Origin of the sequence: Aurantimonas coralicida DSM 14790 (assembly GCF_000421645.1) — a bacterium.
Lineage (GTDB): Bacteria > Pseudomonadota > Alphaproteobacteria > Rhizobiales > Rhizobiaceae > Aurantimonas > Aurantimonas coralicida.
Map to the genome: position 1 here is coordinate 115,344 of NZ_ATXK01000004.1, position 114,640 is coordinate 229,983.

The following is a 114,640-nucleotide window of genomic DNA, read 5'->3' on the forward strand; positions in this document are numbered from 1 at the left end:
GACCTGGAACGGGCCGGCGTGCAGGTGGTGTTCGGCTTCATCGAGAAGAAGACCCACGCCAAGCTGTCGCTGGTGGTGCGGCGCGAAGAGGGCAAGCTCGTCAACTTCGTCCATATCGGCACGGGCAACTACCACCCGATCACGGCGCGCATCTACACCGACCTGTCCTACTTCACGGCCGACCCGGCGATCGCCCACGACGTGCAGCTCGTGTTCAACTACATCACCGGCTATGCCGAGCCGACCGAGGTCAAGAAGCTGGCGATCTCGCCGCTGACGATGCGCAACCGCATCGTCGACCTGATCCGCGCCGAGGCCGAGCATGCCAAGGCCGGGCGGCCCGGCCAGATCTGGATGAAGATGAACTCGCTGGTCGATCCGGCGATCATCGACGCCCTCTACCGCGCCAGCCAGGTGGGCGTGGAGATCGACCTCATCGTGCGCGGCATCTGCTGCCTGCGCCCGCGCGTCACCGGCCTGTCCGACAACATCCGGGTGAAATCCATCGTCGGCCGTTTCCTGGAGCACAGCCGCATTTTCTGCTTCGGCAACGGCCAGGGGCTGCCCTCGGAGGGAGCGATCGTGTATCTGGGCTCGGCCGACATGATGCCGCGCAATCTCGACCGGCGGGTCGAGACGCTGGTGCCGATTTCCACGCCGACGGTCCACAGTCAGATCCTGTCCCAGATCATGCTGGGCAATATTCTGGACAATCAGCAGAGCTGGTCGGTAGCCGCGGACGGTACATCGCGCCATATCGTACCCTCGCCGGGCGAACAGCCGTTCAATGCCCAACGCTATTTCATGACAAATCCGAGTCTGTCGGGGCGCGGTAAAGCACTGAAGACGGATGCTCCAAAACTCATTGCAAGACAACGGGCAGAACATTCCCGGTTCGACTGAGCCGATCGCGCAGGGACGGCTGCAGGACCGTCAGCCGGTCGCGGTCGTCGATATCGGGTCGAACTCGGTTCGCCTGGTCATCTACGAAGGCAATTGCCGCTCGCTGACGGTGCTCTTCAACGAGAAGGTCCTGAGCGGTCTCGGCAAGGGGCTGGCGCGGACCAACCGGCTCGACCCGAAGGCCGTCGACAGTGCGCTCGCCGCGCTGTCGCGCTTTCGCCGGCTCGCCGCGCAGGCCAATGTGCGCGAGATCCATCCCATCGCGACGGCCGCCGCCCGCGAGGCCCAGAACGGGCCAGACTTCATCGCGGCGGCGGAAGCTGCGATCGGCTGCGAGATCGTCATCCTGTCGGGCGAGGACGAAGCCCGCTACGCGGCCGAGGGCGTCTTGTCGGGGTTCCACAATCCCAGCGGGGTCGGCGGCGATCTCGGCGGCGGCAGCCTGGAACTGGTGGACATCGACGCAGGCGGCTTCCAGGGCGGTCTGACCCTGCCGCTGGGCGGGCTGCGGCTGCGCGACCTCTCGGAAGGCGATCTGACGCGCGCCCAGGCGGTGGCCGAGAGCCATCTGTCGGCCTGCGCTCTGGCCGGCAAGGGCGAGGGGCGGCCGTTCTTCGCCGTCGGCGGCACCTGGCGCAATCTAGCCAAGCTGCACATGGAGCAGGAGAAATATCCCCTGCATGTGATGCACGGCTACGAGATCGACGCGGCCGGCATCGACGGTTTCCTCGACATGGTCGTGCGCACGCCGCCCGACAAGCTGCCGGGCATCGGCGCGGTCTCGAAGTCGCGCCGGCCGTTGCTGGCCTATGGCGCGGTGACGCTGAAGAGCATCATACGGCACCTGAAGCCGTCGAAGATCGTCCTGTCGGCGCTCGGGGTGCGCGAGGGCTACCTGCATTCGCTGCTGTCGCCGGAAGAGCGGGCCAAGGACCCGCTGCTGGAATCGGCCCGCGAATTGTCGATCCTGCGCTCACGCTCGCCCGATCATGCCCGCGAACTCGTGGAGTGGAGCCGGCGCACCTTCGAGGCCTTCGGCATCGACGAGACGCCGGCCGAGGAACGGCTGCGCCAGGCCGCCTGCCTCCTCGCCGACATCGGCTGGCGGGCGCATCCCGACTATCGCGGCAAGCAGTCGCTCTCGATCATCGCCCATGCCGCGTTCCCGGCGGTCGATCATCGCGGGCGCGTCTATCTTGGACTGACCAATTACTATCGCCACGAAGGCAGCTTCGAGCAGGTGCACCTGCCGGAGATCGAACGCCTCGTGGACGACCGGCTGATGCGCCGGGCGCGCATTCTCGGCTCGCTGTTCCGGGTGGCCTATCTGCTGACCGCCTCGATGCCCGGCGTCCTCGACCAGATCAAATGGGCCCAGGACCCGCGTGGCGGCTTTACACTGGTGATCCCGCAGCACCTGGCCGATCTCGTCGGCGAGCGCCCGGAAGGGCGCCTGCAGCAATTTGCCAAGGTCGTGGAGAAGACCCTACGCATGGAAGTGCGCTGAGAGGCCCGATCGCCGCGTCAGAGCGCGACGATCTCTACCTTGCGGTTACGATAGACGAGAGCGGTTTCGCCCTTCAGGAGGTTCAGCGCACGGTCGCCGAAAATTTCGCGGCGCCAGCCGTCCATCGCGGCGATGGGGGCCTCGTCGCCCTTCCAGGCGAGCTTCTCCAGGTCGTCGCCCGAGGCGATCATCTTGGCGGCGACGCCGTTCTCCTCGACGACGATCTTCAGGAGCACCTTCAGGAACTCGACGGCCGCCGCCGTGCCTTCGGGAAGCTGCGGCGGGCGCGGGATCGACGGCAGGTCGGCGCGCGGCACGGCCTGCGCGCGCTGTACGGCGGCGACGATCTCGCGGCCGGCATTGCTGCGCTCGAAGCCCCGCGGGATCGTCCGCAGCCGCGACAGCGACTGTTCGTCGGTCGGCGCCTGCTGGGCAATCTCGTAGATCGCGTCGTCCTTGAGGATGCGGCCGCGCGGCTTGTCGGCCTCGCGCGCCTCGCGCTCGCGCCAGGCCGCGACTTCCTTGAGGATCTGCAGTTCGATCGGCTTGCGCACCCGCAGCTTCAGGCGGCGCCAGGCGTCGTCGGGATGCAGATCGTAGGTCGCCGGATCGGTGAGGACGGCCATCTCCTCGTCTACCCAGCGCGTGCGACCCTTTTCGGCGAGCTGCGCGGAGAGGAAGCGGTAGACGTCGCGCAGATAGGTCACGTCGGCCAGCGCGTAGGCGAGCTGCTGGTCGCTCAGCGGACGCCGGCGCCAGTCGGTGAAGCGCGACGTCTTGTCGATGCGGCCGTCGGTGGTGCGCGCCACGAGCTGGTCGTAGGCGATCGACTCGCCGAAGCCGCAGACCATGGCGGCGACCTGGGTATCGAACAGCGGCACCGGGATGATGTTGCCGAGCTTGTGAATGATCTCGACGTCCTGCCGGGCGGCGTGGAAGACCTTCACGATGCGCTCGTCGCGCATCAGATCGAAGAACGGCGCCAGGTCGAGGCCGTCCGCCAGCGGATCGACCAGCACGGCCAGATCGTCCGACGCCATCTGGATGAGGCAGAGCTCGGGCCAGAAGGTGGTCTCGCGGATGAATTCGGTGTCCACGGTGACGAATTCGGCGGCGGCGAGCCGCGAACAGGCTTCGGACAATTCGGCGGTGGTGGTGATCGTATGCATGGCCATCCTTTAGACCGATCCGCGGCGCGGGCGAAACCCGGAAGCGTCGCGCGCGGACGGAATCTTGACATGGGGCATGACGCATGCGCTTGTCCGCGGCGATTCCGCCGATCGAGAACGACCCGCCTGCGCGCGCATCGACGCAGCGTCGGCGCGGACCAGCCATTAGGAAGAACGCCATGCATCGCTATCGCAGTCACAGCTGCGCCGCCCTCCGCAAGGAGGATGTCGGCAACACGGTTCGCCTGTCGGGCTGGGCCCATCGCATTCGTGACCACGGCGGCCTGCTGTTCATCGATCTGCGCGACCATTACGGCCTGACCCAGGTCGTCGTGGATCCCGATTCCCCGGCCTTCGCCATTGCCGAGACGGTGCGCGGCGAGTGGGTGATCCGGGTCGACGGCGAGGTGAAGGCGCGCTCGGCCGAGACGGTCAACCCGAAGCTGCCGACCGGCGCGATCGAGGTCTTCGCCAAGGAGATCGAGGTGCTGTCGGCCGCCAAGGAGCTGCCGCTGCCGGTCTTCGGCGAGCCGGACTATCCGGAGGACATCCGCCTCAAGTACCGCTTCCTCGATCTGCGCCGCGAGACGCTGCACAAGAACATGATGCGGCGCACGCAGATCGTCTCGAAGATGCGCACGCTGATGGGCGATGCCGGCTTCTTCGAGTTCCAGACGCCGATCCTGACCGCCTCGTCGCCCGAGGGCGCCCGCGACTTCCTGGTGCCGTCGCGGCTGCATAACGGCATGTTCTACGCCCTGCCGCAGGCCCCGCAGCAGTACAAGCAGCTGATCATGATGTCCGGCTTCGACCGGTACTTCCAGATCGCGCCGTGCTTCCGCGACGAGGACCCGCGCGCCGACCGCTTCTATGGCGAGTTCTACCAGCTCGACGTGGAGATGAGCTTCGTCGAGCAGGAGGACATCCTGTCGACCATGGAGCCGGTGATCCGCGACGTGTTCGAGGCGTTTGCCGACGGCAAGCCGGTGAGCCAGAGCTTCCGGCGCATTCCCTACGCCGAATCCATGCGCAAATACGGCTCCGACAAGCCCGACCTGCGCAACCCGATCGAGATGCAGGCCGTGACCGAGCATTTCGCCGGCTCGGGCTTCAAGGTCTTCGCCAACATGATCGCCGGCGATCCGGCGGTCGAGGTCTGGGCGATCCCGGCCAAGACCGGCGGCAGCCGCGCCTTCTGCGACCGGATGAATTCCTGGGCGCAGGGCGAGGGCCAGCCCGGCCTCGGCTACATCTTCTGGCGCGAGGAGGCGGGGGCCGTCGCCGGCGCCGGGCCGTTGGCCAAGAACATCGGCGAGGAGCGCACCGAGGCGGTCCGCACCCAGCTCGGCCTCGAGGCGGGCGATGCCTGCTTCTTCGTCGCCGGGCGTCCGGAGGCCTTCACGGCCTTTGCCGGCGCTGCGCGCACGCGGGTCGGCGAGGAGCTGAACCTCGTCGATCGCGACCGGTTCGAGCTCGCCTGGATCATCGATTTCCCCTTCTATGAGTGGCAGGAAGAGGAAAAGAAGATCGACTTTGCCCACAATCCGTTCTCGATGCCGCAGGGTGGCATGGACGCGCTGCAGAACGAAGAGCCGCTGGAGCTCAAGGCGTTCCAGTACGACATCGTCTGCAACGGCTTCGAGATCGCCTCGGGCGGCATCCGCAACCATCTCCCCGAGACGATGGTGAAGGCGTTCGAGATCGCCGGCTATTCGAAGGAGACGGTCGAGGAGCGCTTCGGCGGGCTCTACCGCGCCTTCCAGTACGGCGCGCCGCCGCATGGCGGCATGGCCGCCGGCGTCGACCGCATCGTCATGCTGCTCTGCGGGGCGAAGAACCTGCGCGAGATCGCCATGTTCCCGATGAACCAGCAGGCGCACGACCTTCTGATGGGCGCGCCGAACGAGGCCTCGCCGGCGCAGCTGCGCGACCTCGGCCTGCGCATCGCGCCGCAGGCGAAGAGTTGAGGAAGCCGCCGGACGGGCACTTCGTCCGGCGCATCTTCAAGCCGACATGAAAAAGGCCCCGTGCGTCCAGCACGGGGCCTTTCTCGTTCTAACCGCAGGGATCGGCGGGTTACTTCGCGTCCGCGTTGGCGTCGACGGTGAGCGACAGGACCTTTGGCAGGGTCTGGGGCGCGCCCATCGCGGCGCCCATGATCTGGGTGGCGGCGATCGGGTTCTCCGGCGCGATGGTGATCGACAGCGCCTGCGGGTCGTTGAGGAACGTCGTCACGGCGCCGGTGACCTCTTCCTGGAACTCCGGGTTCTGCAGATAGCCGAGAACCGCCGGCAGCATCGCCGTCAGGTTCTGCACCAGTTCCTCGCGGCTCTGGCCGTTCTCCTTGGCGTAATAGTCGAGCAGCTTGCCGGTCAGGGATTCGTCGGTGAAGGTGATGTCGGCCGAGTTCAGCGACAGCTGCGAGATCAGCCCCATCACCGCCATGCCGGTGGCCTGCTGGTTGTCGGGATTGCTCGCCATCTGCTCCTGCAGCTGCGACAGCGAATCCGCGAAGGCCGTCGTGTAGCCCGAGATCGCGTAGGTGAAGGACAGCTCGCCCGCGTCCTCGACCGACAGCAGGAAGGGATCGAGCTCCAGGAGGCCGCTCTCGGGCTCCCAGTTCGCCGAACCGTTCAGCGAGCCGCTGATGGTCTCGTAGCCGACGTCGCGGATGGCTTGGGTCGCCTCGGGCGAGTCGCCCGTCGTCAGGTCGGCGGTGAAGGCGCCGACATTGACCTCGGTGGCCAGGCTGCCGCTGTCGCCGACCTCGTTTTCCATCGACGCGTCGGAGAGTTCGAAGACGGTCTTGCCGTCCCTTGCGAGGTTGATGCTGCCGATCGTCGCCTTGTCGAAAAAGAAGCTGGAGAGCTTCATGGCGGCGGGGGCGTTGGCCGTATCGGTGCCGGCGAGCATCAGGCCCTCGATGCTGACGTCGCTGATCTGGGCGCGCTTGCCGTCTTCCGTCTGGTCGAGCTCGGGAAAGGCCAGGCGCTCGACCGTCCAGCCCTCGGGCGTCGACCCGGCGACGTTCTCGAAGGTCAGGTCGCCGACATCGGAGTCCTCGCCGAAGGAGACGTCCTTCAGGATGACGTTCTCGCCGTCGGCTTCGGCGCTCGAATAGGACATCGAATGCTCGCCGTTCTGCACGAGGGTCTTCAGGCGCTCGCCGAAGGCCTGCGCATCGACCGCGAAGGCCGAGGTCGAGGAGAGAAGCAGCACGGCTGTCGCGGCTGCGGAAATGCCTGTCGTGGCGCGCATGGGAAAACCTTTCGCTGGAAGCCGGTGAGCCGATCCGTCCGGTGCCCGGTCGTCGTGCCCTGCGCGACACATATGGCCAAGTCGCTTCGCCGTTAAAGGGGGGCGCGGCGGCATGCGGCAATTGCCCGTCTGGCCGGCGCCGACAAAGTTCGGGATAAGCCCGTTCCGGTGTTGTTCCCATCCGGTGCATGGCCTAGAGGAAACCGCATGGGCAAGGCTACCGAACCGCCGGCTGGTGGCGGCGACATCGAACCGATCGATCTGAAGGCAGCGCTGGAAGAGCGCTACCTTGCCTATGCGCTGTCGACCATCATGGGCCGGGCGCTGCCGGATGTGCGCGACGGCCTGAAGCCGGTGCATCGGCGCATCGTCCATGCCATGCGCATCCTGCGGCTCGATCCCGGCCAGGGCTACAAGAAATGCGCCCGCATCGTCGGCGACGTGATGGGCAAGTTCCATCCGCATGGCGACGCGTCGATCTACGACGCCCTGGTCCGGCTCTCGCAGGATTTCGCCATCCGCTACCCGCTGATCGACGGGCAGGGCAATTTCGGCAATATCGACGGCGATAGCCCGGCGGCCATGCGCTACACCGAAGCGCGGATGACCGACGTCGCGACGCTGCTGCTGCGCGGCATCGACGAGGACGCGGTCGACTTCAAGAAGACCTACAACGAGGAGGAAGAGGAACCGATCGTCCTGCCGGGCGCGTTCCCGAACCTTCTCGCCAACGGCTCGTCGGGCATTGCCGTCGGCATGGCCACGTCGATCCCGCCGCACAACGCGGCCGAGCTCTGCGACGCGGCGCTCAAGCTGATCGAGAACCCGGACGCCACCACCGACGCGCTGCTGCGCTTCGTGCAGGGGCCGGATCTGCCGACCGGCGGCGTCATCGTCGACAACCAGGCGCAGATCCGCGAGGCCTACGACACCGGGCGGGGCTCGTTCCGGGTGCGGGCGCGCTGGGAGACCGAGGACCAGGGCCGCGGCGGCTACGTGGTCGTCGTCACCGAGATCCCGTATCAGGTCCAGAAGTCGCGGCTGATCGAGAAGATCGCCGAGCTGCTTCTGGCCCGCAAGCTGCCGCTGCTCGGCGACATCCGCGACGAATCGGCCGAGGACGTGCGCATCGTCATCGAGCCGAAGAGCCGCACGGTCGATCCCGAACTCCTGATGGAATCGCTGTTCCGGCTGACCGATCTGGAATCGCGCATCCCGCTCAACATGAACGTCCTGTCCGGCGGCAAGGTGCCCCGGGTCATGTCGCTCAAGGACGTTCTGGCCGAATGGCTGGCGCATCAGCGCGAGGTGCTGGTGCGGCGCTCGCGCTTCCGGCTGGCGCAGATCGAGCGGCGGCTGGAGATCCTCTCCGGATATCTGATCGCCTTCCTGAACCTCGACGAGGTGATCCGGATCATCCGCGAGGAGGACGAGCCCAAGGCCGTCCTGATGCGGACCTTCGAGCTGAGCGACACCCAGGCCGAGGCGATCCTCAACATGCGGCTGCGCTCCCTGCGCAAGCTGGAGGAATTCGAGCTTAAGCGCGAGTTCGACACGCTGACCGAGGAAAAGGCCGAGAAGGAAGCGCTGCTGGCTTCGGACGAACGCCAGTGGGCGGGCATCGCTGCCGAAGTACGCGAGGTCCGCGAGACCTATTCGAAGAAGACCAAGATCGGTCGTCGCCGCACCCTGTTCGCCGACGCGCCGAACCGGGCGCTCGACGACATCACGGTGGCGCTGATCGAGAAGGAGCCGATCACCGTCGTCCTGTCCAAGAAGGGCTTCCTGCGCGGCATGAAGGGCCATCTGGCCGACTTCTCGTCGCTGGCCTTCCGCGAGGGCGACGGGCTGCAGCTCGCCTTCCACGCCATGACCACCGACAAGCTGCTGTTCCTGTCGACCGGCGGTCGCGCCTTCACCCATGGCGCCGACAAGCTGCCGGGCGGGCGCGGGCAGGGCGAGCCGATCCGGCTGGCCTTCGAGCTCGAGGACGATCAGGACATCGCGCTGGCCTTCGTCGCCGATCCCGAGCGCCGCCGGTTGCTGGTCTCCTCCGACGGCAATGGCTTCGTCGCCAGCGAGGCCGACATGCTGGCCAACACCCGCAAGGGCAAGCAGCTGATGAATGTCGCCGGCAAGACCAAGCTCGCGCTGGCCGCGCCGGTGGGGACAGGCGACCACGTGGCCATCGTCGGCGAGAACCGCAAGCTGCTGGTCTTCCCGCTGGTACAGGTGCCGCAGATGACCCGCGGCAAGGGCGTGCGGCTGCAGCGCTACAAGGATGGCGGCCTGTCGGATGCCCGCGTCTTCGCCATGGCGGACGGGCTGACCTGGACCGATTCCGCCGGCCGCAGCTTTACCCGCTCGGAGACTGAGCTCCTGGAATGGCGCGGCGACCGCGCCCAGGCCGGCCGGCTGGTGCCGAAGGGCTTCCCCAAGACCAACCGCTTCGACGGCTAGTCACCGGCCTTGCCCGGCATGCGGGCGAGGCGATGCGCGAAGCTCCCCGCGCCTCAGTCGACGCGGTTCTGCCCGGCAAGGCGCCGCTGACCGCGCACCCGCCGCAACTCGGCGACCGAATGGGCGACCAGCGTCGCGATCACCACCCCGCCGCCCGCCATCGCCAGATCGACCGGGCGCTCGCCGAAGATCAGCCAGACCCAGACCGGGGCCAGCACGGTTTCGATCAGGAAGGCCATGGAGACGACCGGGGCGGGTACGAACATCGGCCCGATCGCCAGGCAGATCATGGCGACGGGGATCAGCACGCCGCCATTCAGGATGAGCCAGATGATCGCCTCGGAATGAAGCCCCTCGCCGGCGACGAAGGGCAGGGCGATGATGGCCGGCAGCAGACCGCCGAGCGCTGCGGTGTAGCGCATGTCGGTGCGCGAGCGCCGTGACAGGGTCAGCGCGAGGGCTATCAGGAAGGCGGTCGCCAGCGCGGAGAGGTCGCCCGTCCAGTTGCCTGTCTCGAAGCCCGCGCCGATGATCAGGAGCACGCCGAAGAGCGTCGCCGGGATCGCCAGCACCGTGGCCAGGGGCGGACGCTCGCCGATCAGCCACCAGGACAGGATCGCCGCGAACATCGGGTTGAAGGCGAGGATGAAGACGACATTCGCCGCGCTGGTGTTGAAGACGGCGAAGACGAAGGTGGTGGCCGCCACCGAGAAGACGGCGACGATCAAAAGGCCGGTCCAGCCGGCGATCAGCTTCTGGCCGCGCGGATTGCGGATCCGGTCGACCTGCCAGATCAGGAGGACGGCGAGGCCGGTCAGCAGGCCACGGACCGCCAGCACGGTCCAGAAGGCGCTCTCCGACATGCGGATCAGCGGAATGTCGAAGGACAGGACCAGACCGCCGATGCCGACGATGGCAAGGCCCTGGCCATAGGACTGGGCCGAAGCGGCGGCTTCGGTCTGCGACGAAACGGCGGACATGGGAACCTGCGAATGGTAAGTTACCCTGACCGGCTATCGTGCCGGGCGCGGCATGGCAACCGGCGCGACGTCCGGCGTCAGCCCTCGTAGCGTTCCCAGCCCTTGGGCAGCAGGTGTTCCTGCGGGCGGAAGCGGATCTTGTAGTCCATCTTGCGCGAGCCGTTCACCCAGTAGCCGAGATAGAGATAGGGCAGGCCGAGCTTCCGGGCGCGCTCGATATGGTCGAGGATCATGAAGGTGCCGAGGCTTCGCTCGCTCTCGTCGGGCTCGAAGAACGAATAGACCATCGACACCCCGTCGGCCATGACGTCGCTGAGCGCGACCGCGACGAGTTCGCCGTCGGAATGCGGGCTGAAGGCCGAATCCGCGCCGCGTCGGCGGTACTGCACCAGCCGCGTATCGACCTGGCTGTCCTCGACCATCATGGCGTAGTCGAGAACGCTCATCTCGGCCATGCCGCCCTCGGCGTGGCGGTGGTCGAGATAGCGCCGGAACAGCGAATATTGCTCGCTCGACGGTTCGGCCTGGTCCATCCGGCCGATCAGGTCGCGGTTGCGCGTCGCCACACGGCGCATGGAGCGCGTCGGCTGGAACTCGTCCACCAGGATGCGCACCGACACGCAGGCGCGGCAGCGCTCGCAGGCGGGCCGGTAGGCGATGTTCTGGCTGCGGCGGAAACCGCCCTGGCTGAGGAGGTCGAGCAGCGAGGGCGCGCGCTCGCCGGTCAGATGGGTGAACACCTTCCGCTCGGACTGCCCCGGCAGATAGGGGCAGGGCGAGGGCGACGTGAGGAAGAATTGCGGCGTCTGCGGATGATGAACCGTCAAGGCCGAGCCTCCCGTCTCACAACGAATAATACCATGGGCCCACGATCGAAAATGTTAACCACACCAGAATCACGAGGGGAACACCGGCCTTGGCGAAGTCGACGAAACGATAGCGTCCCGGGCCCATGACCATGAGATTCGTCTGGTAGCCGATCGGTGTGGCGAAGGATGCGTTGGCGGCGAAGATGACGCAGGCGAGAAAGGCCTGCGGCGGCGCGCCCAGCCGGTTGGCGATGTCGAGCGCGATGGGCGTGAACAGCACGGCGGTGGCGTTGTTCGACAGGAAGTTCGTCATGATCGCGATGACGAGGAACAGGGCCGAGAGGATGATCGTCGGCGACTGGCCGTCGAGCGCGGCGACCGTGCCTTCGGCGATCATCGCGGCGCCGCCGGTGCGCTCCAGCGCCGTCGCCGCAGCGATCGCTGCGCCCACCAGCATGAAGATCGAGCGATCGACCGAACGCGCCGCCTCGCCGACGGTGAGGCAGCCGGTGGCGACCATCAGCACCGCGCCGGTCACCGCGAGGACATCGATGGGCAAGAGGCCGGTGGCCGAGCCGGCGATGATGCCGAGGAAGATCGCGACGGCGAGCTTGGCCTTGGTGCTCTGCGGGATCGCCTGGGCGCTGTATTCCAGGAGCAGCAGATCGTGGTTGCCCTTGAGCGACGAGATCGCCGCCTCGCGGCCGCACAGGAGCAGCGTGTCGCCGGGCTCGAGCCGAATTTCCGACAGCGCCGAGCGGGCCATGCGGCTCTTGCGCTGCAGGCCGAAGAGGGTGATCCCGAACTGGGTGCGCAGGCCGGAGAACTGCATCGTGCGGCCGGCATAGCGCGAGCCCGGCGCCACCACTGCCTCGGCCATCACCATGTCGGGCCCGATCTTGCGCTGTTCGGCCGAGTAGCCGGACGGGTCGAGCGTCTTGATGGTCAGATTGCCGGCTGCGAGCGCCTTTGAGAAGGCCCGGCGCGTTGCCGTGACGATCAGCCGGTCGCCGGGCTGCAGCGAGACCCCGTCGAAGGGCGGCAGGAAGGTCTCGTCGTCGCGCAGGATCATTCGCGGCATCAGATCGCCGAGATCGGTGAACAGGCCGGCCCGCGCCGTGCTGCCGACGAAGGCGTGCTCCTCGGTGATGTCGATCTCGCCGAGGAACTGCTTGCCGCCCGCATCGACGACGCGGCCTTGCGGGCCTTCGCGCGGGGTGAGGATGCGCGGCATCACCTTGATCACGTAGATGCCGCCGACCACCGCGATGGCGAGGCCCGGAATGGTGAAGTCGAAGAAGTCGAGGGTGATGCCCGAGCGGGCTGCGACGCCTGCCACGAGGAGGTTGGTGGACGAGCCGATCAGCGTCGTGACGCCGCCGAGGATCGACAGGAAGGACAGGGGCATGAACACCCGCGAGGGCGAGATGCCGCGCTGGGTCGCCAGCATGGTGAGGATGGGGATGAAGATCACCACCACCGGCGTGTTGTTCAGGAAGGCCGACAGGACGGCGGCCGTGAGCAGGACCACGGCGATCGCACCGGCGCCGGCCGTGCCGCCGATCCGCGACAGCAATTGCGTCGGCTGCGCCATGGCATCGGTTGCGAAGAGGCCCTGGCCGACGATCAGCAGCGCCAGAACGGTGATCAGCGCCGGATTGGCGAAGCCGGCGAGCAGGTCGCCGCTGGTGACCGCGAAGCCGGCCGCGTCCCGGTAGGGGAACAGGGCGAAGAACAGCAGGAATGCACTGAGAGATGCCGCGGCGACGGCCTCGATCGGCCAGCGTTCCAGCGAATACCCGATCACACTCACCAGGATGAAAAGGTAAGTGACCCAGACGTGTAGCGAATCCATAAACCGCCGCGTTCCGTTGTCCGCCTGACCTTATCCGTGTCGTGGCGGCGAATGGCAACCCGTGGGGTCGATCGAACAGGATCGGCCGAAGCGGAGTTCGGCGCGATCAGCAGCGGAGAGAGGGCGAACGGCGAGGGCGTCCGGCTGGGAGGCCGCCGGGTTCAGCGGTCGCGGACGACCGCGGTTCCCAGCAACAGGTCGTGCAACAGCTGCTTGCGGCGCGTGAACAGGGCAACCAGCAGGACGAAGGGTGTCAGGACCGAGACGGAGGCCCAGAACAGGACGCCGTGCAGGACCGCCAGCGTCGGGTCGACCCTTGCGCCATCGAGCCGGGCGACACGCAGGCCGGCCACCCGCATGCCCGGCGTGGCCTGCTTGGCGCCGCCCATGGTGAAGGCGATGTAGACGATGGCGATCACCGGCAGGAGGATCGCGTAGAGGCCCCAGGCGAGGCCGAAGGAGACGATGCCGAGGATGAAGACGACGATGGCCGCCGGCACCGACAGAAGCAGCACCAGCGCGTAATCAACCACGAAGGACATCATCCGCCGGGTGCGCACGCCATCATAGAGCCGCGGCGCGTCGAGATCCGTCGCGCGCGTTTCGGCCGTCCGGGTCATGGTGTCGTCGTACACGGGCTGTCCTTCGTCGCGGTTTGCTGTCGTCCTCCAGATGGTGACGATCACGGCCGCGTGCAACTTCGGTGCAGCAGCGGCGCCCGTCGCGCGGGACGCTTCCAGTCAGCGGCGGGGCATGCGCGCGGCGATGGTCGGCGAGAAGTAGCTGAGGATGCCGGACGCACCGGCCCGCTTGAACGCGGTCAGGCTCTCGATCATCGCCCGCTCGCCATCGAGCCAGCCATTGCCGGCCGCCGCCATGATCATCGCGTACTCGCCGGAGGTCTGGTAGGCGAAGGTCGGAACGCCGAATTCGCGCGACAGGCGCGAGACGATGTCGAGATAGGGCATGCCGGGCTTGACCATGATCATGTCGGCGCCCTCGGCGATGTCCTGCGCGGCCTCGCGCACGGCCTCGTCGCTGTTGCCGTAGTCCATCTGGTAGGTGCGCTTGTCGCCCTTGAGCATACCGCCGGAGCCGACCGCGTCGCGGAACGGGCCGTAGAAGGCCGATGCGTATTTCGCCGCATAGGACATGATCAGCGTGTCGCGATGGCCGACCTCGTCGAGCGCCTGGCGGATGCAGGCGACCCGCCCGTCCATCATGTCGGAGGGGCCGATGATGTCGCAGCCGGCCTCGGCCTGCACGACGGCCTGTCGGCACAGCGCCTCGACGGTCTCGTCGTTGAGGATCCGGTCGCCCTCCATGATGCCGTCGTGGCCGTGGGAGGTATAGGGATCGAGCGCGACGTCGCAGAGGATGCCGACCTCCGGCACGGCGGCCTTGATCGCCCGGCTTGCCCGGCAGACGAGATTGCCCTCGTTGAAGGCCTCGCTGCCAAGTTCGTCGCGCTTGTCGGCATCGGTATAGGGAAACAGCGCGACGACCGGGATGCCCAGATCCCGCGCCCGCCTGGCGGCTTCCACGCAGCCCTCGACCGAGAGGCGGAAGACCTCCGGCATGGAGGGCACCGGTTCCGGCGCGCCGCCGCCTTCGCGCACGAAGATTGGCCAGATCAGATCGTCGGCGGTCAGGTTGGTCTCGCGCACCAGCCGGCGCGACCAGTCGGACTGGCGCAGCCGCCGCATCCGCAGGCCTGCCGTCGCCGCATCGATCCGCGTGGTGATCGAAACTCCAGAATCGCCGGTCCGTGTCATGCGGCAGCATCCTATCTGTCTGTCGGGCGCCTCCGTCCCGCGCCTTTCATGGAGAGGCGAGAACGGCGTCCATCATGCGCGGGGCCGATCGCCGCGCGGTCGGCTTCTGCGTATGCCCTCGGCGCCGCGACTTCAAGATTGACGCGCTCTTCGCGTCCACCGTAGGTTCCGGCGCGTCGGGCGCTCGCCCGGCCCGCATGCGGTCATCCGCACGCCATGTCTCCCCGCGCGACCGCATGCAAGGCGGCAAGGGCGCCGAACGGTCCGGAAGGTGGAGCCTCGTGATCAAGGGATTTGCCCAGCGCGCCAAGGCCGAAGCGTTCAATCGCGCGCTGGCGGTCTGGCTCTACCGGCTGGCGGCCATCGTGATGTTCGTCGCCGGCGTCGGCTACTGGATCCGTCTCGTCGGCATCGACGAGGGGCCGCTCAACCGCTTCGACCTGATGCCCTTGTGGTGGAAGATCGCCGCGCCGGCGCTGGCGGTGCTCTATCCGGTCGCCGGGATCGGCCTGTGGCTCACGGTCGGCTGGGGCGCTGTCGTCTGGGTGCTGATCGCCCTGATCGAAGCGGTGATGCATCTCGGCTTTCCGGAACTGTTCGGCCCCAACCTCCTGTGGCTCGGCTTCCATCTGTGGGGGCTCGGCATGCTGGCGGTGATCCGCGCGGTGGGGCTCTACGAACGGCGGCGCCTGCGCGGCTATTGAGGTGGCCTCCATACCCCGCCTCCGCGGCCTGCCGGGAGGCCGAAAGGAATTGTTCAGATCGGGGATAGGTCTTGTTAATCAAGACTTTGAATGCGCAAGTGTAAGGGCGCATTAAGCCTGCGGTTTAAGTCGAATTTTAGATGCGCTGCCTATGTTGGGTCTCAAGATGGGGTCGATAGAGAACATCCATCAGCTCAACAGCGGAGACTACTATGAACGCTCAGATGAAGGCAGACGCCGCCCCGCAGGTCGGTCCGAAGGATGAACTGAAGTCGCTCTACCTGGAGACGCTGCAGCTGGTCGAGCGGCTGCACCGCCGCCTGCTGGACGTCATCAAGGACGAGTTCGACCGCAACAGCCGCACCGACATCAACGCGGTCCAGGCGCTGCTGCTCTTCAACATCGGCGACTCGGTGCTGACCGCCGGCGAGCTGCGCACCCGCGGCTTCTATCTCGGCTCCAACGTCTCCTACAATCTGAAGAAGCTGGTCGATCTGGGCTTCATCAACCACCAGAAGTCGCGGGTCGACCGCCGCGCGGTGAAGGTGTCGCTGACCGACACGGGCCGCGAAGTCGCCGCGATCGTCGCCGAGCTCTATGACCGTCATATCGGCTCGATCGACAAGGTCGGCGGCCTCGACGAGCAGGAATTCCAGAAGATGAACCGTTCGCTGCAGCGGCTGGACCGCTTCTGGAACGACCAGATCCTGTACCGCCTCTAGACCCAGTCCTGCAGACCTCCGCGCATTTGCCTCGCGACCCTCGGGTCAGCGGGGCCTTTGCCGTTCGGCCACCGCGAGACGAGGTGTTCGGGATCGCGCAGGGCAGGGGATCGCCGTGTCGGCGACAGCCCGGCGCCCGCGTTCGCAGCCGGTTCCGGAGCCGGGTCGCCGATTCTCTCGTTGTGCGAACCGGTGAAGAGTGGTCAGGATGGGCGGCAGGAACTCGGATCGTGAGACATGCCGGTGTATCTGGACCGCCTCGGGACCACGCTGGACGCCGCCGCCATGGCGGGCTGCGGTCGGGCGCCCATCCGGGTTCAGGCAGCGAAGCGTCCGCCACGCGCCGCGCTCTTCCGGCTGTCGCAGATTTCCCCGGATTGTCGATGGCTCCTTGAGCCCGCCCCAGACGCACATCGCCTGACCGGCGCGCGTCCCATCCGCGTTTTCCGGCATCGCAGGCCCCTCGGCCACGTCCCGAACGCGCTTTTACCGAAGGACAGGCCCGCAGTTTGGTGCGGCAACATAATCCATTGGCGGGATTGGAAGCTCCCGTTCTCTAATCGGACGCAAGCATAGGGACACGCATCACCACGACAGAGCCAAGGGAGGAAGTCATGTCCAAGACCAATGGGAGCTGCTGTGCAGGTCCGGGCTATGCATCGCCGCAGGAGGCGATGAAGGCGCCGCGGGAGACGGTCGTCTACACGATCTGCATCTACACCGGGACCGGGATCGAGAAGCCCGACTACCTGGCCACCATCGACGTCGATCCGGACAGTGCGACCTATGGCGAGGTGATCCACCGGACCGAAATGCCGAATGTCGGGGACGAACTCCACCACATGGGCTGGAACGCCTGCTCGTCCTGCAACACCGACGGCAGCATGGAGCGCAAGTACCTGATCATTCCGGGCGTGCGCACGACGAATTTCTACATCGTCGACACCGCCACCGATCCGCGCCGGCCGACGCTGTTCAAGACGATCGACGGAAGCGAGATCAAGGCGAAGACGAACCTCTCGGCGCCGCACACGGTGCATTGCCTCGGCGCCGACATCATCGTGTCGATGCTCGGCGACGCCGAAGGCAACGGGCCCGGCGGCTTCCTGCATCTGGACAAGGATTTCAACATCATCGGGCGCTGGGAGGAGGATCTCGGCGCGATGCGGTACAATTACGACTTCTGGTACCAGCCGCGCCACAACATGATGATCTCGACGGAATGGGCGTCGCCCAACACCTTCATGCCGGGATTCGATCTGGAGGACGTGGCGCGCGGCAAATACGGCCAGCACGTGCATTTCTGGGATTTCGCGAATCGTAGGGTCGAGCAGAGCATCGATCTGGGCGCGGAGGGCATGATCCCGCTGGAGGCCCGGTTCCACCACAACCCCGACAGCACGCATGGCTTCGTAGGGGCGGCCCTGGCCTCGAATATCTTCCACTACCACAAGGACAACGGGACGATCGAGATCGAGAAAATCATCGACGTGCCCACCGTGGATGTCGACGGCTTCCCGGTTCCCATGCCCAGCCTGATCACCGACATCCTGGTGTCGATGGACGACCGCTTCCTCTATTTTTCGAACTGGCTGCATGGCGATCTCCGGCAGTACGACGTGTCCGACCCGGCGAACCCGAAGCTGACCGGGCAGGTCTGGATCGGCGGGATGCTGGGCAAGGCGCCGGAGGTGAACGGCCGTACGGTCGACGGCGCGCCGCAGATGATCCAGCTGTCGCTGGACGGCAAGCGGCTCTACGTGACGACGTCGCTCTTCTCGACCTGGGACAACCAGTTCTACCCGTCGATGAAGGAGAAGGGCGGGATCATGCTGATCGTGGATTGCGACACCGAAAAGGGCGGCATGACGATCCGCGACGATTTCATCATCGATTTCAACGACGAACCGCATGGACCGGCCCGCGCCCACGAAACCCGCTATCCCGGCGGCGACTGCTCGTCGGATATCTGGGTCTGACGGGCGGCGGTCATCCGCGTCCGGCTGGACCGGATGCGGTTTTTGGGAGCGCCGGCATGCGCAGGCACATGGTCACGTTGCGCAACCGCGGCGGGCTGGTCTTTTCGGTGGGCGAGGACGAGCCGATCATCGACGCCGTCGAGGCGGCCGGCCATGTCCTGCCGATCGGCTGCCGCTATGGCGGCTGCATCACCTGCGCCGCCCGGCTGGTATCCGGCTCTGTCCGCCAGCCGAATGGCACGGCGCTCAACCGGCGCCAGTCGGAGGCCGGCTACGTGCTGCTCTGCGTGGCGCGGCCGAAGGAGGATTGTGTCCTCGATGTCGGCGTCGAGAGCCATGACCGGCTCTACGTCAATCCGTTCGCCAGCGCCGCGGCGACGGACCAGTTGGCGCGCGCGAAGGGCAGATGAGTGTGTGAGTGGGGATTCGGAATGCGGGGCGCCGGTCGCGCTGAGTGATATGGGAGCGTTGAGGGCACTGATCGGTCGCTGGCCGCCATGCGCTCGTCAGGTCGCTTGCGCTAGGCTAACGGCATCCGGGTGACGGCCGGACGCGGCACGTTCGTTGCGATGCGCACGGCATCTGTCAGCGCCCTGACATAGCGGTCGCGTAGACACGCCGGAGGCGCTGGATAGGTCCTGCCATGTGGCAGGCGATTCAAAGGGGGAATGGTACGCCCAAGGGGAATCGAACCCCTCTCTCCACCGTGAAAGGGTGGCGTCCTAACCGATAGACGATGGGCGCAGCGACGGCGTGTATACGGTGAGTCTCCGGCGACCGCAAGAGCCGGAAAAGGGGTTTTTCGCTGTTGCGAGAAGTTTTTGCGACAGGCCGGAATTCCGCGCTTTGCCGGTCGGGGAGCTTTAAAAAGCTGGCCACGCCGGCCTTGGCCGGGCGCCCATCCGCCTATGGAACCAGAGGGTTGGCTATTTGCGACCGCGGCAGGACCAGTTCCAGTCGCGCTTGTGCCCGACATCGACGTGGATCGCCTTGGTGTGACAATAGGTGCCGACGCCACCGCGGCCCGGCAGCGAGCGCACATAGGCGGCAACGGCCATGTTGTCGGCGCCGGGGATGATGATGTCGGCGGCCTTGCAGCCCATGTGCTGGGAGCGGCGCGCACCGTTGACCCGCTTGTTGTGGGTCGGGCTGCGATAGCCGGAGGTGACGATCACCTTGGTGCCGTAGCGCCGCTCGACACTGCGCAGGATGCGCACGAGGTTCGACGGGAAGCAGGAGGTCTCGACGCTCTCCCGCTGAACCATCAGGCCGTTCGGCGCGAGCCGGGCCATGCCGGTCGACAGGGAGGCAACCCGGTAGGAGGTCTCGACGTCCTCGATCATGTCCTCGTCGGCCGAGGCGCGCTGGCCGATCTCGAACAGCGAGGAGGGGTCCACGCCGGGCAGTGCGTCGGTGCCGGCCGCCGCGCCCTCTCGCTGCAGGACGACGCGCCGCGACTTGCCCTTGTCGACATTGGCGATGGGTGTGCGGGCCTCCGAGCGGGCGAAGAGCGAGGAAAACAGCGAACGGTCGGAGGAACGGCCTGCCGCGCCACTGGTGGACGCCTCGGTCGCATAGGCGACCATGGCCTTATTCTCGCTGCCGGTCGGAATCAGCGGGGTGGCGGCCGGCATGTCGGCGATGGCGGGCGGCGGCGTCTGTGCTTCGGCCGTCTCGGTCGCCGGCGCATTGGTCTCGGCCGCTGCGCTCGCAGCCTCGGTGCCCTGCGCTTCGCCGCTCGCTGACGTCCCGGCGTCGGCTTCGGATGCAGCCGCGACATCGACGGCAGCCGCGTCTTCGGTTTCGGGCGCCGTAGCGGTCCCGGCAAATCCGAAGGCCGAGGTATCGTCGATGGCGGAGACGCATCCTGACAGGATCGGCGCGGTCGACAGAAGCGCCAGCATCAGGAGATGCGGCGTCATCGCAAGGCGGCGGTGGCCCGGGCGGTCAGTTTTCAATCGTTTCCCCTCTCGGCGGCGTGTTCGCGAACCCGCCACGTCAGTCCTGCAACGACCCGGCCATCCTGCCGCGTCTCCATGGTCCCCACCATGTGTCGCCACTGACAGTCTCGATGATCTTACCAAGCGTCAGGTCGTGCACGGCGAAAGCATTGTCTCTCAATAACGCTCTGCCGTCTATGGTGGGAATGCGGCGGCACGATGGTCGCCGCATGTCCCGGTGGAAGCTTACCAGCTTCCGGTGTTCTGCATCGAGGCCCAGGGCTCCGCGGGCTCCTTGGCCTCGCCCTTCTGCAGCAACTCGATCGAGATGTTGTCGGGCGACTTGATGAAGGCCATGTAACCGTCGCGGGGCGGGCGGTTGATGGTGACGCCCTTGTCCATCAGGTCCTGGCAGGTGGCGTAGATGTCGTCGACCTCATAGGCGAGGTGGCCGAAATTGCGCCCGCCGGAATATTCCTCGGGGTCCCAGTTGTGGGTGAGCTCCAGAAGCGGCGCACGGGTCTCCTTGGCGCCCGGCATGTCTTCCTGCCCGGCGAGGAAGATCAGGGTGAAGCGACCCTTTTCGCTCTCGACACGGCGGGTTTCCACCATTCCCAGCTTGTTGCAGTAGAAGTCGAGCGACGCGTCCACGTCGCTGACGCGAACCATCGTGTGCAGATAGCGCATTCGGTCTTGCCTCTCTTGTGGTGATGGCGCCGATGGTAGCGTGTTTGACCGGTGAGCCAACCCTTGCGGCGCAGAAAAAGCGACGACGGGAGACGGGTTCGGCCCCGGATCGGGCAGGGCGCTGCCGGCAGCCTGTGGCGCTGATATGTCTGTCGGAGCGGCATTGCAGACGGCGTCAGTTGGTGGCTGCAGCCGGCGCCGTTGTTGCTGTCGTCGCGGCAATAGAACGCCGCCATGTCTGGGCGACAACCGGCATATCCTTGGAAAAGCCCGCCGGTGGCCTTGCCCCGATCGGGCTCATTGATGCTAAGTTCGGCCATTGCGATTCGGATGGTGGAAGTACAGGCGGAACCCCGAATGCCGGACAGAATATCTGAAAACGCCGAGGACCGGGCCGGTCGGTCCGACAGCGCGGATGTCGGCCTGTCCGTCGTCTCGGGCCATATCAAATGGTTCGACGTCTCGAAGGGCTTCGGCTTCATCGTGCCCGACGACGGCGGCGCGGATATTCTCCTTCATGTCACCTGCCTGCGGCGCGACGGCCATGCGACGGCGCTCGAGGGCGCCCGCGTCGTCTGCGAGGTGCAGCAGGGCGAGCGCGGCCTGCAGGCGTTCCGGGTCCTGTCGATGGACCAGTCCACCGCCGTCCATCCCTCGCAGCTTCCGGCCCCGCGCACCCATTCGGTCGTCACCGCCAGCAGCGACCTCGTCTCGGCCGTGGTAAAATGGTTCAACCGCACCAAGGGCTACGGATTCCTGACGACCGGCGAGGGGACCGAGGACATCTTCATTCACATGGAAACCCTGCGCCGGTTCGGCATGACCGAGCTGCGGCCCGGCCAGGACGTGCTGGTGCGTTTCGGGCAGGGCGACAAGGGACGCATGGCGGCGGAGATCCATCCCGGGACGGGTCCCGTCCAGCCGCCGTCCCACTGAGTTGAGGCAGATCCGATGGCAATGAGACGCGCGATCCTGGCGGCCGGCTTTGCGGCGGCGGCCGTCGTCGTCGGGGCGGCCTATTACGCGGTGGCGGGCAACGGCCTGTCGACGGCGACGCTGGAGACGGCGACCGGGAGCCATGCCATCAAGGTCGAACTGGCGCAGACACCGGAGACGCGTGCCACCGGACTGATGAACCGCGAATCGATGCCGGCGGACCAGGGCATGCTGTTCGAGTTCGACGAGACCCGCCCGGTTGCCATGTGGATGAAGAACACGCTGATTCCCCTCGACATGCTGTTCATCGATTCGGACGGGGTGGTGAAGCGGGTGAAGACCAACGCCCAGCCGCTGTCGCTGGAGACGATCCCGTCCGGGGCGCCGGTGAAATACGTTCTGGAGCTGAATGGCGGCGCCGCGGCCCGCTTCGGCGTGGCCGCCGGGGACCGACTTCGTCACCCGATCATTCCGCAGCCTTGACTTCCCGACCATTGCCCGCCAAACCCCGCATCGACAGGCACGTCACCAGTGTCCGGAGCGTAGCGCAGCCTGGTAGCGCATCTGGTTTGGGACCAGAGGGTCGCAGGTTCGAATCCTGCCGCTCCGACCAATGGTCGACGGACACCGGTTTTTGACACGGGCGTGGCGAAGCCGCGCCGCCGCCGACGAGGCCCAGATGGTTGCGAGAATCTATCGTCCGACCCGTACCGCCATGCAGTCGGGCAAGGCGAAGACGCGCGATTGGATGCTGGTCTACGAACCCGAGCAGCCCAAGCGCGTCGAGCCCCTGATGGGCTATACCTCGTCCGGCGACATGCTCTCCCAGCTCAGACTCTCCTTCGAGACCCGCGAGCAGGCCGTCGAATACGCCGAGCGCAACGACATTCCGTACCGGGTCGAGGAGCCGAAGGAAACGCGGCGCCCGAAGATCGCCTATGCGGACAATTTCCGCTATGACCGGCGCCAGCCCTGGACACACTGACGGTCGAACCGTCCGTCCCGGCGCCAGGTCGCCTACGGCCCCGTAGCTCAGAGGATAGAGCACCGGCCTTCTAAGCCGATGGTCGCAGGTTCGAATCCTGCCGGGGTCGCCAGAACCACCGACAATACGCCTTACTGTTTCAATGCTTCGTCGCCAAAAGCGTGGATGAAGCCGTTGACGATGGCTGAAACCGCGCGCTCGGACACGTGCCGCGTCGTGCCGTCCTCTTCTCCGAAGAGATTTGGGTGGTATGCGCCGACCCATCGCACCATCTCGAAAGCCGGCCAGTAGTTCACGCCTGCATGCGCCCGCTTCAAAACGACATCGATTGCAGCCCGCAGCACAGACTTGGACACGCAGTCGGCAATAATCGCTGAATCGTACTCGAAAGTCGAGTAGAGCGGCACCGGCGATACGGTGAAAACGATGTTGATGTTGGGATTGCACCGACGCAAGCCTGCGATCACCGCTTCGATGTTGTCGGCGTTCTCTTCCACGGTCGTGGTTCTGAAATCGTTCGTTTTGAGCAGGTGCAGCGTGTTCTTGCCAGCCTGGGTGAGGTGGAAAAGGCCGGTGCGCTTGTCGAAGAAACCCGGTGCCACGCCGAGTGTGTAGATGATGGTGTTCGCACTCGTCAGTGTGGCGCGGAGCGTGTCCGGGGATGCGCCGAAATAGACTTTCAGCGTCTCTATGGTTTCCGGGCTGTAGCGATCGAGCGGATCATTGTTCACCCATTCGATCAAGGCGCGGTTCGCGAACGTGCTGTTGATCAGTTCGCCGAGGCCGAGTGCAGTCGTCTCGACCCCTCGATCCTTCAATGCAATGGCAATGTTGCCGGCAAAGCATGAACCCAAGGTCACGACTCTCGTGTCGCGGCCGATCGGGCGGGTGCCCGCAGCCTTCGTATTGTCCGCAAACTGCCGTGCGACCTCATCGAGGTCCTGGAATGCGGCATTCTGTACGGGCCACCGCGCGATTTTGCGCTTCGGCGCCGATGAATCCAGCCGTGTGAGTCCGTCGAGCATGTAGGCGGCACCGTTCAGGCGGTGGCTCTCGGCTTCCGTCACCGGCGCAAGCCTGACTGACTCGGTCAGATAGGCGCGGGCATCGTCCAGGCGCATCTCGGCAAGGATCAGCCCTTCACCGAGTCGCTCAAGCAGATGCGCCCGTGTCCGCTCGTCGAGCTGAACCGTCGCCGACGCCTTTTCAAGCGCCAACGCCGTCTCGAAGATCCCGACTGCTTCTGGCGAGCGTCCCTGGTAGCACAATGCCTCACCGAGCCAGACGTGAGCGGTCACGGACTCCGGATCGTCCTCGACGGCGGAACGGAACAGCCGTTCCGCAGCGACGATCTTGGAAACCTTGCCAGCGGCCCCGTGCAGCAGCGAGACACCTTTGGCGATAACATCGTCGGATACGGTCGCGGACGTCTGATCCTGACCGCTGGCGAGTGCCGTTGCTTCTGCTTCGGAAACAGCGGAAATCTTGACGCAGCTTACGGCGACCGATGCGGTCAGATCATGGGTGCTCTCGACGCCATGATCGGAGAGGCGTCCCGTGCGCAGCGCGTTGATATCCAGTTCCAGCAAGGGGCCGGCCTTGGCATTGTCCGCCGCCCGCAATCGCCAACGCTTGACAGCACGCATGTCCTCCATCGACACATGATAGCTTGTCTCTTCGCAATCCCAGCCGGTCATAGCCACGGTGAGGCTGTCGAGCGTTTCCCTGTCGATCCAGCCGACGAGATGAATCTCGACGTCGTAGCATGGCGATGCGGCGATCGCGGTGAAGAGCCGCGTCTGTGTGGCAGGGCCTAGCCAGCGTGCATAGCTGCCGTTCTGGATCTGGCGGACATGCCAGTTGTCCCCCTCGACGGTCTGACTGGCGTAGAGTTCGACAGCCGTGGGCAACGCCATCTCCGGAGCCTGCCCGACAGCTTCCCGGTGTTTGCGCCAGGCCTGCCTCGCCATCGTACGCAGCAAGTTGCTGCGTTTTGCGCAGAAGCGGCGATGGACTTCCTGATACAGAGCGACGTCGAACCGGTTGAGCTCCTCCAGTTGCCTCCTGACCGCCGGACTGAGGGCGTCCGTCGCCACGCGGCTCGCTGTCGTGTTGAAGCGGTTGTCACTTGGCCACGGAAGCCAGTCCAGCATCGTGCAGAGCATCTGCATCGAATCGTCGTAGGCGGCATGCACGCCGATCAGGTCGAAATCGTCGAGATGTGCCATCGCCAGACTGAAGTCCTGTTCGGTCACAGGATCGCTATGGCGCCAGTCATGCGCGAAGAAGCAGGTTTGATGATTGTCCGCGACCTGCCGGACGGCGGGGTCATCGATCCGGACGAACTCCTCGATAGGCCATCGGCGTGCAAGGTCGATCATCTGCTGCGCGCGCGTGTCCTCCACGTCTGCGTGGGCGCGCAGAAACCAGTAGTTGGACAATACCCGGTCGACCGGTTCGCGAACAATCGAGAACAGGAACCGGCTCGGAGGAAGCAGGAGCGTGTGATTGTATGCGTAGTGGCCGATCACCAGACGTTTGCCGGCAAAAGTCTCGGGCGTGAAATTGTCGAACTGTTCGGGGGACGCATTGACCGCCTCCGACAGGTCAAACCGGCTCAGAAGCTCCTGCGATATGGAATGGCCACCCACTTTGCCGATATGCATGAAACAAACGGGGGAGTTGGGAGTGTTTCCCGGTTCTGTCGTCATGCGATTCTTCGATCCGCTCTGAGGCCACCAGTGGCAGGCCAGGGTGACGTATTCACCGGGCGCGAATAGATGTGCCCGTATTTCGACGTGTCCACGAACCGCGACCTTGCCCGACACCTCGCGGTGACTTCAACCTTCAGATCGTGGATTGTCCGGTCCTTGAATGACCTCCGCATCACTCGCCTCGTTAGCGGGGGGCGAGATATCCGTGGGTTTCAAGATAGCGCATGATCTGGTCGGCCAGAACGTCCGGATCTCGTGTTCCTGCCTCCAGCCGGATCTCCGCCTGCTCGGGTGCCTCATAGGGGCTGTCGATGCCGGTGAAATCCTTGATCAGCCCGGCGCGGGCGCGCTTGTAGAGGCCTTTCGGGTCCCGCTGCTCGGCGATCTCCAGCGGGGTGTCGACGAAGACCTCGATGAATTCGCCGTCCTCGAACAGGCTGCGCGCCATCCTGCGGTCTGACCGATAGGGCGAGATGAAGGAGGCGAGGACGATCAGGCCGGCATCGACGAACAGGCGTGCCGCTTCCGCCACGCGGCGAATGTTCTCGACACGATCGGCTTCGGAGAAGCCCAGGTCGCGGTTGAGGCCGTGGCGCAGATTGTCGCCGTCGAGAAGATAGGTGTGCCGGCCGCGCGCAAAGAGGCTCTTCTCCACGAGATTGGCGATCGTTGACTTGCCGGCGCCGGAGAGCCCCGTGAACCAGATCACCGCCGGCTTTTGCCCCATGGCGGCCGCACGGCGCTGCTTGTCGAGATCGAAGGTCTGCCATCGCACATTGGGCGCATGGGAACGTTCGGTTTCGGCCATGTCGGCACCATCAATGTCGGCAGGCCGTGACCCGCTGGAAGGGCGATGCAGAACGCGCGGTCTGCAAGCCGGTTTTTTCCGTTCGCCGGCAGTGCCCGTTTCGAACGTCGTCGTGGCATCACCGCGTGCCGGATGGTTGCCGTCCGGTCAAGGAGATGCGGGACGCCAATCGCCCGGACAGCGGCGTTCGCCCGCTTCTCGGGACCGTTTCCGCGCCGGTTGCGGCGGGAAGGGCACAGCCGCAAAGCGGATCCGGGCGTATGATTGTTTTCGCACCCTTCACACTCCAGCCACCAACAATCTTCATCGGCTAGTGAGGCGGGTGTGGGCATCATCGACAGGCAGACACGCTTGGAGGCAGACGATGTTACAGGCACGCTCGACGATCCTGGTGGATCATTGCAAGGCGGCCATGGCGGGCGACTTTCGCCATCCGGCCAGTGTGATGAACATGCTGGGGATCGACTACGAATACGCGCAGGACGATCCGCGCGTGGACGTCCGCGTCTTCCATGGATGCACGAACGTCCCGCGGGGACTGCCGTCCTACGTCCGCGCCATCGGCTGAGCCGCGCCGCGGCCAGCCCGCAGGCCGGGTATTCAGCCAGGCCGGCCCCGCATCGGCATAGCGACGCGGGGCCTTGACGATCAGCGGCCGTGAACGGCGGCGAAGCCCGCTTCCATGTCCGCCTGCAGGTCGGCCACATCCTCGAGCCCGATCTGCAACCGGATCAGGCTGCCCGCGGCCGGTCCCTTCGCGATAGTCCGGTCGCCCAGCGACGCCGGCACGGCGAGACTCTCGTGCCCGCCCCATGAATAGCCGAGGCCGAAGACGCGCAGCGCGTCGAGAAAGCGCTCGGCCGCATCCGTATCCCCGTCGAGAACGAAGCCGAACAGGCCGCTCGCGCCGCTGAACTGACGCTGCCACAGGGCATGGTTGGGGAAGGAGGGCAGGGCCGGGTGCAGCACGTCGAGGACGTCGTCGCGACCTTCCAGCCATTGCGCCAGCGCCAAAGCGGACGACTGGTGCCGCTCCAGCCGAACGCCCATGGTCTTCAGGCCGCGCAGGACGAGATAGGTGTCGTCGGGCGCGCCGTTGACGCCGAGCTGCATCTGCGTGTCGCGGAGCTGGGCGAGGGTCGCCGCGTTCGCCGATACGCTGCCCATCATCAGGTCGGAATGGCCGCCCGGATATTTGGTCAGCGCATGGATCGACAGATCGACGCCATGCTCGAGCGGCCGGAAGAACAGCGGCGTCGCCCAGGTATTGTCCAGCATCGTCACGGCGCCGCCGGCATGGGCCGCCTCGCAGACCGCGGCGACGTCCATGATCTCGAAAGTGTTGGAGCCGGGTGCCTCGAGGAAGACGACCTTCGTTTCGGGACGCATCAGCCCGGCGATGTCCGCGCCGATATGCGGATCGTAATATTCGACGTCGACGCCCATCCGCCGCAGCGTGCCGTCGCAGAAGCGGCGGGTGGGGAAATAGACCGAATCGACCACCAGGCAGTGATCGCCGGCGGACAGGAACGCCAGCAACGGCACGGTGACGGCGGCCAGCCCTGACGGCACAAGGATCGTGCCCGCGGCGCCCTCAAGTTCGCTCAGCGCATCTTCGAGAACCTTGGTCGTGGGGGTGCCGGACAAGGCATAGCTGAACGGTGCCTTGGCTCGGTTCTTCAACTCCTTGGCGGTGGGAAACAGCACGGTGGAGCCGTGCACGACGGCCGGATTGACGAAACCATGCTGCGTGGATGGGTCGAACGGGCCGTGCGCGAGCTGCGTATTCACCCCCAGACGCGTGTTGCCGGGCTGCGCGGATCGAGTGCTCAATTGTTGGGCTTCCTGATTGTTTGCGAGACGTGGATTGCCGTAATCGTCAAAATCGGCGGGAGAAAAGCGTCACATGCTTGACCTGCACAAATTTATGACATGAGATCAAGCCGCCTCGTGAAGATGCGTTTGCGATGCGGCCTTGGCTGCATGGGTGCGTCTCTCAACGACAAAGAAAAGAATTGAACTGAAAACCATGCCTGGAAAGGTTTCCTGATGAAATTGAGACTTTTGACTGCCGTGCTGGGTCTGACCGTCGCCGGAGTGGCCGTCAGCGGTGCGTCCGCCCAGACGCTGCAGACGGTCAAGGATCGCGGCGTCCTGCGCTGCGGCGTCAACACCGGTCTGCCGGGCTTCGCCTCGCAGAACGATCAGGGTGCCTGGCAGGGTCTCGACATCGACTACTGCAAGGCAATCGCCGCCGCCGTCTTCGGCGACCCGTCCAAGGTCGAATATTCGCCGCTGTCGGCCGTTCAGCGCTTCCCGGCGCTGCAGAACAACGAAGTCGACGTTCTGGCCCGCAACACCACCTGGACGATGGACCGCGACACCACGCTGGGCCTGACCTTCGCCGGCGTGAACTACTATGACGGCCAGGGCTTCATGGTGAAGAAGGACCTCGGCGTGAACTCCGCGCTCGAACTGTCCGGCGCGACGGTCTGCGTGCAGAGCGGCACGACCACCGAGCTGAACCTGGCGGATTATTTCCGCACCAACAACATGGAATACAACCCGGTCGTCATCGAGTCCCAGTCGGACGTGAACTCGGCCTATGACAGCGGTCGTTGCGACGTGCTGACCACCGATGCGTCGGGCTTGGCGGCCTCGCGCCTCGAAATGGGCAATGCCGACGAGCACACCATCCTGCCGGAGATCATCTCCAAGGAGCCGCTCGGACCTGCCGTGCGCCAGGGCGACACCGAATGGTTCAACGTCGTCAAGTGGACGCACAACGCGCTGCTGAACGCCGAAGAGCTGGGCGTCACCCAGGAGAACGTCGAAGACATGAAGACCTCGGAGAATCCCGAGATCCGGCGTCTGCTCGGCGAAGACAAGAACTTCGGCGAGTCCATCGGCCTGTCGCAGGACTGGGCCGTGAACATCATCAACGCCGTCGGCAATTACGGCGAGATCTTCGAGCGCAACATCGGTGTCGATACGCCGCTGGAAATCGCCCGTGGCCAGAACGCCCTGTGGACCAAGGGCGGCCTGCAGTACGGCATGCCGATCCGCTGAGCTGATCAAGCCGGGCCGGGCGCGTCTTTCGCGTCCGGCTCGCCCGGCGTGGCCCGTTTGCCCCTTGCGGCCGCCGGGGATCGTCAACTTCCGCAACGCCCGGGAGCGTAGATGACCGTCGAAACCCATTCCGTGCCGCGTCAGGGCGGCGGGGCCAGTTTCCTGAACAATCCGACCGTCCGCAGCATCGTCATCCAGGTCGCCCTGGTGGTCGGTATCGCGCTCTTCACGTGGTGGATCGTCGACAACACGGCGCGGAATCTCGCAGCCGCCAACATCGCGTCCGGCTTCGGCTTCCTCGCCGAGCGGTCTGGCTTCGACATCGCCATCACGCCCTTCACCTATTCGAGCAATGCCACCTATGGGGACGCGATCCTCATCGGTATCGCGAACACGCTGGTCGTGGCGATCAGCGGCATCATCCTGGCGACCATCGTCGGCTTTCTCGTCGGCATCGGGCGCCTGTCGCGCAATTTCCTCGTCCGCTCGATCTCGACCGTCTATGTCGAGACCTTCCGCAACATCCCGCCGCTGCTGGTCATCCTGTTCTGGTACTTCGGCGTGCTGTCGGTTCTGAGCGGTCCGCGCGGCATCGACGAGAGTCCGGTCGGCGTCTATCTGACCAATCGCGGCCTGCAGATTCCGGCCATCCTGTTCGAACCGGTCGCCTGGGCCACCCTTGCGGCCTTCGCCGTCGGGACCGCGGCCACGATCCTCTATGCGCGGCGCAGCAAGAAGCATCAGATGGCCACGGGCGAGCGCCGGCCGGTGCTGTGGCCGGCCATCGGCATGATCGTCGGCCTGCCGCTGCTGGTCTTCGTGGCCACCGGTATCCCGGCGACGCTGGAGTTTCCGACCGCGACGCGCTTCAACCTCGCCGGCGGCATCCAGATCCGGCCGGAATTCATCGCCCTGTGGCTGGCCTTGTCGATCTACACCGCGGCCTTCGTGGCGGAGATCGTGCGTGCCGGCATCCTGTCCGTCTCCAAGGGACAGACCGAGGCCGCCTCGGCGCTCGGGCTGACGCGCGGCAAGCTGCTGCGGCTGGTCGTCGTGCCCCAGGCATTCCGGGTGATCATTCCGCCGCTGACCAGCCAGTATCTCAACCTGACCAAGAACTCGTCCCTCGGACTGGCGATCGGCTATCCCGAACTCGTCGCCGTCGGCTCGACCGTCCTCAACCAGTCCGGCCAGTCCATCGAGGTCGTGGTGATCTGGATGACGGTGTATCTCGGCCTCTCCATCACGGTGTCGCTCATCATGAACTGGTTCAACGCCAAAATGGCGCTCGTCGAGCGATGATCGGGGGCGAATAGATCATGGAAGAACAAGTCGCCCGTTTCGTTTCCACCGAGGAAAAGCTGCCGCTGCCGCCCCCGCCGAGCGAGGTCGGGTTCATCGGCAATGTCCGCCGCAACCTCTTCGCGACGCCGCTCGACAGCGTCCTCAGCGTGATCGCCGGCGCGTTCATCGTCTGGGCCGCGATGAACATCTTCAACTGGGCCTGGCTCGACGCCGTCTTCACCGGCAGCGATCGCACTGCGTGCCTGGTCGAGGGCGGTGGCCATGGCGGCGCCTGCTGGGCCTTCGTCAGCGCCAAGTTCGGCCAGTTCATGTACGGCGTCTATCCGTTCGGCGAACGCTGGCGCATCGACGTCACGGTGGTGCTCCTGGCACTGCTGGTGGCAGGGCTGGCGATCCCGCGGGTGCCCCACAAGCGCCTGAACGCGATCCTGCTGTTCGCGGTGTTCCCGTTCGTGGCGCTGGTGCTCCTGACCGGCGGCGAGTTCCGCTTCGCCGGCGGCACGGTGGCGCTGGTCTTCCTGGTCGCGGCCGTTGCCACGCTGAGCAGTGTCCTCGCCAAGCCCGACGTCGACATCTCGCAGATGCCGGTCAAGATCGCCGCCGGCCTCGCAGGTCTGGCTCTTCTTTTGCTGCTGGTTTCGGCGGCGTTGGATCCGGATCTGTTCCGCTTCCTCGGCTACCGGTTCTCGATCCTCTCGGTCGCCGCGTTCTTCGCGTCGCTGGCGGCGATCGCGCTGGCGGTCTGGGCCGGCTTCCGTGCCGGGTCCGAGGGGGCGGGCGTCTTCGGGCTCCTGGTTCCGACCCTTGCGGCGCTGGCCTTCATGGTGCTGATGACCGGCGACTTCGGGCTCCGGCCGGTCCCCACCAATCTGTGGGGCGGCCTGATGGTGACCCTGGTCGTGGCGGTCAGCGGCATTGCCGCGTCACTGCCGCTGGGTATCCTGCTGGCGCTCGGCCGGCGGTCGTCGATGCCGGCGGTGCGGCTGTTCTGCATCGTGTTCATCGAGTTCTGGCGCGGTGTGCCGCTGATCACCGTCTTGTTCATGGCGAACTTCATGCTGCCGCTGTTCCTGCCGGAGGGCGTGACCTTCAACCAGCTCCTGCGGGCGCTGGTCGGCGTGGCGCTGTTCTCGGCGGCCTACATGGCCGAGGTCATCCGCGGTGGCCTGCAGGCCATCCCGAAGGGACAGTATGAGGGCGCCGATGCCATGGCGCTCACCTATTGGCAGAAGATGCGGATGATCATCCTGCCGCAGGCGCTGACGCTGGTGATCCCGGGGATCGTCAACACCTTCATCGGCCTCTTCAAGGACACCAGCCTCGTCTACATCATCGGCCTGGCCGACCTTCTGGGCACGGTCCGGCGCGGCTTCAACGATCCCGACTGGATCACCCCCACCACACCGGCGACCGGCCTGGTCTTCGCCGCGTTCATCTACTGGCTGTTCTGCTTCTCCATGTCGCGCTACTCGATCTACACCGAGCGGCGACTGGATACCGGACACAAAAGCTGAAGGAATCTCCCATGGCCGTCGACATCGACACCAAGCCGGGCAATGCAGACCGCATGGCTATCTCCGACGAGATCGCGGTCGAGCTTCTGGGCGTCAACAAGTGGTACGGGGAATTCCACGTGCTGCGTGACATCAACCTGACCGTGCGCCGCGGCGAACGGATCGTCATCTGCGGGCCGTCGGGCTCCGGCAAGTCGACGATGATCCGCTGCATCAACCGGCTGGAGGAACACCAGAAGGGCACCATCACCGTCGACGGGATCGAGCTGACCAACGATCTGAAGAAGATCGACGAGGTGCGCCGCGAGGTCGGCATGGTGTTCCAGCACTTCAACCTCTTCCCGCATCTGACGATCCTGGAAAACTGCACGCTGGCGCCGATCTGGGTCCGCAAGATGCCCAAGAAGAAGGCCGAGGAGGTGGCGATGCACTACCTCTCGCGGGTCAAGATCCCCGAGCAGGCCCACAAATATCCGGGCCAGCTCTCCGGCGGCCAGCAGCAGCGCGTGGCCATCGCCCGCTCGCTGTGCATGAGCCCGAAGATCATGCTGTTCGACGAGCCGACCTCGGCGCTCGATCCCGAGATGATCAAGGAAGTGCTCGACGTCATGGTCGGGCTGGCGGAAGAGGGCATGACGATGCTGTGCGTCACCCACGAAATGGGCTTCGCGCGGCAGGTGGCCAATCGCGTCATCTTCATGGATGCGGGTCAGATCGTCGAGCAGAACGAGCCGGAGGCGTTCTTCACCAATCCCGAGCACGAGCGCACCAAGCTCTTCCTGTCGCAGATCCTGCACTAGCACACACCCTGACACAGCGCGGCCGGCATCGGCCGCGCAGCGGGCCGATGGAGCAGGGCGGACGGCGCCGGCCTGCCCGGCGCCGTTCCTCCGTCACGGCAAGGGAACCTGATTGTGATCAGTCCGTTGGTGCATATCTGACCCGAGGGGATGCGCCATTGTCTGAACGATCGAGCGAGGGGCGTGAAGACAAGCGTTCCACCACCCTGTCCCCGACGATCGGCCTCGTCACCAACCAGCATATCGAAGCCGGCCCGCGCTGGGCGGTGATCGGCATCTTCTTCATCCTGTTGTTCGGGGCGCTGTATCTGACGGCGAGCTTCGTCCTGCCGGTGATCATCGCGCTGCTCTTCGCGCTGGTGATGAGCCCGGTGGTGCGGTTCATGAGGAGGCGGCTGAAGATCTGGGAGCCGATCTCGGCCTTCTTCCTCGTCGTCGGCGCACTGGTGACGATGGTGCTCGGCTTCTACATGCTGAGCGACCCCATCACGAACATCGTCAACGACGCGCCGCGCTACGCCGCCGCCGTGGACCAGGAACTGCGCTCGGTGCAGGAGCGGTTCGCCCGGCTGGAGGCGGCACAGCAGAATGTCGAGCAGGCCGCGGGGCGGAATGCCCCCAATGACGGCCAGCCCGACGAGGTCGTCGTCAAGAACCCCGGGCTCCTGGACAATGTGACCACCGCCGCGCCGCAGATCGTCGCCTCGGTGGGCTTCTCGCTGGTCTTCCTGTTCTTCCTGCTGGCGTCGGGCGACCTCTTCTACCAGAAGCTCGTCCGCGCCATGCCGACCCTGTCGGACAAGAAGCGGGCGCTCAACATCGCCCACGAGATCGAGCGCGAGCTGTCGCGCTACCTGTTCACGATCACGCTGATCAACGTCACTCTCGGCCTCACCATCGGCACGCTGCTCTGGTGGGTCGGCATGCCGACGCCGATCATCTTCGGCGCGCTGGCGACGTTGTTGAACTTCATCCCCTATATCGGCGCGCTGATCGGCATGTTCCTCGTCGGCGTCATCGCGCTGGCCGAGTTCGGCAGCCTGTCCAACGCGCTGGCGCCGGTGCTGGTCTATCTCGCCTGCACGACGGTGGAGGGGCAGCTCGTGACGCCGATGATCGTCGGCCGCCGGCTGGAGATGAACGCAGCCGCGGTCTTCCTCTCCGTGGCGTTCTGGGGCTGGATCTGGGGCGTCGTCGGCATGTTCCTGGCGGTGCCGGTGATGGTCGCTCTCAAGGTGCTGGCGAGCTATGTCGAGCCGCTCGGACCCTTCGGCGATTTCCTGTCGGTCGGTTCGAAACGACCGACGAACGACGACGACGACTGACGGGCTTCGCGGCGGGGCGGTCCGTCCCCATCCCATCATTGCGGATACGAAAAAGGGCGGCCCGAGGGCCGCCCTTTCTTTGTTCGGGTGTGACCGTTCAGCCTAGCGCTGGGCGGTGTTGACCGGCTTGACCAGCGGAGTGATGCGCCGGACGGTGACCCGCCGGTTCTCGCGGTTCTCCGCCTGCGTATCGACCTTCAGGTCCTGCTCGCCATAGCCCTGGGTGACGAGGTTCTCCGGCGGCACGTCGAAATACTGGGTCAGTGCCGTGGCGACGCCGTCGGCGCGCCGGTCGGAGAGGGCGAGATTGGCCCGCTCGCTGCCCACCGCGTCGGTATGGCCTTCGATCAGGAAGGTCTCGTCCGGGTTCTCGGCAATGACCCGTGCGATGGCATCGGCCAGGGCCTGCAGGTCGCCGACTTCCTCCTGGGTGATCTCCGCCGACCCGAAGTTGAAGTTGATCGTGCTGAGATCGATGCGGCGCACCTTGTCCCGCACGCGCTCCGACCGGCGGACCTCGTTGAGGGAGTAGATGCGGTCGACGGTCTCGACCGGCGGGGCGACGATGGTCCGGTAGTAGAGCTCCTCGTCGGGATCAGTCACGTCGACGATATAGTCCTCGCGCGGGATGCGCAGATCGAGCGGCGGCAGGTCGGCGCCGACGTCGCTGTAGTAATAGTCGTCCTGACGCTCGTCATCCTGATACGGATCGTAGAACAGGACGACTTCGCTGCCGTCCGGCATGATGCGCGAGCGGCGCACGACGTCGCCGTAGCGGTTTGTGATCGTGACCACCTGGACGCCGTTCGGGCGGACCACCGTCTCGCGGGTGCGATCGCCGCGCAGGCGGTCATAGTAACGCTCCTGCGCATCGACCGCGATGCGGTCGTCGTCATTGCCGCGGATGAAATAGGCCGCAGCTCCGCCGGCGAGCGCCCCGACGGCACCGGCGCCGACGATCGACAGGATGTCGCGATTGCCGACGCGGTCGACGACTTCGACGCCTGGCGGCAGCGGCGCCTGCTGGTTGACGGTGGTGTTGTTCACGACGGTGTTGTTGGTGGTCGTGCTGTTGTTGATCACCGTATTGTTCGTCGTGGTGCTGCCGGCACTGCCGTCCGCCGCCGCGGCGTTCGGCGCCTCGATCCGTTCGCCTTCCTCGGCGGTGATCGGGGTCACCTCGACCGGCTCGGCGAGCTGCTGGACGCGGGCATCGCTCGCGGCGACGCCGCCTTCCGGCACGGCCTCGGTCTGGACGGATTCGTCCACCGCTTCCGGCTGCGATTCCGGAGCGGTCGGCTCGGGTTGCGCGGCGGTCTCGGCGGCGGGCTGTTCTTCGGCAGCGGGCTGCTGGTCGGCCGCAGGCTGCTCCCCGGTTGCCGCATCGGCCGGCTGGTCAGGCGACGTTTCCGCCGGCTGTCCGGCGGTGTCGGCCGCGGGCGCAGCGTCATCGGTCGGCGCAATGGTGTCGCCGTCCGTGGTCTCCGGCTCCGCTGCCTCGGCAGGTGCCTCGGCGGCCGGCTCGGCCGACGTGGCGTCGGTATTCTCCGCCGCTGGCGCTTCGGGCGCGACGTCCTGAGGCGCGGCTTCCGCCGCAGGCTCGGACGGGGCTTCGGGTTCGGCGGCGGGCTCCTCTACCGGCGTCTCGGCGGTCGGTTCGCTGGCCTGCGGCTCGGCTGCAGGAGCCGCTTCCTCGACGGGTTCCGCCGGGACTTCGGCCTCGACCGGGGCCGCTTCCTCGACAGCCGGCTCAGGCTCGGCCTCCGGTGCTTCGGCCTGGGGCTCTTCAGCCTGAGGTTCATCGGCGGGGGCTTCGGCTGCCGGCTCCGGTGCCGGCGCGACGGGGTCTGCCGGCGCTTCGGCCGGCGGTGCCTCGGGTTCCGGTGCCGGCTCGGCCGGCGGCTCCTCGACGGGAGCGGGCTGCGGCTCGGCGGCGGGTTCCTCGACCGGCGCGGCTTCCTCTACCGGGGCGGGTTCCTGTGCAGCCGGAGCTTCGGCCTCAGGGGCCGCGTCCTGCGGCAGCAATTCCTCGGCCTGCGCGACGCGGATAGTCGCCGCCTCCTGCGCGTAAGCGGCGATGGGCCCTGAGAGGGCTGTCGAGGCCGCCAGCGCGGCGACACCGACGAACCTGCCGGTCCTGTTACTTTTCGGCATGTAAATGACCTTTTCGAAACCGTCCCTTGCAGCATTGAGAGGTCGCACGGCCGGTTTCGCGGTCCGGTGCCAGTCCTCCCGCCCGCCATGGCTACCGGCCTGCTGGCCGGTGCACCCATGTCGAGGCGAGGCAGGAACGTTCCACCGGTGCCGCTGTTCCGCGACGGGCGCTGTCCGGCTGATTAATCCCTGGGCGGGCGCCAGTCGTAGAGCCAGGCGAGATCGCCGGCGAGGCTGGCCGCCGAGCGCGATGCCAGCACCGCATTGCGGCCGAGGCTGAGCGGAAACGGCAGGTGATAGACGAAGCGGTGAAAGTCGACCCGCGACCGTACCTTGTCGATCCGTGGCCGCCGCTCTGTCTCGTAGCCGCGAAGCGCGATGCTCAAGTCCGTGGCGCGGTCGAGATGGGCGGCCAGCACCGCCGCATCCTCGATGGCCATGGCCGCGCCCTGCGCCGCATAGGGCAGCATGGCGTGCCCCGCATCGCCGATCAGGACCAGGCGGTCATCGAGATGGCGCCAGGGCCGTGCGCCGGGCACCGCTTTCAGCGGCCAGGCGGTGAAACCGTCCACTGACGCGATCAGGCCGCCGAGCCGCCGGTCCCATTTCGAGAAGCGTGCCGGAAGGTCTGCCGGGTCCGCCGAAGCGCCCGCAGGCTCGATGAGGACGAGATTCGTCTCCCTGCCGCCTGCGATGGGGTAGGCCACCGCATGACGCCGTGGCCCCAGCCAGGCTTCGATACCGGCAGGCGGCATGGTTGCGCCGTCGGCAACACGGCCGCGCCAGGCGAGGGCGCCCGTCGTCGTCGATCCGCCCAGGCCAAGCCGCAGGGCCGTGGGCGAGTTCACGCCGTCCGCGGCGATGACCAGCGGCGCCTGCAGGATTTCGGTGCCGCCCGAGCTGATGGCTTCGACGCGTAGATCGGCGCCGTCCCGTGCGATGGCGCCTATGTCTAGGCCGAGTCGTAGATCGATCCGGCTCGAGGCTGCAGCGGCGCGTACGAGCCACGCCTGGAGATCGGCGCGGTGAATGGAGAGGTAGGGCGTTCCGTCGGCCGAACTGACCGGCACCGACGCAATTGAAAGTCCGGTCCGGGCGGCATGCAGGGTGACGGTTTCGGCCACCGTGCCGCGCGCCTTCAGATCGTCCAGATCGCCGAGACGGGCGAGAACCCGGAGCGCATTGGGCGATAATTGCAGGCCAGCCCCGACCTCTTCCAGCCGGGGGGCACGCTCGACGACGATGGAGGGGCGATCGCGGCGCGCCAGTTCCAGCGCCATCGTCAGGCCGGCCATGCCGGCACCGATGATGACGACCGGCCGCGTCCGGTCGATGGCGCCTATGTCAGGCGGCCTTCTCTTCGAACTGGCAGCCGGGGGGAATCGTGTCCCAGCCCTTCAGCGAGGAATTGTAGCGGTAGAGGGTCGAGCAGTAGCTGCAGACCATCTCACCCTCGTCGCCCATGTCGAGATAGACATGCGGATGGTCGTGCGGCGGGTTGGCGCCGCAGCACATGAATTCGTTGACGCCGACCTCGATCAGATCATGTCCGGCATCGTTCTGGAAATGGGGGATCGTGTGCCCGGCCATTGCGGCTCGCCCTCGGCTCGGTTGCGCTATGGCGCGGACCATAATGGCGCCGGTCGCGAATGAACAGGGGGTGGCGAAACCTCCGTCATGGCTCTAATGCGCCTGTGACGTCCGATCGGAAAAACACGAGAATGGCAGCCATGGACACCTTCACCAGCGACGGTCTGCAACTGGCCTTCACCGATACCGGCGAGCGCGACCGGCCCGCCGTGCTGCTCGTCCACGGCTTCGCCTCGTCGATGCGGGTGAACTGGATCGACACGGGCTGGGTGAAGACCCTGAACGAGGCCGGCTACCGCGTCGTCGCCTTCGACCATCGCGGCCATGGCCAGAGCGCCAAGCCGCAGGACGAGGCGGCCTACACGCCGCAGAAGATGGCCGGCGACGTGGTCAAGCTGCTCGATCATCTCGAGATCGGCGAGACCGTGATCTTCGGCTATTCCATGGGGGCGCGCGTGTCGGCCTTCACCGCGCTGGCGGCGCCGGAGCGGATCTCGAGGATCGTTTTCGGCGGTCTCGGCATCGGCCTCGTCGAGGGTGTCGGCGACTGGGATCCGATCGCCGCGGCGCTGCTGGCACCGTCCCTCGACGACGTCACCGATCCGCGCGGGCGCATGTTCCGGGCCTTTGCCGACCGCACCCGCAGCGACCGGCACGCGCTGGCCGCCTGCATCTCCACCTCGCGGCAGGAACTGACCGAGGCCGAGGTCGGGCAGATCGCCCAGCCGACATTGATCGGTGTCGGCACCACCGACGACATTGCCGGTTCGCCCGACGCGCTCGCCGCGCTGATGCCGAACGCCCGGGTCTTCGCGATCGAAGGCCGGGACCACATGCTCTCGGTTGGCGACCGCACCTTCAAGGCGGAGGTCCTGCGCTTCCTGGGCGCAGCCGCGTGACCACACGGCGTATGGAATGGGCGGGGGCCGGCGGCCATCGTCTCGTCGCCGACCGTCCGGTGGCGGACGGCCATCCGGTGCTGCTGCTGCATGGCGGCGGGCAGACCCGGCAGGCCTGGTCGCATGTCGCGGGCCTTATGGCCGGACGCGGCCTGTCGCCGATCGCCGTCGATCAGCGCGGCCATGGCGACAGCGAATGGATCGCCGGTGGCGGCTACAGCTTCTTCGATTTCGGCGCGGATGCCGGCACGCTTGCCGATGCCATTGCTCGTGAGACGGGGGCCAAGCCCGTGGCGGTCGGCGCGTCGCTGGGTGGCATCGCCAGCCTGCTAGCGCAGGGCGAGGCTGACCGCTTCGCCGCGCTGATCCTCGTCGACGTGACGCCGAGCCTCAACGAGGACGGCGTTGCCCGCGTCCACCGCTTCATGACCGAGCGGCTGGCCGACGGCTTCGCCAGCCTCGAGGAAGCGGCGGAGGCGGTCGCCGCCTATCTGCCGAACCGGCGGCCCTCGGGATCGTCGAAGGGACTGGCCAAGAACCTGCGGCGCTCTGCGGATGGTCGCTATCGCTGGCACTGGGACCCGGCGTTCATCGACGGCCCGAACAGCGTCGCCATGCGCCGGGACGCGGCGCGCACGGCAATGATCGCCGCGGCGCAGGCCCTGACCATTCCAACGCTTCTGGTGCGCGGCGGCCGTTCGGACATGGTCACGAGTGCCGAGATCGACGAATTCCGGGCCCTCGTCCCCGCGGCCGAGTTCGTCGACATCGCCGGTGCGGGGCATATGGTGGCGGGCGACCGCAACGACGTTTTCGGCGACGCGATCCTCGACTTTCTCACCCGGCACGGCTTTGCAACGCCGGCTGGCTGATGCGCGCACCGAGCCCCCGCAAGGGCCGATCGCGCCGCCGGAACGCAGCGTTCCGCCGCCGCGGCTTCCCCTGACGGCCTCGCGCGCCTATCTTTGACACTGACCAGGCGCCGTTTCGGCGCATCCCGACCGGGAGACTTCCATGAGCAGCATGAGCTCGCATTCCCACGAGACCCTCCAGGCCGTCGATCCGATCTGGGCCCAGGTCCGGCTGGAGGCGGAGGACGTCGCGGCGCGTGAACCGGTTCTGTCCGGCTTCGTCTATCCGACGATCATCAATCAGCGCAGCCTGGAAGCGGCGCTGATTCACCGCGTCTCGCAGCGGTTGGACCATCCGGATCTGCCGGCGGTGACCATCGCCCAGGCCTTCGCCGACATGCTGGATGCCGACGACAGCTTCCGCGCGACGCTCCGGACCGACATCCAGGCGGTCTACGACCGCGATCCGGCATGCGAGCGCTATCTGGAGCCGCTGCTCTACTTCAAGGGCTTCCACGCCATCCAGACGCACCGGCTGGCCCACTGGCTGTGGAACGCCGGGCGGCGCGACTTCGCGCTCTATCTGCAGGCGCGCTCCTCGGCGGTGTTCCAGACCGACATCCATCCGGCCTCGCGCATGGGCCGCGGGATCTTCCTCGATCACGCGACGGGGCTGGTCGTCGGCTTCACCGCCGTGATAGGCGACAACGTCTCGATTCTTCAGGACGTCACGCTCGGTGGCACCGGCAAGGAATTCGGCGACCGCCATCCGAAGATCGGCAGCGGCGTCCTGATCGGGGCAGGTGCGAAGATCCTCGGCAATATCCGCGTCGGCGAGTGCTCGAAGATCGCGTCGGGTTCGGTGGTGCTGAAGGAAGTGCCGCCGCACACCACCGTGGCCGGCATTCCCGCGCGGGTCATCGGATCGGCCGGCGATTGCGACGAGCCGGCCCGGGCGATGGACCAGTGCTTCGAACGGAACGACTGAGCGGCGTCCGAGGATTGAAACGAGTGACCGGCGCCTAGCTACAGGCGTCCCAGACGATCCAGGAGAATGCTGTGAAGCCCGACGAAATCCGCAAGCTCGAAGCCTACCTCAGGAGCAGCTTCAAGACCGCCGACATCAAGGTCCGCGCGCTGCCGAAGAGTGCCGACTCGGCGGAAGTCTATCTCAACGACGAATTCGTCGGACTGCTCGCGAAGGATACCGAGGAGGGCGAATTGTCCTACCACCTCACCATGACGATCCTGGACATCGACCTCGAGTAGACGTCCCGACGAATCGACCCGGCAAACGAAAGAGCCGGCCGTGAAAACGGCCGGCTCTTTTGTGTCTGTCAGGCCCCGCGCCGGGCTCGCCTCAGCGAACGCTGCCGACCAGGAGGTTGCGGTCGTCGGCGATGGCCACCCATTTGCCGGCGTTCCGCTCGGACTGGCGCTTGAGATACTGGTAGTCGGTGTCGGTCCACGCCAGAACGCGGTCGTCGAGATTGTCGAGAACGTAGTCGCCCTGGTCGGTGCGCACGGTCAGCACGGCATGGCCTTCGCCGTTGGGCTGGCGCACCACGGTGATCAGCACCGCCGAGGTCGGAATGCCGGCCCGCTCCAGCATGTACTGCTTGAGCAGAACGAAGTCTTCGCAATCGCCCTGGACGGTCGGATAGGACCAGAGCTCCGGCACGCCGTGCATTTCCGCATCGGTGCGCGGGAAGATGTTGGTGTTGACCGCCGTGTTGATCTCGACGATCTGCGCCCAGACTTCGCGGGTCAGCTTGACCACGGCAACAGAGGCGTTGCGGGTACAGGTGCTGGGGTAGCTCTTGCAGAACTCGTAATGGCCGACCGGCTGGGAGGTCTGGCTGGTCGTGGCCATGGCGGGGGCCGCTGCGGCGCTCGTCGTCCCCGCGCCCATGGCGAGGAGGAGCCCTGCTGCGATCGCAACCTGCTTGATGACGTTCTGCATGTGCTTTCTCCTCGTTCGTGAGGAGACAATGCGCGTTCCATTTTACTTTGAAGCGAAATGTAGTCACCGCATTTGCATCGAATTTTAGGCGGTTTGTTACCGGGTATACTTTCGTGATGCTGAAGCTGTCAGGCCAAATTGCAGCGTCGTCGTTTGCCTTTCGGCAACCACGCTGGCGGGGCCGGAAACTTGCGCAGACGCGTCAGGGTGGCGGACAGCGGGGTGGCTGCGCCCGGGACGGGTCGCCAGGCGCCGGGCCCGTCGGAGCTTTCGATCGTGGGATCTGGACGGGAAAGCCGGAATCCGAGGGGATTGCAAGCGGGACAGCACTGGCTCCGGGCCGCATGGGAGACGCCGCACTGGGGATGCCGGCAGGGTCGTCGGTCTTAGGAACCGCGTCGGTGCGTGCATGTTCGCCAGGACCCTGCGACGGGTGCAGCCGGCCGCTTGCAGGCGCGTCAGCGCCTTCGAGAGTGTCCTCGGCTGTTAACGGAGCGCGGCACAGCGCTTTCCGCCCGCCAAAAAAACTTCGGCCACGGACGAAAAAATCGTCCGTGGCCGAAGATGTGCCGGGAGCAGCCGCCGGATGGCGGCCGCCTGTTCGTCTGGATCAGGCGTCGAAGCGGCCCGAAGCGTGGGCCAGCATCGTGTAGACCTTGCCGGTGTCCGAGGTGAGGTAGGTCCGGCTGCGGGCATTGTCCGGGTCGCTCTTGGCGATGTCGGCCAGAAGCGTCTCGAAGTCGCCAATATAGCGATCGACCGCGGCACGGAACTCGGTGTCCCGCTGATATTTGCGCCGGATCTCGTCGAAGGTCTGCTGCCCCTTCATCGTGTAGAGGCGGCGGGTGAAGACGTTGCGCTCACCCTTGCGATAGCGCTCCCACAATTCGATCGACGCCTTGTGGTCGATCGCCCGGGCGATATCCACCGACAGCGAGTTCAGGGATTCCACCACATGGTCGGGCGAACGGCCTTCCGGCGCCGTCGGGTTGCGGTCCTGGCCCGCGGCAGGTGCCGCCGGCTGGACGGGAGCGTTGTCGTCCTCATCCTGCGACGCGCGGCGCAGAAGGTCGGAGACCCAACCGCCGGGCTCACTTGTTCCGCGATCGGCGGCTGGTTCGCTGCGCGCAGCGCTCGGTGCCGGTGCGGCAGGACGGGCCGGAGCACGCAGCGGTGCCGCGGGGGTGCGTTGCTGGGCCGGTGCCGGTGCGGGACGGGCCGGGGCCTCGCTCCGCGGCTCGGCGGCCGGCGCCTGCGCACGCGGCGGCGTGTCGTAGTTCGAGCCACGCAGATCATGCGCCAGATTGCCGTCGGTCATGAAGGACGCAGCGATCTGGTCTTCCACATCCTGCTCTTCCTCGGCGGTGAACACCGGAGCCTCGGGCTGGCGTGCCACGGCGGCCGCTGCCGACTGCCGCGGTGCGGACTGGCTGTAGCTCGGCGCCGCGGTCCTGGCCCGCGGCTCGGCGGGTGCCTGGCTCCGCTCGGGGCCACGGCTCGACACGTCGAAGGCACGGCCCGAATGTGAGACGACATCCGACAGGTCCCGCAGGGCGCGGATCTGGTCGGCGACAGCACGGCGCATGGCCTCGGAGCTCTCGCGCGCCTCGTCCGGCAGCTCGAACACGCCGCGCTTGATGTCGGCGCGCGCCGTTTCCAGCTCCTGGCGGATTTCCTCGGCAGTGCGACGGATCTCCGCGGTCGCGCCGTCGAAGCGCGCGCTGGCGTCCTCGATGACCGACTGGATTGCCTGACGCATGGCCTCGGCGGTGGCGCGGGAGCGCTCCTCGGTGGTCTGCAGCTGACGGTCCGCCTCGACCAGCGTTTCGCCCATCTCGGTCGACAGACGCGAGGAGATGAGGCGCGAACGCTGCTCGGTGCGATCGAACAGGCCGCCCATCAGTTCCTCGAAGGAATGGAGCAGCGAGCCGATCTCCTCGGAGCGCTTGACGAGACCTGCCGACAATTCCTCGATGCCGCCATGGCCGGCTTCGAGGGTCGCGCGGAGGTTGGCTTCGCCGGTCTCGATGAGGCGGACTGCCTCGCCGAGAACCGTTCCGTGATCCTGGAAGCGGTCGGCGATCGCCGAGACCTTGGAGAAGGCCGTCATGGACAGCTTGTCGAGACGTTCGACGTTGCTCTCCAGAAGGCGCGACGACAGCGAGATCGAGTTGGACGCTTCCTCCGTCTCCTGGCTGAAGCGGGCGCCGGATTCGCGCAGCGTTTGATCGATCGCGCCGAGGTTCTCGACGGCCTCGTCGACCAGCCCGCGCAGCGAGCCGCTGGTCTGGGACAGCCGGCCGACCAGCGAACCGATCTCCTGCTGCAGGCTGTCGCGGATGTCCGACACGGCGCCGACGGCGCTGGCGGTCTTCTCCTCGAAGCTGCCGATGATGTCGCCGGACGAGCGATTGAGGGTTTCCACCACTTCGCTCGCACGGCGGCCGAGGGCCGAGACCAGCGCCGCATTTTCGCTACGCAGCTTGTCGGACGCGTCGCGCGTCGTCGTCTCGATCATCCGGGCGAGTTCGGTGCCATTCTCGCCGAGGCGCTCGAATACCGGCCGAGCTTCCTCGTCGAGGATGCGGCTGATTTCGGCGCTGCGCGAGCTGAGCAGGGTCGCCAGGGTGCGGGTCCGCTCGTCGATATCCTCGCCCATGACACGGGCCCGGGCTGCGATGATGCGGTCGGCTTCGCCCATGCGGGTCGACAGGTCCTGGCCCAGCGAGCCGGCACTGTCGAGAAGCTCCTGGCGGGCCCGCTCGGTCTCGAGCTGGATCGCGGCGGAGATCGACGCGAACTGGGTGGCCAGTTCACCGCCCTGGGCGAGCATCAGCTCGCGGGCGCTCTCGGCATCGCGGCTGAGGGTCTGGGAGGCGTTGTCGACATCGCCGCGCAGCTGCGTTGCCACGGCGTAGACGCCGTCACGCATCGACTGCGAGGCATTGGCCAGCTCGTCGCGGATGAGGCGGGTCGCCTCTTCGAGTTCGCCGCGCAGGGCGTTGCTGGCCAGCATCTCCGAGAGCTGCGTCGTGACGCCGCCAAGCTCCTCGCTGAAGCGCTCGGCACGCTCTTCCAGGGTCGCGGCGACCCGTTCGGTTTCGCCGCGGATCTGGTAGGAGGCGCCCGAGAGGCGGCGGGTGAAGCCTTCGGTGTTCTCGCGCAGCGCCACTTCGGCCGCTTCGGTCATCTCGCGCATGCGCGCCGTGGCCGCCTCGACCTGCTCGGCGATCGCGCCGGCATCGGAGACGAAGCGCTGGCGGCTTTCGTCGCCGGCCGAGCGGATCTGCTCGCTGGCCTCGCCGAACTGGGCGGCGAAGTCGCGGGTGTTGCGCTCGAACTCGCTGGCGATGGTGGTGGTGATGCCGGAGAGGCTGTCGGCGAGCGCGACGCGCTGCCCGGCAAGGCTCTCGCGGACTTCTTCGGTCTCGCTGCGCAGGGTGCCCGAGATCTCGGTGATCGAGCGGGCCAGTTCCTCGGCTTCGGTAGCGAAGCGCGAACGCGACTGCTCCGACAGGGAACGGATGACCTCGGCGGCGCCGCTGATGTTCTCGGCGATCCGGCCACCTTCGCCGACCAGCGTGCTGCTGGCTTCGGCCGCGCGGCCCGCCAGATCGTCGGCGAGGGATGCCAGCCGTTCGGCCAGGCGATCGGCCTCGCCGGCAATGCGCAGACGGGCTTCCTCGCCGGAGGCCTGGAACAGACGGTCGATGCCGGAGACGCTCTCGGCGATCTTCGCGGTTTCGCCTTCGAGGCCTTCGCGGGCCTGCCTGGCTTCGAGACTCATGGCCGTTGTCGCCTCGGCAATCGCGTGACGCAGCGAGTCGGCGATCTTGGCCGTCGAGGTGTTGAGGGTGCGCTCGACATTGCCGAGGCCGCGCTCCAGTGCCGACGAGATGGCGTCGGAGCGCTGGTCGATGGCGCCGGTCAGGTTGCTGGAACCCGATTCGAGCGCGCTGAGCAGGTCGTCGCGGCGCGCTTCCAGCGAGGTCGAGACGTCGCCGACGCTCTGCTCGATGGCCCGGCGCACGTCGTCGGCCCGGTCGCCCAGGGTCGCCGAGGCCGAGCGTGCGGCCTCCTCGACGATCGAGGCGAGGCTGTCGCGCCGTTCCTCGAGGGCTGCCGACAGCCGCATGTCGGCTTCGAACAACGCTTCGGTCATTCCGTTGACGCGCTCTTCGATCGCCGCGGCGATCGAGGTGCGGCCGGCTTCAAATTCCTGGCTGATCCGCGCGGTGCGCTCGTCGAGGCCGTCGAGGATCGAGTTCTGCGAACCGTCGACCATGCCGTGGATGGCGGCCATCCGCTCATCGAGCCCGTCGATGAGGACGGTGCGGGCTTCCTCCAGCAATCCGCGCATGGCGGCGGTGCGGGCATCGAGGCCCTCGGTGACGCGCATGACGCGCTCGTTGACTTCCTCGTTCAGCGTGGAGGTGCGGCCGTCGAGTTCGCCGATCAGGCTGTCGCGGCCTTGCTCCATGACGGTGCGGATCCGGTCGAAGCGGCCGTCCAGGCTCTGGCCCAGCGACGCCTCGACGGATTCGGCTGCGCTGCGCAGATGGCTGGTGCGCTCTTCGAGCCCTTCCACGACCATCGACAGGGCATTCTCGATCGCGACGAGCTGCGCGCCGGCATTGATGGCGATGTCGTCGCCGAAGGACTGGGTCCGATCGGCCATTTCCTGGCGCAGGCGCTCGGTCTGGCTGTCGACGTCGCCGACGATCGCGGTGCGCGATTCCTCGACCACGTTGCGTAGGGCCTGAACTCGCTCGGACAGGTCGTCTGCCACCTGACGGACGGCGTCGTCGAACCCGCCGGTGATGCCGGCAATGCGCTCGTCCAGCGCCGAGAGAAGGGCGCCGTGGGTTTCCTCCGACAGCGAGCGCAGGACGCTGGTGCGCTCGTCGAGCGTGGTGCGGATGGCGGCATGACGGTCGTCGAGACCGGCGAGCAGGGCATCCTGCGCGCTTGCCATCTGGGTCTGGTTGGCAGCGATGCGATCGGCGAGGCCGGCGGTCAAATTGCCGGTCCGGGCGTCGATGTCGCCGATCAGGCGGCCGCCCTGTTCCTCCAGCCCGCTGATGAAGCGGACGGATTCCGACTGCAGCGACTGGTGGAAGCGGCCGACCCGGTCGGCCAGAAGGCTGGCGATGGCGTCGATCCGCTGGTCGAGCCCGTTGACCAGGCCGTCACGGCTGTCGGCGACGAGGCTTTCGATGGCCTCGCGGCGCTCGTCGAGAAGACGGGCCATTTCGCGGGTCTTCTCGTCGACGCCCTCGGCCATGGCGCCCTGGGCGCTGCCGACGAGGCTTTCCATCTTGGCGACGGTCGCCTCGATGGCCTGGGTGAGCGAGGCGCCGCGATCGTCCAGGCTGCCGATAAGGCTCTGCTGGGAGAAGGCGAAGGCGGCTTCGATGTCCTCGCTGTGGTCGGCAATGCTTTTCTCGATGGCGCCGACGCGCCCGTCGAGGGCGGCCCGCAAGCCTTCGGCGCTGCGTTCGACCATGGCCTCGATCTCCTCGCGGCGCTGCCCGAGCAGTTCCTCGAGGCGCGCGGCGGTCCGCTCGAGCGCGGCATCCATTTCGCCGGCGCGGGTCGCGATATTCTCGACGCGGCTGTCGCTGGCGAGATCGAAGGCGAGAAGGCGATCGTCGAGCGTTCCGGCAAGCATGCCGGCGCGTTCGTCCATGATGGCGTTGAGGCCCGCAATGCGCTCGTCGAAGAGAGTCCGGAGCTGGCCGGTGCGCTCCTCCAGCGCCGACTGGCTCAGCGTCACGGCGTCGCCGGCGCGCATCGTCAGTTCGGTATGGCCGCGCTCGAAGGCGTCCATGATCTCGCGCGAGCGCTCGGCGAGGGCGCCGGCAAACTCCTGCGAGCGTTCGGCCAGCACCTGCGAAACCCGGTCGGTCGACCGGTCGACGGCCTCGGCCCGCGCCTCGATGGTGGCGACCAGCGAGCCGCCGGTCTCGGTCAGCGTGTGATCGATCGCCGCGAGGCGGCTGTCGAGATCGCCGAGGGTGCGGCTGGACGTGTCGGACAGCATCCGCGCGGCCTGTTCCGTGCGCTCGCCGAGGCTCGATTCCAGCGTCTGCAGGAAGCGGCCGGATTCCTCCTCCAGCCGGTTGCGGCGGCTGTCGATGTCGTCGGTCAGGCTGGACAGGAAGAGACCGTTCTTCTCGCCGATCTCGCGCATGCGGGTCTCGAACGCCTCGTCGAGGCTCGCCAGGAAGGTCTGGCTGTCCATCGCGAGACCGAGCGAACGGTCGTCGAGAACGCTGGTGAGGTCGGCGAGGAACTTCTCGCTCTCGCCGGCGACCACTTCGCCGCGCGCCTTGAGCAGGCCGGTGACCGCATCGCCCGATGCGGACAGGCGGGCGGTGATGTCGTTGCCGACGTCGGACAGACGGCCGACGAAGCCGTTCGAGCGCTCGTCGATCTCGCGCAGGCGTTCCTCGAACGCGCCGTCGAGGCTGGACAGGAAGGTCTCGCCGTTCATGGCGATGCCGATGGCGCGGTCGTCGAGAACACCGGTGAGGTCGGCGAGGAACTTCTCGCTCTCGCCGGCGACCGCGTCGCCCTGCGCCTTGAGAAGGCCGGTGACCGCGTCGCCGGATGCGGAGAGGCGGGCGGTGATGTCGTTGCCGACGTCGGAGAGGCGGCCGACGAAGCCGTTGGAGCGTTCGTCGATCTCGCGCAGGCGTTCCTCGAACGCGCCGTCGAGGCTGGACAGGAAGGTCTCGCCATTCATGGCGATGCCGATGGCGCGGTCGTCGAGAACACCGGTGAGGTCGGCGAGGAACTTCTCGCTCTCGCCGGCGACCGCTTCGCCGCGGGCCTTGAGGAGACCAGTGACCGCGTCGCCCGATGCGGAGAGGCGGGCGGTGATGTCGTTGCCGACGTCGGACAGGCGACCGACGAAGCCGTTGGAGCGTTCGTCGATCTCGCGCAGGCGTTCCTCGAAGGCGCCGTCGAGGCTGGACAGGAAGGTCTCGCCATTCATGGCGATGCCGATGGCGCGGTCGTCGAGAACGCCGGTCAGATCGGTGAGGAATTTCTCGCTGTCACCCGCCAGCGTGTCGCCGCGCGTCTGCAGCAGGCCGGAGATCGCTTCGCCGGCGGCGGAGATACGCTCGATCAGATTGCGGCTGCGGTCGTCGAGATCGGCCGTGCGCAGTTCGATCAGCCGGGCAACCTCGTCGCCGCTCTCGCTCAGACGGCCGGTCGCGTCGTCGGCGCTCTTGGTGATACGCGCGATCAGGCTGTCGCTGTCCTTCGCCAGGCTTTCCCGTGCATTGCGGGTGTGCTCGTCCACCAGGCTGACGAACTCGTCGCTGCGCCGGGTGTAGTCGCGGGCGAGGGCGTCGCCGCGCTCGTCGAGCAGCGTGGTGAAGCGGCGGGAGGCGTCCTCGATCCGCGACAGGATATGGTCGGAGGCGCCATCGACATCCTCGACGAGACGCTGATGCGAACCGACGACGGCCGAGCGCAGGCGCTCGGCGTGGGACAGCATCGCGTCGCGCTCGGCGCCGAGATCGTTGACGAGGCCGCGGATCTTGGCCTCGTTGTCGGCATAGGCGCGCTCCAGCGAGCTCACCTCGTTGTGGACGACATTCTCCAGTTCGGCGGTGCGCGCCAGGGCGCGCTCAACGCCTTCGCCGAGGGCGGCGACCTCGCGGCGCACGGCCTGGCCGACGCTCATGACGCGCTCGGTGGCGATGGATTCCGGCTCGGCCAGTCGCAGGGCGACTTCCGCCATGGACCGGCTCATCAGGCGCATGTCGGCCGACCGGCGGACCATCACGGCGAAGGCCATGATCAGCAGCACCGGAATGACCAGCACGGCGGCCATGACCGCCAGTTCCGACTGGCGGAACGGGTCGGCAATGCCATTCGACAGGGTCGCGATGTCCGAGCCGTAGAGGTCGTAGCTGATATAGCCGACGATGCCGACCCAGGCGGCCGAGACGGCGGCACCGATCCAGATTGGCAGCATCGACGCGCGACGGCTGAGAAGGGCGTCGGCCATCACCGAGGTGCGGCGCTCCTCGTCATTGGCCGCGGGCTGGGAATAGGCGCGGGGCGCTTCGCTCGGCTCGGGGCGGCGCTCGGCGGTTTCGGGGCGTGGCGCGGCCTGCGCGGCCGGATGTTCGCGCGCCGGAGCGGCGGCCGGGCTTGGCTGCGGCGACGGCGCTGCCTTCTGGCGCGGCACGTCGGCGGCAGGCTGGCGGGCCGGGCGCGATGCGGCCGGCGGTGCCTGGCGGGGCGTCGGGGCAGGGCTGCGCCGGGGCGCCGTGCGGGCCGTATGCGGCTCGTACTCGGTAGCGGTGCGCGGAGCCTGCTCCTCGGTCGGTGTGTCGAACGCGACGAAATCGGCCAGCGAGGCGCGGCGCACACCCGTCGCGGGCCTGGCCTCGGCGCTCTCGGTCCTCAGCTCGCCCGCGGTCTCGCTGATCTGCCGTTCGAAATCATCGAAGGAGAACTCGACATCGGTGCGGTCGGCGGCGGAGGGTTGGTCGAGCTGTCCCGAAGCGACTGTCGCGCCATCGTCGGAGCCGGCCTCGAAATCCTCACGCAGCGCTTCCTCGATCTCGTTGACCGTATCGTCTGAAAGCTGGTCGATGGATTTGGTCTGGGACATTTCCGTCGCGCCTCAATACTCGTTACTCTGGACCCGCTCGGCATATGGGCCACCGAAGCGGCGACAGGTTTTCAGGCCTCGCCGAATTCGGACGCAGTCAACCGTCAACGCCCGGCCAGAGGCCATCGGACAGTTTCGCACGATTGATGCTAGTTAGCGACCGCGTCGAAAGAAACCGTAAAAGGGCCCGATCCCTACAAGTTTAAACATAAGGTTAACGATAAACCGAAATTCGCGCCGGGCCCGCTGGAGTCCAATTCTAGGCCGACATGGCACATCTGCAACGCTTTGGGGCAGGTTCCGGTCAGCGCGCTTAACGCTTCCTCCATTCCGGCGGCGGATGATCGAAGCTGCGTCCAGGACGGAGCTCTATATATGAGCTCCGGACCGCATCGCTCGATTGTTCGGATGGTCCCATGGTCTCGCTTGCGCATTCACTTCCCGACGACGCCTTCACCCCGGCAGGCGAGGGCGCACTGCGCTCCCCCTCCGGTCAGCGGCCCATCGATCTGGTGCATCTCGCCCGGCAGACGGCCGGCGATCGCAGCCTGGAGCAGGAGGTGCTCGGGCTGTTCGTGCGGCACCTGCAGCTGGTCGGTGTCCGGCTGGAGACCGCCGGCGGGCTGGAGCTGCGGCAGATCGCCCATACGCTGAAGGGAGCGTGCCGCAATGTCGGGGCGTTTCCGCTGGCCGACGCCGCCGAGGCGAGCGAGCGATCGGGCTTCGACGCGGCCAGTCTGGCGGCGCTTCGGGCCGAAGTGGACGAGACGCTCGGCTTCGTCACGGGCCTCGCACGATAGGTCGGCGGCGTCTCTTCGAGAGGCGCCGCGGCACCGCGACCGGTTGACTTCCGACCCGTGCGAACTCTAACCAAGCGCGACCATCAGCGGCGGCGCGGGCCATGCCGTTGGCCCTTGCCACGACGCGCCCGCCGCCGACCCGACCCCGCAAGCCGAAAGCCTCATTCATGCCCAAGCTCGTTTTCCTCACCCCGGAGGGTGAACGCTTCGAGATCGATGCGCCGAACGGCACCACCGCCATGGAGAACGCGGTCAAGCACGACGTGCCCGGCATCGAGGCCGAATGCGGCGGTGCCTGCGCCTGTGCCACCTGCCATGTCTATGTCGACGAGGCCTGGACGGCGAAGACCGGCGAGCCGGAGCCGATGGAAGAAGACATGCTGGACTTCGCCTACGAACCGCAGCCGAATTCCCGTCTCTCCTGCCAGATCAAGATGCGCGACGAACTGGACGGTCTCGTCCTGACGGTCCCGGCACAGCAGGCCTGATCACGATTTTTTACGGCATTGCGGCCGGTGCGCCGGACGCGGCCGCATGTTCAGACACGATAAGGGCTCGCGGCTTCGTGGTCGCGGGCCCTTATCGTGATCGCTTGTCCGAACCTGGTTGAGCCGGTCCGGCGTGCGATCAGCGCCGGTAGTCCGACACGGCCCGGCTCAGCGCGCGGCGCAGGCGGAAATTGACCTCGCGCCCCTCGATGGTGTCGAACTCGACCTGGGCCCGCTCGTGGCCGGCGAGATAGCGCTGGGTCACCTGGTTCACCAAGGCTTCCATCCGGGCGCAACTCGGCTCTGGCCGCAAATTGCGCAGCGCCATCTCCATGCGTTTCAGCCAGCTCTTGGCGATGTCCGCATGATGCTTCTCATGGCGCTCGATATCCGATTCCAGCGTTCGCCAGATCAGGATCGTCTCCGGCGCGACACCGCGGGGCGGCGCCCATTTCGGCAGAAGCATGTTGAGCGTCAGCTTCACATTGGCCATGTCGACGGCGCAGCCTTCCGCGACGCGCTTGTAGGTGACGTGCCCATCGAACTTCACCTCCGTTGCGCCGGGATGGCGTAGCCCGGTTTCGGCGACGAAGGGACCGCGGCGATTGAGATCGCGGTCGAGCTCCGCCAACGTCGTACCGCGGATGGCGAAGTAGCGAGTTGTCTCGTCCAGCGTCTCAGCCGTTGCCGACGCGCCCGCAAGGACGGCAAGGCCGGCCAGCAGCAAGATTGCCCTACGCGTCATCTCTTCCTCACCATGTCGAAGGTCGCCGTCCGTCCACGCTAACCGTTTGGCGCGGCGACACAAGTCTCTTGCCTGCGGGAGGTGCCGCGACGGATGCACGCCGGTCGTTCCGTCCGGGAGGTTGACAATCTGGAACAAACGAGAACATATCAGGAACACAGAACATAGGAGGAACATCATGCTCGATATCGCCAAGGACCTGTTGTCGCTCGCCGTCGTGTCCGGTTTCGTGTTCAGTCTCAGCCTTCTCGTTCATGTGGTGTAGCCGCCGCTTTCCTGTGCACCGTTGCGGGTCGGCGGTTCCCTCCGGCGGCCACTCGGCCTAGTCGTTGGGTTGCCTTGATGGATGATGGCCGGCGGCCAGCGCCGGGAGGCGGAGCCGGCCGCGGCGGATGGCCGGCTCGGGAATGATGGAGCAACAGCATGGCGTCGGATACCAAACCCAAATTCGTCCATCTGCGGGTCCACAGCGCCTTCTCACTGCTCGAAGGCGCGCTGAAGCTCGACCAGATCATCAAGTTCGCGAAGGGTGACGACGCGCCGGCGATCGGCATCTGCGACACCAACAATCTGTTCGGCGCCCTGGAGTTTTCCGAGAAGGCGTCGAAGGCCGGCATCCAGCCGATCACCGGCTGCCAGATCGACGTCGAGTTCTCCGATTGCGAGGAGAGCCGGGGCGGGCGCCGCGAACGGAGCCTGTCCTCGATCGCGCCGCTGGTGCTGATCGCGGCGACGGAAGCCGGCTACGCCAATCTCGTGGAGATCGTCTCGCTCGCCTATCTCGGGCATGCCGACAATCCGCGCCCGCATGTGCTGTTCGAATGGCTGGAAACGCGGTCCGAGGGAATCATCGCCCTGACCGGTGGCCCGCTCGGCCCGATCGGCTCGGCGATCGCGGCGGACCGGTCCGATCTCGCCCGCAGCCGCATGGAGCGGATGGTGCCGGTCTTCGGCGACCGGCTCTATGTCGAGCTGCAACGCCACGAGGGGCGCAGCCGCAAGGTCGAGGCCGACACGCTGCAACTCGCCTACGACATGGCGCTGCCGCTGGTGGCGACGAACGAACCCTTCTTCCTGAAGGCCGACGATTTCGAAGCCCATGACGCCCTGATCGCCGTCGCCAGCAACCGTCTGGTCAGCCAGGAGGACCGGCGCCGCCTGTCGCGCGATCACAGCCTGAAGTCCCAGAACGAGATGTCGGTGCTGTTCGCCGACCTGCCGGAAGCCCTGCACAACACGGTCGAGATCGCCCAGCGCTGCAGCTACCGGCCACGGACCCGTGCGCCGATCCTGCCGCGCTTTGCCGGCGCCGATGCCGACGCGGCCGAGGCCGAGGCGGCCGAGGTTGCCGAATTGCGGCGCCAGGCCATCGAGGGGCTGGAGGCGCGGCTTGCCGCGCACGGGCTGGCACCCGGAGAGACCGCCGAGAGCTACCGTGAGCGGCTGGAATTCGAGCTGTCGATCATCGAGCGGATGAAGTTCCCGGGCTACTTCCTGATCGTTGCCGACTTCATCAAATGGGCCAAGGCGCAGGGCATTCCCGTCGGCCCCGGCCGTGGTTCGGGCGCCGGCTCGCTGGTCGCCTATGCGCTGACGGTCACCGACCTCGATCCGCTGCGCTTCTCACTGCTGTTCGAGCGCTTCCTCAATCCCGAACGCGTGTCGATGCCCGACTTCGACATCGACTTCTGCCAGGACCGGCGCGAGGAGGTGATCCGATACGTCCAGGAGAAATACGGGCGCGAGCAGGTCGGCCAGATCATCACCTTCGGAACGCTGCAGGCGCGCGCCGTGCTGCGCGACGTCGGCCGCGTTCTCGAAATGTCCTACGGCCAGGTCGACAAGCTCTGCAAGCTGGTGCCGCAGAACCCGGCCAATCCGGTGACGCTGGCGCAGGCCCTGGTCGAAGAGCCCCGCCTGCAGGAGGCGCGCGAGAAGGAAGAGATCGTCGACCGGCTGATCTCGATCGCGCTGAAGCTCGAAGGGCTCTACCGCCACGCCTCGACCCATGCGGCGGGTATCGTGATCGGCGACCGGCCACTGTCGCAGCTCGTGCCGATGTACCGCGATCCGCGCTCGGACATGCCGGTCACCCAGTTCAACATGAAATGGGTCGAGCCGGCCGGTCTGGTGAAATTCGACTTCCTCGGCCTGAAAACCCTGACGGTGCTGCAGAAGGCGGTCGAGCTGATCGCCCGCACCGGGCCGACCATCGATCTGTCGGCCATCCCGCTGGACGACGCCAGGACCTACGAGATGATGACCCGCGGCGAGACCGTGGGCGTGTTCCAGGTGGAATCGGTCGGCATGCGCAAGGCGCTGATCGGCATGCGCCCGGACCGGTTCGAGGACATCATCGCGCTGGTGGCGCTCTATCGGCCAGGTCCGATGGAGAACATTCCGACCTACAATGCGCGCAAGCACGGCGAGGAAGAGCCGGACTTCATCCACGACAAGATCGCGCCGATCCTGAAGGAGACCCAGGGCGTCATCATCTACCAGGAACAGGTGATGCAGATCGCCCAGGTCCTGTCAGGATACTCGCTCGGCGAAGCCGATCTCCTGCGCCGCGCAATGGGCAAGAAGATCCGCGCCGAGATGGACAAGCAGCGCGTCCGCTTCGTCGAGGGCGCGGTCGCCAACGGCCTCGACAAGGCCCAGTCGAACATGATCTTCGACCTTCTGGCGAAGTTCGCCGACTACGGCTTCAACAAGAGCCACGCCGCCGCCTACGCGCTGGTCGCCTACCAGACGGCCTATTTGAAGGCGAACCACCCGGTCGAGTTCCTCGCCGCGTCGATGACGCTGGACGCCGGTAATACGGAAAAGCTCAACGATTTCCGCATGGACGCCATGCGGCTGGGCATCAAGATCGTGCCGCCGTCGGTGCAGACCTCGTTCCGGCAGTTCGAGGTGGGCGAGAACAAGATTTTCTACGCGCTGGCCGCCATCAAGGGCGTCGGCGAGCAGGCGGTCGACCACATCGTGGCGACGCGCGGCGACGGCAGCTTCCAGTCGCTCGAGGACTTCTGCGCCCGCATCGACCCGAAGATCGTCAACAAGCGGACGCTCGAATTCCTCATCGCCGCCGGCGCGCTGGATTGTTTCGGCCACGAGCGGGCGCTGCTGTGCGCCAATATTGACCTGATGGCGTCCTATGCCCTGCGCGTGCACGAAGGCCGCACATCCGGCCAGCACGACATGTTCGGCGGCGCCGGCAGCGAGCCCGAGCCGCTGCATCTCAATCCCGCGCAGCTCTGGACCTCGTCGGAAAAGCTGCTGCGCGAATTCCAGGCGATCGGCTTCTATCTCTCGGCGCATCCGCTGGACGAGTACAAGACGACGCTGAAGCGTCTGCGGGTGCAGACCCATGCGGAGGTGATCCATGCGGTCAAGCGCGGCGCCACGGCCGGCAAGCTGGCCGGCACGGTGACCTCCCGCCAGGAGCGCAAGACCCGGAGCGGCGGCAAGCTCGGCATTATCCAGTTGTCCGATCCGAGCGGCCAGTACGAGGTCGTCCTGTTCTCCGAAGCGCTCTATGCCTTTCGCGACCAGCTCGAGCCGGGGTCTTCGGTGATCGTCGGCGTGTCGGCCGAGGAGCGGCCGGAGGGGGTCTCGTTCCGCGTCCAGTCGGTGCAGTCGCTGGAGGACGAGGCCGTGCGCATGCAGAAGGCGCTGCGCGTGTTCATGCGGGACGCCAACCCGCTGCAGGCCTTCAGGAGCCAGTTGCGCGCCGACGGCGACAGCGAGATTTCGCTGGTTCTGGTCCGCGACGGCGGCGAGCGGGAGGTGGAGATCACGCTGCCGGGCCGCTACCGGGTATCGCCGCAGATGGCGAGTGTGGTGAAGGCGGCGCCCGGCGTCCTCGACGTCGAGCTTCTGTAGGCGAGGGCGGATACGGGCCCCGCCCGCCGCGGCCTTGGCGGCCGGAACTGGTGGGGTAATGACGCGGATCGCGATCGTCGGGGATCGCGACGGTCAGTACGCGCAGTGGCGTTTCGCCGCTGCGCGGTGGACGAAGCCGGGCGGACCCCTCAGGCGACGGCGCCGAGAATCTCGTCGATGATGATGCTCGCCTCCTGCCAGTTGGTCGCGGCGCGGGCGCCGGTCGGCAGGGCCGGCAGATACTGGCGGAAGACGTCGTTGGCCATGAGGTGGAGGAGATGGGTATCGGGTGCGCTCTTGCGGACCAAGGCGAGATTGGGCGGCAGATCATCGACGAAGATGCTGGTGCCGCGCCAGCGCTCGCGCAGTTCGGTAACGACGGCGCCCTTGGAGCGCTCGGTGGCGATCATCGGATAGGCGAGGCCCTCCCGGTCGAGAAGGGCGCGGCGGACATCGTAGTAGCTCGGCGTCATGGCCGTGAGGAACAGGATGTCGGTGCGGCGGGCCAGTTGGTGCAGCGTGTCGGACACGCCGGCGACGGGACGCTGGCGGGTTTCCTGCTCTTCGTAGAGTCGGACGGTCAGCTGGTCGAGTTCGTGGCCGGTGAGCGCGGTCCCGGTCGAGATCGAGCGTACATTGCCGGTCAGCTTGAAGCTTTCCGGGTGGAGGCGCGCGCCGTGTTCCTCCAGCAGGGCCCCGAAGGGCGCGATGAACTCCAGCACCACCTCGTCGATGTCGAGGATCAACAGCGAATCGCTTCGCTGCTCGAGACTGGCGATGGCCGGGCCTGCGGTAACGAGCGGACGGCTCATTCGGTCGACTCGCCCGGACCGGCGAGCGCCTGCCGCGCGGCCACGACGCGGGCCGGATCGATCTTGGCATCCTCAGCGAAGGCGATCAGCGTCGGCTCGTGGCCGAGAATGAAGTCGAAGACGCCGAGCAGAAAGCCGGACGAGGCGGCCACCTGGCGAATCGCGCCGATCTCTATGCCGGTCAGGGCGAGGAACCGGTCGAAGAGCTTCGGGTCGGCGGCAAGGAAGGAGAGGGCCGTGACCGCGAGTGTCTCGGCCGCGGCCCGGTCCATTGCAGGCGCTCGCGCGCCGTTCCGCAACCTTTTGTTATCGTTAAGAGATGGCAACCTGTCCATTCCCACTTCTTAAATCAAATCCGAGTAGAAGAGGCCATCGATAGCCGAAGCATGAGGGCTGGTCGAGGCAAGGAGTGCCGTCAATGGCGAAAACCGTGATGATCGTCGAGGACAACGAGCTGAACATGAAGCTCTTCCGCGACCTGGTCGAGGCGCACGGCTATCGGACGGTCCAGACCCGCAGCGGGCTGACCGCCACGGAGCTGGCCCGCGAACATCGACCCGACCTGATCCTGATGGACATCCAGCTGCCGGAGATCTCCGGGCTGGACGTGACTCGTCAGCTCAAGGAGGACCCCGAGCTGTTCCGCATCCCCGTGATCGCCGTCACCGCCTTCGCGATGAAGGGCGACGAGGAACGGATCCGCCAGGGGGGCTGCGAAGCCTATATTTCCAAGCCGATCTCCGTGACCAAGTTCATCGAGACGATCCGCTCGTTTCTCGGCGACGCCTGAGGAGTTGTCATGACCGCACGGATCCTGATCGTCGACGACCTCGAGATCAATCTCCGGGTCCTGGAAGCGCGCCTGACGGCCGAATATTACGACGTGGTGACCGCCACCAGCGGGGCCGCCGCGCTGGAGATCTGCCGCAACCAGAGCATCGACCTCGTTCTTCTCGATGTGATGATGCCAGAGATGGACGGTTTCGAGGTGTGCCGGCTGATGAAAAACGATCCGGAGATGATGCATCTTCCGATCGTCCTGATCACGGCGCTGGACCAGCCCTCCGATCGTGTGGCGGGGCTGGAGGCCGGCGCCGACGATTTTCTGACCAAGCCTGTGCGTGACCTGCCGCTGTTTTCGCGCGTGCGCAGCCTGACGCGGCTGAAGCTGACCACCGACGAACTGCGCCGGCGCGCCGAGACCGCGGCCAGCCTGGTGAGCCAGGACGATGCGCGCGGCGGCGGCTTTCCGCCATCGACGCGGCTGGCCCTGTTCGCCGACAACGCCGACGAGGTGCGTCGCCTGCAGAAGCACCTCAAGGGAATCGCGACCGTCGAGGTCACCGACGATCCGGCGGCGATCCTGGCAGCGGCCACCGCCGGCCAGGTGGACGTCGTCCTCGTCGATCTGGCGGCCAGCGCGGGCGATCCGTTGCGGCTCGTCTCGCAGTTCCGATCCAATGCGGCGACCCGGCATCTGCCGGTCATCGGCATTGCGGCCGCCGGCGACGATGTCGGTGCGGCCAAGGCGCTGGAGCTCGGCGCCAACGACTATCTGCAGCGGCCGCTCGACCGCAACGAGCTGGTCGCGCGCATTCGCACGCAGCTGCGCCGTCGCCGCTATGACGATTGCCTGCGCCGCTCCGTCGAGGAAACCCTCGCCATGGCGCTGTCCGATCCGCTGACAGGGCTGCACAACCGGCGCTTCATGGAGACGCATCTGGACAAGGCGGTCGTGCGGGCGCGGGAGACCGGGATCAGCTTTTCCGTGCTGATGGCGGATATCGACCATTTCAAGCGCATCAATGACGGCTGGGGCCATGCGGCCGGAGACCTCGTGCTCAAGGACTTTGCCCGGCGGCTCAGCGGCTGCCTGCGGGCCAGCGATCTCGCCTGCCGGTTCGGTGGCGAAGAATTCGCCGTGCTGATGATCGGCGCCGACGAGACCACCGCAATGGCGGTGGCCGACCGCATCCGCCGGAGCGTGTGCGACATGCCGTTCCAGATAGCCGGTGAACTTCTCACGGTGACGGTCAGCGAAGGACTCGCGGTCTTCGACGCAGGGCGGGACAATGCCGCCACGCTGATCGAGCGGGCCGACCAGGCGCTGTACGAAGCCAAGCGCGACGGGCGAAACCGGGTCGGGCTGGCGAAAGCCGCCTGAGTCGGGCCTCCGCAGCGCTTTGCGGCGAGGCCTGACGCTCCACGAAGCGCCGCGTACGCACGCATCTTAACCATTGTTTAAAACTTCATGCGCGGTGAGCACGTGACATCGTTGCATTTGGCGAGGTTCTGCGCGAACCTGCCTTTACACCGAAGGTCAAGGGGTTAACCCGGCATCTTCGCAGTTACCCCATGGAATGCTCAGGTCCGCCGCATCTCCTGGGTCCCGTGGGGCGGTCGGTCGGTCTAGTGCAATGGCGGTTTCCTCGTACCGTCGCACGAAGACCGGCCGGCCACTTTCGTGTCCGACCAGGGACCGTCTCTCTTCATCTGAAAAATCTTGCGTCGTGCGCTGCGCGCGACCGGGTCGCGCGGGTCGATGATGTTCGCAGACTGTCTCGGACTCAGGCGGCGATCTCGGTTTCGCCGATGATGATCCGGTCGCGGCCGAGCTGCTTGGCGCGGTAGAGCGAGGCGTCGGCGGCGGCGATGAGCGCGTCGGGCGTGACGGAGCGATCGCTGCGGCACGCCGCGCCGATGCTCAGCGAGACCCAGGGCGGGCAGGCCGGGCAGGGATGCTCGATCGCTGCCCGCTTCAGCGCCGCGAGGATTCGCCGGGCAACCGCAAGGGCGATCTGCATGTCGGCATGGGGCAGGATCACGGCGAATTCCTCGCCGCCGTAACGGGCCACGAGATCGCATTCCTGCCGGGTCTCCGAGACGATGAGATCGGCGATGCGCCGCAGGCATTCGTCGCCGCGCTGATGGCCGAGGGCATCGTTGTAGGGCTTGAAGTGATCGATATCGATCATCAGCAGCGACAGATGCGCCGGGTGCTGCCATTCGGCGGCCAGCCGCTGGTCGAACATGCGGCGATTGGCGACGCCGGTCAGCCCGTCCTGGCTGGCGAGGGTCTCGAGCGCCGTCTGGGCTTCCTTCTGGGAGGTGATGTCGCGCAGGGTTTCGACGACGGCGATCAGCGAGCCGCTGGGCGAATAGATCGGACCGGCGTCGATCGCCAGATAGCGGCGGGCGCCGCATTGCGGCAGGACGCACCAGTTCTCCGCGGACAGCGCGCCGTGCTGGTAGGTCTCGCTGCGATTGGCCAAATAGAGTTCGTCGACCAGATCGTCCTCGCCATTGAGGACCAGATCGGCGAGGCACGGGCGAGCGCTCTCGTAGAAGCCGCTCCAGTGCAGTTTGGTCCCGATCACCTCCGCGGCGCGCACGCCGGTCAGCCGCTCACAGGCGCGATTCCAGATCGTGACATGTCCGCTGGCATCCAGGACGAAGGTGGGAACAACTAGGTGTTCCATCAACTGGACGGCGAACCCTTGCTCGCGATACTCCAACATAATGATCTACACCGATTTTTCGTGCCCCTGAAACTTCCGTAAAGGGAAGATAGTGGCCCTTTCCTAACGACCGGTAACCAACTTGGTCGAATATAAAGATTCCTGACGAATTAATTGTTCTGCACAATACTTTTGCAATGCAGCAAGTCTGCGGTCTGCCATGTTGCAGGCAAAATGCTGCCCTTGTCTCGCCATCCGCTTGAATTTGAAGCAAAATTGAAAGAAACGCCGCCGGTTTTCGTGGCTGTTCTCTTTGCCGGGCTGGGGATGGTTGGCGTTGTCGCAACCCATTGACAGGGCAGGCGGTTCGCACGCGGTACTTGCAGCCGCGATTGTTGCTCCGTGTCAGTTGCGGGCCGGCGGCCGTCGCAGGATCTGGTCGAGGCTTTGCAGAAAGCGGGAGCGGTCGGCATTGGTGAAGGAGGCGTTGTAGCCCTTGCTCTCGCCGGTCTCCCGCAGATGCTGCTTGAAGGCGCGCATCGACAGCGCCGTGCCGATCGACTCGGGCGTGAATTCGCGGCCGGTCGGCCCGAGGGCCGCGGCGTTCTTCTCCAAAGCCCGCGCCGCAAGCGGAATGTCGGCGGTGACGACGACGTCGCCGGCCTCGATCGCCTCTACGATCCAGTCGTCCGCCGCGTCGGGGCCCTCGGGCACCGTCACGATCCGCGCGTCGGGATAGCGGGACGGGCGCATGCCGCCATTCGACACCAGCACGGCTTCGGCGCCGTAGCGCCCGGCGACCTCGATGGCTTCGTCCTTGACCGGACAGGCGTCGGCGTCGATCAGAACCTTGATCATCGGGACAGGGATCCGCGGGAGGACATGGGCGCCGCGTGGCAGAGACTCGGTCGGCGCATCGAAGTAGCGAGTATCGTCATGCGGATGCGCTTGCCATGGCGGTTTCCAGCCGGGCGATCTCGCGGTCCAGCACATCGCGCCGGGCGCGCAGATTGTCGAGCCGGGCGGCCACGCCGTTCTCGTCGAGATCGACGGTGTCGGGAACCTCGCCATAGCCGCCGAGCAGCCAGGCCGGGCTGACGCCGAGAATGCCGGACAGGGTGATCAGGCGGTTGGCCCGCGGCTCGGACCGGTCGCGCTCCCAACCGCGCATGGTCTCCGGCTTCACGCCGAGGCGCGCCGCGAGTTCGGCGGTGGTGATGCCCAGCGATTCGCGGCCGCGCTGAATGCGCCCGCCCATCGTATCGCCATCCATCTGCATGATATCCGTCATCGGGCCCTTGCTTCCTTCCTGGCGCGGTTCGCATCCGGACCCGTCGCGGCGCTGCCGGCCGCAGGCGAGGTCCGCGGCGCGGACGGGGCATGCGGCTTGCAGTCGGACGGCCCAGAGGTCAAAACGGACGCGATTGCAGGATGCACGATCTGTTCCGGAGTAGCACCCCATCATGTTCAAGAAGATTCTGGTCGCCAATCGCGGTGAGATCGCCTGCCGGGTCATCAAGACGGCAAGGGCGATGAACATCGCCACCGTGGCGGTCTATTCCGATGCGGACCGCCGTGCCGTCCATGTGGCGATGGCCGACGAGGCCGTGCATGTGGGCCCGTCGCCTGCCGGCGAGAGCTATCTCGTCGCCGAGAAGATCCTGGAGGCCTGCCGCGCCACCGGCGCCGAAGCGGTGCATCCGGGCTACGGCTTCCTGTCGGAGCGGGCCAGCTTCTGCGAACTCCTCGAGGAGAACGGCATCGTCTTCATCGGCCCCAAGCCGAGGGCGATCCGGGCGATGGGCGACAAGATCGAATCGAAGCTCTTCGCCGAGAAGGCCGGCGTGAACATCGTCCCCGGCCATCTGGGGATCATCGAGGACCCGGCTGAGGCGGTGCGGATTGCCGGCGAGATCGGCTACCCGGTGATGATCAAGGCGTCTGCCGGTGGCGGCGGCAAGGGCATGCGGATTGCCTGGAACGACGCGGAATGCCGCGATGGATTCGACCGGGCACGATCGGAGGCGAGTTCCTCCTTCGGCGACGACCGGGTGTTCATCGAGAAGTTCATCGTCGATCCGCGCCATATCGAAATCCAGGTGCTGGCGGATTCGCACGGCAACGCGATCCATCTGGGTGAGCGGGAATGCTCGATCCAGCGGCGCAACCAGAAGGTCGTGGAGGAGGCGCCGTCGCCCTATCTCGACGCCGAGACGCGGCGCGCCATGGGCGAACAGGCGGTCGCACTGGCCCAGGCCGTCGATTACCAGAGCGCCGGCACGGTGGAGTTCATCGTCGATGCCGAGCGCAATTTCTACTTCCTCGAGATGAACACCCGGCTGCAGGTCGAGCATCCGGTGACCGAGCTCGTCACCGGCATCGACCTCGTCGAGCAGATGATCCGCGTTGCGGCGGGCGAGACGCTGCAGATCGCGCAGGACGCGGTGCGGCTTGAGGGCTGGGCCGTCGAGAGCCGGATCTACGCCGAAGACCCGTTCCGCGGCTTCCTGCCGTCGATCGGGCGTCTGGCCCGCTACCGGCCGCCGCAGGAGGGGCCGCTCGGCGACGCCACCGTGCGCAACGATACCGGCGTCACCGAGGGCTCGGAGATCGCCATGTTCTACGACCCGATGATCGCCAAGCTCTGTACCCACGCGGCGACGCGCGAGGCGGCGATCGACGCGATGAGCGTCGCGCTGTCGCGTTTCGAGATCGAGGGTATCGAACACAACATTCCGTTTCTCGCGGCGCTGATGGAGCATCCGCGCTGGCGCGAGGGCCGGCTGTCGACGGCCTTCATCGCCGAGGAATATCCCGATGGCTTCGCGCGGCCGACCCCTTCAGCGGAAACGCTTCGCCGGGCCGCGCTGGTGGCCACCACCATCGAGATGGCCCGCAAGGCCCGGCTCGACCGGCATATCGACCGCCTGCGCGTCCATTCCGGCGCAATCCAGCGGGACTGGGTCGCCAAGATCGACGGCAAGTATCTGGCGGTGACCGTCGTGCCGGAGGCCGGCACCGCGGGCGGCCCGGTGCAGTACCGCATGAGCGTCGATGGCGCCGAATGCGTGCTCGCGACCGGCTACGAGCCGGGCCAGTCGCCCTGGTTCGGGACGCTCGACGGCGAGGAACTCGCCGCACAGGTGCGTTCGCGCGAGAACGTGACGGCGATCTTCGTCGACGGCTTGTGGGTCGAGGCCAAGGTTCTGTCCCCGGCCATTGCCGAGCTCGACCGGCTGATGCCGGAGAAGACGCCGCCGGACACCTCGAAGATGCTGCTCTGCCCGATGCCGGGCCTCGTCGTCTCGATCGCGGTTTCAGAGGGGCAGGAGGTCAAGGCCGGTGAGACGCTGGCCGTCGTCGAGGCGATGAAGATGGAGAACATCCTGCGGGCCGAGCGCGACGCGACGGTGACCAAGCTCAACGCCAAGCCGGGCGACAGCCTCGCCGTCGACGCGGTGATCATGGAGTTCGAATAGGGCTGGCTTGCCGGCCGGATCCGCAAGCACTGACGAGGCGTCGATGAAATCCGTTCACTTGACCGTCGCCGGAAGGGTTCAGGGCGTCGGCTACCGCGCCTGGTGCCGCGACGAGGCGGTGCGGCGTGGCCTGTCCGGCTGGGTGCGCAACCGTGCGTCCGGCGACGTCGAGGCCGTCATCGCTGGCGAGCCCGCGATCGTTGACGACATGCTCGCTGCGCTGTGGACGGGGCCGTCCAGCGCGTCCGTGTCGGCGGTCGATGTTGCGGAGAGCGATGAGGTGCCGGACGGAGAATTCGCTGTGCGCGCGACGGCGTAGGGCGGGGGCGTACGAACGTATTCTCGTGATCCGGCAGGATGTTGTCGCTTGCTTGTATCCGTCGGTGCAGCGGGACCGGTTTGGCATGGGTCCTCGGGTCAAGCCCGAGGATGACGACCTTGATATAGGGTTTCGCCAATCACCGTGCGCCGCGTTTGATCGGTCTCTTCGAAGCAGTTGGGTGCTGTAGCAGGGATCGGGCCGAAGGCATGCTCGCTCGTCGGCATGGCCACCCGGCTCGCGACACATGCGCGTGTCGGAGACGGTGTCAGTGCGGGCTCGTTCCTATCCTCTACCGCGTCCGCTCCGACGTCCCTGTCACCCGCGGCCTGTGCGTGTGGGCGATCCCCACGCCACCGCGCGTCATCCTCGGGCTTGACCCGAGGACCCATGCCTCGACATCGCAACGCGTGTCCGGTGGCGGTGTGCCGCACGCCTGTCCGGGGCCGACATGCCGCGACCCAAAGGCGGCCCCCCGCTTGGCAGTAAGCGGCGGAAACAGGCCCGATGCCTCGTGCCGCCTACAGCCGCGCGTCCGCCGTGTCCCCGAACACGGCCTCGAACTGCGCCCGCAGCATGGTGTCGACCTTGGGCATGGACACCAGGATACCGAGATCGGCGAGGCTGGTGATGCCGTGGCCGCGAATGCCGCAGGGCACGATGCCGGTGAAATGGTCGAGGTCAGGATCGACGTTCAGCGAGATGCCGTGGAAGGTCACCCAGCGGCGCACCCGGATACCGATGGCGGCGATCTTGTCCTCGGCGATCGTGCCGTCGGCGGCCCGCGCGCGCTCGGGCCGTTGCACCCAGACGCCGACGCGGTCCTCGCGGCGCTCGCCGCGGACCTGAAAGCCGTCGAGCGTGCCAATGATCCAGGCCTCCAGTGCGGCGACGAAAGCGCGGACGTCCTCGCGGCGGCGCTTCAGGTCGAGCAGCACATAGGCCACCCGCTGGCCGGGGCCGTGATAGGTGTATTCCCCGCCGCGCCCGGCCTTGAAAACGGGAAACCGCCGGGCATCGACGAGATCGTCGTCCCGGGCGCCGGTGCCCGCCGTATAGAGCGGCGGATGCTCGACCAGGAGCACGGTCTCGGGCGCCGTGCCGGCGGCGATCTCCGCCACCCGGCGTTCCATCATCTGCAGCGCCTCCGGATAGGGCAGAAGACCGTCGACGACGCGCCATTCGACCGGGTCCGACCCCGCCTTGGCGGCAAATCGTTCGGTGACGGTGGCAAGGCGGGGGATCGCCGGCGCGGCTTCGGAAGACGTCGTCATGGCTGCTATGTAGCGGCTCGGGGAGGGCGCGAAAAGCAGGCCCGGGGCGGCGGCGTGCGATGATCCGACAAATGCCGGCGTCGCGATTGGAAAAGCCCTTGTGCGGTTCCGCGACTCTTGTTACATGCCCGCCACCGACGGCATTACCGGCCCTCGGTTACACGGCGTGCGGTCGTGGCGGAATTGGTAGACGCGCAGCGTTGAGGTCGCTGTGGGGCAACCCGTGGAAGTTCGAGTCTTCTCGACCGCACCAGCCTTCTTTCGACAATCGGACAGTCATGCGGCCTTGCCGCCCCGGTCTGCGGCACCCTCGGTCGCGACCTGACGACTGGCATCGATTGCGACATTCGTCGGAATGCCTGCCGCGGGCGGCTTCCGAATGACGGACATTTCCTCTAGACGCGTCTCGACCGTCCCTGCCGACGGGTTTCTCTGGTAACCCCAAGAATCGGAGGGTGCATGGCTGACACACAGCTTACAAGCGATGTGCCCGAGGCCGAAGCACTGTCGGGCATCTACGATGAGGGCGGCTTCGTCGACGGTGCTTTTCTCGAGCGCATCGAAGCGGCGATCGACGGCGAGAATCCCGCCTATCTGCGCGAGGAAGTCGGTCGGCTGCACGAATCCGAGCTCGGCGACCTTCTCGAAGCGCTCGACAACGACGCCCGGCAGTCGCTCGTCCGGCTCATGGGCGACGAGTTCGACTACACCGCGCTCACCGAGGTGGACGAGGCGATCCGCCTGTCCATTGTCGACGCGATGCCGAACGCGCAGGTCGCCGAGGCGCTGCGCGAGCTGGATTCCGACGACGCCGTCTACATCCTTGAGGACCTGGACGAGGAGGACCGCAAGGAAATCCTCGACCGGCTGCCGTTTCGCGAACGCATCCGGCTGCGGCGCTCGCTCGAATATCCCGAGGAATCGGCCGGCCGGCGCATGCAGACGGAATTCGTCGCGGTGCCGCCGTTCTGGACCGTCGGCCAGACCATCGACTACATGCGCGACGAGGAGGAGCTTCCCGAATCCTTCGCGCAGATCTTCGTCATCGATCCCAGCTTCAAGCTGCAGGGTGCCGTCGATCTCGACCGCATCCTGCGCGCCAAGCGGCCGGAGAAGATCGAAGACATCATGCACGAGACGCGGCATGCGATCCCGGCCGAGATGGACCAGGAAGAAGCCGCCCAAATCATCGAGCAGTACGATCTTCTGTCGGCCGCGGTCGTCGACGAGAACGAGCGTCTCGTCGGCATCCTGACCATCGACGACGTCATCGACATCCTGCAACAGGAGGCCGACGAGGACATCAAGCGCCTCGGCGGTGTCGGCGACGAAGAGATTTCCGATACGGTGCTGACGGCGGCGCGGTCGCGCTTCTCCTGGCTGCTGATCAACCTGGCGACGGCGATCCTGGCGTCCTGCGTCATCGGCCTGTTCGACGCCACGATCGAGCAGATGGTGGCGCTGGCGATCCTGATGCCCATCGTCGCCTCGATGGGCGGCAATGCCGGCACCCAGACCATGACGGTCGCGGTGCGTGCGCTCGCGGCGCGCGACATCGACCTCTACAATGCCGGCCGGATCATCCGGCGCGAGGCGCTGGTGGGGCTCCTCAACGGCGTGCTGTTCGCCCTGATCATCGGGCTCGTCGCCGCCGTCTGGTTCGAAAGCGCCGGGCTCGGCGGGGTGATCGCGGTCGCCATGGTGGTCAACATGATGGCCGCAGCGCTCGCCGGCATCCTGATTCCGCTGATTCTCGACCGGTTCGGCGCCGATCCGGCAATCGCGTCTGGTACCTTCGTGACCACCGTCACAGACGTGGTGGGCTTTTTCGCCTTTCTTGGGCTGGCCGCCTTCTGGTTCGGCCTCGGCTGACGTCAGAGATGCCCCCGGTCAGGTAACCATGGGGCAGTTCCCGGATTGACTTTTACGTAAATCTGGCGGCATGCATCACCCTGAGGGCGCCGACCGAGGGATACGGAACGTCGAATGCGAGACTATTATACGATCACGGAGCTCACCCGTGAGTTCGGCATCTCGACGCGGACGATCCGCTTCTACGAGGACGAGGGGTTGCTGGCGCCGATCCGTCGCGGGCGCACCCGGCTCTTCCGGCATTCCGACCGCCAGCTCCTGAAGAACATCCTGCGCGGCAAGCGCCTCGGTTTCTCCATCGCGGAAATCCGCGAGATCATGAGCATGTACAAGAGCCCGCCCGGCGAGGCGGGCCAGCTCAAGGCGATCATCGGGCGGGTCAGCGACAAGCGGCGCGAACTCGAGCAGAAGCGCCGCGACATTGAGGACCTGCTGCGCGAACTCGACGCCGCCGAGGAAGCCTGTCTCACCCGCATGGCCGAGCTGGGCGTCGGCCAGAGCGTGCGAACCGGCTGACGGTCACTCTGACCGGAACGAACACTCGCGGGTCACGTCGCGGATGGCCGACATCTGCGTCTCGCTCGGATCGCCGCCCATCAACACGTCGAACAGGTCCCGCCGCTGCAATTCGCGTTGCGCGCAGCCGCAATAGCGTTCGCAGAAGGCCGCATCGCGCTCGGCAATGCAGGAGCGCTGGCAGTCGGTGTGGAAGCCCGCGGTGCGATCGGCCGGCGCGATCTGGGCGAAAACAAAGACCAGTCCGTAGAGGATCGGCTGGTGCAACAGGTAGAACAGCAGCGAATGGCGGCCGATGGCGCCCAGCGGCGACAACGGCGCAAGACCGGCGTTCCACATGCGCATGCGCGCCACCCAACCGTGGTCGACGGCCAGCCGCGCGGTCGCGATGCCGGCGAGGACTGCCCCGAAGAATGGGAACAGCGGCACGAAGTCGTTGGAGAGCGGCGGGGTCTGGAACAGGCCGATCCAGTTGAGCCATTTCGGATCGAGTAGCGGCGTCGCGACGAAGCTGCGCAGGGCGACCACCGCGATCGCCAGTGCCGCCGTCACGAACCAGGGCAGCCGCAGGAAGAGCAGGCCCAGCACGCTGGCGACCGCGATGTGATGCAGGATGCCGAAATAGACGAAGCTGTTGGGCGTGGCGAAGTACGTCGCGACGGTGATGGCGAGCGCGCCGGCCACGACCTGCAGCAGACGCTTGCCGAAGGGCTGCCAGCGAATGCCGCGGCCATTGGCCAGCACCAGGCTGACGCCGACCAGGAACAGGAAGGACGACGCGATGGCGCGCGCGAAGATGCGCCAGCCGCCATGGCCCGTCAGCCCGCGCTCGACATAGTTGAAGTACTCCAGATCCCAGGTGAAGTGGTAGATCACCATCGCGAACAGCGCGACGGCGCGCGTGATGTCGATGATCTCGATACGCCCGCGGCTGACGGGCGGGTTGTCTATCTGGCTCACGCACATTCCTTGACGCTGGACACACTTGCCGTCCGCCTATCTTTCAGGACGGACAGCGGCCGGAGCGACCCGGCACGCCGCAATCCGGAAAGGCAGTTCATGAAGATCATCGAGGCAGGCGGAGCCCGCATCCCCGCAATCGGATTTGGCACATTCACACTCGAAGGCCAGACTTGCGTCGATATGGTGGCAAAGGCGATCGATGCCGGTTACCGCCATATCGATACCGCCCGCATGTATGGGAACGAAAAGGAAGTCGGCGCCGGCATCGCGGCCAGCGGGATCGCCCGCGAGGAGCTGTTCGTAACCACCAAGATCTGGTGGACGGATATCACCGAAGACAAGCTGATGGACAGCGCCCGGGCGGCGGTGGACGCGATCGGGCAGGGGCCGGTCGACCTCCTGCTGATTCATTGGCCCAACACCGACGTGCCGCTGGAAGAATCGATCGATGCGCTGAACGCGACGATCGGCGAGGGGCTGACCCGCCACATCGGCGTCGCCAATTTCACCAGCGCGATGGTCGACGAGGCGGCCGCCATGTCCTCGGCCCCGCTGGTCTGCAACCAGGTCGAATACCATCCCTATCTCAGCCAGGAGAACGTCCTGGCCGCCTGCCGTCGTCACGACATGGCGATGATCGCCTATTCGCCGATCGGCAAGGGCGGTGAGCTGCTGGCCGATCCGGTGATCACCGAGGCGGCAAAGGCCCACGGCAAGAGCCCGGCGCAGATCGTCCTGCGATGGGAGGTCGAGCAGGACATCGTCGGCGCGATCCCGCGCACGAGCACGCCGGAGCGGCTCAGCGAGAATCTCGATATCTTCGACTTCGAGCTGACCGAGACCGAGCGGACGGCGCTGAACCAGCTGACCTTGCAGCGCAAACGCCTGATCGATCCGTCCTTCGCGCCCCACTGGGACCGCGCCTGATGGACGAGGCGACGCTGCGGCGGACAGGCGAGTCGCTCGCCAACTGGGCGGGCGATGCGCTCGGCTTCTTCTACGAGCCGTCATCGCTGTTCCAGATCGCCGTTGTCGTCGCCTGCCTCGGCCTCGCCTGGGTGCTCGATCGCCTGACCCGCGAACCGATCGAGGTCCAGGCGCGCAGGATCAAGGGCGCCCCCCGGATCCTGCGGTTGGTCGTCGCCGTACGCCGCCGCATGGGGCTGATCTTCTTCGTGCTGCTTCTGTGGCTGGCGACCCGGATCGACCTGGCGGCCGGCGGGCCGCGCTCGCAGATCATCGGTGTCGTCTTCGACCTGGCGCTGGCCTATCTGGTGATCGCCGTCGCCTCGCGCATCGTGCGCAACCGGCTTCTGGCCCGGCTGATTACCATCGTCGCTTCGCTGCTCGCGGGCCTCTCGATCCTCGACCTCCTGGAACCGGTGGCGTCGGTGCTGGACCAGTCGGCGATCACGGTCGGCCAGAGCAGGATCTCGGCGCTTCTGGTGATCAAGGCGATCGCGGTGATCGGCATCACTTTGTGGCTCGCCTCGGTCGCCGGCAATTTCCTCGACACCCGCGTCCAGCGCAATCAGGAACTGACGCCGACCCTCAGGGTGCTGATCGGCAAGTTCCTCAAGATCGGCCTCATCCTGGTGGCGCTGGCCATCGCGCTGGCCTCGATCGGCGTCGACCTGACGGCGCTGACCGTCCTGTCGGGCGCCATCGGCGTCGGCCTCGGCTTCGGCCTGCAGAAGGTCGTGTCGAACTTCATCTCGGGAATTATCATTCTCCTCGACCGTTCGATCAAGCCGGGCGACACGATCTCGCTCGACGATACCTTCGGCTGGATCCGAGAATTGCGGGCGCGCTTCGTCTCGGTGGTGACCCGCGACGGCCGCGAATATCTGATCCCGAACGAGGACTTCATCACCAACCAGGTGATCAACTGGTCGTTCTCGAACGACTTGGTGCGGATCGATGTGGAGTTCGGCGTCGCCTATGACAGCGATCCGCATGCGGTGATCCGGATCGCCAAGGAGGCCGCGGAGAGCTGCAATCGGGTGGTCTCCCACAAGCCGGCGGTCTGCTGGATGACCGGCTTCGGGGCATCGTCGATCGACTTTGTCGTGCGGTTCTGGATCCGCGACCCGCAGGCCGGCTTGACCAATGTCAGGGGTGACGTGCTGCTGGCCCTGTGGGATGCCTTCAAGGCGAACGGCATTGCCATTCCGTTCCCGCATCGCGAGATCCTCATGCGCACGCCGGTCGTCGTACAGACGGAGCCGCGCGAGGATGCGCCGGTGGTCGCACGCCGGGACGGCGACGAGAGCTGACCGGAGAGGGCCGCCATTGTTCTTCTATGCCGCCAAGATCGGCTGGTTCGTGCTGCAGCCGCTGGCCGCCATCCTGCTCGTCGCGATTCTCGGGCTTCTGGCCGGCTGGCTCGGCCGGCCACGCATCGCGGCGGGTCTGTTCGTTGTTGCGACGGCGACACTGGCGGTGTGCAGCCTGACGCCGCTGGGCCTCGTGATGACGGCGGTGCTGGAGGACCGGTTTCCCCGTCCCGACCTGCCGCCGGCGATTGACGGTATCATCGTCCTCGGCGGGGCCTTCGACACGCGGGTGGCGCGCACGCGGGGCATGAACGAGCTGAATGACGCGGCTGACCGGGTCACCGCCGGCATGGAGCTGGCGCAGCGTTACCCGGAGGCGAAGCTGCTGTTCAGCGGCGGCGTGGCGGCGCTCCTGGAAGAGGACATTCCCGAGACCGAGGCCGCCGAGGCGCTCTACCGGGGGCTGGGCTTGGCGCCGGACCGCCTGCTTCTCGACGGGCGCGCGCGCGACACCTTCGAGAACGCCGTCTTCGCCAAGGAGCTTGCGCAGCCGAAGCCGGCCGAGACGTGGGTGCTGGTGACGTCGGCGTCGCACATGCCGCGTGCCGTCGGATGCTTTCGCGTCGCCGGCTTCGACATCGTGCCCTATCCGGTGGATTACCGCACGCCGTCGGGGCCGGCCCTGTACCGCCCCTCCAGCACGACGACCCGCAACCTGGAAAAGGTGCATTTCGCCATTCGCGAATATCTGGGGCTCGTCGCCTACCGTCTGAGCGGACGCACCGACGCGCTGTTTCCGACGCCCTGAGACAGGTAAGCGGCCGGTTCAGTCCAGCAGCGCCCGACGGGCATTCGACATGAACTGCCGGTGGGCGAGAATCACCACGACGAGGATCGTCGCAGCGACGAGTGCCGTCGGGCCGAGGAACCAGCCGAGATAGGCGATGGCGAAGAAGACGGCGCGCAGTCCGGAGTTGAAGTGCTTGCCGGCGAGCTGGTTCAGCCGCGTGGCCTTGGCGAGGGCTCGCTCGGCGGCGTCCGGGTCGAGATCGGCTTCCGCCCGCATGGGAATCGCGCCGATCAGGATCGAGCAATAATTGAACAGCCGGTAGGCCCAGCCGAACTTGAAGAAGGCATAGGCGAAGATCGTCACCAGGCCGAGCAGCTTGATCTCCACCAGCGCGCGGTCGAGCCGGGCGTGGAAGGGCAGTTCGGCGGCGATGGTGGCGATCTGGTCGGCCGAGCTGAACAGGGCGAAGCAGCCGCCGATGGCGAAGATGCAGGCGGAGGCGAAGAAGGCGGTGCCCTGCTGGAGCCCCGCCATGATCGCCGTGTCGATCATCCGCAGATCGCGCAGCAGCATCACCTGCATCCAGCATTCGCGTTGCCGGTTCATCGCCTGGGACAGGCCACGGGCTGCCAGCGGCCCGTGCTCCGTCACGATATTGTAGACGAGCCACACCGCCAGAAAGAATGCGAGTGCGGCGCCATCCCCCGTATCGATCGTCACAATGCCACGCCCCGCTTCGCCCCTCGCGGCGAGGGGCCGGATTTCCATGAGGTTTTCATAGCGCGGCAACGGGACGCAGGCCAGATGACGCGCGACACGCCGGCATCAGTCCGGGACAAGCTTGCCGTGGAACATAGCAGCCATGAGGAAATATGCATCGCACCCGCCTTGTGGCGTCGTCGCTTAACGGATATTTAAGAGCTGCAACCGCTGGACGGGGGTCATGACCGGTTCGCAAGCCATCTCGATTCAGGATATTCAGTTACATGGATGACAGCGTGCGCAAGTCGTGCTGGGGCGTGACCGTATGGACGGTCGCGATCTTCTCTACGCTCCTCGTTCTGGGGTTCCTCTTCACGGTTCCCGAGACCGTCGCCATCGCCGCCAGCTGACCGAACCGGTCGGCGCCAGGCGCCCACCGACGCAGACCTTTTTCCGACAGATCCGATCCGCTTCGCTTCGGCACGCCAGTGCCGGGCCGTCTTAACCTTGCCGAAGCTTTCGTTCGGCATGGCCGGGCAGGACATTGCGTGTCGGGCGTCTGGTGGGGAATCCGCCCGGCGGCGTCCTGAGGTGGCAGCCACGGGTGCCTGATCCGGCTTGACGCGGCGGGCCGTTTGCTTCGAGAAGCACCCATGCCTTTGCATCTGATCAAGCTATGCGTCGGAATCGGCAGCGTCGAGGACCTCGAGGAGCATGTCGCCGCGCGTCTCGACGCGGCGCGTCTTCAGGGTCGGCCTGCCGAACAGGCGCATGTGACACGCATGGTTCCCAAGCGGATCGACGAACTGCTCGATGGCGGCTCGCTCTACTGGGTGATCAAGGGCCAGATCCAGGTCCGCCAGCCGCTCGTCGCCATCGCGCCGTTCAAGGATGCCGAAGGCGTCGGGCGTTGCCGGCTCGTTCTGGAGCCGACTTTCGTGCGGACCGCCCGCCAGCCGCGCCGCCCGTTTCAGGGCTGGCGCTACCTGACGCCCGACGACGTGCCGCGGGACATCGGAACCGGCGATGCGGGCGAGGGCGACCTGCCCGTGGACATGCAGCGCGAACTCATCGAGCTCGGGCTGTTCTGAGGCGACGCCGAATCCGGCGGTCGCCTGAAACTCATATTGTCTCGTTGTCAGCCGAAGCGCATGTGGATCGCCGCGTGCCCTTCGGGCGCGATGGTCCTGATCCGCGTGTAGGCGATCGGCTGCGATGCCCGCCAGGCGCGGGCGCCATGGGACAGAAGCAGCCCCACGAGATCCTTTGCCTTCAGCCGCGAACGGCCGTCGCGGGCTTCGCCGAGGCGAAGCGCGGCCTGCTGCAGCGGGTGGGGATTGGCGGCCCGCGCGCTGCCGGCGAAGGCGAGCGTGTTGGCGAAGCTGGCTGCCTGGTGCTCGGTCGTCATGCTGGAACCCTTCCTACGCGATACATCTTAGGGTCCGTCTGAACGGACGGGCTGGTCGGTCGCACGGCGGCGACAAGGAGGTCGGCGGCCCGGAACAAGGGCCGCCGGACCGGTGTCAGTTGGCGACGGCGTAGCAGCTGTACGAGCTGCGCTTGAGCGCGGCACAGGCCGACCAGGCCTGGTCCTTGCTGGCAAAGCCGGCGAAGCGAGCGCGGTAGAGCGTCTGCGAACCGCTCTTCACCGTCTCGGTGAAGGGCTCGGCATCCGCCAGCTCGCCGCCGACCTTGCGCTTGGCGGTGGCCAGCATCTCCATGGCGGCATCGGCTTCCGGCGTGGCGGCGATCTGGACCACCCAGGGGGAGGTCGGCGTGCGAACGGTCTCCGAGACGCTGGCAACCTTTATTGCACCGGTCGTCGAGGGATCGAGATCGCGTCCACCCGGGACGGCTGCCGGCGGCAGGCGGACGCCTGCGCTCGGCACGCGGCTGGCGGCCGGGATCGGCATGCGCACCGACGGACGCTCGGCGACGAGGGCCGCCTTCAGGGCATCACGGCCGACGATCGGACGGGACTGCGGCTGGACCATGCGCGCCACGGCCGGGGCGGCCTCGGAGCCGTAGGCCATTGCGATGCGCTGGTCGATCTCGGTCATGGCCGGGCGGGAATCGGGAACCGGGCCCTGCTTGGGAAGCGCAGCGACGATGGCCGGGCTGGCCGAGCGGGCGGCGAGCAGCATGCCGGAATCGCGAGTGCTGGCCTTCGGCAGATAGCGCGAGAGCAGCTCGACCATGTGATCGTCGCGCGAACGGCCGGAGCGACCGCCCATGACCACGGCGACAAGGCTCTTGCCGTCTCGCTCGATCGAGGTGACGAGGTTGAAGCCGGAAGCGTTGATGTAGCCGGTCTTGATGCCGTCGACGCCCTTCACCCGGCCCAGGACCCGGTTGTGGTTGCCGAGCCGGCGGCCACGGAAGCTGTAAGAGCGGGTCGAGAAGATCTTGTAATATTCCGGAAAATGCTCGCGCAGGGCGATGCCCAGGGTCGCCATGTCCCGCGCCGTGGTCTTCTGCCCGGAATCCGGCAGGCCGTTGGCATTGCGGAAGGTGGTCTTCGGCATGCCGATCTGACGCGCCTTGGCGGTCATGCGGGCGGCAAAGGCCGATTCGGAGCCGGCCTGGAACTCGCCCAGCACCACGGCGGCATCGTTGGCCGACTTGGTGACCAGCGAATAGACGGCTTCCTCGACGGTGAGGGTCGAGCCGGTCTTCAGGCCGATCTTCGACGGCGGACGCCCGGCCGCATAGGCCGACACCGGCATCTTGTCCTTCATGGAAATCCGACCGCTCTTCAGCGCGTCGAAGGTCATGTAGAGCGTCATCATCTTGGTGAGCGACGCCGGGTAGCGGTACTCGTCGGCCCGGTCGTTGTAGAGGACCTGGCCATTGTTGGCGTCGATGACGAAGCCCGCATATTTGGCGTTGGCTTCGGCATGGCCGGCGCCGGTCAGCAGCATGCCGGCGCCGAAGGCGACGACGCCTGCGAACCTGCTGAGCGATCTGGCGGCGGTGGTGAGGCGGGGGAACGGGTTACGCACGCAGCAACTCTCTGGCTCGGGCAATGGGCGAGGAAGCCGGTCGATATCGTCGCAGCGCTTGGAAAGGCCGTGCAATATCAGCGGGCAACTCCCTCGGGTGTCGATCCGCAGATTAATGCCGGCGGGCTTACCAATCGGTTTATGGTTGCCGGACCGTTCCCATCCCGGATCGAAATTTCTCGTACCCTGCCAAACGAAACGGGCAGGAGTGAGGTGAAATTCCCTATGGGAAGCGTGCGGCGCGTCATTCCGCTTGAATCTTATTGTGCAGTGCAATATCTTTGGGCGGGGCGCAGCTCAGGGCACCGGTCGGACCGGCACTTCCTGCTGAATGGACGTCCTTCCACAAACCACCACCAATCCGAGGGAAATCCAGATGAACGCATATGAAGATGCCAGCAAGTTCTCCAAGGACGCGATGGACAGCGCGCTGAAGTCGGTGTCGGCCATGACCAAGGGCTTCCAGCAGGTCGCGTCGGAGACGTCCGAATTCGCCAAGCGCGCCTATGAGCAGCAGACCGAATTCATGGAGAAGCTCTTCCAGGTGCGTTCGCCGGACAAAGCCATCGCGCTGCAGAGCGAATACGCCAAGACCGCCTATCAGGGCTGGGTCAGCCAGGCGACGCGCATGGGCGAGATCTACACCGATGTCGCCAAGGAGACCTACAAGCCGTTCGAGCACTCGCTCGCGACGCTGTCGACCGCGGGCACGTCCGTGGCGACCAAGCCGGCCGCTGCCGCCAAGCAGGCCGCCGAGACCAAGGCTGCCTGATCGGCGCCTCGGTTGTCCCGCGGCCGCGGGCACCACATATTCGGTACGAGGAAAAGCCCGGCTCTCCCGCCGGGCTTTTTCGTGTCCGGGCCATGCCTTGGCGCGGGCAGGGACGAGACGCCGCACGATGATGCTTTGCCATGCCCGCGTTGCGTCTTAAAATCCGTGCCACGGCACATACATACAGAGCGATGACGAAGGTGGTTGAATTGAGCATGCACGCGTTTCCCGGCAACGGCGCTCCTGCCGTGCGGTCCCAGGCCGGGAAGGACGACGATCAGGTCCCCGATCGCGGGACCGAGGTCATCACGCGAACGAAACCCAAAACCCAGAAGCCGAGCCTTTACAGAGTGCTCCTTCTGAACGACGATTACACTCCGATGGAGTTCGTCATCCACGTCCTCGAGCGGTTCTTCCAGAAGGACCGCGAGGCAGCCACCAGAATCATGTTGCATGTGCACAATCACGGCGTTGGCGAATGCGGAGTGTTCACCTACGAGGTCGCCGAGACCAAGGTGACCCAGGTCATGGACTTCGCCCGCCAGCACCAGCATCCGCTGCAATGCGTGATGGAAAAGAACTGAGGTGAAGCTTGCCGACATTTTCGCAAAGCCTTGAGAAGTCGCTGCACTCGGCCCTGACGCTCGCAAACGACCGGCAACAGGAATTTGCGACGCTGGAGCATCTGCTGCTGGCGCTTCTCGACGACAAGGACGCGGCGGCGGTGATGCAGGGATGCAGTGTCGACCTCGACATCCTGCGCCGCAATCTGACGACCTACATCGACAGCGAACTCTCCAACCTCGTCACGGGACATGACGAGGATTCCAAGCCGACGGCCGGATTCCATCGGGTGATCCAGCGTGCGGTGATCCATGTCCAGTCGTCCGGCCGCGAAGAGGTGACCGGCGCCAACGTGCTCGTGGCAATCTTCGCCGAACGCGAGAGCCATGCCGCTTATTTCCTGCAGGAACAGGAGATGACGCGCTACGATGCGGTGAATTTCATATCGCACGGAATCTCCAAGCGCCCCGGCGCCTCCGAGACCAGACCGCTGCGCGGCGCCGAGGATGAGCAGTCGACAGTGGGACAGGATGACGAGGGCAAGCGCAAGAACGCCCCTGATGCGCTCACGGCCTATTGCAGCAATCTCAACGAGAAGGCGCGCAACGGGAAGATCGATCCGCTGATCGGGCGGGCCGAGGAGATCAACCGCACGATCCAGGTGCTGTGCCGCCGGTCCAAGAACAACCCGCTCTATGTGGGTGATCCGGGCGTCGGCAAGACGGCGATCGCGGAAGGGCTGGCCAAGCGCGTCGTCGAAGGCGACGTGCCGGACGTCCTGGCCGATGCGACGATCTTCGCGCTGGACATGGGCACGCTGCTCGCCGGCACCCGCTATCGCGGCGATTTCGAAGAGCGGCTGAAGCAGGTGATGAAGGAGCTCGAGGAATATCCCGGCGCCGTCCTGTTCATTGACGAGATCCACACGGTGATCGGCGCGGGCGCCACCTCGGGCGGCGCGATGGACGCGTCGAACCTGTTGAAGCCGGCGCTGTCTTCCGGCGCGATCCGCTGCATCGGCTCGACCACCTACAAGGAGTACCGGCAGTTCTTCGAGAAGGACCGGGCGCTGGTGCGCCGGTTCCAGAAGATCGACGTCAAGGAGCCGTCCATCGACGACGCCGTGTCGATCCTGAAGGGCCTGAAGCCCTATTTCGAGGATTTCCACCGGGTCAAATACACCAACGAGGCGATCAAGTCGGCGGTCGAACTGTCGGCCCGCTTCATCAACGACCGCAAGCTGCCGGACAAGGCGATCGACGTGATCGACGAGACCGGTGCGTCGCAGATGCTGCTGGCGGCCGGCAAGCGGAAGAAGCAGATCGGCGTCAAGGAGATCGAGGCGACCGTGGCCACCATGGCGCGGATCCCGCCCAAGGCCGTCTCCAAGGACGATGCCGAGGTGCTGGAACATCTTGACGCCCAGCTCAAGCGGGTCGTCTACGGCCAGGATGCCGCCATCGGCAGCCTTGCCTCGGCGATCAAGCTGGCCCGTGCCGGCCTGCGCGAGCCGGACAAGCCGATCGGCTCGTACCTGTTCTCCGGCCCGACCGGCGTCGGCAAGACCGAGGTGGCCCGCCAGCTGGCGGCGGCACTCGGAGTCGAGCTTTTGCGCTTCGACATGTCGGAATACATGGAGCGGCACACCGTCTCGCGGCTGATCGGCGCGCCTCCGGGCTATGTCGGCTTCGACCAGGGCGGCCTGCTCACCGATGGCGTCGACCAGCATCCGCATTGCGTGCTGCTGCTGGACGAGGTCGAGAAGGCGCATCCGGATCTGTTCAACATCCTCCTGCAGGTGATGGACCACGGCAAGCTGACCGATCACAACGGCAAGCAGATCGATTTCCGTAACGTCATCCTGATCATGACGACCAATGCCGGCGCGTCGGAGATGGCCAAGGCGACGATCGGCTTCGGGCACTCCAAGCGGACGGGCGCCGACGAGGAGGCAATCAACCGCCTGTTCACGCCGGAATTCCGCAACCGTCTCGATGCGACGATCCCGTTCGGCCCGCTGCCGACGCCGGTCATCCACCAGGTGGTCCAGAAGTTCGTCATGCAGCTCGAGGCGCAGCTGTCCGAACGCGGCGTGACCTTCGAACTGTCGGAGGACGCGATCACGTGGCTCGCCGACAAGGGCTACGACGAGGCGATGGGCGCGCGGCCGCTGGGCCGGGTGATCCAGGAGCACATCAAGAAGCCGCTGGCCGACGAAGTGCTCTTCGGCAAGCTGAAGAACGGCGGCACGGTGAAGGTGTCCGTCGTCGACGGCGAGGACGGCGCCAAGGCGCTGCATCTGGAAGCCATTGCCGACGAATTGCCGCCGAAGCCCAAGAAGCCCGCAGCCAGGAAGCGCGCCAAGGTGGCGCCGGACGGCTCGGACATCGAGGACGACGAGCCGGCGGGTGATGCGCCCGAAGCGGGCTCCACGGGATCTGCCGCCGCCAAGCGGGCAGGGACCGTTCCCAAGGTCCCGCGCAAGTCGCGCTGATCGAAACAGAAAGGGCCGCCCTCGGGGCGGCCCTTCTTCGTTGTGGCGGATCGTGCTGCGGGGCCGGGGCCCCACGGCCGAACTCAGTCGATGGCGGCGCGGATCAGGGCCGCGTGCTCGGCCAGCATCTCCGGATCGGCCATGCCGTCGGAATGCTTCTTCAGGGGCACGCCGGCATAGACCGGCAGCACGTGGAAATGCAGGTGAAACACCGTCTGCCCGCCGGCGGTCTCGTTGAACTGGGCAATGCGGACGCCGTCGGCGTCGAACGCCTTCTTCACGGCACGCGCCAGCTTGGCGACCACCGGCATCACCGCGCCGAGCGTCTCGTCCGACGCATCGAGGATGTTGCGCGACGGCGCCTTCGGAATGACGAGGCAATGGCCCTTCGATTCCGGCATCACGTCCATGATCGCCAGCGCCGTGTCGTCCTCGTAGAGTTTCTGGCTCGGGATCTCGCCGCGCAGGATCTTGGCGAAGATGTTGCCGTCGTCGTAGCCGCTCATGGTGTCCGGTCCTTCACAATCAGAATCAGACCGGACGATAGGCAGATTGCCGCGATTGTCGACGGCTGAGCCCGCCGTCAGCCACCCTTCTTGTAGGGCGTATGCTCGGACAGGACGTCGCTGACATGGGCGATTTCGGCGCGCTCGGCGTCGAGATAGTCGTCGACGGCACGGCGCAGACCGGGATGGGCGATCCAGTGGGCCGAATGGGTGGTCACGGGCTCATAGCCGCGGGCCAGCTTGTGCTGTCCCTGCGCGCCCGCCTCGACGAGGCCGAGGCCATGCGCGATCGCGAAGTCGATGGCCTGATGGTAGCAGACCTCGAAATGCAGGAAGGGGTGGTCCTCGATACAGCCCCAGTTGCGGCCGAAGATCGTGTCGGCGCCGATGAAGTTCAGCGCCCCGGCGATGTAGCGGCCGTTTCGCGAGGCCATGACGAGCAGCGTCTGGTCGGCCATGCGCTCGCCGATCAGGCTGAAGAACGCGCGGTTGAGATAGGGCCGGCCCCATTTGCGGCTGCCGGTGTCCATGTAGAATTCGTAGAAGGCGTCCCAGGCCGCCTCGGTGAGGTCGCTGCCGGTCAGCCAGGAAATGGAGATGTCGTTGGCCAGCGCCTCGCGGCGCTCCTTGCGCAGCGCCTTGCGCTTGCGCGACGCCAGCGTCTCCAGAAACTCCTCGTAGGTCGCATAGCCGCGATTGCGGAAATGGAACTGCTGGTCGGTGCGGTGCAGCCAGCCGGCCTCGGTCAGGACGTCGCGGTCCGCGGGCTTGAGGAAGGTGGCGTGAACGGAGGAAACGCCGGTCTGGGCCGCATAGGTCCTGGCACCCTCGGCCAGCGCCTGCCGCCGGATCGTCGTGCCGGGTGCGGTTCCGACCAGCAGCCGCGGCCCGGTGGCCGGGGTAAAGGGCACCGACATCTGCAGCTTTGGATAATAGCGACCGCCGGCCCGCTCGAAGGCGTCGGCCCAGCCCTGGTCGAAGACATATTCGCCCTGGCTGTGGCCCTTCAGATAGGCTGGGGCGGCTGCGATCGGCGCGCCCTGTGGATCTTCCAGAACCAGATGCTGGGGCAGCCAGCCCGTCGCTTCGCCGACACAGCCGCTATCCTCCAACGCGGAAAGAAAGGCGTGCGATACGAAGGGGTTGGCGACGCCCGATGGAGTCGCGGTAGAAGCGGGAGACGCCGGCGCGGGCTCCACGGCCAGCGCGTCCCAGCGTGCGGCGTCGATCGCGCTGAGCCGATCGACCACCCGGATCGTGAAGCTCTCTTCGCTGCTGGTCGGGGCGGTGGCGGATTCGCGTGTCATGCGATGAATTTATGCCGGTCCCCCGGCAGCGCAAGGCGTCATTGCTGCGGCGCAATGCCTTCGAAGGTCATCTGATCGCAATGGTCCCGGCTGATGCGGATCTGCGCCTCGGTGCGCACGGTCCAGGAGATCAGCGGCGCGCCCTTGCCGCGCACCCATTCGGTGAACGGGTTCGGCACGTGGTGGATGTCATAGGAAGAGAAATCGCAGCCGCGTTCGAACACCTGCCGATGGGCGGCGAAGGCGTCCGGCGTGTGTCCCGTCGCGGTCAGCCCGATGGGACGGCCGGGGCGGGCTGCCAGCATCTGGTCGATGAGCCAGGGATCGAACGACATCAGGGCCAGTTCGCCGCGGTAGGATTCGAGAACCGGCTGCAGGCGGGCGAAATACTCTGCATCGACGTCCGGCGCGATGCCCTTCAGTTCCATGACCACCGGCACGCGCCCGGCGACCGTTGCAAGAAAGTCCGCGACGGTCGGGATGACGGCATCAGTGCCGGCGAGCCGCAGGGCGGCGATCGCTTCATCGTCCAGCGCGCGAAAATCGGCCTCGCGGCCGGTCAGCCGTTGCAGCGTGTGATCGTGGAAGATGAAGGGCGTGCCGTCGGCCGAAAGCTGCACGTCGCATTCGATCGCGAAGCCGGCGGCGATCGCCGCTTCGGCGGCGGGAATCGAATTCTCCGCCACCGTCTTGTTGCCGTCATGAAGCCCGCGATGGGCGATCGGGTTCGCGGTCAGCCAGCCGAGCGCGCCATCGAAGGCCACCATGTCAGGCGACCTCGAACAAGGCTTCGATCTCGACGGCGGCATCCATCGGCAGCGCCGGCACGCCGACGGCCGAGCGGGAATGGCGGCCGTTCTCGCCGAGGATCTCGACCAGGAAGTCCGACGCGCCGTTGGCGACCTTATGCTGCTCGGTGAAGCCGGCGTCGCTGGCGACGAAGACGGTGAGCTTCAGAAGGCGGCCGAGGCGGCTCCAGTCGCCGGAGACGGCCGATTTCGCCTGGGCGAGGATGTTGATGGCGCACAGCCGCGCGGCCTTCTGGCCGTCTTCGAGCGAGACGCCGGCGCCGAGCTTGCCGGACACGGCCAGCTTGCCGCCGTCGAGGGGCAACTGGCCCGAGGTCTGCAGCAGGCCGCCATAGATGACGCTCGGCACGTAGTTGGCGGCGGGCGCCGCGGCTTCCGGAAGGGTGACGCCGGCGGCTTCGAGGCGGCTTGCGATGGTATCGGCCATGTTGTTGTCTTCCTTTAGCTCGACGGATAGGAGCGCCGGGGAGGGGCTGTGCCGGCCAGATGGCCGCAAGCCCGTTCCGGACGCGCCGTTCCGCAGAGGCGTAGCCCATCCGCAGACCCAGTGAAAGATCGTCCCGCCATGCGCGCCAGCCTCGTAGCCCCTCTCGCGATCGGCCTTGTCGCCGGACCGGCTCTTGCGGCCGCCGCGACGATCGCGCCGCACCGCGCCTCCTACGAACTGGCGATGGACGGCAGCGGCGATCTGGTGGACGCCCAGGCACGGATAGCGGTCGAGATCACGCGGCCGGATTGCGACAGCTACGATATCGACTACCGCTTCGTGGCGCGGTTCCAGCAGGAGCAGGAGCTGGTGGTCACCGACCAGCAGACCCAGACGCTGGAAAACCTCGCGGACGGAACGCTCGCCTTCAGGACAAGGACGCTGGTCGACGGCACAGAGCAGCAGGTCGTGCGGGGCACCGCCGTCAATACGGCGGAGGAGACGCATGTCGCCTTCGTCGAACCGGAGAGCCGCTCGGTGAGCGTGCCGCTGGCAGCCTTTCCGATGCAGCATACGCTGGCTTTGATCGAGAAGGCGGAGGCCGGCGAGCTGATCGTCCAGTCGCCGCTCTATGATGGCGACCCGACACCGGAAAAGGGCCTGTCCACGACCGCGATCATCGGGCCGGCACCGGACAGCCCGGCAGAACCCAAGGATGCGGAGGAACGCGCGCCGCTCGCAGACGAAGCGGCTCCGGCGGCGGACACGCGATCAGAGACCGCCGAGGGCGACATGCGCGACGACGATGACGACCGCGGCGAAGCCGAAAACCCCATGGCGGTCGAGGTGTCCCCGGCCAGCCAGCTGTCGGGTCTTCGCTCTTGGCGGATCAGCGAATCCTTCTATGACAGCGACAGCGATGCCGACGGCATGCCGGTCTTCGAGACAGCCTATACGCTCTACGAGAACGGGATCTCGGACGACCTGGTGCTGAGCTTCGATGGCTACCGCCTGGCCGGCGGCCTTGCGAGCCTCGATCTTCTGGACACACCCGCCTGTCCCTGACGGGGCTGGCGCCGCGCGCCCACGATCCCCATATCGACCCTGAACGCCGTCGCCGTGTTGCCTCGCGTGGGCTTTTGGTGTATCGGCGCTTCCATTCCACACACGGAACTCGGGTTTCGACGTTCGGGCATGTCCCGACGCCGCGATCCACCGGTGGCGGCATTCGGCCGCTTCTTTTCCGTGGAGGCTCAACCGGTAAAGGAAAAAAACCATGGCATTGCCAGACTATTCCATGCGCCAGCTGCTCGAGGCAGGCGTGCATTTCGGTCACCAGACGCATCGCTGGAACCCGAAAATGTCGTCCTACATCTTCGGGGCGCGCAACAACATTCACATCCTCGACCTCGGCCAGACCGTGCCGCTGCTGCATCGTGCGCTGCAGGCGGTCTCCGACACCGTGGCCCGTGGCGGCCGCGTGCTCTTCGTCGGCACCAAGCGCCAGGCATCCGACATCGTCGCCGATGCGGCGAACCGTTCGGCCCAGTACTACGTCAACGCCCGCTGGCTCGGCGGCATGCTGACCAACTGGAAGACCATCTCCAACTCGATCCAGCGCCTGCGCAAGCTCGACGAGATGCTGGCCGGCGAAGCCCAGGGCTTCACCAAGAAGGAGCGCCTGACGCTGCAGCGCGAGCGCGACAAGCTCGACCGCGCCCTCGGCGGCATCAAGGACATGGGCGGCGTGCCGGACATGATCTTCATCATCGACACCAACAAGGAGTCGATCGCGATCGAGGAAGCCAAGCGCCTGCACATCCCGATCGTCGCCGTCGTCGATTCGAACTGCGATCCCGCACCGATCGACTACCCGATCCCGGGCAATGACGACGCGGCTCGCGCCATCACCCTGTATTGCGACCTGATCGCCCGCGCCGCCGTCGACGGCATCGCGCGCCAGCAGGGCGATTCCGGCATGGATGTCGGTGCGATGGAAGAAGCGCCGGTGGAAGAGGTCGTCGAGGCCGAGCCGGTCGCCGAGGAAGCCCCGGCCGCGGACGCCCCGGCAGCCGAGGCTCCGGCCGAGAACGCAACGCCCGCCGCCTGAGGCGAGGCGGCGAACGGCGCGGTCGGGCGGATGCCCGGCCGACGCCCGCGCCCGTCTCCGGCGTCGTAATCACGGCGTCACAATTCTGGCGCACCCGTTCCATCCGAGCCGGTGCGCCCAATCATTTCTGAAGAGGCAAAAATGGCAATTACCGCTTCGATGGTGAAGGAACTGCGCGACAAGACCGGCGCAGGCATGATGGACTGCAAGACCGCGCTGTCCGAGACCGACGGCAACATGGAAGAGGCCATCGACTGGCTGCGCGCCAAGGGCATTGCCAAGGCCGACAAGAAGTCCGGCCGCACCGCGGCCGAGGGTCTCGTCGGTTCGGCGTCCGAGGGCACCAAGGCCGTCGTCGTCGAAGTCAATTCCGAGACCGACTTCGTCGCCCGCAACGACGCCTTCCAGGGTCTCGTGCGCGACGTCGCATCGGTTGCTCTGACCACCGACGGCAGCGTCGAGGCGGTCGGCGGGGCTGCCTATCCGGGCGGCACCAAGAGCGTCAACGACACGATCAAGGACACGATCGGCACCATCGGCGAGAACCTGACCCTGCGCCGTTCGGCCATGCTCACCGTCAATGACGGCGTCGTGGCGTCCTACATCCACAACCAGGTCGTGGACGGCCTCGGCAAGCTGGGCGTGCTCGTCGCGATCGAATCGACCGGCGACAAGGCCGCGCTGGCGCAGTTCGGCCGTCAGGTCGCCATGCACATCGCCGCGACCAACCCGCTGGCCCTGACCGCCGAGGAAGTCGACGCGGCCACCGTCGAGCGCGAGAAGGCGATCTTCAGCGATTCGGCACGCCAGTCGGGCAAGCCGGAGAACATCATCGAGAAGATGGTCGAAGGCCGCCTGCGCAAGTTCTACGAGGAAGTCGTCCTTCTGAAGCAGAACTTCGTCATCAATCCCGACCTGACCGTCGAGAAGGCGCTGGCCGAGGCCGAAGGTAGCTTCGGCGCGCCGGCCAAGATCACCGGCTTCGTGCGCTTCGCCCTCGGCGAAGGCGTCGAGAAGGAAGAGACCGACTTCGCAGCCGAAGTCGCCGCCGCCGCCGGCAAGAAGTAAGTCCCGCACGCCGGACACCCGTCCGGCGGCGACACGACAGACCGATCGAGGGCGTCCGCTTCACAAGCGGGCGCCCTTATTGTATCGCATCCCCCAAGCGTGGCAGGCGTTTGCGAGAACGACCTGCCGCCGGATTTCCACATGCGCCCGCCGGTCCGGCGCGGCGTCGTCCGCAGATGCCCTCCCGGCAGCACGGCGTCGTTGCCGTCGCCGCTGCCTTGACGGGCGGGCCGCCGGACGCAGGCAAGGTGAGCAATGGCCTCCGAGATACGATACCCGCGGGTGCTTCTGAAGGTGTCCGGTGAAGCTTTGATGGGGTCGCAGGGCTTCGGGATCGACGTCGCGGTGGCCGATCGGATCGCCTCCGACATCGCCGAGGCGCATCGGCTGGGCGTCCAGGTCTCCGTCGTCGTCGGCGGCGGCAACATCTTCCGCGGCGTGGCGGTGGCCTCCAAGGGCGGCGACCGCGTCACCGGCGACCACATGGGAATGCTCGGCACCGTCATCAACGCGCTGGCCCTGCGCACCTCGCTGATCAAGCTGGGCGTCGACACCATCGTCCTTTCGGCGATCGCAATGCCCGAGATCTGCGAGAGCTTCTCCCAGCGCAGCGCGCTGGCGCACCAGGCCGCGGGCCGGGTGGTCATCTTCGCCGGCGGGACCGGCAATCCGTTCTTCACCACCGATTCCGCCGGCGCGCTGCGCGCTGCCGAGATGGGGGCGGCGGCCCTGTTCAAGGGCACCCAGGTCGACGGCATCTATTCCGCCGATCCCAAGAAGCACCCCGACGCGGTGCGCTACGACACGCTGACCCATGACGAGGTCCTGCAGAAGGGCCTGGCCGTCATGGACGTGGCGGCCGTCGCGCTGTCGCGCGAGAACGACATCCCGATCGTCGTCTTCTCGATCCACGAGAAGGGCGAGTTCGCCAAGATCCTGTCCGGCGGCGGCCGGGCGACGATCGTTACCGAATAACTGCGTCCGCGCAGTCGAGAGCCGAAAAGAGGACATCATGGCCGACATGGATCTGAACGAACTGAAGCGCCGCATGGATGGCGCCATCGCCAGCCTGAAGGGCGACCTGACGGGCCTTCGCACCGGCCGCGCCTCGCCGAGCCTGCTCGATCCGATCTATGTCGACGCCTACGGCTCGAAGATGCCGCTCAACCAGGTGGCCAACGTCTCGGTGCCGGAGCCGCGCATGGTCACCGTCACCGTCTGGGACAAGCAGATGGTGGGCAAGGTCGAGCGCGCGATCCGCGAGAGCAATCTCGGCCTGAACCCGATCACCGACGGCGCGACGCTGCGCATTCCCCTGCCGGAGCTGAACGAGCAGCGCCGCAAGGAACTGGTCAAGGTGGCGCACCAGTATGCCGAGGGCGCCAAGGTCGCGGTCCGGCATGTGCGGCGCGACGGCATGGAAACCTTGAAAAAACTGGAAAAGGACGGCGATATCGGTCAGGACGAGAGCCGTCAGCAGTCGGACCGCGTCCAGAAGATGACCGACGAGACGATCGCCGAGATCGACTCGGCGCTTGCCGTCAAGGAAGCGGAAATCATGCAGGTCTAGCCTGCCATGGGCGTCGACCTCGTCGTCGCGGCGGAATGATCGAGGGAAGGGCTGATACGGTGCGGGATCTCCAACACGTCGCCATCATCATGGACGGCAATGGTCGCTGGGCGAATGCCCGCGGCCTGCCGCGCAGCATGGGGCACCGTCGGGGCGTCGAGGCCGTGCGCGAGGCGGTCCGCGCGGCGGGCGAGCTCGGCATCCAGTATCTGACCCTGTTCGCCTTCTCCTCGGAGAACTGGCGTCGCCCCGAGGCCGAGGTCGAGGAGCTGATGGGGCTGTTGAAGCACTTCATCCGCCGCGACCTCGCCGAACTGCACAAGGAGGGCGTGCGCGTCCGGGTGATCGGCGAGCGCGAGAACCTGTCGTCGGATATCCGCGCGCTGCTCGAGGAAGCCGAGAACCTGACGCGCGACAACCAGCGCCAGACCCTGGTGGTCGCCTTCAATTACGGCGCCCGCGACGAGGTCGCCCGGGCCATGCGCCGCGTCGCCGCCAAATACGCGGCGGGCGAGGTCGAACTCGAGGGGCTGACCGCCGAGTATCTCGACGAGCACTTGGACACCGCCGGCATTCCCGATCCCGACCTGATCATCCGCACCAGCGGCGAGCTGCGCCTGTCGAATTTCCTGCTCTGGCAGGCGGCCTATTCGGAATTCGTCTTCCTGCCGTGCCTATGGCCCGATTTCGACCGCAAGGCGTTCGAGGAGGCCATCGCCGATTATTTCAGCCGGGATCGTCGCTACGGCGGGTTGTCGCGCGAAATCGCTTCCTGATCTGATGGGCCTGGAACTTCGACGGTTCTTTCTCGCCGGCAGCTGGTCCGACCTGAAGTCACGCGTCATCTCCGCGCTGATCCTCGGCATCATCGTCATCGCCCTGACCGCCATCGGCGGCTGGCCGTTCCGGGTGCTGTGCGCGCTCACCGGCATCATCGTCTTCGACGAATGGGCCCGCATGACCCGCGCCAAGCGCGTCCGGCCGATCTACCACTTTGCCCGCGGTGCCCTGATCGTCGCCGTCGTCGCGCTGGTCTTCGATCTCGGCCTGCTGGCGGTGGCGATCGTCGGTGCGGCGATGATCTTCATCGCCGCGACGGACCGTGACGAGCGCAGCGCGCGCTGGGTGCATTGGGGCCTGTTCTACGCGGGCGCCGCGGCGCTGGCGCCCGGCATGCTGCGCGGCTCCGATCCTGCCGGCCTTGCGACGCTCGGATTCATCATCGTCGTCGTGTGGTCGACGGACATCTTCGCCTATTTCACCGGCCGCACGCTGGGCGGACCGAAGCTGCTGCCGGCGGTGTCGCCGAAGAAGACGCTGTCGGGGGCGGCCGGGGGCCTCCTGGCCGGAACGATCCTCGGTGCGGTCTATGCCCATTTCGTCAGCGGCGAGGTCGGGGCCTTCATCATCGTCCTGGCGGCGGTCCTGTCGGTGGTCGGGCAGGCGGGCGACCTGTTCGAATCCTGGATCAAGCGGCGTTTCGGCGTGAAGGATTCGGGCCGTCTCATTCCCGGCCATGGCGGACTGATGGACCGTATCGACGCCCTCGTCGTGGCGATGGCCGTGACCTGGGCCGTCGGCGTGGCAATCGCCGGATTCGGCGAACCGGCCCGTGGCATATTTGCCCTCTGAGCGCATCGATTGCAGCGCGGGCGCCGTCATCATTGCGACTTGTTCGTCAACTGCTATGGAAAGGGTCCCGCGGCGCCGCTCGAGAGCGCGCAGCCACGGGCATTGTCTGATCATTTGAATGCGGCATCGTCCCGACCGGATGTCGATGCCGGTCCGGAACCGGCGGTCCGGGTTGGAACGCGAAAGGGTGCGGAATGGAATCGCCTGTCGGGCTCGCCCAGATCTGGAGCGGAGGCCTCATCTACATCGTCCCGTTCCTGTTCGTCCTGACGATCATCGTCTTCTTCCACGAGCTGGGGCATTTCCTCGTCGGTCGCTGGTGCGGCATCAAGGCGCTGGTCTTCTCTGTTGGCTTCGGCCCGGAACTGATCGGCTTCAACGACCGGCGCGGCACGCGCTGGAAGCTCGCGGCGGTGCCGCTGGGCGGCTACGTCAAATTCCTCGGGGACGAGAACGCGGCCTCGGTACCGGACAGAGCCGCGGTGGACGCGATGTCGGACGCCGAGCGCAGCGGGGCCTTTCCGGCCAAGAGTGTCGGGCGCCGTGCCGCCACGGTGGCCGCGGGCCCCATCGCCAACTTCATCCTGGCGATCGTGATCTTCGCCGGCGTCGCCTATGTCGAGGGACGCGTCGTCGGCGATCCGGTCGTTGCCGAGGTGAGGGACGGTTCGCCTGCCGCGGCCGCCGGCTTCAAGCCGGGCGACAAGGTGCTGTCCGCCGACGGCGAGACGATTCGCTATTTCTCCGACCTGCAGCGCTATGTGTCCTCGCGGGCCGACACGCCGATCCGCATGACGGTAGAGCGGAACGGTTCGCCGGTCGAGCTGACGGTGACACCGCGCAGCGAGGTCCAGACGGACGGGTTCGGCAACGAGTTCAAGGTGCCGGTCGTCGGACTAGTGGCGAACAATGACGGCTCGTCGTTCCGGGTGGAGAGCCTGTCGCCGGTGGAGGCGGTCGCCTACGGCGTTTCGCAGACCTGGTTCGTCACGACACGGACCGTGGACTTCATGGGCGAGGTTATCACCGGTCGCCAGAACGCCGACCAGATCGGCGGTCCGATCCGAATCGCGCAAGTGTCGAGTCAGGTTTCGACGATAGGACTGGGCGCGCTGCTCAATCTGGCGGCGCTGCTGTCGGTCTCCATCGGGTTGCTCAACCTTCTGCCGATTCCCATGCTGGACGGCGGACATCTGCTGTTCTACGCATTCGAGGCGATCCGTGGCCGGCCCCTGAGCGAACAGGTGCAGGAAGTCGGCTTCCGAATTGGGCTCGCACTGGTGATGCTGCTTATGGTATTCGCCTTCTGGAACGATATTTCGGGACTCGTCTGATGAGTCCCGCCGGGTCGGGGGACTTGGGGGCTTGCAAACTGTTAACCAAAGCGACGATGTCCGTGACAACGTTGCAACGGCTTTTCCGATTCCTAAAGGGACTCGGGCCAGTTTGCTTGAACGGACTCGGAAAGCCGGTACAAGGCAACGATGCGCATTGCTCCCACTGCGTCTCGATACAATGATGAAAAGGTGGCTGGGCCAATGAGGGCTGGAACGAATATCATGCGCGCGGTCTCCGCTGTCGCGCTTTCCTCGACGGTTCTTGCAGCTGCGACCCTCGGGGCCCAGCTTGCCGCTGTCACGGTCGCCGAGGCGGCTGTCGTCAATCGCATCGACGTTCGCGGCAACAGCCGCGTGGAGGCGGACACGATCCGCGGCTTCATGCAGATCTCGGCCGGCCAGAACGTCTCCGAAGCCGATCAGGATCAGGCGGTCCGTCGCCTGTTCTCCACCGGCCTCTTCTCGGATGTGCGTATCAGCCAGTCCGGCGGCACGCTGATCGTGCAGGTCGACGAGAACCAGATCGTCAACCAGGTGCTCTTCCAGGGCAATTCCAAGGTGAAGGACGAGCAGCTCATCGCCGCCGTCCAGACGCAGCCGCGCGCAGCCTATTCGAGCGCGACCACGCAGGCCGACGTCGACGCCATCCAGGCCGCCTACACCAGCATCGGCCGCAGCGACGCCATCGTCACCGTGCGCACGCAGGAGATCGGCGAGAACCGCGTCAATGTCATCTACGACATCCAGGAAGGCGACCGCACCAAGATCGAGAGCATCAGCTTCGTCGGCAACAACGCCTTCGGCGACAGCCGGCTGAAGCAGGTCATCGCGCTGCGCGAGAGCGGCATCCTGAGCTTCATCCAGCGCAACGACATCTATGATCCGGAGCGCCTGCGCACCGACGAAGAGACGCTGCGCCGCTTCTACTACAACCGCGGCTATGCGGATTTCCGCATCGTGTCGTCGGTGGCCGAGCTCGACGAGAGCCAGAACAGCTATTTCATCACGATCACCGTCGACGAGGGTGAGCGCTACAGCTTCGGCAACGTGACGATCGACAGCACCGTCGCCGGCGTCGACACCGAGTCGCTCTATGGCGAGATCGAGACCCAGACGGGCGAGGTCTACAGCGCCAAGGATGTCGAGGACACGCTGGTCAACCTGACCAACAGCCTCGCCAATGCCGGCTTCGCCTTCGCGCAGGTCACCCCGCGCGGCGACCGCGACTTCGCCAGCCGCACGATCGCCATCGACTACGTCATCGACCAAGGTCCGCGGGCCTATGTCGAGCGTCTGGAGATCCGCGGCAACACCAAGACCCGCGACTATGTCATTCGTCGCGAGTTCGACGTGTCCGAGGGCGACGCCTTCAACCAGGTGCTGGTGCAGCGCGCCAAGCAGCGCCTCGAGGACCTGAAGTATTTCGAGAAGGTCTCGGTTTCGACCGCGCCCGGCGCCGAGCCGGACCGCGTCATCGTGATCGTCGACGTGGTCGAGAAGGCCACCGGTGAGCTGTCGCTGGGCGGCGGCTACACGACCGGTGGCGAGAGCTCCGGTCCGGTCGCCGAGATCGGCGTCACCGAGCGCAACTTCCTCGGCCGCGGCCAGTTCATCAAGGTCTCCGCCGGCTTCGGTGCCGACACCCGGAACTACAGCCTGTCCTTCACCGAGCCGTATTTCCTCGGTCGTCGTCTGGCCGCCGGCTTCGATGTCTATCACAGCGAGAGCAGCTCGGGCGATTACGACTCCGAGCGCACCGGTGGCGACATCCGTATCGCGGCGCCGATCACCGAGGACCTGACGGCCCAGATCGCCTACAACATCAAGCAGGAAAAGTTCGGCGACGATAACGGCACGACCTACAACCAGTTCACCAATGCGCAGCTGATCGATGGAAGCGGCAATCTCTTCGAGAGCACCTGCGGCACGCCGAACCCGAACAGCAATATCGTCGATCTGAACGGCAACGCCGCCGTGGCGCCGCCCTATACGGACTCGCCGATCATCAACCAGGCGATCTGCGAAAGCCCGTATCTGACGTCGTCGGTCTCCTACACGCTGACCTACAACACGCTCGACAACACCAACGATCCGCGCAACGGCTTCTTCATCCAGGCCGGGCAGGAATTTGCCGGTGTCGGCGGCGATGCGAACTTCGTCAAGACGACCGGCAAGGCCAGCTATTTCCACCTTCTGAACGAGGAATACGACGTGATCGGCTCGCTCAATGCGGGCGGCGGCAACGTCACCTCCTTCGGCGGCGACGGCCTGCGGGTGTTCGACAACTTCTTCAAGGGCCAGGACATCGTTCGGGGCTTCGACTACAAGGGCATCGGCCCGCGCCAGAACGGCGTGTCGATCGGCGGCAACAATTATGCCAACGCCTCGGCGGAAGCGACCTTCCCGCTGCCGGGTATCTCGCGTGACCTCGGCTTCCGGGGTGCGGTCTTCGCGGATGCCGGTTCGCTCTGGGGCAGTGAGTACGAGAACGATCCGGGTGTCATCGGCGTCGATGCCTCGCTGCGCGCGTCTGCGGGCGTCGGCCTGATCTGGGCATCGCCCTTCGGTCCGCTGCGGGTGAACTACGCCCATCCGCTGGCCAAGGAAGATTTCGACGAGCTGCAGGAATTCTCCTTCGGATTCTCGTCCCGCTTCTGATCGACAATGTGGGGGCCGGCTTGTCCGGCCCAGACCGTCCCGATGCATGAATTGACTTTCTTCCCGCGCGGCGACGGTCTCACCCTTGCGGAGCTGGCAAGCCTGACGGGCACCAGCCTGGGCGAGGGGGCCGACCCGGCTCTGCGGATAACCGGCATCGCTGCCCTGTCCGAGGCAGGGCCGCAGGACCTGTCCTTCTTCGACAGCAAGCGCTACAGCGCCGAGCTCGCGGCAACGCGGGCCGGCTGCGTTCTCGTCTCTCCCAAGAATGTCGGGCTGCTGCCGTCGGGCATGCCGGCCCTGGTGACCCACAGTGCCGCGATCGCCTTCACCGAGGCGGGCCGGGCGCTGTTTCCCGGCGCCGTCCTGCCGACGCCGGCCACCGGATCGCACGGTGTCTCGCTCAAGGCCGACATCCACCGCGAAGCCAAGCTCGAAGACGGCGTGACGGTGGAAGCCTTCGCGTCGATCGGTCCCGGCGTCGAGATCGGCCGCGGGACGATCGTCGGTGCGGGCGCCGTCATCGGCGCCGGCTGCCGTATCGGCCGCAATTGCCGGATCGGCTCGAACGTGACCTTGACCCATGCGCTGGTCGGCGATCGGGTGATCCTGCATCCCGGCGTGCGGATCGGGCAGGACGGGTTCGGCTACACGGCGGGGCCCACCGGTCTCGTCAAGGCGGTGCAGATCGGCCGTGTCATCATCCAGGACGATGTCGAGATCGGCGCCAATACGACCGTCGATCGGGGCGGCGTTCGCGACACGGTGATCGGCGAAGGCACCAAAATCGACAACCAGGTCCAGATTGCCCACAATGTGCGGATCGGGCGGCACTGCGTGATCGTCGCGCAGGTCGGCATTTCCGGCAGCACGACACTCGGCGACGGCGTGATGATCGGCGGCCAGACCGGCATCAACGGCCATTTGACCATCGCCGACGGGGCCCAGATCGCGGCCGTATCGTCGGTCGCCGGCGACGTGCCGAAGGGCGCGCGCTGGGGCGGCACGCCCGCAAAACCCGTTCGGGACTGGTTTCGTGAGCTCATGACGTTATCTGAGCTTGCGCAACGGGGACGTTCTCCAAGGAAGACAGATGAGTGACGACGCGATGGTACTCGAAAGCGCCGATATCCTGGAGATCATGGAGCTTCTACCCCACCGCTATCCGTTCCTGCTGGTCGATCGTATCATCGACATCGACGGGGACCGCAGCGCGATCGGGATCAAGAACGTCACCGCGAACGAGCCGCATTTCCAGGGACATTTTCCGACGGCGCCGGTGATGCCGGGTGTGCTGATTCTCGAGGGAATGGCCCAGACCGCCGGCGCCATCTGCACCCGGGCGACCGGAGGCGGCACGCCGCAGCTCGTCTATCTGATGACCATCGACGGCGCCAAGTTCCGCAAGCCTGTGGTTCCGGGCGACCGGGTCGAATACCACGTGACCCAGTCCAAGAAGCGCGGCAACATCTGGAAATTCGACTGCGTCGCGCAGGTCGACGGGGTCAAGGTGGCCGAGGCGGTCGTCAGCGCAATGTTGTCGCCCCGCGGCCCGAACTGATCATGGCCGAGACGACCATACATCCGAGCGCCGTCATCGAGGACGGCGCTGTGATCGGTGACGGCTGCGAGATCGGCCCGTTCTGCCATGTCGGGCCGCAGGTGCAGCTTGGTGCCAACAGCCGCCTGCGCTCGCATGTGGCGCTGTGGGGCAACACGGTGATCGGCGAGAATGCGCAGATCTGGCCGTTCGCCTCGCTCGGCCATGCGCCGCAGCATCTGAAATATCGCGGCGAGGACACCAGGCTGGTGATCGGCCGCGACTGCCTGATCCGCGAACATGTGACGATGAACCCCGGCACCGTGCAGGGGCGCTCCGAAACGACCATCGGCGACAATTGCGCCTTCTTCACCGGTGCCCATGTCGCCCATGACTGCATCGTCGGGCGCAACGTCACGGTGATCAACAACGTCATGCTCGCCGGTCACTGCACGATCGGCGACTATGCCACGATCGCCGGCGGCTCGGGCATTCACCAGTTCACCCGGATCGGCCACCATGCCTATGTGGGCGGCCTCGCGGCCGTCGAGGGGGACGTCATCCCCTTCGGCATGGTGCTGGGCAACCGTGCCTATCTGTCGAGCCTGAATGTCATCGGCATGAAGCGGGCCGGCTTCGATCGCGAAGCGATCCGCAATGTCCGCCGCGCCTATCGGATGCTATTTTCCTTCGATCTGACGTTCAAGGAGAACATGGACGAGGTGCAGAGCGAGTTCCCCAACGATCCGCTCGTGCAGGATCTCCTCGGGTTCATCCGCTCGGGCGGCGATCGCGCCCTGTGCTTTCCGCGCCATCCCCAGCTAAGCTGACAATGCCCGGACTGGCTCCCGATCGGCCGGGCGACGTTCTCGGTCTGGTGGCGGGGGGCGGCTCGCTGCCGCGACTGGTGGCGGAAGCGGCGCGCGCCTCAGGCTGGCGGGTCGTCGTGGTGCGTATCGGCGACGGCATGGCCGGCGACTGGTCGGGTTACGAAGGGGGCGCCTATCCCTGGGGCCGTACCGGCGACGCGATCGCCTACATGAAGTCCTGCGGGGTCCGGCGCATGGTGTTCTGCGGCACCGTCAGCCACCGTCCCGATTTCCGCTCGCTCATTCCCAGTTTCCAGACCCTGATCCGGCTGCCTGCGGCGCTGAAGATCGTGCGGGGTGGCGACGACCGGCTGTTGCGCGCCCTGTCGCGCTACATGGAGCGCCAGGGCTTCGAGATGCTGGCGGTGCAGGACATCGTTCCGCAGCTCCTGACCCCCGGCGGCACGTTGACCCGTCGCATGCCCGATGTCGACGAACAGCAGGCGCTGGTGCTTGCCGTCGGGGCCGCGGCGCGGCTGGGCGAGCTCGACATCGGACAGGCGGTCGTTGCGTCCCGGGACCGGGTGATCGCGCTGGAAGGGATCGAGGGCACGCGCGAGATGCTCCAAAGGGTCGCCGATCTGAAGATTCGCGGCCGCATCGGACGTTCCGAGCGCTGCGTGCTGGTGAAGAGCGTCAAGCCGACCCAGGACGAGCGCTTCGACCTGCCGAGCATCGGCGGCGCCACCATCGAGGAGGCGGCCGCAGCCGGCATCACGGTGATCGGGGCGACGGCCGGGCGCAGTCTGGTCCTCGGGATCGACGATGTGCTCGAGGCCGCCGAAGCCGCGGGAATCGCCATCGTAGGGCTCGAAGAGGATACCGGTATGGCAAACGGCGACGACGGGGGAGACCGGCCATGACGACCATCGCCTTCGTGGTCGGGGAAGCGTCGGGGGACCGGATCGGCGCCGATCTCATCCGCGCCCTTCGTCCGAAACTCGGCGACGAATTGCGGCTGGTGGGGCTCGGCGGCGAGGCGATGCAGGCCGAGGGTCTCGACAGCCTGTTCGACATCGACGAATTGTCGATCATCGGTATCGGCGCGATCCTGGCGCGGCTACCGCAGCTGATGCGCCGACTGTCTCAAGTGGCCGATGCAGTGATCGCCGCGCGTCCCGATATTCTCGTCATCATCGACAGCCCGACCTTCTCCCACCGGGTGGCGAAGCGGGTGCGCGAAAAGCTGCCTGACGTGCCGATCGTCAATTACGTGCCGCCGACGGTCTGGGCCTGGCGCGAGGAGCGGGCCCAGAAGATGCGGGCCTATGTGGACCACGCCATCTGTATCCTGCCCTTCGAGCCGGCCACCATGGAACGGCTGGATGGGCCGCCATCGACCTATGTCGGCCATCCGCTGATGCGGGTGCCGGCGCTGGCGCAGATGATCGCGGACCCGGCACGCACCGCGCCGGAGCGCACACCGGCATCGCCGCCGCGTCTCCTGATCCTGCCGGGGTCGCGCCGCGGCGAGATCAACCGGCTGATCGACGATTTCGGCCGTACCTTCGATGTCCTGCGCGGGCGTATGCCGGGCGTCACGGCGGTCATTCCGGCGCTCGTACGGCACCGTCGTCTGATCGAACAGAAGATCGCCGCCTGGGAGGTGAAGCCCGAGATCGTCACCGGTGAGACCGCGAAATGGACGGCCTTTGCCGAAGCCGACGCGGCACTGGCGGCCTCCGGCACAGTATCGCTGGAGCTGGCGCTCGCCGACGTGCCGATGGCGCTGGCCTACCGGCTCGACCCGGTGGCCTACCAGTTTCGCCACCTGATCTCGGCCTGGACGGCGGCGATGCCGAACTTCATCGTCGGGCACGCGCTGGTGCCGGAGCATTTCCACGAATTCGTGCGCCCGGAAATGCTGGCCCGCCGGCTCGAGCGGCTGATGACGCCGACGCCGGAGCGGGCGGCGCAGCGCGCTGGCTTTGCCGACATCCGCGAGATGATGCGGATCGACGTCGCGCCGGGCGAGGCGGCCGCCGCGATCGTCCTCGATTGCATTGCGCGCGGCAGGACGTCCATCCAGACATAGAAACGGGCGCCGCAGCGCCCGCTTTTCGTTGATCTCGAAGCGGAAACGCCTCAGCCGCGCTCGTCGACCGCGACGTAGTCGCGCATCTCGGCGCCCGTATAGAGCTGGCGGGGACGGCCGATCCGCTGATGCGGGTCTTCGATCATCTCCTTCCACTGGGCGATCCAGCCGACCGTGCGCGCCACGGCGAAGAGCACCGTGAACATGGTGGTCGGGAAGCCGAGCGCCTTCAGGGTGATGCCGGAGTAGAAGTCGACATTCGGGTAGAGCTTCTTCTCGATGAAGTACTCGTCGGTCAGCGCGATGCGCTCGAGCTCCATCGCCACTTCGAGCAGCGGATCGTCCTTGATGCCGAGCTCGTCGAGGACCTCGTGGCAGGTCTGCTGCATGATCTTGGCGCGCGGATCGTAGTTCTTGTAGACCCGGTGGCCGAAGCCCATCAGGCGGAACGGATCGTTCTTGTCCTTGGCCCGCGCGATAAACTCGGGGATGCGGTCCTTGGTGCCGATCTCCATCAGCATGTTGAGCGCGGCCTCGTTGGCGCCGCCATGGGCCGGGCCCCAGAGGCAGGCGATGCCGGCGGCAACGCAGGCAAACGGGTTGGCGCCCGAAGAGCCGGCCAGCCGGACCGTCGAGGTCGAGGCGTTCTGCTCGTGATCGGCGTGGAGGATGAAGATCCGGTCCATGGCCCGCGCCAGCACCGGGTTGATCCGGTAGGGCTCGCACGGCACCGCAAAGCACATGTGCAGGAAGTTCTCGGCATAGGCGAGATCGTTGCGCGGATACACGAAGGGCTGGCCGATATGGTACTTGTAGGCCATCGCCGCGATGGTTGGCATCTTGGCGACCATGCGCAGGCTCGCCACCATCCGCTGGTGCGGATCCGCGATATCCGTCGAGTCGTGGTAGAAGGCCGACAGGGCGCCGACCGAGCCGACCATCACGGCCATCGGATGCGCGTCGCGGCGGAAGCCCGTGTAGAACCGGCTCATCTGCTCGTGGACCATGGTGTGCCGGGTCACGCGGTAGACGAAATCGTCCTTCTCGCGGGTCGTCGGCAGCTCGCCGTAGAGCAGCAGGTAGCAGGTCTCGAGGAAATCACCGCGCTCGGCGAGCTGGTCGATCGGGTAGCCGCGATGCAGCAGCACGCCCTCGTCGCCGTCGATGTAGGTGATCTTGGATTCGCAGGACGCCGTCGAGGAGAAGCCCGGGTCGTAGGTGAAGAGACCGGTCTGCTTGTACAGCGCGGTGACGTCGACGACGTCCGGTCCGATGCTGCCGCTGCGAACGGCCAGATCCGCATCTTTCTGACCCAATGTGAGCTTCGCCGACTGTTCCGTCATGCGTTTTCCCTTCGATGATAGCCGCTCAGGTATCAACCTCTCGCAGCGCACACAGATTGTTCAGATGCCTGACTACTCCAAACCCAGGAGTGCGACAAGTTTCCGATCACGCAGTGTGTTGCGCCGCAATAGTCCTGTCCTTGGTCAGGCCGACTGGTCGCCCAGCCGCGCCAGCGATTCGTCCCGGCCGAGGACGGCCAGTACATCGAACACGCCCGGCGAGGTGGTGCGGCCGGTCAGGGCCGCCCGCAGGGGCTGTGCCGCCTTGCCCAGCTTCAGACCGTTCTCCTCGGCATAGGCGCGTACTATGGCCTCCAGCTCTTCCGCAGACCAGTCCGGGGCCGCCTCGAAGCGCTTGGCGAGCGCGCCGACGATCTCGCGGCCGCCATCGTCGAGAATCGCCGCCGCCTTGTCCTCGAACGACAAGGGCCGGTCGGCGAACAGATAGGCGGTGCTCTCGGTCAGCTCGACGAGGGTCTTGGCGCGCTCCTTCAGTCCGGGCATGGCCGCGGTCAGCTTGGATCGGATCTCGTCGTCCGAGCGGGTCTTCAGGATGCCGCCATTGGGCAGCACGTCGCGCTCGGCCATCAGCATGTCGACGAGATCGGCGTCGTCGCTGCGCCGGATCCAGTGGCCGTTGAGCGCTTCCAGCTTGGCGAAGTCGAAGCGCGCGGCGCCCTTGTTGATCTCGCCCAGATCGAACCATTCGATCATCTCCTCGGTGGAGATGATCTCGGAATCGCCATGGCTCCAGCCGAGGCGCACGAGGTAGTTGCGCAGCGCCACCGGCAGATAGCCCATGGCCTGGTAGGCCTCGATGCCCAGCGCGCCGTGGCGCTTCGACAGCTTGGCGCCGTCGGCGCCGTGGATCAGCGGGATGTGCGCCATCACCGGCACGTCCCAGCCCATCGCCTTGTAGATCAGCGTCTGGCGCCCGGCATTGGTCAAATGGTCGTCGCCGCGGATGATGTGGGTGACGCCCATGTCGTGGTCGTCGACGACCACGGCCAGCATGTAGGTCGGGCTGCCGTCGGAGCGCAGCAGCACCAGATCGTCGAGATCCTTGTTGGGAAAGCGGACGTCGCCCTGCACCTTGTCGCGGACGATCGTCTCGCCCTCCAGCGGCGCCCGCAGACGGATCACCGGCTTGACGCCCTCGGGGGCCTCGGACGGGTCGCGGTCGCGCCAGCGGCCGTCATAGCGCGGCGGACGCTTCTCGGCGCGTGCGGTCTCGCGCATCTCTTCCAGTTCGGCCTGGCTGGCGTAGCAGCGATAGGCCTCGCCCCGGGCGAGCATTTCCTCGACCACCTCGCGATGGCGGTCCGCCCGCTCGTACTGCGACACCGGCGGCTCGTTGGCGGTCAGGCCCATCCAGTCGAGGCCGTCGATGATAGCCTGGACCGCCGGCTCGGTCGAGCGGGCGCGGTCGGTGTCCTCGATCCGCAGCAGCATCTTGCCGCCCGTTGCCCTGGCGTAGAGCCAGTTGAACAGCGCCGTGCGTGCGCCACCGATATGCAGGAAGCCCGTCGGCGAGGGGGCAAAGCGGGTCACGACGGCGTCCGTCATGGTCTCTCCGATATTGATACGCTGAGTGTTGGGAGCGATCGGCATGGATCGCTTTCGCTTGGCGGCTGTGTACCATAGGCGAGGGGAGAGACAAGCCGACGGGACCGGACGGCATGGACAGCGCCAGCGATCGCGACGAACGCGCAGGCGCGGCCTTCGGGCGGCGCGACGCCGTTCGGGCGGCGTTCCGGCGCTGGCGGGCGACGATCGTGCTGCCGCCGCGCGCCCGCTGGCGCCGACTTGGCCGGGACTGGCTCGCCGACCAGCTTGCCGCCGAGACCCGCGCTCGCACCGGTTTCCTGCTGGTCCCGCTTGGCCTGATGATCGGCGTGGCGCTCGTCCACGGCGCCGGCTGGGCCCCGAGTATCTGGCTGACCGTCCTTGCCGCCATCGCCAGCCTCGGCCTCGCGCTGCGCCGGGTGGGGCGCCCCTTTCTGCACCCGATGCTGATCCTGGCTGGCTTCACCCTCGTCGGTACCGCCCTTGCGATCGGCGAGATCCAGCGCACCAAAACTACGATCCTGTCCGGCCAGGCCACGGTGCGCATCGCCGGACCCGTCGTCTCACGGGAGCGGACAGAGGACGGACGCTATCGCTATGTGATCGCCGTCGCGGAAACCGAGCGGCCGGTCCTGTCGCGACCGCCGGAGCGTGTGCGCATCGTCGTCGGCAGCCGACATGAACCGATCGCGCCCGGCGGCCTCTATCGCGGTCTCGTTCGGCTCGGGCCGCCGTCCGGTCCGGCCTTTCCCGGCAGCTACGACTTTGCCATGGCGCCGTTCTTCGCCGGGATCGGAGCCTATGGCTATTCGCTCGGCGCGCCGGAGGCCGAGCCGATGCCGTCCACGGCGACCAGCGATGGAGGCGGCCTTCTGGCCGAACTGCGGCATGTGCAGACGCAGACGCGCCTCGCCCTGACCGAGCGGATCAGCACGGTGATCGGAGGCCGCGAGGGCGCCATCGCCGCGGCCCTCATCACCGGCGAGCGCGCCGGTATCCCCGACGATGCCCGCGAATGGCTGCGCGGCACGGGGCTCGCCCATGTCCTGTCGATCTCGGGCCTGCACATGGCGATCGTCGCCGGCTTCGCCATGCTGGCCGTGCGGTCGTCGCTGTCGCTCGTGCCGGCCATCTCGCTGCGCCTGCCGGCCAAGAAGATCGCCGCCATCGTCGCGCTCGTGGTCGCGGCGATCTATCTGGCGATCTCGGGCGCCAATGTCGCGACCCAGCGCTCCTTCGTCATGCTGGCGATCATGCTCGGCGCGGTGCTGATCGACCGCCCCGCCCTGACGCTTCGCAACGTCGCGATCGCTGCCATCGTCGTCATCCTCGTCGCTCCGCATGCGGTGATGACCGCCAGCTTCCAGATGAGCTTTGCGGCGACCGTGGCGCTGATCGGCGGCTATGCGGCCCTGTCGCAATGGCGGGCAGGGCGCGAACGCGGCCGCGAGACGGATAGGGGCGTCGCCGGCAAGATCCTCGTCGCGCTCTCTGCGATCATGGTCACGTCGCTTCTCGCGGGATCGGCGACCGCGCCTTATGCCGCCTATCACTTCCACCGGATGGCGGCCTTCGGCTTCGTCGCCAATCTCCTGACCATGCCGCTGTTCACGCTGTGGATCATGCCGCTGGCGCTGGTGGGAACGCTGCTGATTCCGTTCGGGCTCGACGCCTGGCCGTTCCAGGCGATGGGTGCCGGCCTCTGGCTCGTCTTCGAGATCGCCCGCAACGTCTATGCCTGGCTGCCGGACCAGGCGATCGGACGCATGACCGCATCGGGACTTCTGCTGCTGACGGCGGCGATCCTCACCGCGTCCTGTCTGGCAAGCCGGTTGCGCTGGCTTGGCCTGCCGCTGGCACTCGCCGGATTCGTCGCAGCGCCCGACAGGACGGTCCCACCGGAACTGCTGATCTTCGAGGACGGCAAGGAGGTCGCGACTCTCGCGGCGGAGGGCCAGCTTGCTTTCCTTCGTGCAAGGCCCAGCGGTTTCATCGCGGAACAATGGGAGCGGGCCTTCGAGGCGCGGGCGCCGCGGGGCACGGACACCGAGCGGATCCGTGCGACGATTCCCGCCGAGTGCGCGGCCAAATACTGCCGCTTCACCACGCGCGGCGGCCTGCGGGTGGTCTGGACGGAGGATTATGCCCGCACGGGCAATGCCTGCGACGAGGCGGATGTTGCCATCGTCTCACGGGCGATCCGGCTTGCCGAATGCCGGTCCGGCGCGGCTCTGGTGACGCTGCGCACGCTGCGGCGGACCGGCTCGCTGGCGATCGGCCGGGAGGCGGCGACAGGCCGGCCCCGCATCGTGCAGGCAATCAGCGATCCACCCGAACGCTGGAACGTCCATCGGCTGGCGCCCTGGCCGGAATATTGGCGCAAGCCTGCTGCACCGGACCCGCAGGTGCCTGTCACGCAACCCGCGTCGGCGACCGTCAGCAATGGCGGCTCGGCCAGCGCAGGCCGAACCGCGACGACTGCGCCCTGAGCGAGGACGAGCCGGTTTCGGGCCTCAACGCTTCGGGCGCAAGTCGCGAGGCCCTATCACCCGTTCTGCGCCGACCGCGTCGCGTCCGGAGCGGTCAGTAGCGGCGGATCAGGCCGATCAGCTTGCCCTGGACCTTGACCCTGTCCGAGCCAAAGATCCGGGTTTCATAGGCCGGATTTGCCGCCTCCAGCGCGATGGTGTCGCCGCGACGGCGGAATCGCTTGAGCGTCGCTTCCTCGTCGTCGACGAGGGCGACCACGATCTCGCCCGGAGTCGCGGTGTCCCCCCGGCGGATGACCACCGTGTCGCCGTCGAGAATGCCGGCCTCGATCATCGAATCGCCCTTCACTTCGAGGGCGTAATGCTCGCCGCTGCCCAGCATATCCGGCGGAACGACGATGGAATGGGTGTTGTGCTGGATGGCCGAGATCGGCACGCCGGCGGCAATGCGCCCCATGACAGGAATGGCCGTCGAGGCGGACGCCTTGGCCGGCGCCGGCTGAGCCGCGGGTGCGGGCCGGGCCGCGTCGCGGCTGCCTTCGATGACGCTCGGCTTGAAGCCGGTGCGCCCGACTGGGGCCGGGCGGTTGCCCTGAATCGACTCGGGCAGTTTCAGGATTTCCAGCGCGCGGGCCCGGTTGGGCAGGCGGCGGATGAAGCCCCGCTCCTCGAGCGCGGTGATCAGGCGGTGAATGCCGGACTTGGACCGCAGGTCCAGCGCGTCCTTCATTTCATCGAAGGACGGGGGCACACCAGTCTCGCGCACCCGATCGTTCACGAAGACCAGAAGATCGTGCTGCTTGCGCGTCAGCATCCGGGCGACTCCTCAAAACAAAACCTGAACAAACCTATCTGTTCTAGTTGTGTTCCGCAAGTGGCTCCAGCGCCGTCAGGGGGACGTAATCGCAGGGATCGCCCGCTTCGGCCGGTGCGGCGCGGACAGGGCGGACGAGCAGCGCATCGGCCGCGGCATAGATCGACAGCAGCGAGGAATCCTGCCGCGACAACGGCACGATGCGGGGTGGGCCGGCGCCGTCCGGTTCGATCCGGGCGCGCACGAAATCCGTGCGGTCGCCATTGTCCGGCATCGGCGCGGCGAGAATACCCCGGCGGTACAGCGGACGCGCGGGACGGCCTGCGAGGCGCCGAACCAGCGGTGCCAGGAACAGGGTCGCGGCGACCATGGAGGAGGCGGGGTTGCCGGGCAGGCCGACGACCCGCATGTCGCCCAGCCTGCCGGCCATCAGCGGCTTGCCGGGTCGCATGGCCACCTTCCAGAAGTCGAGGGAGACGCCATGAGCGGCGAAGACCTTGCCGACGAGATCGTGGTCGCCGACCGATGCGCCGCCGATGGTGACGAAGATGTCGGCGCCGTCCGCGATCGCCTGTGTCAGCTGGGCATCGATGGCCGCTTCGCGGTCGGGCGCGATCCCGCAATTCAGCGGCAGGCCGCCGGCCTCGCGCACCAGTGCGGCGACACCGAAGGTGTTGGAGGCGACGATCTGCGACGGACCGATGGGTTCGCCGGGCAGGACGAGTTCGTCGCCGGTCGCCAGGATCGCCACGCGGGGCCGGCCGCGTACCGGGATCGACGGATGACCACCGCTGGCGGCCAGCGCGATGGCGCCCGGGGTCAGCACGGTGCCGGCGGTGAGAAGCGGCGTGCCCGCGGCGAAATCGATTCCCGCCGGGCGGATGTGCTGGCCGACGACGACCGGCGCCGTCGCGGTGACCGTGCTGTCCCGACGGTGGGCGTTCTCCTGGATCAGGATGGCGTCGGCGCCAGCGGGAACCGGCGCGCCGGTGGATATGCGGATGGTCTCGCCCGGCTGCAGCGTGCCGTCATAGGCGTGGCCGGCGGCCGATTCGCCGACGAGCCGCAGGGAGGGGAAGGGCGCTTCGTCGCCGAGGTCGGCGGCGCGGACCGCGTAGCCGTCCATGGCGGAGGCGTCGAAGGCCGGCTGGGTGCGCAGCGAGGCGAGGTCCGCGCCCAGAATGCGGCCCGAGGCGTCGCGCAGCGGCAGCGTCTCGGTTCGGGCGAGGGGCCGGGCGTCCTCGACGAGGAGACGATAGGCCTCCTCGACGGGGATGAGACTCACGACGCGGCGTCCGCCGACCAGTCGCCGGAGCGGCCGCCGGATTTCGCCAGCAGGCGGATGCCGCTGATGGTCATGGAGCGGTCGACCGCCTTGGCCATGTCGTAGATGGTGAGGCAGGCAACCGAGACGGCGGTCAGCGCCTCCATCTCGACACCGGTCTTGCCGCCGACCCGCGCCGTCGCCGTGACCCTAAGGCCGGGCAGCGCCGGCTCGGCGGTGATCTCGACGCCGATCTTCTCCAGCATCAGCGGATGACAGAGCGGGATCAGGTCGTGGGTCTTCTTGGCGCCCATGATTCCGGCAATGCGGGCAATGCCGATGACGTCGCCCTTCTTGGCCTCGCCGGCCAGGATCAAGTCGAGCGTCGCCGGCTCCATCATCACGAAGCCTTCGGCCTCGGCGACGCGGCGCGTGCGCTCCTTGTCGCCGACATCGACCATCGACGCGGCGCCGGTGGCGTCGAGATGGGTCAGCGTGACGTCGCGCGGATCGCTCATGCGGACACCGTGACGGCGGGATCGCCGCCGATCAGCGCGCGGGTCGCGGCCTCGACGTCGTCCTGACGCATCAGGCTCTCGCCGACGAGGAAGGTGCGGATGCCGTGTCCGGCGAGGCGCTGGCAGTCGGCATGGGTGAAGATGCCGCTTTCGCCGACCAGGACGCGATCGTCGGGCACGAGGGCGGCGAGCCGCTCGGCGGTGTCCAGCGAGGTCTCGAAGGTGCGCAGATTGCGGTTGTTGATGCCCAGCAGCGGCGATGCGAGCGCAAGCGCCCGCTCGGTCTCGGCCTCGTCATGCACCTCGACCAGCACGTCCAGGCCATAGGCGATGGCCGCGGCTTCGAGGTCGCGGGCGAGGGCGTCGTCGACCGCGGCCATGATGATCAGGATCGCGTCGGCGCCCCAGGCCCGGGCCTCGGCCACCTGATAGGTATCGTAGTGAAAATCCTTGCGCAGCGCGGGCAGGGTGGTCGCCGCGCGCGCCGCCGTCAGGAAGGACGGATCGCCCTGGAAGGACGGCGTGTCGGTGAGGACGCTGAGACAGGCGGCGCCACCGCGCTCATAGGCGGCAGCGAGGGCGGGCGGATCGAAATCCTCGCGGATCAGGCCCTTGGACGGGCTGGCCTTCTTCACTTCGGCGATGAGCGCAAACTCGCCGGCGCGGTGGCGCGCGCCGAGCGCCGCCGCAAAGCCACGCGGCGGCTCGACGGCGGCGAACTGGCCTTCGAGATCGGCCTGCGAGATCCGCTGCTTGGCGGCGGCGATCTCCTCGCGCTTGTAGGCCTCGATCCGCTGCAGGATATCGCTCATTTGGTTTCCCCCGCAATCGCCTGGGTGACCGCGGCCAGCCGCTCCAGCGCGGCGCGGGCGCGGCCGCTGTCGATGGCGTCGGCGGCCTTGGCGATGCCCTCGCGCAGATCGGCCGAATGTCCCGACATGACCAGAGCGCCCGCCGCGTTCAGAAGAACGATCTCGCGATAGGCATTGTCGGCCCCGTCCAGAACCGCACGCAAGGCGGTCGCGTTGGTCGCGGCGTCGCCGCCCTTGATGTCGGCCAGCGGCCAGCGGCGCAGGCCGACATCCTCCGGCTCGATGGCGAACTGGCGGATCTCGCCATTCTCCAGCGCCGCGACTTCGGTGGTGCCGCAGACCGTCATCTCGTCGAGACCGTCGCCATGGACGAGCCAGGCGGATTCGGTACCGAGCGCGCGCAGCGTCTCGGCCATCGGCACCAGCCATTCCCGCGAGAACGAGCCCAAGAGCAGCTTGCCGACGCCAGCGGGGTTGGACATCGGTCCGAGCAGGTTGAAGATCGTGCGGGTGCCGAGCTCGACGCGGCTCGGGCCCACGAACCGCATGGCGGCGTGGTGGGTCGGCGCGAACATGAAGCAGATGCCGGCATCCGCGAGGGCCCGCGAGATGGCGTCGGGCTTCAGGTCGACATTGACGCCGAGCGCCATCAGGACATCGGCCGCGCCGGATTTGGACGACAGGGCACGGTTGCCGTGCTTGGCGACGACAAGGCCGCAGCCGGCCAGAACGAAGGCCGAGCAGGTGGACACGTTCAGCGTGCCGGCGTGGTCGCCGCCGGTGCCGACGATGTCGACGGCTCCCGCCGGCGCCTCGACGCGCAGCATGTTGGCGCGCATGACGTCCACCGCGCCGGCCATCTCGTCGACGGTTTCGCCGCGCACGCGCAGCGCCATCAGGAAGCCGCCGATCTGCGACGGCGTCGCTTCGCCGGACATCATGACCGAAAAGGCCTCGCCGGCCTCGGCGCGGTCCAGCGTCTCGCCCGCCGCGACCTTGGCGATGAAGGGTTTCAGGCTCTGGCTCAACGGATCAGGGCCTTCGCCCGCTCGATGCCCGCCGGGTGAACGGCGATGGCGGTGTCGTTCTGGAGCAGCGACACGTAGGTCTCCAGAATGTCGTTCTCCAGCATGCCGGTCATCTGGCTGCGCTCGTTGGCGGCGACGTTGGCCGCCGGGTCAGCCGGGGGCGCAACCTCGACGACGCGCAGGACGATCTGCGAGCCGGCCTCGCGACCAGCGGCCGTGGCGACCGTGCCGGTTCCGCCGGAGAACGCCGCATTGACGCCGGCCTGGCCGAGTTCCGACACGCCGGACTGGCGCGAGATCGCCGCTGCCGTGCGGGCTTCCGCGCCGACCGCGGCCGCCGCATCGGCCATGCTCTGGCCGGCCTGCAGCTCGGTCTTCATCTGCTCGGCGCGCTCGGCGAGCTGCCTGTCCGTCTCGGCGGCCTTCCAGTCGGCCACCACCCGGTCGCGCACCTCGTCGAGGGTGCGGTCGCGGGCCGGGTCGATGCTGATCACGTCATAGAAGACGTAGCCGTTGGACTGGAAGTTGATCGGCACATTGTCGAGGCCGGGCTCGGTCTCGAAGACGCCGGGCAGGAATTCCTGCGCCGACGGCTGTTCGGCGACGGGCTGGCCGTCCGGGCCGTTGCCCTCGCGGTCGACGGCCGGGATCGTCTGCACCGTCAGGCCGGCACTCTGCGCCGCTTCGGCGAAGGTTGCGCCACCGGCGCGGGCATCCTCGAAGGCGTTGTAGGCACTGTTGGCCGTATCGCTGGCCGCCACGAGTGCCAGTGCCGAGCGAATCTCGTCGGAAACCTCTTCCAGCGTCTGCACGGTTTCCGGCTGGATTTCCGTGACCTGCAGAAGCACCGGCCCGAAGGCGCCGCTGACCACGTCCGACACTTCGCCCTCGGCGAGCGAGAAGGCCGCCTCGGCGACCGTCGCATCGGGAATCTGCGACCGGGTGACGAGGCCGAGATCGATATCGGCGGCGCTGCGGCCGGCCTCGCTCGCGACATCGGCAAAGCTGGTGCCCGCCTCGAGCTCAGCCTTGGCGCCTTGCGCAGCCGCCTCGTCGGGGAAGGCGATCTGCTGCACCCGGCGCTGCTCGGCGGTGGTATAGCGCTCCTTGTATTGCTCGTAATCCGCCGCGACCGCCTCGTCGGTGATCGTCGTCGGGTCGGCCATCGCCTCGGGCGTCAGCACCGCGTAGGCCACCGAACGATATTCCGGCGCGGCGTAGGTTTCGCTGTTCTCCTGGAAATAGGTCGCGAGAACCTCGTCCGACGGGTCGGCCACGGGAGGGATGGTGGCGGGGGTCAGCGTCACGTATTCGATCGTGCGCCGCTCGCCATTGTAGAGGCCGAGCGCCGTGGAGAAGGCGTCGGGAATGGCGATGCCTTCCGAGACCGCGTCCACGATCTGGCTGCGCACCGCCTGGTTCTCCTGGCCGCGAATGTAGTCGGCCTCGCTGATCCGGGCGTTGTAGAGCGCATTCTGGAACTGGGCGCGGGAGAAATTGCCCGAGGCATCCTGGAAGGTCGGGTCCTCGGCGATCACCTGGGCGAGGCGGTCCTGCGACAGGCCGAGATCGATGCGGCGGCCCTGCTCATCGAGCACGGCGCCTGCGACCAGCTGGCTGATGACGGACTGGCCGATGCCGAACATCTCGGCTTCCTCGGCGGTGGGCCGGCGGCCGATCTGCTGGGCGAGGCGGGATTGAGCCCGGTTGTAGGCCAGCGCATAGTCCTGCAGCGACACTTCGGTCTCGCCGGCGGTCAGCACGGCATTCGCCACCCCGCCGCGAAAGACGTCGCCGATGCCCCAGACGGCAAAGCTGAGCACGAGAAGGCCGAGCAGGATCTTGGCCGTCCAGCCGGAAATGCTGCCGCGGAGCGTGTTGAGCATGATGGTCTCCCGTTCGCCCGACAAGGATCGTCGCGCGCGAGGCGATCCTGGGCATTCTGTTCCGTGCCTTTTAGGAAACCGGGCCCATCGGACGCAAGCGACCCGCACGATTGATTTACGCCCTTCGATGCGTAAGGTCCGCGCCGGGCCCTGGGCGCCTGACAAAGAGCTGAGGATACACGATGGCACCGACGCCGCTGATTGCCGGAAACTGGAAGATGAACGGGCTCCTGAAGGAGCTGGGTGAGCTGCAGACGCTGGCCGAAGCCGCCGGCGCTGGCCTCAACCAGGGCCGCGACATCCTGATCTGTCCGCCGGCTACGATGCTGTCGGCGAGCTTCGGCATTCTCGGCAACCATGTCGCCGTGGGCGGCCAGGACTGCCATCCGGCCGTAAGCGGCGCCCATACGGGCGACATTTCCGCTGCGATGCTGAAGGATGTCGGCGCGCGCTACGTGATCGTCGGCCATTCCGAGCGCCGCGCCGATCATGGCGAGAGCGACGAACTGGTCCGCGCCAAGGCCGAGGCTGCGATGGCCGCGGGCCTGATCGCGGTGATCTGCATCGGCGAGACCGAGGCGGAACGCGATGCCGCCGCGACGACGGACGTTCTGGCGCGGCAACTGGCCGGCTCGCTGCCGGACAACATGGACGGCGACCGCGTCGTTGTCGCCTATGAGCCGGTCTGGGCGATCGGCACCGGCAAGACGCCGACGGCGGACGACGTGCGGCACATCCACGACTTCATCCGCCGGACGCTGGTCGAGCGCTTTGGCGAGGCCGGAAACGGGGTCCGCATCCTCTATGGCGGGTCGGTGAAACCGGGCAATGCGGCCGAACTCCTGGCCATCGACAATGTCGACGGAGCCCTTGTCGGCGGGGCCAGCTTGAAGGCGTCGGACTTCATCGCGATATGTCAGGCGTCGCCGACAGCCTGACCGGAACGACACGGGCCGCGCGCCCAATCGCCCGCAAATGCCGAATACGGTTGGAAAGCGGGCGTCGCTTCTGTAGAAGGCGCGCAATTATCGAATAGACGCGTTGCGAAAGTTCCATGGAAACCATTCTCATCATCATCCACTTGATGATCGTCGTGACGCTCGTCGTCGTCGTTCTGTTGCAGCGCTCCGAAGGCGGTGCGCTCGGCATCGGTGGCGGTGGCGGCGGCATGATGTCGGCCCGCGGTGCCGCCAATGCGCTGACCCGCACGACCGGCATCCTGGCAGCGGCGTTCTTCGTCACCTCGCTCTCCCTCGGCATCTTGGCCCGCTACGGCGCCCAGCCGACCGACATCCTGGACCGCCTGCCGGTCAATCAGAGCGGCCAGAGTGCGCCGGCCGGTGACGGCAGCGATCAGGGTGGCAGCCTGCTGGATCAGCTGGGCGGTCTTCCCGAGCAGCCGCAGGCTCCCGCTGGCGGCGCCGCGACCGAGACGGCACCGGTCGCCGCCGACGCACCGAGCGCGGCTCCGTCGCTGCCCGACGAGGCGCCGGCAGCCCCGACCGGCGAGACCACCGCAGCTCCGGCGCAGCCGGCACCGGCGGCCGAGGAAGCGCCCGCACCGGCCACCGAGGCGGCGCCTGTCGAGGAAATTCCCGCCAATCCGGCCGAGGATGCACCGGGCGTCGAAGACGCGCCGACCGTGCCGCCCGTCGAGGAGCCGGCCGCGGGCACGACGCGTCCGTCCGACGAGCCGGCCACGCCGCAGAACGGCCAGTAGCGCTTCGTTCGCCCATTGAACGTCATCGGCGGGGCACCTTCGGGTGCCCCGCTGGTTTTTCGCATGTGTAAAAAGTGACTGGCGGAATCATCTCCGCCGCGATATCGGGAAGGCCCATGGCGCGATATATCTTCATCACCGGCGGCGTGGTCTCTTCTCTCGGCAAGGGCATTGCATCGGCCGCACTCGGTGCACTCCTGCAGGCACGCGGTTATCGCGTGCGGCTGCGGAAGCTCGACCCCTATCTCAACGTCGATCCGGGCACGATGAGCCCGACGCAGCACGGCGAGGTGTTCGTCACCGACGACGGCGCCGAGACCGATCTGGATCTCGGCCATTACGAGCGCTTCACCGGCCGCTCGGCCAACCGGATGGACAACATCACCACCGGGCGGATCTACCAGGAGATCATCGCCAAGGAGCGCCGCGGCGACTATCTCGGCGCGACGGTCCAGGTCATTCCGCACGTCACCGACGCCATCAAGGAATTCGTTCTCGACGGGAACGAGGATTTCGATTTCGTCCTCTGCGAGATCGGCGGCACGGTCGGCGACATCGAGGCGCTGCCGTTCTTCGAGGCGATCCGCCAGCTCGGCAACGACCTGCCGCGGGGCGGCGCGATCTACGTCCATCTGACGTTGATGCCGTACATTCCGACGGCCGGCGAGCTGAAGACCAAGCCCACGCAGCATTCGGTGCGCGAACTGCGCGCCATCGGCATCCAGCCGGACATTCTGCTGGTGCGCGCCGACCGGCAGGTGCCGGCGGAAGAGCGCCGCAAGATGAGCCTGTTCTGCAATGTGCGGGAAACGGCGGTTATCCAGGCGCTGGACGTCGCGACAATCTACGATGTGCCGATCGCCTATCACCACGAAGGTCTCGACACGGAAGTGCTGGCCGCCTTCGGCATCGATCCGGCCCCCAAGCCGCAGCTGCAGCTCTGGCACCAGGTGACGGACGGGATTCGCCATCCCGAGGGTGAAGTCACCATCGCCATCGTCGGCAAATATACCGGCCTCAAGGACGCCTACAAATCGCTGATCGAGGCGCTGCAGCATGGCGGCATCGCCAACAAGGTGCGGGTCAAGCTCGACTGGATCGAATCGGAGGTCTTCGAGCAGGAGGACCCGACGCCGTATCTGGAGCGGGTGAACGGCATTCTGGTGCCCGGCGGATTCGGCGAGCGCGGCTCGGAGGGCAAGATCCTCGCGGCCAAGTTCGCCCGTGAGCGCAACGTGCCGTATTTCGGCATCTGCTTCGGCATGCAGATGGCCGTGATCGAGGCGGCCCGTTCGCTGGCCGGCATCCAGAACGCCGGCTCGACGGAATTCGGCGATCCCGAGGAAGCCGTCGTCGGCCTGATGACCGAATGGCTGAAGGGCAACGAGCTGGAGCAGCGCGCCAAGAAGGGCGATCTCGGCGGCACCATGCGCCTCGGTGCCTATGCGGCGAGCCTCAAGGAAGGCTCGAAGATCGCCGAGATCTACGGCGACACCACCATCGAGGAACGGCATCGCCACCGCTACGAGGTCAACCGCGCCTATCGCGAGCCGCTGGAAGCCGTCGGCATGAGCTTTGCCGGCATGTCGCCGGACGGGCTGCTGCCGGAGACGGTCGAACTGGCCGACCATCCGTGGTTCATCGGCGTGCAGTACCATCCGGAACTGAAGTCGCGCCCGTTCGAGCCGCATCCGCTGTTCGCGAGCTTCATCGCCGCCGCCGTCGAGCGTTCGCGGCTGGTCTAGGCCTCTGCGGCCGTGCCGACCCGGTGCGGCTGCGTCCCCGTGACGAGCATGCCGCCCTTGGTGGAATGCCGGTTGTCGGCGCTGTCCGGCATCTGGGCTCGGCCGGGCCGGGCGCCATGCATCTGGAATTGCCGGGGGAGATCGAATAGGCCGTGACCATGCGCGCGATCGATCATCTCGTCCTGTCCTTCGATGACCTCGCCACGGCCCGCGAACGGCTGGGTGCGCTCGGCTTCACCGTTGCACCGGACGCCGTCCATCCCTTCGGCACCGGCAATGCCTGCGTGTTCCTCGCCGACGGCGTCTATCTCGAACCGCTGGCGGTCGTGGACGCGGCGGCGCAGGCCGAAGCGCTGGCGGAGGGGAATGTCTTCGTCGCGCGGGATGCTGCGTTCCGATCCGAACACAATCTGCCGGGCTTTTCGGGCCTGGCGTTCCGGTCTGCCGATGCGCTGGCCGACCGCGAGGCGCTGACGGCGCAGGATCTCGCCGAACCGGCGACCGTCGATTTCTCCCGTACCTTCCGGCAGGGAGATGGCGCCGAGGCGACCTTGTCGTTTCGTCTCGCCTTCGCCCGCCTGCTGCCCGGATTCGTCGCGTCGCTGTTCTTCTGCGAGGCCCGCCACAGCGTCGCGCCGGATCGCTCGGCGCTGTCACGCCATGCCAACGGGGCCGACGGCCTGCTGCGCATCGTCCTCGTCGGGACGGTGGATGAGGAGACGCGGCGGCTTCTGGAGACAATCGCCGGATCGGCGCTGACAAGCGACGGCAGCGGCGGCACGACACTGACCCTGGCAAATGTCGTTCTGGAGTTCCTCACGCCGTCCCTTGCCCAGGCGCGCTACGGCGTCGCGGCCGTTGACGATCGGCTGCGGCTCGCCGGGATGGTCCTGGCGGTCGCGGATATCGAGCAGGCCCGCGCCGCGCTTGCGCCGGATGTCGTGACGGAGCGCGACGGACGCATCGTCGCCACGCTCGGTCCCGCCAGCACCCCCTTCATCGCCTTCGAGGAGAGACCATCATGACAGCGCCCAACGGCACCGTCGCGGCTCGCAATACCGTGTTCGACAATTCCCGGCCCTTCGCGCTGATCGCCGGCCCATGCCAGATGGAAAGCCGGGACCACGCGATGATGATCGCGGAGAAGATGAAGCGGATCACCGACGATCTGGGCATCGGCTACGTCTTCAAGGCAAGCTTCGACAAGGCCAACCGTACCAGCCTGAAGGGCCGGCGCGGCATCGGCCTGGCCGACGCGCTGCCGGTCTTCGAGGAAGTGGCGCGGACCTTCGACCTGCCGGTGCTGACCGACGTCCACACCGAGGAACAGTGCCGCGAGGCCGGCACGGTCTGCGACATCCTGCAGATCCCGGCGTTTCTTTGCCGGCAAACCGATCTTCTGATCGCGGCGGCCGGAACCGGCCGGGTGGTCAACATCAAGAAGGGTCAGTTCCTGGCACCCTGGGACATGAGCAATGTGCTCGCCAAGGTCACCGAGAGCGGCAATCCCAACGTGCTCCTGACCGAGCGCGGCGCGTCCTTCGGCTACAATACGCTGGTTTCCGATTTCCGCGCCTTGCCGATCATGGCGGGGATGGGCGCGCCGGTGGTCTTCGACGCCACCCACTCGGTGCAGCAGCCGGGCGGGCAGGGCGGCTCGTCGGGCGGCGAGCGCCGCTTCGTCGAGACGCTGTCGCGGGCCGCCGTCGCGGTCGGCGTCGCCGGCCTGTTCATCGAGACCCATGAGGATCCGGACAACGCGCCGTCGGACGGCCCCAACATGGTGCCGCTGGACCGCATGCCAGAGCTCCTGAAGCGCCTGCAGGCCCTGGATGCGGTGGCCAAGGGCTTCGACTGAAACACTCCATGCCGGGCGCCGGCAGGGCCGTCAGCGCCATCGCCGGCCGACCGCAACCAGAATCAGTTCAATCCGTCACATGCCTGGTCTAGAAGGCTGGCAGAACCACATTTGGAGGCACCCCGCATGACCGCGATCATCGACATCATCGGACGCGAAATTCTCGACAGCCGGGGCAACCCCACGGTCGAGGTCGACGTCATCCTGGAAGATGGCACG

The 114,640-nt window shown here is 66.7% G+C and carries 98 protein-coding genes, 4 tRNA genes and 2 pseudogenes (2 of these 104 only partly in view); 62 read left to right on the top strand and 42 right to left on the bottom strand.

All coding sequences use genetic code 11. The features are described from left to right. Together H536_RS0111050 and H536_RS0111055 are read left to right on the top strand one after the other, a co-directional pair. Positions 1-903 carry the end of an RNA degradosome polyphosphate kinase gene (locus H536_RS0111050; RefSeq protein WP_024350532.1) on the top strand. It extends 1,620 nt beyond the left edge of the window, so only the last 903 of its 2,523 coding nucleotides appear in the window; the start codon falls outside the window, past its left edge; the stop codon is at positions 901-903. Then, positions 866-2,410: a Ppx/GppA family phosphatase gene (locus H536_RS0111055; protein ID WP_024350533.1), complete on the top strand. Its 1,545-nt coding sequence runs from the start codon at positions 866-868 to the stop codon at positions 2,408-2,410. The genes H536_RS0111050 and H536_RS0111055 overlap by 38 nt, the downstream gene beginning before the upstream one ends. 17 nt (positions 2,411-2,427) lie before the next feature. On the opposite strand, the gene rnd is transcribed toward H536_RS0111055, so the two are convergent. Beyond that, complete coding sequence (rnd, locus tag H536_RS0111060; protein ID WP_024350534.1) at positions 2,428-3,579, bottom strand: ribonuclease D; 1,152 nt, start codon at positions 3,577-3,579, stop codon at positions 2,428-2,430. Positions 3,580-3,758: 179 nt separating this feature from the next. Here rnd and aspS point away from each other — a divergent pair, with 179 nt between their 5' ends. Then, positions 3,759-5,546 carry an aspartate--tRNA ligase gene (gene aspS / locus H536_RS0111065; RefSeq protein ID WP_024350535.1) on the top strand — a complete coding sequence of 596 codons (1,788 nt, stop codon included), beginning with the start codon at positions 3,759-3,761 and terminating at the stop codon, positions 5,544-5,546. 109 nt (positions 5,547-5,655) lie between these two features. Here the strand turns inward: aspS and H536_RS0111070 are convergent, their stop codons facing one another. Continuing rightward, positions 5,656-6,837, bottom strand: coding sequence for a hypothetical protein (locus H536_RS0111070; RefSeq protein WP_024350536.1), 1,182 nt, complete (start codon positions 6,835-6,837; stop codon positions 5,656-5,658). Positions 6,838-7,044: 207 nt separating this feature from the next. Here H536_RS0111070 and parC point away from each other — a divergent pair, with 207 nt between their 5' ends. After that, positions 7,045-9,297: a DNA topoisomerase IV subunit A gene (gene parC, locus H536_RS0111075; protein WP_024350537.1), complete on the top strand. Its 2,253-nt coding sequence runs from the start codon at positions 7,045-7,047 to the stop codon at positions 9,295-9,297. Between the two features lie 53 nt (positions 9,298-9,350). On the opposite strand, the gene H536_RS0111080 is transcribed toward parC, so the two are convergent. The 5 genes from H536_RS0111080 to hemB form a co-directional block, all read right to left on the bottom strand. Next, a complete protein-coding gene (locus tag H536_RS0111080) occupies positions 9,351-10,277 on the bottom strand; it encodes a DMT family transporter (protein ID WP_024350538.1) in 927 nt (308 codons plus the stop codon). Between the two features lie 77 nt (positions 10,278-10,354). Further along, positions 10,355-11,104 (bottom strand): arginyltransferase, encoded by a 750-nt coding sequence (locus H536_RS0111085; RefSeq protein ID WP_024350539.1) that lies wholly within the window; start codon positions 11,102-11,104, stop codon positions 10,355-10,357. A gap of 16 nt (positions 11,105-11,120) precedes the next feature. Continuing rightward, positions 11,121-12,941 (bottom strand): SLC13 family permease, encoded by a 1,821-nt coding sequence (locus H536_RS0111090; protein WP_024350540.1) that lies wholly within the window; start codon positions 12,939-12,941, stop codon positions 11,121-11,123. A 161-nt stretch (positions 12,942-13,102) separates the two neighbouring features. Further along, entirely contained in the window at positions 13,103-13,576 is a 474-nt protein-coding gene (locus H536_RS0111095; protein ID WP_348646314.1) for an RDD family protein, read from the bottom strand. A gap of 105 nt (positions 13,577-13,681) precedes the next feature. Further along, the gene (hemB, locus tag H536_RS0111100) at positions 13,682-14,716 is read right to left on the bottom strand and encodes a porphobilinogen synthase (RefSeq protein WP_024350542.1); all 1,035 of its coding nucleotides are present in this window, start codon (positions 14,714-14,716) and stop codon (positions 13,682-13,684) included. 281 nt (positions 14,717-14,997) lie between these two features. Between hemB and H536_RS0111105 the strand changes: the two genes are divergently transcribed. From H536_RS0111105 to H536_RS0111120, 4 genes are all read left to right on the top strand, one after another. Continuing rightward, positions 14,998-15,420, top strand: coding sequence for a DUF6163 family protein (locus H536_RS0111105; RefSeq protein WP_024350543.1), 423 nt, complete (start codon positions 14,998-15,000; stop codon positions 15,418-15,420). A gap of 224 nt (positions 15,421-15,644) precedes the next feature. Continuing rightward, the gene (gene ldtR, locus H536_RS0111110) at positions 15,645-16,142 is read left to right on the top strand and encodes a transcriptional regulator LdtR (protein ID WP_370195042.1); all 498 of its coding nucleotides are present in this window, start codon (positions 15,645-15,647) and stop codon (positions 16,140-16,142) included. 614 nt (positions 16,143-16,756) lie between these two features. Beyond that, the gene (locus H536_RS0111115) at positions 16,757-18,121 is read left to right on the top strand and encodes a selenium-binding family protein (protein ID WP_024350544.1); all 1,365 of its coding nucleotides are present in this window, start codon (positions 16,757-16,759) and stop codon (positions 18,119-18,121) included. Between the two features lie 56 nt (positions 18,122-18,177). Next, on the top strand, positions 18,178-18,531 hold the full coding sequence (locus tag H536_RS0111120; RefSeq protein ID WP_024350545.1) for a 2Fe-2S iron-sulfur cluster-binding protein: 354 nt from the start codon (positions 18,178-18,180) through the stop codon (positions 18,529-18,531). Positions 18,532-18,790: 259 nt separating this feature from the next. Here the strand turns inward: H536_RS0111120 and H536_RS0111125 are convergent. The 3 genes from H536_RS0111125 to H536_RS0111135 form a co-directional block, all read right to left on the bottom strand. Continuing rightward, positions 18,791-18,865, bottom strand: a tRNA-Glu gene (locus H536_RS0111125). A 182-nt stretch (positions 18,866-19,047) separates the two neighbouring features. Beyond that, a complete protein-coding gene (locus H536_RS0111130; protein ID WP_244495419.1) occupies positions 19,048-20,079 on the bottom strand; it encodes a YcbK family protein in 1,032 nt (343 codons plus the stop codon). A gap of 228 nt (positions 20,080-20,307) precedes the next feature. After that, on the bottom strand, positions 20,308-20,748 hold the full coding sequence (locus H536_RS0111135) for a VOC family protein (RefSeq protein ID WP_024350547.1): 441 nt from the start codon (positions 20,746-20,748) through the stop codon (positions 20,308-20,310). A 357-nt stretch (positions 20,749-21,105) separates the two neighbouring features. On the opposite strand from H536_RS0111135, the gene H536_RS0111140 reads away from it, so the two are divergent. The 5 genes from H536_RS0111140 to H536_RS0111160 all read left to right on the top strand — a co-directional run bounded on the left by H536_RS0111140 (position 21,106) and on the right by H536_RS0111160 (position 22,781). Then, the gene (locus H536_RS0111140) at positions 21,106-21,684 is read left to right on the top strand and encodes a cold-shock protein (RefSeq protein WP_024350548.1); all 579 of its coding nucleotides are present in this window, start codon (positions 21,106-21,108) and stop codon (positions 21,682-21,684) included. 15 nt (positions 21,685-21,699) lie between these two features. Further along, positions 21,700-22,167, top strand: coding sequence for a DUF192 domain-containing protein (locus H536_RS0111145; RefSeq protein ID WP_024350549.1), 468 nt, complete (start codon positions 21,700-21,702; stop codon positions 22,165-22,167). Between the two features lie 53 nt (positions 22,168-22,220). Continuing rightward, positions 22,221-22,297, top strand: a tRNA-Pro gene (locus H536_RS0111150). A 66-nt stretch (positions 22,298-22,363) separates the two neighbouring features. Continuing rightward, the gene (locus tag H536_RS0111155) at positions 22,364-22,669 is read left to right on the top strand and encodes an ETC complex I subunit (RefSeq protein ID WP_024350550.1); all 306 of its coding nucleotides are present in this window, start codon (positions 22,364-22,366) and stop codon (positions 22,667-22,669) included. A gap of 36 nt (positions 22,670-22,705) precedes the next feature. Then, a tRNA-Arg gene (locus tag H536_RS0111160) sits at positions 22,706-22,781 on the top strand. Positions 22,782-22,800: 19 nt separating this feature from the next. Here the strand turns inward: H536_RS0111160 and H536_RS23275 are convergent. Further along, positions 22,801-25,380, bottom strand: a complete 2,580-nt coding sequence (locus tag H536_RS23275; protein ID WP_081651900.1) for a GSCFA domain-containing protein — start codon at positions 25,378-25,380, stop codon at positions 22,801-22,803. Positions 25,381-25,567: 187 nt separating this feature from the next. Next, positions 25,568-26,200 (bottom strand): annotated as a pseudogene (gene cysC, locus H536_RS0111170) (adenylyl-sulfate kinase); the annotation flags it as partial. A gap of 355 nt (positions 26,201-26,555) precedes the next feature. Between cysC and H536_RS0111175 the strand changes: the two are divergent. Continuing rightward, positions 26,556-26,759, top strand: coding sequence for a hypothetical protein (locus H536_RS0111175; RefSeq protein ID WP_024350553.1), 204 nt, complete (start codon positions 26,556-26,558; stop codon positions 26,757-26,759). A gap of 80 nt (positions 26,760-26,839) precedes the next feature. Here the strand turns inward: H536_RS0111175 and metC are convergent, their stop codons facing one another. Further along, positions 26,840-28,024, bottom strand: a complete 1,185-nt coding sequence (metC, locus tag H536_RS0111180; RefSeq protein ID WP_244495418.1) for a cystathionine beta-lyase — start codon at positions 28,022-28,024, stop codon at positions 26,840-26,842. 216 nt (positions 28,025-28,240) lie between these two features. Here metC and H536_RS0111185 point away from each other — a divergent pair, with 216 nt between their 5' ends. From H536_RS0111185 to H536_RS0111205, 5 genes are all read left to right on the top strand, one after another. Continuing rightward, complete coding sequence (locus H536_RS0111185; protein ID WP_024350555.1) at positions 28,241-29,260, top strand: amino acid ABC transporter substrate-binding protein; 1,020 nt, start codon at positions 28,241-28,243, stop codon at positions 29,258-29,260. A gap of 111 nt (positions 29,261-29,371) precedes the next feature. Next, complete coding sequence (locus H536_RS0111190; protein WP_024350556.1) at positions 29,372-30,562, top strand: amino acid ABC transporter permease; 1,191 nt, start codon at positions 29,372-29,374, stop codon at positions 30,560-30,562. A gap of 17 nt (positions 30,563-30,579) precedes the next feature. Next, positions 30,580-32,079 (top strand): amino acid ABC transporter permease, encoded by a 1,500-nt coding sequence (locus H536_RS0111195; RefSeq protein ID WP_024350557.1) that lies wholly within the window; start codon positions 30,580-30,582, stop codon positions 32,077-32,079. Positions 32,080-32,132: 53 nt separating this feature from the next. Next, entirely contained in the window at positions 32,133-32,879 is a 747-nt protein-coding gene (locus H536_RS0111200) for an amino acid ABC transporter ATP-binding protein (RefSeq protein ID WP_187391889.1), read from the top strand. 158 nt (positions 32,880-33,037) lie between these two features. Then, positions 33,038-34,204, top strand: a complete 1,167-nt coding sequence (locus H536_RS0111205; RefSeq protein WP_024350559.1) for an AI-2E family transporter — start codon at positions 33,038-33,040, stop codon at positions 34,202-34,204. 102 nt (positions 34,205-34,306) lie between these two features. On the opposite strand, the gene H536_RS25140 is transcribed toward H536_RS0111205, so the two are convergent. The 3 genes from H536_RS25140 to H536_RS0111220 all read right to left on the bottom strand — a co-directional run bounded on the left by H536_RS25140 (position 34,307) and on the right by H536_RS0111220 (position 37,948). After that, a complete protein-coding gene (locus H536_RS25140) occupies positions 34,307-36,358 on the bottom strand; it encodes an OmpA family protein (RefSeq protein ID WP_024350560.1) in 2,052 nt (683 codons plus the stop codon). A gap of 182 nt (positions 36,359-36,540) precedes the next feature. After that, positions 36,541-37,701 (bottom strand): FAD-dependent monooxygenase, encoded by a 1,161-nt coding sequence (locus tag H536_RS0111215; RefSeq protein WP_035694899.1) that lies wholly within the window; start codon positions 37,699-37,701, stop codon positions 36,541-36,543. Between the two features lies 1 nt (position 37,702). Next, on the bottom strand, positions 37,703-37,948 hold the full coding sequence (locus H536_RS0111220; RefSeq protein WP_024350562.1) for a zinc-finger domain-containing protein: 246 nt from the start codon (positions 37,946-37,948) through the stop codon (positions 37,703-37,705). Positions 37,949-38,088: 140 nt separating this feature from the next. On the opposite strand from H536_RS0111220, the gene H536_RS0111225 reads away from it, so the two are divergent. The 4 genes from H536_RS0111225 (at position 38,089) to H536_RS0111240 (ending at position 40,967) form a co-directional block, all read left to right on the top strand. Next, positions 38,089-38,847, top strand: a complete 759-nt coding sequence (locus tag H536_RS0111225; RefSeq protein WP_029703095.1) for an alpha/beta fold hydrolase — start codon at positions 38,089-38,091, stop codon at positions 38,845-38,847. Then, a complete protein-coding gene (locus tag H536_RS0111230; RefSeq protein WP_024350564.1) occupies positions 38,844-39,719 on the top strand; it encodes an alpha/beta fold hydrolase in 876 nt (291 codons plus the stop codon). The genes H536_RS0111225 and H536_RS0111230 overlap by 4 nt, the downstream gene beginning before the upstream one ends. A 142-nt stretch (positions 39,720-39,861) precedes the next feature. Further along, positions 39,862-40,686 (top strand): serine O-acetyltransferase, encoded by an 825-nt coding sequence (cysE, locus tag H536_RS0111235; RefSeq protein ID WP_024350565.1) that lies wholly within the window; start codon positions 39,862-39,864, stop codon positions 40,684-40,686. Positions 40,687-40,757: 71 nt separating this feature from the next. Beyond that, positions 40,758-40,967 carry a DUF3126 family protein gene (locus H536_RS0111240; RefSeq protein ID WP_024350566.1) on the top strand — a complete coding sequence of 70 codons (210 nt, stop codon included), beginning with the start codon at positions 40,758-40,760 and terminating at the stop codon, positions 40,965-40,967. Between the two features lie 91 nt (positions 40,968-41,058). Here H536_RS0111240 and H536_RS0111245 read toward each other — a convergent pair whose 3' ends face one another. Then, complete coding sequence (locus H536_RS0111245) at positions 41,059-41,661, bottom strand: transglutaminase-like cysteine peptidase (RefSeq protein ID WP_024350567.1); 603 nt, start codon at positions 41,659-41,661, stop codon at positions 41,059-41,061. Positions 41,662-42,271: 610 nt separating this feature from the next. Beyond that, positions 42,272-50,299 (bottom strand): apolipoprotein A-IV repeat region-like domain-containing protein, encoded by an 8,028-nt coding sequence (locus H536_RS0111250; protein WP_024350568.1) that lies wholly within the window; start codon positions 50,297-50,299, stop codon positions 42,272-42,274. A 416-nt stretch (positions 50,300-50,715) separates the two neighbouring features. Here H536_RS0111250 and H536_RS0111255 point away from each other — a divergent pair, with 416 nt between their 5' ends. Continuing rightward, complete coding sequence (locus H536_RS0111255; protein ID WP_024350569.1) at positions 50,716-51,099, top strand: Hpt domain-containing protein; 384 nt, start codon at positions 50,716-50,718, stop codon at positions 51,097-51,099. 167 nt (positions 51,100-51,266) lie between these two features. Then, the gene (locus H536_RS0111260; RefSeq protein ID WP_024350570.1) at positions 51,267-51,587 is read left to right on the top strand and encodes a 2Fe-2S iron-sulfur cluster-binding protein; all 321 of its coding nucleotides are present in this window, start codon (positions 51,267-51,269) and stop codon (positions 51,585-51,587) included. Positions 51,588-51,726: 139 nt separating this feature from the next. On the opposite strand, the gene H536_RS0111265 is transcribed toward H536_RS0111260, so the two are convergent. After that, positions 51,727-52,332, bottom strand: coding sequence for a DUF922 domain-containing Zn-dependent protease (locus H536_RS0111265; RefSeq protein ID WP_024350571.1), 606 nt, complete (start codon positions 52,330-52,332; stop codon positions 51,727-51,729). Positions 52,333-52,755: 423 nt separating this feature from the next. On the opposite strand from H536_RS0111265, the gene dnaE reads away from it, so the two are divergent. Further along, entirely contained in the window at positions 52,756-56,217 is a 3,462-nt protein-coding gene (gene dnaE / locus H536_RS0111275) for a DNA polymerase III subunit alpha (RefSeq protein ID WP_024350572.1), read from the top strand. Between the two features lie 149 nt (positions 56,218-56,366). Here dnaE and H536_RS0111280 read toward each other — a convergent pair whose 3' ends face one another. Together H536_RS0111280 and H536_RS0111285 are read right to left on the bottom strand one after the other, a co-directional pair. Beyond that, positions 56,367-57,029, bottom strand: a complete 663-nt coding sequence (locus tag H536_RS0111280) for a hypothetical protein (protein ID WP_051141580.1) — start codon at positions 57,027-57,029, stop codon at positions 56,367-56,369. After that, positions 57,026-57,301: a DUF3572 domain-containing protein gene (locus tag H536_RS0111285; protein WP_029703099.1), complete on the bottom strand. Its 276-nt coding sequence runs from the start codon at positions 57,299-57,301 to the stop codon at positions 57,026-57,028. Before H536_RS0111285 ends, H536_RS0111280 begins: the two co-directional genes overlap by 4 nt. A gap of 146 nt (positions 57,302-57,447) precedes the next feature. On the opposite strand from H536_RS0111285, the gene H536_RS0111290 reads away from it, so the two are divergent. Next, positions 57,448-57,819 carry a response regulator gene (locus H536_RS0111290; protein ID WP_024350574.1) on the top strand — a complete coding sequence of 124 codons (372 nt, stop codon included), beginning with the start codon at positions 57,448-57,450 and terminating at the stop codon, positions 57,817-57,819. A gap of 9 nt (positions 57,820-57,828) precedes the next feature. Then, the gene (locus H536_RS0111295; RefSeq protein WP_024350575.1) at positions 57,829-59,193 is read left to right on the top strand and encodes a PleD family two-component system response regulator; all 1,365 of its coding nucleotides are present in this window, start codon (positions 57,829-57,831) and stop codon (positions 59,191-59,193) included. Positions 59,194-59,596: 403 nt separating this feature from the next. On the opposite strand, the gene H536_RS0111300 is transcribed toward H536_RS0111295, so the two are convergent. The 3 genes from H536_RS0111300 to H536_RS0111310 all read right to left on the bottom strand — a co-directional run bounded on the left by H536_RS0111300 (position 59,597) and on the right by H536_RS0111310 (position 61,778). Further along, entirely contained in the window at positions 59,597-60,508 is a 912-nt protein-coding gene (locus H536_RS0111300; RefSeq protein ID WP_244877509.1) for a sensor domain-containing diguanylate cyclase, read from the bottom strand. A gap of 384 nt (positions 60,509-60,892) precedes the next feature. Then, positions 60,893-61,345 (bottom strand): YaiI/YqxD family protein, encoded by a 453-nt coding sequence (locus H536_RS0111305; protein ID WP_029703101.1) that lies wholly within the window; start codon positions 61,343-61,345, stop codon positions 60,893-60,895. Between the two features lie 76 nt (positions 61,346-61,421). Further along, complete coding sequence (locus H536_RS0111310; protein WP_024350578.1) at positions 61,422-61,778, bottom strand: helix-turn-helix domain-containing protein; 357 nt, start codon at positions 61,776-61,778, stop codon at positions 61,422-61,424. Between the two features lie 172 nt (positions 61,779-61,950). Here H536_RS0111310 and H536_RS0111315 point away from each other — a divergent pair, with 172 nt between their 5' ends. Together H536_RS0111315 and H536_RS0111320 are read left to right on the top strand one after the other, a co-directional pair. Further along, positions 61,951-63,966 (top strand): acetyl-CoA carboxylase biotin carboxylase subunit, encoded by a 2,016-nt coding sequence (locus H536_RS0111315; protein ID WP_024350579.1) that lies wholly within the window; start codon positions 61,951-61,953, stop codon positions 63,964-63,966. Positions 63,967-64,009: 43 nt separating this feature from the next. After that, positions 64,010-64,285, top strand: coding sequence for an acylphosphatase (locus H536_RS0111320; protein ID WP_024350580.1), 276 nt, complete (start codon positions 64,010-64,012; stop codon positions 64,283-64,285). A gap of 521 nt (positions 64,286-64,806) precedes the next feature. Here H536_RS0111320 and lipB read toward each other — a convergent pair. Then, positions 64,807-65,559: a lipoyl(octanoyl) transferase LipB gene (gene lipB, locus H536_RS0111325; protein ID WP_024350581.1), complete on the bottom strand. Its 753-nt coding sequence runs from the start codon at positions 65,557-65,559 to the stop codon at positions 64,807-64,809. Positions 65,560-65,727: 168 nt separating this feature from the next. On the opposite strand from lipB, the gene H536_RS0111330 reads away from it, so the two are divergent. The 3 genes from H536_RS0111330 to H536_RS0111340 all read left to right on the top strand — a co-directional run bounded on the left by H536_RS0111330 (position 65,728) and on the right by H536_RS0111340 (position 67,947). Next, positions 65,728-65,812 (top strand) — tRNA-Leu (locus H536_RS0111330). A gap of 206 nt (positions 65,813-66,018) precedes the next feature. Beyond that, complete coding sequence (mgtE, locus tag H536_RS0111335; protein ID WP_024350582.1) at positions 66,019-67,431, top strand: magnesium transporter; 1,413 nt, start codon at positions 66,019-66,021, stop codon at positions 67,429-67,431. A gap of 114 nt (positions 67,432-67,545) precedes the next feature. Further along, a complete protein-coding gene (locus H536_RS0111340) occupies positions 67,546-67,947 on the top strand; it encodes a MerR family transcriptional regulator (protein ID WP_009209463.1) in 402 nt (133 codons plus the stop codon). A gap of 3 nt (positions 67,948-67,950) precedes the next feature. On the opposite strand, the gene H536_RS0111345 is transcribed toward H536_RS0111340, so the two are convergent. Continuing rightward, complete coding sequence (locus H536_RS0111345) at positions 67,951-68,913, bottom strand: heparan-alpha-glucosaminide N-acetyltransferase (RefSeq protein ID WP_035694902.1); 963 nt, start codon at positions 68,911-68,913, stop codon at positions 67,951-67,953. Positions 68,914-69,006: 93 nt separating this feature from the next. On the opposite strand from H536_RS0111345, the gene H536_RS0111350 reads away from it, so the two are divergent. The 3 genes from H536_RS0111350 to H536_RS0111360 are packed head-to-tail and all read left to right on the top strand — an operon-like array spanning position 69,007 to position 71,994. Beyond that, the gene (locus tag H536_RS0111350; protein WP_024350583.1) at positions 69,007-69,837 is read left to right on the top strand and encodes an aldo/keto reductase; all 831 of its coding nucleotides are present in this window, start codon (positions 69,007-69,009) and stop codon (positions 69,835-69,837) included. Then, the gene (locus H536_RS0111355; protein ID WP_024350584.1) at positions 69,837-71,186 is read left to right on the top strand and encodes a mechanosensitive ion channel family protein; all 1,350 of its coding nucleotides are present in this window, start codon (positions 69,837-69,839) and stop codon (positions 71,184-71,186) included. Before H536_RS0111350 ends, H536_RS0111355 begins: the two co-directional genes overlap by 1 nt. Before the next feature lie 16 nt (positions 71,187-71,202). Then, complete coding sequence (locus H536_RS0111360; RefSeq protein WP_024350585.1) at positions 71,203-71,994, top strand: YdcF family protein; 792 nt, start codon at positions 71,203-71,205, stop codon at positions 71,992-71,994. A gap of 18 nt (positions 71,995-72,012) precedes the next feature. Here H536_RS0111360 and H536_RS0111365 read toward each other — a convergent pair whose 3' ends face one another. Further along, positions 72,013-72,648, bottom strand: coding sequence for a DUF599 domain-containing protein (locus H536_RS0111365; protein WP_156421786.1), 636 nt, complete (start codon positions 72,646-72,648; stop codon positions 72,013-72,015). A gap of 314 nt (positions 72,649-72,962) precedes the next feature. On the opposite strand from H536_RS0111365, the gene H536_RS25345 reads away from it, so the two are divergent. Then, the gene (locus tag H536_RS25345; RefSeq protein WP_266102132.1) at positions 72,963-73,088 is read left to right on the top strand and encodes a hypothetical protein; all 126 of its coding nucleotides are present in this window, start codon (positions 72,963-72,965) and stop codon (positions 73,086-73,088) included. 243 nt (positions 73,089-73,331) lie between these two features. Continuing rightward, positions 73,332-73,769 carry a DUF1489 family protein gene (locus H536_RS0111375; protein WP_024350587.1) on the top strand — a complete coding sequence of 146 codons (438 nt, stop codon included), beginning with the start codon at positions 73,332-73,334 and terminating at the stop codon, positions 73,767-73,769. A gap of 47 nt (positions 73,770-73,816) precedes the next feature. Here the strand turns inward: H536_RS0111375 and H536_RS0111380 are convergent, their stop codons facing one another. Next, complete coding sequence (locus tag H536_RS0111380) at positions 73,817-74,086, bottom strand: hypothetical protein (protein ID WP_024350588.1); 270 nt, start codon at positions 74,084-74,086, stop codon at positions 73,817-73,819. 115 nt (positions 74,087-74,201) lie between these two features. Beyond that, positions 74,202-75,680: a serine hydrolase gene (locus H536_RS0111385; RefSeq protein ID WP_024350589.1), complete on the bottom strand. Its 1,479-nt coding sequence runs from the start codon at positions 75,678-75,680 to the stop codon at positions 74,202-74,204. A gap of 376 nt (positions 75,681-76,056) precedes the next feature. Here H536_RS0111385 and H536_RS0111390 point away from each other — a divergent pair, with 376 nt between their 5' ends. The 3 genes from H536_RS0111390 (at position 76,057) to clpA (ending at position 79,510) form a co-directional block, all read left to right on the top strand. Continuing rightward, on the top strand, positions 76,057-76,452 hold the full coding sequence (locus H536_RS0111390; protein WP_024350590.1) for a phasin family protein: 396 nt from the start codon (positions 76,057-76,059) through the stop codon (positions 76,450-76,452). Between the two features lie 215 nt (positions 76,453-76,667). Further along, the gene (clpS, locus tag H536_RS0111395; protein WP_009209473.1) at positions 76,668-77,036 is read left to right on the top strand and encodes an ATP-dependent Clp protease adapter ClpS; all 369 of its coding nucleotides are present in this window, start codon (positions 76,668-76,670) and stop codon (positions 77,034-77,036) included. Positions 77,037-77,044: 8 nt separating this feature from the next. Further along, entirely contained in the window at positions 77,045-79,510 is a 2,466-nt protein-coding gene (clpA, locus tag H536_RS0111400; protein ID WP_024350591.1) for an ATP-dependent Clp protease ATP-binding subunit ClpA, read from the top strand. 83 nt (positions 79,511-79,593) lie between these two features. Here the strand turns inward: clpA and H536_RS0111405 are convergent, their stop codons facing one another. The 4 genes from H536_RS0111405 to H536_RS0111420 form a co-directional block, all read right to left on the bottom strand. After that, positions 79,594-80,016 carry an HIT family protein gene (locus tag H536_RS0111405; RefSeq protein ID WP_024350592.1) on the bottom strand — a complete coding sequence of 141 codons (423 nt, stop codon included), beginning with the start codon at positions 80,014-80,016 and terminating at the stop codon, positions 79,594-79,596. A 77-nt stretch (positions 80,017-80,093) separates the two neighbouring features. Continuing rightward, positions 80,094-81,323, bottom strand: a complete 1,230-nt coding sequence (locus tag H536_RS0111410) for a GNAT family N-acetyltransferase (protein ID WP_024350593.1) — start codon at positions 81,321-81,323, stop codon at positions 80,094-80,096. A gap of 38 nt (positions 81,324-81,361) precedes the next feature. Beyond that, the gene (locus H536_RS0111415; RefSeq protein ID WP_024350594.1) at positions 81,362-82,090 is read right to left on the bottom strand and encodes a glycerophosphodiester phosphodiesterase family protein; all 729 of its coding nucleotides are present in this window, start codon (positions 82,088-82,090) and stop codon (positions 81,362-81,364) included. Position 82,091: 1 nt separating this feature from the next. Beyond that, complete coding sequence (locus H536_RS0111420; protein ID WP_024350595.1) at positions 82,092-82,559, bottom strand: RidA family protein; 468 nt, start codon at positions 82,557-82,559, stop codon at positions 82,092-82,094. 138 nt (positions 82,560-82,697) lie between these two features. Between H536_RS0111420 and H536_RS0111425 the strand changes: the two genes are divergently transcribed. The 14 genes from H536_RS0111425 to lpxB all read left to right on the top strand — a co-directional run bounded on the left by H536_RS0111425 (position 82,698) and on the right by lpxB (position 97,378). Then, complete coding sequence (locus H536_RS0111425; RefSeq protein WP_024350596.1) at positions 82,698-83,624, top strand: EipB family protein; 927 nt, start codon at positions 82,698-82,700, stop codon at positions 83,622-83,624. A gap of 211 nt (positions 83,625-83,835) precedes the next feature. Continuing rightward, positions 83,836-84,669 carry a 30S ribosomal protein S2 gene (gene rpsB, locus H536_RS0111430; RefSeq protein WP_024350597.1) on the top strand — a complete coding sequence of 278 codons (834 nt, stop codon included), beginning with the start codon at positions 83,836-83,838 and terminating at the stop codon, positions 84,667-84,669. Positions 84,670-84,810: 141 nt separating this feature from the next. After that, entirely contained in the window at positions 84,811-85,737 is a 927-nt protein-coding gene (tsf, locus tag H536_RS0111440; RefSeq protein WP_024350598.1) for a translation elongation factor Ts, read from the top strand. 255 nt (positions 85,738-85,992) lie between these two features. Then, positions 85,993-86,712: a UMP kinase gene (gene pyrH / locus H536_RS0111445; RefSeq protein WP_024350599.1), complete on the top strand. Its 720-nt coding sequence runs from the start codon at positions 85,993-85,995 to the stop codon at positions 86,710-86,712. Between the two features lie 37 nt (positions 86,713-86,749). Continuing rightward, the gene (gene frr, locus H536_RS0111450) at positions 86,750-87,307 is read left to right on the top strand and encodes a ribosome recycling factor (protein WP_029703112.1); all 558 of its coding nucleotides are present in this window, start codon (positions 86,750-86,752) and stop codon (positions 87,305-87,307) included. A 35-nt stretch (positions 87,308-87,342) separates the two neighbouring features. Next, a complete protein-coding gene (locus H536_RS0111455) occupies positions 87,343-88,083 on the top strand; it encodes an isoprenyl transferase (protein WP_024350601.1) in 741 nt (246 codons plus the stop codon). A gap of 4 nt (positions 88,084-88,087) precedes the next feature. Then, positions 88,088-88,939, top strand: coding sequence for a phosphatidate cytidylyltransferase (locus tag H536_RS0111460; RefSeq protein WP_024350602.1), 852 nt, complete (start codon positions 88,088-88,090; stop codon positions 88,937-88,939). A gap of 194 nt (positions 88,940-89,133) precedes the next feature. Continuing rightward, a complete protein-coding gene (rseP, locus tag H536_RS0111465; protein WP_029703115.1) occupies positions 89,134-90,273 on the top strand; it encodes an RIP metalloprotease RseP in 1,140 nt (379 codons plus the stop codon). 204 nt (positions 90,274-90,477) lie between these two features. Next, the gene (gene bamA / locus H536_RS0111470) at positions 90,478-92,934 is read left to right on the top strand and encodes an outer membrane protein assembly factor BamA (RefSeq protein WP_024350603.1); all 2,457 of its coding nucleotides are present in this window, start codon (positions 90,478-90,480) and stop codon (positions 92,932-92,934) included. Between the two features lie 42 nt (positions 92,935-92,976). Continuing rightward, a complete protein-coding gene (gene lpxD / locus H536_RS0111475) occupies positions 92,977-94,035 on the top strand; it encodes a UDP-3-O-(3-hydroxymyristoyl)glucosamine N-acyltransferase (protein WP_024350604.1) in 1,059 nt (352 codons plus the stop codon). Further along, positions 94,028-94,495, top strand: coding sequence for a 3-hydroxyacyl-ACP dehydratase FabZ (fabZ, locus tag H536_RS0111480; RefSeq protein ID WP_024350605.1), 468 nt, complete (start codon positions 94,028-94,030; stop codon positions 94,493-94,495). The genes lpxD and fabZ overlap by 8 nt, the downstream gene beginning before the upstream one ends. Before the next feature lie 2 nt (positions 94,496-94,497). Continuing rightward, on the top strand, positions 94,498-95,304 hold the full coding sequence (gene lpxA / locus H536_RS0111485) for an acyl-ACP--UDP-N-acetylglucosamine O-acyltransferase (RefSeq protein WP_009209490.1): 807 nt from the start codon (positions 94,498-94,500) through the stop codon (positions 95,302-95,304). Positions 95,305-95,306: 2 nt separating this feature from the next. Then, a complete protein-coding gene (locus tag H536_RS0111490) occupies positions 95,307-96,206 on the top strand; it encodes an LpxI family protein (RefSeq protein ID WP_024350606.1) in 900 nt (299 codons plus the stop codon). After that, on the top strand, positions 96,203-97,378 hold the full coding sequence (lpxB, locus tag H536_RS0111495; protein WP_024350607.1) for a lipid-A-disaccharide synthase: 1,176 nt from the start codon (positions 96,203-96,205) through the stop codon (positions 97,376-97,378). Before H536_RS0111490 ends, lpxB begins: the two co-directional genes overlap by 4 nt. A 50-nt stretch (positions 97,379-97,428) precedes the next feature. On the opposite strand, the gene gltA is transcribed toward lpxB, so the two are convergent. Together gltA and gltX are read right to left on the bottom strand one after the other, a co-directional pair. Then, the gene (gltA, locus tag H536_RS0111500; RefSeq protein WP_009209493.1) at positions 97,429-98,721 is read right to left on the bottom strand and encodes a citrate synthase; all 1,293 of its coding nucleotides are present in this window, start codon (positions 98,719-98,721) and stop codon (positions 97,429-97,431) included. A gap of 144 nt (positions 98,722-98,865) precedes the next feature. Continuing rightward, on the bottom strand, positions 98,866-100,332 hold the full coding sequence (gene gltX, locus H536_RS0111505) for a glutamate--tRNA ligase (protein WP_373279279.1): 1,467 nt from the start codon (positions 100,330-100,332) through the stop codon (positions 98,866-98,868). Between the two features lie 68 nt (positions 100,333-100,400). Here gltX and H536_RS0111510 point away from each other — a divergent pair, with 68 nt between their 5' ends. Next, a complete protein-coding gene (locus tag H536_RS0111510) occupies positions 100,401-102,776 on the top strand; it encodes a ComEC/Rec2 family competence protein (protein WP_024350609.1) in 2,376 nt (791 codons plus the stop codon). Positions 102,777-102,870: 94 nt separating this feature from the next. Here the strand turns inward: H536_RS0111510 and lexA are convergent, their stop codons facing one another. Genes lexA through H536_RS0111540 form a run of 6 tightly spaced genes read right to left on the bottom strand, consistent with a single transcriptional unit; the run spans position 102,871 to position 109,098 of the window. Continuing rightward, complete coding sequence (gene lexA / locus H536_RS0111515) at positions 102,871-103,590, bottom strand: transcriptional repressor LexA (RefSeq protein ID WP_024350610.1); 720 nt, start codon at positions 103,588-103,590, stop codon at positions 102,871-102,873. Between the two features lie 43 nt (positions 103,591-103,633). Next, the gene (locus H536_RS0111520) at positions 103,634-104,875 is read right to left on the bottom strand and encodes a molybdopterin molybdotransferase MoeA (protein ID WP_024350611.1); all 1,242 of its coding nucleotides are present in this window, start codon (positions 104,873-104,875) and stop codon (positions 103,634-103,636) included. Beyond that, complete coding sequence (moaC, locus tag H536_RS0111525; RefSeq protein WP_024350612.1) at positions 104,872-105,372, bottom strand: cyclic pyranopterin monophosphate synthase MoaC; 501 nt, start codon at positions 105,370-105,372, stop codon at positions 104,872-104,874. The genes H536_RS0111520 and moaC overlap by 4 nt, the downstream gene beginning before the upstream one ends. Next, entirely contained in the window at positions 105,369-106,184 is an 816-nt protein-coding gene (gene trpC, locus H536_RS0111530) for an indole-3-glycerol phosphate synthase TrpC (protein WP_024350613.1), read from the bottom strand. The genes moaC and trpC overlap by 4 nt, the downstream gene beginning before the upstream one ends. After that, on the bottom strand, positions 106,181-107,212 hold the full coding sequence (trpD, locus tag H536_RS0111535; protein ID WP_024350614.1) for an anthranilate phosphoribosyltransferase: 1,032 nt from the start codon (positions 107,210-107,212) through the stop codon (positions 106,181-106,183). The genes trpC and trpD overlap by 4 nt, the downstream gene beginning before the upstream one ends. After that, positions 107,209-109,098, bottom strand: a complete 1,890-nt coding sequence (locus H536_RS0111540; RefSeq protein WP_024350615.1) for a peptidyl-prolyl cis-trans isomerase — start codon at positions 109,096-109,098, stop codon at positions 107,209-107,211. Before H536_RS0111540 ends, trpD begins: the two co-directional genes overlap by 4 nt. Before the next feature lie 182 nt (positions 109,099-109,280). Here H536_RS0111540 and tpiA point away from each other — a divergent pair, with 182 nt between their 5' ends. The 3 genes and pseudogenes from tpiA to H536_RS0111555 all read left to right on the top strand — a co-directional run bounded on the left by tpiA (position 109,281) and on the right by H536_RS0111555 (position 112,563). Then, on the top strand, positions 109,281-110,036 hold the full coding sequence (gene tpiA, locus H536_RS0111545; RefSeq protein WP_024350616.1) for a triose-phosphate isomerase: 756 nt from the start codon (positions 109,281-109,283) through the stop codon (positions 110,034-110,036). A gap of 116 nt (positions 110,037-110,152) precedes the next feature. After that, a pseudogene (gene secG, locus H536_RS23280) lies at positions 110,153-110,647 on the top strand (preprotein translocase subunit SecG); the annotation flags it as partial. A 287-nt stretch (positions 110,648-110,934) separates the two neighbouring features. Beyond that, positions 110,935-112,563 (top strand): CTP synthase, encoded by a 1,629-nt coding sequence (locus H536_RS0111555; protein WP_024350618.1) that lies wholly within the window; start codon positions 110,935-110,937, stop codon positions 112,561-112,563. On the opposite strand, the gene H536_RS0111560 is transcribed toward H536_RS0111555, so the two are convergent. Next, positions 112,560-112,739, bottom strand: a complete 180-nt coding sequence (locus tag H536_RS0111560; protein ID WP_024350619.1) for a hypothetical protein — start codon at positions 112,737-112,739, stop codon at positions 112,560-112,562. The genes H536_RS0111555 and H536_RS0111560 overlap by 4 nt on opposite strands. Between H536_RS0111560 and H536_RS0111565 the strand changes: the two genes are divergently transcribed. The 3 genes from H536_RS0111565 to eno all read left to right on the top strand — a co-directional run. After that, complete coding sequence (locus H536_RS0111565; RefSeq protein ID WP_024350620.1) at positions 112,722-113,588, top strand: VOC family protein; 867 nt, start codon at positions 112,722-112,724, stop codon at positions 113,586-113,588. The two genes, H536_RS0111560 and H536_RS0111565, sit on opposite strands and share 18 nt — an antisense overlap. Next, positions 113,585-114,421, top strand: coding sequence for a 3-deoxy-8-phosphooctulonate synthase (kdsA, locus tag H536_RS0111570; protein ID WP_024350621.1), 837 nt, complete (start codon positions 113,585-113,587; stop codon positions 114,419-114,421). Before H536_RS0111565 ends, kdsA begins: the two co-directional genes overlap by 4 nt. Positions 114,422-114,547: 126 nt before the next feature. Next, a protein-coding gene (gene eno / locus H536_RS0111575) for a phosphopyruvate hydratase (protein WP_024350622.1) crosses the window boundary here: on the top strand, positions 114,548-114,640 show its 5' portion. Its footprint extends 1,188 nt past the window's final position; the window shows 93 of its 1,281 coding nt (coding positions 1-93); it begins with the start codon at positions 114,548-114,550; the stop codon falls past the right edge of the window.

What these genes read in the sequence shown, in the direction of transcription:
- bamA (WP_024350603.1), top strand. Translation starts at nt 90,478, where the DNA reads ATGAGGGCTGGAACGAATATCATGCGCGCGGTCTCCGCTGTCGCGCTT.
- lpxB (WP_024350607.1), top strand. Translation starts at nt 96,203, where the DNA reads ATGACGACCATCGCCTTCGTGGTCGGGGAAGCGTCGGGGGACCGGATC.
- H536_RS25140 (WP_024350560.1), bottom strand. Translation starts at nt 36,358, where the DNA reads ATGCCGAAAAGTAACAGGACCGGCAGGTTCGTCGGTGTCGCCGCGCTG.
- H536_RS0111340 (WP_009209463.1), top strand. Translation starts at nt 67,546, where the DNA reads ATGCGAGACTATTATACGATCACGGAGCTCACCCGTGAGTTCGGCATC.
- H536_RS0111195 (WP_024350557.1), top strand. Translation starts at nt 30,580, where the DNA reads ATGGAAGAACAAGTCGCCCGTTTCGTTTCCACCGAGGAAAAGCTGCCG.
- rnd (WP_024350534.1), bottom strand. Translation starts at nt 3,579, where the DNA reads ATGCATACGATCACCACCACCGCCGAATTGTCCGAAGCCTGTTCGCGG.
- H536_RS0111200 (WP_187391889.1), top strand. Translation starts at nt 32,133, where the DNA reads ATGGCTATCTCCGACGAGATCGCGGTCGAGCTTCTGGGCGTCAACAAG.
- H536_RS0111425 (WP_024350596.1), top strand. Translation starts at nt 82,698, where the DNA reads ATGCGCGCCAGCCTCGTAGCCCCTCTCGCGATCGGCCTTGTCGCCGGA.
- kdsA (WP_024350621.1), top strand. Translation starts at nt 113,585, where the DNA reads ATGACAGCGCCCAACGGCACCGTCGCGGCTCGCAATACCGTGTTCGAC.
- H536_RS0111285 (WP_029703099.1), bottom strand. Translation starts at nt 57,301, where the DNA reads ATGGACCGGGCCGCGGCCGAGACACTCGCGGTCACGGCCCTCTCCTTC.
- parC (WP_024350537.1), top strand. Translation starts at nt 7,045, where the DNA reads ATGGGCAAGGCTACCGAACCGCCGGCTGGTGGCGGCGACATCGAACCG.
- aspS (WP_024350535.1), top strand. Translation starts at nt 3,759, where the DNA reads ATGCATCGCTATCGCAGTCACAGCTGCGCCGCCCTCCGCAAGGAGGAT.
- H536_RS0111290 (WP_024350574.1), top strand. Translation starts at nt 57,448, where the DNA reads ATGGCGAAAACCGTGATGATCGTCGAGGACAACGAGCTGAACATGAAG.
- H536_RS25345 (WP_266102132.1), top strand. Translation starts at nt 72,963, where the DNA reads ATGGATGACAGCGTGCGCAAGTCGTGCTGGGGCGTGACCGTATGGACG.
- trpC (WP_024350613.1), bottom strand. Translation starts at nt 106,184, where the DNA reads ATGAGCGATATCCTGCAGCGGATCGAGGCCTACAAGCGCGAGGAGATC.
- H536_RS0111355 (WP_024350584.1), top strand. Translation starts at nt 69,837, where the DNA reads ATGGACGAGGCGACGCTGCGGCGGACAGGCGAGTCGCTCGCCAACTGG.
- H536_RS23275 (WP_081651900.1), bottom strand. Translation starts at nt 25,380, where the DNA reads ATGACGACAGAACCGGGAAACACTCCCAACTCCCCCGTTTGTTTCATG.
- cysE (WP_024350565.1), top strand. Translation starts at nt 39,862, where the DNA reads ATGAGCAGCATGAGCTCGCATTCCCACGAGACCCTCCAGGCCGTCGAT.
- H536_RS0111345 (WP_035694902.1), bottom strand. Translation starts at nt 68,913, where the DNA reads ATGTGCGTGAGCCAGATAGACAACCCGCCCGTCAGCCGCGGGCGTATC.
- pyrH (WP_024350599.1), top strand. Translation starts at nt 85,993, where the DNA reads ATGGCCTCCGAGATACGATACCCGCGGGTGCTTCTGAAGGTGTCCGGT.
- lpxA (WP_009209490.1), top strand. Translation starts at nt 94,498, where the DNA reads ATGGCCGAGACGACCATACATCCGAGCGCCGTCATCGAGGACGGCGCT.
- H536_RS0111410 (WP_024350593.1), bottom strand. Translation starts at nt 81,323, where the DNA reads ATGACACGCGAATCCGCCACCGCCCCGACCAGCAGCGAAGAGAGCTTC.
- rseP (WP_029703115.1), top strand. Translation starts at nt 89,134, where the DNA reads ATGGAATCGCCTGTCGGGCTCGCCCAGATCTGGAGCGGAGGCCTCATC.
- H536_RS0111415 (WP_024350594.1), bottom strand. Translation starts at nt 82,090, where the DNA reads ATGGTGGCCTTCGATGGCGCGCTCGGCTGGCTGACCGCGAACCCGATC.
- rpsB (WP_024350597.1), top strand. Translation starts at nt 83,836, where the DNA reads ATGGCATTGCCAGACTATTCCATGCGCCAGCTGCTCGAGGCAGGCGTG.
- H536_RS0111250 (WP_024350568.1), bottom strand. Translation starts at nt 50,299, where the DNA reads ATGTCCCAGACCAAATCCATCGACCAGCTTTCAGACGATACGGTCAAC.
- H536_RS0111510 (WP_024350609.1), top strand. Translation starts at nt 100,401, where the DNA reads ATGGACAGCGCCAGCGATCGCGACGAACGCGCAGGCGCGGCCTTCGGG.
- H536_RS0111225 (WP_029703095.1), top strand. Translation starts at nt 38,089, where the DNA reads ATGGACACCTTCACCAGCGACGGTCTGCAACTGGCCTTCACCGATACC.
- H536_RS0111460 (WP_024350602.1), top strand. Translation starts at nt 88,088, where the DNA reads ATGGGCCTGGAACTTCGACGGTTCTTTCTCGCCGGCAGCTGGTCCGAC.
- H536_RS0111145 (WP_024350549.1), top strand. Translation starts at nt 21,700, where the DNA reads ATGGCAATGAGACGCGCGATCCTGGCGGCCGGCTTTGCGGCGGCGGCC.
- H536_RS0111260 (WP_024350570.1), top strand. Translation starts at nt 51,267, where the DNA reads ATGCCCAAGCTCGTTTTCCTCACCCCGGAGGGTGAACGCTTCGAGATC.
- H536_RS0111220 (WP_024350562.1), bottom strand. Translation starts at nt 37,948, where the DNA reads ATGGCCGGGCACACGATCCCCCATTTCCAGAACGATGCCGGACATGAT.
- hemB (WP_024350542.1), bottom strand. Translation starts at nt 14,716, where the DNA reads ATGACACGGACCGGCGATTCTGGAGTTTCGATCACCACGCGGATCGAT.
- dnaE (WP_024350572.1), top strand. Translation starts at nt 52,756, where the DNA reads ATGGCGTCGGATACCAAACCCAAATTCGTCCATCTGCGGGTCCACAGC.
- moaC (WP_024350612.1), bottom strand. Translation starts at nt 105,372, where the DNA reads ATGAGCGATCCGCGCGACGTCACGCTGACCCATCTCGACGCCACCGGC.
- H536_RS0111380 (WP_024350588.1), bottom strand. Translation starts at nt 74,086, where the DNA reads ATGACGACCGAGCACCAGGCAGCCAGCTTCGCCAACACGCTCGCCTTC.
- H536_RS0111405 (WP_024350592.1), bottom strand. Translation starts at nt 80,016, where the DNA reads ATGAGCGGCTACGACGACGGCAACATCTTCGCCAAGATCCTGCGCGGC.
- H536_RS0111350 (WP_024350583.1), top strand. Translation starts at nt 69,007, where the DNA reads ATGAAGATCATCGAGGCAGGCGGAGCCCGCATCCCCGCAATCGGATTT.
- tpiA (WP_024350616.1), top strand. Translation starts at nt 109,281, where the DNA reads ATGGCACCGACGCCGCTGATTGCCGGAAACTGGAAGATGAACGGGCTC.
- H536_RS0111255 (WP_024350569.1), top strand. Translation starts at nt 50,716, where the DNA reads ATGGTCTCGCTTGCGCATTCACTTCCCGACGACGCCTTCACCCCGGCA.
- mgtE (WP_024350582.1), top strand. Translation starts at nt 66,019, where the DNA reads ATGGCTGACACACAGCTTACAAGCGATGTGCCCGAGGCCGAAGCACTG.
- H536_RS0111390 (WP_024350590.1), top strand. Translation starts at nt 76,057, where the DNA reads ATGAACGCATATGAAGATGCCAGCAAGTTCTCCAAGGACGCGATGGAC.
- H536_RS0111080 (WP_024350538.1), bottom strand. Translation starts at nt 10,277, where the DNA reads ATGTCCGCCGTTTCGTCGCAGACCGAAGCCGCCGCTTCGGCCCAGTCC.
- H536_RS0111555 (WP_024350618.1), top strand. Translation starts at nt 110,935, where the DNA reads ATGGCGCGATATATCTTCATCACCGGCGGCGTGGTCTCTTCTCTCGGC.
- H536_RS0111175 (WP_024350553.1), top strand. Translation starts at nt 26,556, where the DNA reads ATGTTACAGGCACGCTCGACGATCCTGGTGGATCATTGCAAGGCGGCC.
- lexA (WP_024350610.1), bottom strand. Translation starts at nt 103,590, where the DNA reads ATGCTGACGCGCAAGCAGCACGATCTTCTGGTCTTCGTGAACGATCGG.
- H536_RS0111455 (WP_024350601.1), top strand. Translation starts at nt 87,343, where the DNA reads ATGATCGAGGGAAGGGCTGATACGGTGCGGGATCTCCAACACGTCGCC.
- H536_RS0111320 (WP_024350580.1), top strand. Translation starts at nt 64,010, where the DNA reads ATGAAATCCGTTCACTTGACCGTCGCCGGAAGGGTTCAGGGCGTCGGC.
- gltX (WP_373279279.1), bottom strand. Translation starts at nt 100,332, where the DNA reads ATGCCGATCGCTCCCAACACTCAGCGTATCAATATCGGAGAGACCATG.
- H536_RS0111300 (WP_244877509.1), bottom strand. Translation starts at nt 60,508, where the DNA reads ATGGAACACCTAGTTGTTCCCACCTTCGTCCTGGATGCCAGCGGACAT.
- frr (WP_029703112.1), top strand. Translation starts at nt 86,750, where the DNA reads ATGGCCGACATGGATCTGAACGAACTGAAGCGCCGCATGGATGGCGCC.
- ldtR (WP_370195042.1), top strand. Translation starts at nt 15,645, where the DNA reads ATGAAGGCAGACGCCGCCCCGCAGGTCGGTCCGAAGGATGAACTGAAG.
- gltA (WP_009209493.1), bottom strand. Translation starts at nt 98,721, where the DNA reads ATGACGGAACAGTCGGCGAAGCTCACATTGGGTCAGAAAGATGCGGAT.
- H536_RS0111305 (WP_029703101.1), bottom strand. Translation starts at nt 61,345, where the DNA reads ATGATCAAGGTTCTGATCGACGCCGACGCCTGTCCGGTCAAGGACGAA.
- H536_RS0111265 (WP_024350571.1), bottom strand. Translation starts at nt 52,332, where the DNA reads ATGACGCGTAGGGCAATCTTGCTGCTGGCCGGCCTTGCCGTCCTTGCG.
- lpxD (WP_024350604.1), top strand. Translation starts at nt 92,977, where the DNA reads ATGCATGAATTGACTTTCTTCCCGCGCGGCGACGGTCTCACCCTTGCG.
- H536_RS0111295 (WP_024350575.1), top strand. Translation starts at nt 57,829, where the DNA reads ATGACCGCACGGATCCTGATCGTCGACGACCTCGAGATCAATCTCCGG.
- H536_RS0111185 (WP_024350555.1), top strand. Translation starts at nt 28,241, where the DNA reads ATGAAATTGAGACTTTTGACTGCCGTGCTGGGTCTGACCGTCGCCGGA.
- H536_RS0111135 (WP_024350547.1), bottom strand. Translation starts at nt 20,748, where the DNA reads ATGCGCTATCTGCACACGATGGTTCGCGTCAGCGACGTGGACGCGTCG.
- H536_RS0111565 (WP_024350620.1), top strand. Translation starts at nt 112,722, where the DNA reads ATGCGCGCGATCGATCATCTCGTCCTGTCCTTCGATGACCTCGCCACG.
- H536_RS0111245 (WP_024350567.1), bottom strand. Translation starts at nt 41,661, where the DNA reads ATGCAGAACGTCATCAAGCAGGTTGCGATCGCAGCAGGGCTCCTCCTC.
- H536_RS0111120 (WP_024350545.1), top strand. Translation starts at nt 18,178, where the DNA reads ATGCGCAGGCACATGGTCACGTTGCGCAACCGCGGCGGGCTGGTCTTT.
- H536_RS0111140 (WP_024350548.1), top strand. Translation starts at nt 21,106, where the DNA reads ATGCCGGACAGAATATCTGAAAACGCCGAGGACCGGGCCGGTCGGTCC.
- H536_RS0111540 (WP_024350615.1), bottom strand. Translation starts at nt 109,098, where the DNA reads ATGCTCAACACGCTCCGCGGCAGCATTTCCGGCTGGACGGCCAAGATC.
- H536_RS0111115 (WP_024350544.1), top strand. Translation starts at nt 16,757, where the DNA reads ATGTCCAAGACCAATGGGAGCTGCTGTGCAGGTCCGGGCTATGCATCG.
- H536_RS0111190 (WP_024350556.1), top strand. Translation starts at nt 29,372, where the DNA reads ATGACCGTCGAAACCCATTCCGTGCCGCGTCAGGGCGGCGGGGCCAGT.
- H536_RS0111315 (WP_024350579.1), top strand. Translation starts at nt 61,951, where the DNA reads ATGTTCAAGAAGATTCTGGTCGCCAATCGCGGTGAGATCGCCTGCCGG.
- H536_RS0111070 (WP_024350536.1), bottom strand. Translation starts at nt 6,837, where the DNA reads ATGCGCGCCACGACAGGCATTTCCGCAGCCGCGACAGCCGTGCTGCTT.
- H536_RS0111490 (WP_024350606.1), top strand. Translation starts at nt 95,307, where the DNA reads ATGCCCGGACTGGCTCCCGATCGGCCGGGCGACGTTCTCGGTCTGGTG.
- fabZ (WP_024350605.1), top strand. Translation starts at nt 94,028, where the DNA reads ATGAGTGACGACGCGATGGTACTCGAAAGCGCCGATATCCTGGAGATC.
- lipB (WP_024350581.1), bottom strand. Translation starts at nt 65,559, where the DNA reads ATGACGACGTCTTCCGAAGCCGCGCCGGCGATCCCCCGCCTTGCCACC.
- H536_RS0111090 (WP_024350540.1), bottom strand. Translation starts at nt 12,941, where the DNA reads ATGGATTCGCTACACGTCTGGGTCACTTACCTTTTCATCCTGGTGAGT.
- H536_RS0111310 (WP_024350578.1), bottom strand. Translation starts at nt 61,778, where the DNA reads ATGACGGATATCATGCAGATGGATGGCGATACGATGGGCGGGCGCATT.
- clpS (WP_009209473.1), top strand. Translation starts at nt 76,668, where the DNA reads ATGCACGCGTTTCCCGGCAACGGCGCTCCTGCCGTGCGGTCCCAGGCC.
- H536_RS0111280 (WP_051141580.1), bottom strand. Translation starts at nt 57,029, where the DNA reads ATGAGCCGTCCGCTCGTTACCGCAGGCCCGGCCATCGCCAGTCTCGAG.
- H536_RS0111420 (WP_024350595.1), bottom strand. Translation starts at nt 82,559, where the DNA reads ATGGCCGATACCATCGCAAGCCGCCTCGAAGCCGCCGGCGTCACCCTT.
- H536_RS0111375 (WP_024350587.1), top strand. Translation starts at nt 73,332, where the DNA reads ATGCCTTTGCATCTGATCAAGCTATGCGTCGGAATCGGCAGCGTCGAG.
- H536_RS0111155 (WP_024350550.1), top strand. Translation starts at nt 22,364, where the DNA reads ATGGTTGCGAGAATCTATCGTCCGACCCGTACCGCCATGCAGTCGGGC.
- tsf (WP_024350598.1), top strand. Translation starts at nt 84,811, where the DNA reads ATGGCAATTACCGCTTCGATGGTGAAGGAACTGCGCGACAAGACCGGC.
- H536_RS0111560 (WP_024350619.1), bottom strand. Translation starts at nt 112,739, where the DNA reads ATGATCGATCGCGCGCATGGTCACGGCCTATTCGATCTCCCCCGGCAA.